The 110,573-nt window shown below is 66.0% G+C and carries 116 protein-coding genes and 1 other RNA gene (1 of these 117 only partly in view); 52 read left to right on the forward strand and 65 right to left on the reverse strand.

Annotated features, from left to right (window positions below; genetic code table 11):
- Positions 1–37 precede the first annotated feature (37 nt).
- Positions 38–2,479: a TonB-dependent receptor gene (locus NUW81_RS01580; protein ID WP_245109697.1), complete on the forward strand. Its 2,442-nt coding sequence runs from the start codon at positions 38–40 to the stop codon at positions 2,477–2,479.
- A gap of 80 nt (positions 2,480–2,559) precedes the next feature.
- On the opposite strand, the gene NUW81_RS01585 is transcribed toward NUW81_RS01580, so the two are convergent.
- From NUW81_RS01585 to NUW81_RS01610, 6 genes are all read right to left on the reverse strand, one after another.
- Positions 2,560–4,407, reverse strand: a complete 1,848-nt coding sequence (locus NUW81_RS01585; protein WP_280638911.1) for a M2 family metallopeptidase — start codon at positions 4,405–4,407, stop codon at positions 2,560–2,562.
- Between the two features lie 98 nt (positions 4,408–4,505).
- The gene (locus NUW81_RS01590; protein WP_245109702.1) at positions 4,506–5,267 is read right to left on the reverse strand and encodes an alpha/beta fold hydrolase; all 762 of its coding nucleotides are present in this window, start codon (positions 5,265–5,267) and stop codon (positions 4,506–4,508) included.
- Entirely contained in the window at positions 5,264–5,587 is a 324-nt protein-coding gene (locus tag NUW81_RS01595) for a hypothetical protein (protein ID WP_245109705.1), read from the reverse strand. Before NUW81_RS01595 ends, NUW81_RS01590 begins: the two co-directional genes overlap by 4 nt.
- 4 nt (positions 5,588–5,591) lie before the next feature.
- Positions 5,592–6,617: an aspartate-semialdehyde dehydrogenase gene (locus NUW81_RS01600; RefSeq protein ID WP_245109707.1), complete on the reverse strand. Its 1,026-nt coding sequence runs from the start codon at positions 6,615–6,617 to the stop codon at positions 5,592–5,594.
- A gap of 73 nt (positions 6,618–6,690) precedes the next feature.
- On the reverse strand, positions 6,691–7,410 hold the full coding sequence (locus NUW81_RS01605; protein ID WP_245109709.1) for a polysaccharide deacetylase family protein: 720 nt from the start codon (positions 7,408–7,410) through the stop codon (positions 6,691–6,693).
- Positions 7,400–9,619: a DPP IV N-terminal domain-containing protein gene (locus NUW81_RS01610; protein ID WP_245113613.1), complete on the reverse strand. Its 2,220-nt coding sequence runs from the start codon at positions 9,617–9,619 to the stop codon at positions 7,400–7,402. The genes NUW81_RS01605 and NUW81_RS01610 overlap by 11 nt, the downstream gene beginning before the upstream one ends.
- Positions 9,620–9,707: 88 nt before the next feature.
- Here NUW81_RS01610 and NUW81_RS01615 point away from each other — a divergent pair, with 88 nt between their 5' ends.
- Positions 9,708–11,888, forward strand: a complete 2,181-nt coding sequence (locus NUW81_RS01615) for a M28 family peptidase (protein ID WP_245109713.1) — start codon at positions 9,708–9,710, stop codon at positions 11,886–11,888.
- 68 nt (positions 11,889–11,956) lie between these two features.
- On the opposite strand, the gene rplS is transcribed toward NUW81_RS01615, so the two are convergent.
- The 11 genes from rplS to NUW81_RS01670 form a co-directional block, all read right to left on the reverse strand.
- A complete protein-coding gene (rplS, locus tag NUW81_RS01620) occupies positions 11,957–12,349 on the reverse strand; it encodes a 50S ribosomal protein L19 (protein ID WP_245109716.1) in 393 nt (130 codons plus the stop codon).
- A gap of 11 nt (positions 12,350–12,360) precedes the next feature.
- On the reverse strand, positions 12,361–13,083 hold the full coding sequence (gene trmD, locus NUW81_RS01625) for a tRNA (guanosine(37)-N1)-methyltransferase TrmD (RefSeq protein WP_245109718.1): 723 nt from the start codon (positions 13,081–13,083) through the stop codon (positions 12,361–12,363).
- A 31-nt stretch (positions 13,084–13,114) separates the two neighbouring features.
- Positions 13,115–13,450, reverse strand: a complete 336-nt coding sequence (locus tag NUW81_RS01630) for a DUF5818 domain-containing protein (RefSeq protein WP_245109720.1) — start codon at positions 13,448–13,450, stop codon at positions 13,115–13,117.
- Positions 13,451–13,483: 33 nt separating this feature from the next.
- On the reverse strand, positions 13,484–14,296 hold the full coding sequence (locus NUW81_RS01635) for a TIGR04222 domain-containing membrane protein (protein WP_245109722.1): 813 nt from the start codon (positions 14,294–14,296) through the stop codon (positions 13,484–13,486).
- A complete protein-coding gene (locus NUW81_RS01640) occupies positions 14,296–14,826 on the reverse strand; it encodes a glycine-rich domain-containing protein (protein ID WP_245109724.1) in 531 nt (176 codons plus the stop codon). The genes NUW81_RS01635 and NUW81_RS01640 overlap by 1 nt, the downstream gene beginning before the upstream one ends.
- A 32-nt stretch (positions 14,827–14,858) precedes the next feature.
- Complete coding sequence (gene rimM / locus NUW81_RS01645; RefSeq protein ID WP_245109725.1) at positions 14,859–15,362, reverse strand: ribosome maturation factor RimM; 504 nt, start codon at positions 15,360–15,362, stop codon at positions 14,859–14,861.
- A gap of 6 nt (positions 15,363–15,368) precedes the next feature.
- Positions 15,369–15,809: a 30S ribosomal protein S16 gene (rpsP, locus tag NUW81_RS01650; RefSeq protein WP_245109727.1), complete on the reverse strand. Its 441-nt coding sequence runs from the start codon at positions 15,807–15,809 to the stop codon at positions 15,369–15,371.
- Between the two features lie 27 nt (positions 15,810–15,836).
- Positions 15,837–17,297 (reverse strand): signal recognition particle protein, encoded by a 1,461-nt coding sequence (gene ffh, locus NUW81_RS01655; RefSeq protein ID WP_245109730.1) that lies wholly within the window; start codon positions 17,295–17,297, stop codon positions 15,837–15,839.
- A gap of 173 nt (positions 17,298–17,470) precedes the next feature.
- Entirely contained in the window at positions 17,471–18,982 is a 1,512-nt protein-coding gene (locus NUW81_RS01660) for a phospholipase D-like domain-containing protein (RefSeq protein ID WP_245109732.1), read from the reverse strand.
- A 41-nt stretch (positions 18,983–19,023) separates the two neighbouring features.
- Entirely contained in the window at positions 19,024–19,593 is a 570-nt protein-coding gene (locus NUW81_RS01665; RefSeq protein WP_245109735.1) for a DUF924 family protein, read from the reverse strand.
- 38 nt (positions 19,594–19,631) lie between these two features.
- Positions 19,632–20,201 carry a transglutaminase domain-containing protein gene (locus tag NUW81_RS01670; protein WP_245109737.1) on the reverse strand — a complete coding sequence of 190 codons (570 nt, stop codon included), beginning with the start codon at positions 20,199–20,201 and terminating at the stop codon, positions 19,632–19,634.
- 59 nt (positions 20,202–20,260) lie between these two features.
- Between NUW81_RS01670 and dapF the strand changes: the two genes are divergently transcribed.
- The 6 genes from dapF to NUW81_RS01700 are packed head-to-tail and all read left to right on the forward strand — an operon-like array spanning position 20,261 to position 25,505.
- Positions 20,261–21,061: a diaminopimelate epimerase gene (gene dapF / locus NUW81_RS01675; protein ID WP_245109739.1), complete on the forward strand. Its 801-nt coding sequence runs from the start codon at positions 20,261–20,263 to the stop codon at positions 21,059–21,061.
- Positions 21,058–22,278 (forward strand): tRNA (N(6)-L-threonylcarbamoyladenosine(37)-C(2))-methylthiotransferase MtaB, encoded by a 1,221-nt coding sequence (gene mtaB, locus NUW81_RS01680; RefSeq protein WP_260508522.1) that lies wholly within the window; start codon positions 21,058–21,060, stop codon positions 22,276–22,278. The genes dapF and mtaB overlap by 4 nt, the downstream gene beginning before the upstream one ends.
- Positions 22,275–23,192, forward strand: a complete 918-nt coding sequence (gene ftsY / locus NUW81_RS01685) for a signal recognition particle-docking protein FtsY (protein ID WP_245109742.1) — start codon at positions 22,275–22,277, stop codon at positions 23,190–23,192. The genes mtaB and ftsY overlap by 4 nt, the downstream gene beginning before the upstream one ends.
- Positions 23,189–23,821, forward strand: coding sequence for an inner membrane-spanning protein YciB (locus NUW81_RS01690; RefSeq protein WP_245109744.1), 633 nt, complete (start codon positions 23,189–23,191; stop codon positions 23,819–23,821). Before ftsY ends, NUW81_RS01690 begins: the two co-directional genes overlap by 4 nt.
- A complete protein-coding gene (locus tag NUW81_RS01695) occupies positions 23,818–24,747 on the forward strand; it encodes an ABC transporter ATP-binding protein (protein ID WP_245109747.1) in 930 nt (309 codons plus the stop codon). Before NUW81_RS01690 ends, NUW81_RS01695 begins: the two co-directional genes overlap by 4 nt.
- Complete coding sequence (locus NUW81_RS01700) at positions 24,744–25,505, forward strand: ABC transporter permease (protein WP_245109749.1); 762 nt, start codon at positions 24,744–24,746, stop codon at positions 25,503–25,505. The genes NUW81_RS01695 and NUW81_RS01700 overlap by 4 nt, the downstream gene beginning before the upstream one ends.
- A gap of 60 nt (positions 25,506–25,565) precedes the next feature.
- On the opposite strand, the gene NUW81_RS01705 is transcribed toward NUW81_RS01700, so the two are convergent.
- The 3 genes from NUW81_RS01705 to pspF form a co-directional block, all read right to left on the reverse strand.
- Positions 25,566–26,189, reverse strand: coding sequence for a superoxide dismutase (locus NUW81_RS01705; RefSeq protein WP_245109752.1), 624 nt, complete (start codon positions 26,187–26,189; stop codon positions 25,566–25,568).
- Positions 26,190–26,316: 127 nt separating this feature from the next.
- Entirely contained in the window at positions 26,317–26,865 is a 549-nt protein-coding gene (locus NUW81_RS01710) for a tetratricopeptide repeat protein (RefSeq protein ID WP_245109754.1), read from the reverse strand.
- Between the two features lie 70 nt (positions 26,866–26,935).
- On the reverse strand, positions 26,936–27,997 hold the full coding sequence (gene pspF, locus NUW81_RS01715) for a phage shock protein operon transcriptional activator (RefSeq protein ID WP_260508523.1): 1,062 nt from the start codon (positions 27,995–27,997) through the stop codon (positions 26,936–26,938).
- Between the two features lie 153 nt (positions 27,998–28,150).
- On the opposite strand from pspF, the gene pspA reads away from it, so the two are divergent.
- From pspA to NUW81_RS01765, 10 genes are read left to right on the forward strand one after another with little or no spacing between them, the layout of a single operon-like run.
- Positions 28,151–28,819 (forward strand): phage shock protein PspA, encoded by a 669-nt coding sequence (gene pspA, locus NUW81_RS01720; protein ID WP_245109758.1) that lies wholly within the window; start codon positions 28,151–28,153, stop codon positions 28,817–28,819.
- Between the two features lie 52 nt (positions 28,820–28,871).
- Positions 28,872–29,198 carry an envelope stress response membrane protein PspB gene (pspB, locus tag NUW81_RS01725; protein ID WP_245109760.1) on the forward strand — a complete coding sequence of 109 codons (327 nt, stop codon included), beginning with the start codon at positions 28,872–28,874 and terminating at the stop codon, positions 29,196–29,198.
- 2 nt (positions 29,199–29,200) lie between these two features.
- Entirely contained in the window at positions 29,201–29,587 is a 387-nt protein-coding gene (gene pspC, locus NUW81_RS01730) for an envelope stress response membrane protein PspC (RefSeq protein WP_245109762.1), read from the forward strand.
- A gap of 26 nt (positions 29,588–29,613) precedes the next feature.
- Positions 29,614–29,913: a hypothetical protein gene (locus NUW81_RS01735; RefSeq protein ID WP_376741953.1), complete on the forward strand. Its 300-nt coding sequence runs from the start codon at positions 29,614–29,616 to the stop codon at positions 29,911–29,913.
- The gene (locus NUW81_RS01740; protein ID WP_245109764.1) at positions 29,906–30,235 is read left to right on the forward strand and encodes a hypothetical protein; all 330 of its coding nucleotides are present in this window, start codon (positions 29,906–29,908) and stop codon (positions 30,233–30,235) included. The genes NUW81_RS01735 and NUW81_RS01740 overlap by 8 nt, the downstream gene beginning before the upstream one ends.
- Positions 30,235–30,540, forward strand: coding sequence for a hypothetical protein (locus tag NUW81_RS01745; protein ID WP_245109767.1), 306 nt, complete (start codon positions 30,235–30,237; stop codon positions 30,538–30,540). The genes NUW81_RS01740 and NUW81_RS01745 overlap by 1 nt, the downstream gene beginning before the upstream one ends.
- Positions 30,540–30,881, forward strand: coding sequence for a hypothetical protein (locus NUW81_RS01750; protein WP_245109769.1), 342 nt, complete (start codon positions 30,540–30,542; stop codon positions 30,879–30,881). Before NUW81_RS01745 ends, NUW81_RS01750 begins: the two co-directional genes overlap by 1 nt.
- Positions 30,881–31,114 carry a hypothetical protein gene (locus tag NUW81_RS01755; RefSeq protein WP_245109771.1) on the forward strand — a complete coding sequence of 78 codons (234 nt, stop codon included), beginning with the start codon at positions 30,881–30,883 and terminating at the stop codon, positions 31,112–31,114. The genes NUW81_RS01750 and NUW81_RS01755 overlap by 1 nt, the downstream gene beginning before the upstream one ends.
- Positions 31,115–31,144: 30 nt before the next feature.
- On the forward strand, positions 31,145–31,549 hold the full coding sequence (locus NUW81_RS01760) for a SufE family protein (protein ID WP_245113621.1): 405 nt from the start codon (positions 31,145–31,147) through the stop codon (positions 31,547–31,549).
- Positions 31,549–32,013, forward strand: coding sequence for a PaaI family thioesterase (locus tag NUW81_RS01765; protein ID WP_245109774.1), 465 nt, complete (start codon positions 31,549–31,551; stop codon positions 32,011–32,013). The genes NUW81_RS01760 and NUW81_RS01765 overlap by 1 nt, the downstream gene beginning before the upstream one ends.
- A 3-nt stretch (positions 32,014–32,016) precedes the next feature.
- Here the strand turns inward: NUW81_RS01765 and NUW81_RS01770 are convergent, their stop codons facing one another.
- The 9 genes from NUW81_RS01770 to NUW81_RS01810 all read right to left on the reverse strand — a co-directional run bounded on the left by NUW81_RS01770 (position 32,017) and on the right by NUW81_RS01810 (position 39,682).
- Positions 32,017–32,553: a J domain-containing protein gene (locus NUW81_RS01770; protein ID WP_245109777.1), complete on the reverse strand. Its 537-nt coding sequence runs from the start codon at positions 32,551–32,553 to the stop codon at positions 32,017–32,019.
- Between the two features lie 55 nt (positions 32,554–32,608).
- An RNA gene (gene rnpB / locus NUW81_RS01775) (RNase P RNA component class A) lies at positions 32,609–32,986 on the reverse strand.
- 15 nt (positions 32,987–33,001) lie between these two features.
- Complete coding sequence (locus tag NUW81_RS01780; protein WP_245109779.1) at positions 33,002–33,682, reverse strand: N-acetylmuramoyl-L-alanine amidase; 681 nt, start codon at positions 33,680–33,682, stop codon at positions 33,002–33,004.
- Between the two features lie 34 nt (positions 33,683–33,716).
- Positions 33,717–34,568 carry a CheR family methyltransferase gene (locus NUW81_RS01785; protein ID WP_245109781.1) on the reverse strand — a complete coding sequence of 284 codons (852 nt, stop codon included), beginning with the start codon at positions 34,566–34,568 and terminating at the stop codon, positions 33,717–33,719.
- Positions 34,568–35,683: a chemotaxis-specific protein-glutamate methyltransferase CheB gene (gene cheB / locus NUW81_RS01790; RefSeq protein WP_245109785.1), complete on the reverse strand. Its 1,116-nt coding sequence runs from the start codon at positions 35,681–35,683 to the stop codon at positions 34,568–34,570. The genes NUW81_RS01785 and cheB overlap by 1 nt, the downstream gene beginning before the upstream one ends.
- A 14-nt stretch (positions 35,684–35,697) precedes the next feature.
- Entirely contained in the window at positions 35,698–36,063 is a 366-nt protein-coding gene (locus NUW81_RS01795) for a response regulator (RefSeq protein WP_245109787.1), read from the reverse strand.
- Positions 36,064–36,125: 62 nt separating this feature from the next.
- Positions 36,126–36,572 (reverse strand): chemotaxis protein CheW, encoded by a 447-nt coding sequence (locus tag NUW81_RS01800; protein WP_245109789.1) that lies wholly within the window; start codon positions 36,570–36,572, stop codon positions 36,126–36,128.
- Entirely contained in the window at positions 36,572–38,953 is a 2,382-nt protein-coding gene (locus tag NUW81_RS01805) for a chemotaxis protein CheA (protein WP_245109793.1), read from the reverse strand. The genes NUW81_RS01800 and NUW81_RS01805 overlap by 1 nt, the downstream gene beginning before the upstream one ends.
- 96 nt (positions 38,954–39,049) lie before the next feature.
- Positions 39,050–39,682: a histidine phosphotransferase family protein gene (locus NUW81_RS01810; protein WP_245109797.1), complete on the reverse strand. Its 633-nt coding sequence runs from the start codon at positions 39,680–39,682 to the stop codon at positions 39,050–39,052.
- A gap of 90 nt (positions 39,683–39,772) precedes the next feature.
- On the opposite strand from NUW81_RS01810, the gene NUW81_RS01815 reads away from it, so the two are divergent.
- Entirely contained in the window at positions 39,773–40,705 is a 933-nt protein-coding gene (locus tag NUW81_RS01815) for an RluA family pseudouridine synthase (RefSeq protein WP_376741954.1), read from the forward strand.
- A gap of 78 nt (positions 40,706–40,783) precedes the next feature.
- A complete protein-coding gene (rpoH, locus tag NUW81_RS01820; protein WP_245109799.1) occupies positions 40,784–41,698 on the forward strand; it encodes an RNA polymerase sigma factor RpoH in 915 nt (304 codons plus the stop codon).
- 4 nt (positions 41,699–41,702) lie between these two features.
- On the opposite strand, the gene NUW81_RS01825 is transcribed toward rpoH, so the two are convergent.
- The 3 genes from NUW81_RS01825 to NUW81_RS01835 form a co-directional block, all read right to left on the reverse strand.
- A complete protein-coding gene (locus NUW81_RS01825; protein ID WP_245109801.1) occupies positions 41,703–42,494 on the reverse strand; it encodes a TIGR01459 family HAD-type hydrolase in 792 nt (263 codons plus the stop codon).
- Complete coding sequence (locus NUW81_RS01830; RefSeq protein ID WP_245109803.1) at positions 42,491–43,795, reverse strand: dicarboxylate/amino acid:cation symporter; 1,305 nt, start codon at positions 43,793–43,795, stop codon at positions 42,491–42,493. The genes NUW81_RS01825 and NUW81_RS01830 overlap by 4 nt, the downstream gene beginning before the upstream one ends.
- 70 nt (positions 43,796–43,865) lie before the next feature.
- Positions 43,866–44,489, reverse strand: coding sequence for a glutathione S-transferase (locus NUW81_RS01835; protein ID WP_245109805.1), 624 nt, complete (start codon positions 44,487–44,489; stop codon positions 43,866–43,868).
- A 52-nt stretch (positions 44,490–44,541) separates the two neighbouring features.
- Between NUW81_RS01835 and NUW81_RS01840 the strand changes: the two genes are divergently transcribed.
- Entirely contained in the window at positions 44,542–45,822 is a 1,281-nt protein-coding gene (locus tag NUW81_RS01840; protein ID WP_245109808.1) for a multidrug effflux MFS transporter, read from the forward strand.
- 78 nt (positions 45,823–45,900) lie between these two features.
- Here NUW81_RS01840 and recA read toward each other — a convergent pair whose 3' ends face one another.
- From recA to dapA, 7 genes are all read right to left on the reverse strand, one after another.
- The gene (gene recA / locus NUW81_RS01845; RefSeq protein ID WP_280638913.1) at positions 45,901–46,974 is read right to left on the reverse strand and encodes a recombinase RecA; all 1,074 of its coding nucleotides are present in this window, start codon (positions 46,972–46,974) and stop codon (positions 45,901–45,903) included.
- A 105-nt stretch (positions 46,975–47,079) separates the two neighbouring features.
- Positions 47,080–47,436: a response regulator gene (locus tag NUW81_RS01850; RefSeq protein WP_245109810.1), complete on the reverse strand. Its 357-nt coding sequence runs from the start codon at positions 47,434–47,436 to the stop codon at positions 47,080–47,082.
- Positions 47,437–47,486: 50 nt separating this feature from the next.
- Positions 47,487–49,886, reverse strand: coding sequence for a hybrid sensor histidine kinase/response regulator (locus NUW81_RS01855; protein ID WP_245109813.1), 2,400 nt, complete (start codon positions 49,884–49,886; stop codon positions 47,487–47,489).
- Position 49,887: 1 nt separating this feature from the next.
- Positions 49,888–51,963, reverse strand: a complete 2,076-nt coding sequence (locus NUW81_RS01860) for a M13 family metallopeptidase (protein ID WP_245109816.1) — start codon at positions 51,961–51,963, stop codon at positions 49,888–49,890.
- Positions 51,964–51,977: 14 nt separating this feature from the next.
- On the reverse strand, positions 51,978–52,544 hold the full coding sequence (locus NUW81_RS01865; RefSeq protein WP_245109818.1) for a DUF2062 domain-containing protein: 567 nt from the start codon (positions 52,542–52,544) through the stop codon (positions 51,978–51,980).
- Entirely contained in the window at positions 52,537–53,007 is a 471-nt protein-coding gene (gene smpB, locus NUW81_RS01870) for an SsrA-binding protein SmpB (protein WP_245109820.1), read from the reverse strand. The genes NUW81_RS01865 and smpB overlap by 8 nt, the downstream gene beginning before the upstream one ends.
- On the reverse strand, positions 53,004–53,885 hold the full coding sequence (dapA, locus tag NUW81_RS01875; RefSeq protein ID WP_245109822.1) for a 4-hydroxy-tetrahydrodipicolinate synthase: 882 nt from the start codon (positions 53,883–53,885) through the stop codon (positions 53,004–53,006). Before dapA ends, smpB begins: the two co-directional genes overlap by 4 nt.
- Before the next feature lie 97 nt (positions 53,886–53,982).
- Here dapA and NUW81_RS01880 point away from each other — a divergent pair, with 97 nt between their 5' ends.
- Together NUW81_RS01880 and greB are read left to right on the forward strand one after the other, a co-directional pair.
- Positions 53,983–55,965 (forward strand): lytic transglycosylase domain-containing protein, encoded by a 1,983-nt coding sequence (locus NUW81_RS01880; RefSeq protein WP_245109825.1) that lies wholly within the window; start codon positions 53,983–53,985, stop codon positions 55,963–55,965.
- Positions 55,965–56,462, forward strand: a complete 498-nt coding sequence (gene greB, locus NUW81_RS01885) for a transcription elongation factor GreB (protein WP_245109827.1) — start codon at positions 55,965–55,967, stop codon at positions 56,460–56,462. The genes NUW81_RS01880 and greB overlap by 1 nt, the downstream gene beginning before the upstream one ends.
- Here the strand turns inward: greB and NUW81_RS01890 are convergent.
- The 3 genes from NUW81_RS01890 to aspS form a co-directional block, all read right to left on the reverse strand.
- Positions 56,447–56,605, reverse strand: coding sequence for a DUF2256 domain-containing protein (locus NUW81_RS01890; RefSeq protein WP_245113627.1), 159 nt, complete (start codon positions 56,603–56,605; stop codon positions 56,447–56,449). The two genes, greB and NUW81_RS01890, sit on opposite strands and share 16 nt — an antisense overlap.
- Positions 56,602–57,381, reverse strand: a complete 780-nt coding sequence (locus NUW81_RS01895) for a polyphosphate kinase 2 family protein (RefSeq protein WP_245109829.1) — start codon at positions 57,379–57,381, stop codon at positions 56,602–56,604. The genes NUW81_RS01890 and NUW81_RS01895 overlap by 4 nt, the downstream gene beginning before the upstream one ends.
- Positions 57,382–57,471: 90 nt before the next feature.
- Entirely contained in the window at positions 57,472–59,292 is a 1,821-nt protein-coding gene (gene aspS / locus NUW81_RS01900; protein ID WP_245109832.1) for an aspartate--tRNA ligase, read from the reverse strand.
- A gap of 114 nt (positions 59,293–59,406) precedes the next feature.
- Here aspS and rnd point away from each other — a divergent pair, with 114 nt between their 5' ends.
- Positions 59,407–60,573: a ribonuclease D gene (gene rnd / locus NUW81_RS01905; protein ID WP_245109835.1), complete on the forward strand. Its 1,167-nt coding sequence runs from the start codon at positions 59,407–59,409 to the stop codon at positions 60,571–60,573.
- 1 nt (position 60,574) lies between these two features.
- On the opposite strand, the gene NUW81_RS01910 is transcribed toward rnd, so the two are convergent.
- From NUW81_RS01910 to NUW81_RS01925, 4 genes are read right to left on the reverse strand one after another with little or no spacing between them, the layout of a single operon-like run.
- Positions 60,575–62,041: a Ppx/GppA phosphatase family protein gene (locus NUW81_RS01910; protein WP_245109837.1), complete on the reverse strand. Its 1,467-nt coding sequence runs from the start codon at positions 62,039–62,041 to the stop codon at positions 60,575–60,577.
- Entirely contained in the window at positions 62,038–64,206 is a 2,169-nt protein-coding gene (locus NUW81_RS01915) for an RNA degradosome polyphosphate kinase (protein WP_245109839.1), read from the reverse strand. The genes NUW81_RS01910 and NUW81_RS01915 overlap by 4 nt, the downstream gene beginning before the upstream one ends.
- Positions 64,203–64,811 (reverse strand): HdaA/DnaA family protein, encoded by a 609-nt coding sequence (locus NUW81_RS01920; protein WP_245109842.1) that lies wholly within the window; start codon positions 64,809–64,811, stop codon positions 64,203–64,205. The genes NUW81_RS01915 and NUW81_RS01920 overlap by 4 nt, the downstream gene beginning before the upstream one ends.
- Complete coding sequence (locus tag NUW81_RS01925; RefSeq protein ID WP_245109845.1) at positions 64,811–66,040, reverse strand: heavy-metal-associated domain-containing protein; 1,230 nt, start codon at positions 66,038–66,040, stop codon at positions 64,811–64,813. The genes NUW81_RS01920 and NUW81_RS01925 overlap by 1 nt, the downstream gene beginning before the upstream one ends.
- Before the next feature lie 62 nt (positions 66,041–66,102).
- On the opposite strand from NUW81_RS01925, the gene purM reads away from it, so the two are divergent.
- Together purM and purN are read left to right on the forward strand one after the other, a co-directional pair.
- A complete protein-coding gene (gene purM / locus NUW81_RS01930; protein ID WP_245109848.1) occupies positions 66,103–67,170 on the forward strand; it encodes a phosphoribosylformylglycinamidine cyclo-ligase in 1,068 nt (355 codons plus the stop codon).
- Positions 67,160–67,723 carry a phosphoribosylglycinamide formyltransferase gene (purN, locus tag NUW81_RS01935; protein WP_245109850.1) on the forward strand — a complete coding sequence of 188 codons (564 nt, stop codon included), beginning with the start codon at positions 67,160–67,162 and terminating at the stop codon, positions 67,721–67,723. The genes purM and purN overlap by 11 nt, the downstream gene beginning before the upstream one ends.
- Here the strand turns inward: purN and NUW81_RS01940 are convergent.
- Positions 67,720–68,262, reverse strand: coding sequence for an NADPH-dependent FMN reductase (locus tag NUW81_RS01940; protein ID WP_245109852.1), 543 nt, complete (start codon positions 68,260–68,262; stop codon positions 67,720–67,722). The two genes, purN and NUW81_RS01940, sit on opposite strands and share 4 nt — an antisense overlap.
- 180 nt (positions 68,263–68,442) lie before the next feature.
- Here NUW81_RS01940 and NUW81_RS01945 point away from each other — a divergent pair, with 180 nt between their 5' ends.
- Together NUW81_RS01945 and NUW81_RS01950 are read left to right on the forward strand one after the other, a co-directional pair.
- Positions 68,443–69,231 (forward strand): helix-turn-helix transcriptional regulator, encoded by a 789-nt coding sequence (locus NUW81_RS01945; RefSeq protein WP_245109855.1) that lies wholly within the window; start codon positions 68,443–68,445, stop codon positions 69,229–69,231.
- A 69-nt stretch (positions 69,232–69,300) separates the two neighbouring features.
- Positions 69,301–69,927, forward strand: coding sequence for a hypothetical protein (locus tag NUW81_RS01950; protein ID WP_245109858.1), 627 nt, complete (start codon positions 69,301–69,303; stop codon positions 69,925–69,927).
- A 107-nt stretch (positions 69,928–70,034) separates the two neighbouring features.
- On the opposite strand, the gene ndk is transcribed toward NUW81_RS01950, so the two are convergent.
- The 3 genes from ndk to NUW81_RS01965 form a co-directional block, all read right to left on the reverse strand.
- A complete protein-coding gene (ndk, locus tag NUW81_RS01955; RefSeq protein WP_245109860.1) occupies positions 70,035–70,457 on the reverse strand; it encodes a nucleoside-diphosphate kinase in 423 nt (140 codons plus the stop codon).
- Positions 70,458–70,527: 70 nt separating this feature from the next.
- A complete protein-coding gene (locus NUW81_RS01960) occupies positions 70,528–70,965 on the reverse strand; it encodes a DNA polymerase III subunit chi (protein ID WP_245113629.1) in 438 nt (145 codons plus the stop codon).
- Positions 70,966–70,970: 5 nt separating this feature from the next.
- The gene (locus tag NUW81_RS01965; protein WP_245109862.1) at positions 70,971–72,416 is read right to left on the reverse strand and encodes a leucyl aminopeptidase; all 1,446 of its coding nucleotides are present in this window, start codon (positions 72,414–72,416) and stop codon (positions 70,971–70,973) included.
- A 111-nt stretch (positions 72,417–72,527) separates the two neighbouring features.
- Here NUW81_RS01965 and NUW81_RS01970 point away from each other — a divergent pair, with 111 nt between their 5' ends.
- Genes NUW81_RS01970 through rsmA form a run of 4 tightly spaced genes read left to right on the forward strand, consistent with a single transcriptional unit; the run spans position 72,528 to position 78,002 of the window.
- Positions 72,528–74,756 carry an LPS-assembly protein LptD gene (locus NUW81_RS01970; protein WP_245109864.1) on the forward strand — a complete coding sequence of 743 codons (2,229 nt, stop codon included), beginning with the start codon at positions 72,528–72,530 and terminating at the stop codon, positions 74,754–74,756.
- A 59-nt stretch (positions 74,757–74,815) separates the two neighbouring features.
- Positions 74,816–76,150: a peptidylprolyl isomerase gene (locus NUW81_RS01975; RefSeq protein ID WP_245109867.1), complete on the forward strand. Its 1,335-nt coding sequence runs from the start codon at positions 74,816–74,818 to the stop codon at positions 76,148–76,150.
- A complete protein-coding gene (gene pdxA, locus NUW81_RS01980) occupies positions 76,150–77,187 on the forward strand; it encodes a 4-hydroxythreonine-4-phosphate dehydrogenase PdxA (protein ID WP_245113631.1) in 1,038 nt (345 codons plus the stop codon). Before NUW81_RS01975 ends, pdxA begins: the two co-directional genes overlap by 1 nt.
- On the forward strand, positions 77,184–78,002 hold the full coding sequence (gene rsmA / locus NUW81_RS01985; protein ID WP_245109869.1) for a 16S rRNA (adenine(1518)-N(6)/adenine(1519)-N(6))-dimethyltransferase RsmA: 819 nt from the start codon (positions 77,184–77,186) through the stop codon (positions 78,000–78,002). The genes pdxA and rsmA overlap by 4 nt, the downstream gene beginning before the upstream one ends.
- On the opposite strand, the gene NUW81_RS01990 is transcribed toward rsmA, so the two are convergent.
- The 4 genes from NUW81_RS01990 to NUW81_RS02005 are packed head-to-tail and all read right to left on the reverse strand — an operon-like array spanning position 77,999 to position 82,026.
- Positions 77,999–78,493, reverse strand: a complete 495-nt coding sequence (locus NUW81_RS01990; RefSeq protein ID WP_245109871.1) for a hypothetical protein — start codon at positions 78,491–78,493, stop codon at positions 77,999–78,001. The two genes, rsmA and NUW81_RS01990, sit on opposite strands and share 4 nt — an antisense overlap.
- A 29-nt stretch (positions 78,494–78,522) precedes the next feature.
- On the reverse strand, positions 78,523–79,692 hold the full coding sequence (locus NUW81_RS01995; RefSeq protein ID WP_245109875.1) for an RsmB/NOP family class I SAM-dependent RNA methyltransferase: 1,170 nt from the start codon (positions 79,690–79,692) through the stop codon (positions 78,523–78,525).
- Positions 79,693–79,702: 10 nt separating this feature from the next.
- Positions 79,703–81,166 (reverse strand): IMP dehydrogenase, encoded by a 1,464-nt coding sequence (gene guaB, locus NUW81_RS02000; RefSeq protein WP_245109877.1) that lies wholly within the window; start codon positions 81,164–81,166, stop codon positions 79,703–79,705.
- A gap of 17 nt (positions 81,167–81,183) precedes the next feature.
- Positions 81,184–82,026 (reverse strand): HpcH/HpaI aldolase/citrate lyase family protein, encoded by an 843-nt coding sequence (locus tag NUW81_RS02005; protein WP_245109879.1) that lies wholly within the window; start codon positions 82,024–82,026, stop codon positions 81,184–81,186.
- 51 nt (positions 82,027–82,077) lie between these two features.
- Between NUW81_RS02005 and NUW81_RS02010 the strand changes: the two genes are divergently transcribed.
- The 6 genes from NUW81_RS02010 (at position 82,078) to NUW81_RS02035 (ending at position 87,818) form a co-directional block, all read left to right on the forward strand.
- Complete coding sequence (locus NUW81_RS02010; RefSeq protein WP_245109881.1) at positions 82,078–83,046, forward strand: SPFH domain-containing protein; 969 nt, start codon at positions 82,078–82,080, stop codon at positions 83,044–83,046.
- Positions 83,046–83,504 carry an NfeD family protein gene (locus NUW81_RS02015; protein WP_245109884.1) on the forward strand — a complete coding sequence of 153 codons (459 nt, stop codon included), beginning with the start codon at positions 83,046–83,048 and terminating at the stop codon, positions 83,502–83,504. Before NUW81_RS02010 ends, NUW81_RS02015 begins: the two co-directional genes overlap by 1 nt.
- A gap of 11 nt (positions 83,505–83,515) precedes the next feature.
- The gene (locus NUW81_RS02020; RefSeq protein WP_245109887.1) at positions 83,516–85,348 is read left to right on the forward strand and encodes a DUF885 domain-containing protein; all 1,833 of its coding nucleotides are present in this window, start codon (positions 83,516–83,518) and stop codon (positions 85,346–85,348) included.
- A gap of 399 nt (positions 85,349–85,747) precedes the next feature.
- A complete protein-coding gene (locus tag NUW81_RS02025) occupies positions 85,748–86,188 on the forward strand; it encodes an FKBP-type peptidyl-prolyl cis-trans isomerase (RefSeq protein WP_245109889.1) in 441 nt (146 codons plus the stop codon).
- A gap of 129 nt (positions 86,189–86,317) precedes the next feature.
- Complete coding sequence (locus NUW81_RS02030) at positions 86,318–87,538, forward strand: alpha/beta hydrolase (protein ID WP_260508525.1); 1,221 nt, start codon at positions 86,318–86,320, stop codon at positions 87,536–87,538.
- 97 nt (positions 87,539–87,635) lie between these two features.
- A complete protein-coding gene (locus NUW81_RS02035) occupies positions 87,636–87,818 on the forward strand; it encodes a hypothetical protein (protein WP_245109893.1) in 183 nt (60 codons plus the stop codon).
- Positions 87,819–87,948: 130 nt separating this feature from the next.
- Here the strand turns inward: NUW81_RS02035 and NUW81_RS02040 are convergent, their stop codons facing one another.
- Positions 87,949–89,553, reverse strand: coding sequence for a phosphoenolpyruvate carboxykinase (locus NUW81_RS02040; protein WP_245109896.1), 1,605 nt, complete (start codon positions 89,551–89,553; stop codon positions 87,949–87,951).
- A 161-nt stretch (positions 89,554–89,714) separates the two neighbouring features.
- On the opposite strand from NUW81_RS02040, the gene NUW81_RS02045 reads away from it, so the two are divergent.
- Genes NUW81_RS02045 through NUW81_RS02085 form a run of 9 tightly spaced genes read left to right on the forward strand, consistent with a single transcriptional unit; the run spans position 89,715 to position 96,168 of the window.
- Positions 89,715–90,440: a response regulator transcription factor gene (locus tag NUW81_RS02045; RefSeq protein WP_245109898.1), complete on the forward strand. Its 726-nt coding sequence runs from the start codon at positions 89,715–89,717 to the stop codon at positions 90,438–90,440.
- Positions 90,437–92,014, forward strand: coding sequence for a sensor histidine kinase (locus NUW81_RS02050; protein ID WP_245109900.1), 1,578 nt, complete (start codon positions 90,437–90,439; stop codon positions 92,012–92,014). Before NUW81_RS02045 ends, NUW81_RS02050 begins: the two co-directional genes overlap by 4 nt.
- Positions 92,011–92,442, forward strand: a complete 432-nt coding sequence (locus NUW81_RS02055) for an HPr kinase/phosphorylase (protein WP_245109902.1) — start codon at positions 92,011–92,013, stop codon at positions 92,440–92,442. Before NUW81_RS02050 ends, NUW81_RS02055 begins: the two co-directional genes overlap by 4 nt.
- Positions 92,439–93,350 (forward strand): RNase adapter RapZ, encoded by a 912-nt coding sequence (gene rapZ / locus NUW81_RS02060; RefSeq protein ID WP_245109905.1) that lies wholly within the window; start codon positions 92,439–92,441, stop codon positions 93,348–93,350. Before NUW81_RS02055 ends, rapZ begins: the two co-directional genes overlap by 4 nt.
- Positions 93,347–93,757, forward strand: a complete 411-nt coding sequence (locus NUW81_RS02065; RefSeq protein ID WP_245109908.1) for a PTS sugar transporter subunit IIA — start codon at positions 93,347–93,349, stop codon at positions 93,755–93,757. The genes rapZ and NUW81_RS02065 overlap by 4 nt, the downstream gene beginning before the upstream one ends.
- A gap of 8 nt (positions 93,758–93,765) precedes the next feature.
- The gene (locus NUW81_RS02070; RefSeq protein WP_245109910.1) at positions 93,766–94,041 is read left to right on the forward strand and encodes an HPr family phosphocarrier protein; all 276 of its coding nucleotides are present in this window, start codon (positions 93,766–93,768) and stop codon (positions 94,039–94,041) included.
- A gap of 32 nt (positions 94,042–94,073) precedes the next feature.
- A complete protein-coding gene (locus NUW81_RS02075) occupies positions 94,074–94,877 on the forward strand; it encodes a TrmH family RNA methyltransferase (RefSeq protein WP_245109913.1) in 804 nt (267 codons plus the stop codon).
- 23 nt (positions 94,878–94,900) lie between these two features.
- A complete protein-coding gene (locus NUW81_RS02080; RefSeq protein WP_245109915.1) occupies positions 94,901–95,743 on the forward strand; it encodes an META domain-containing protein in 843 nt (280 codons plus the stop codon).
- Between the two features lie 11 nt (positions 95,744–95,754).
- Positions 95,755–96,168: a hypothetical protein gene (locus tag NUW81_RS02085; protein WP_245109917.1), complete on the forward strand. Its 414-nt coding sequence runs from the start codon at positions 95,755–95,757 to the stop codon at positions 96,166–96,168.
- 7 nt (positions 96,169–96,175) lie between these two features.
- Here the strand turns inward: NUW81_RS02085 and NUW81_RS02090 are convergent, their stop codons facing one another.
- Positions 96,176–97,567 (reverse strand): DNA recombination protein RmuC, encoded by a 1,392-nt coding sequence (locus NUW81_RS02090; RefSeq protein ID WP_245109919.1) that lies wholly within the window; start codon positions 97,565–97,567, stop codon positions 96,176–96,178.
- A 191-nt stretch (positions 97,568–97,758) separates the two neighbouring features.
- Here NUW81_RS02090 and NUW81_RS02095 point away from each other — a divergent pair, with 191 nt between their 5' ends.
- Positions 97,759–98,151 (forward strand): four-helix bundle copper-binding protein, encoded by a 393-nt coding sequence (locus tag NUW81_RS02095; RefSeq protein ID WP_245109922.1) that lies wholly within the window; start codon positions 97,759–97,761, stop codon positions 98,149–98,151.
- 54 nt (positions 98,152–98,205) lie between these two features.
- Here NUW81_RS02095 and def read toward each other — a convergent pair whose 3' ends face one another.
- Both def and recR read right to left on the reverse strand, forming a co-directional pair.
- The gene (gene def / locus NUW81_RS02100) at positions 98,206–98,742 is read right to left on the reverse strand and encodes a peptide deformylase (protein WP_245109924.1); all 537 of its coding nucleotides are present in this window, start codon (positions 98,740–98,742) and stop codon (positions 98,206–98,208) included.
- Between the two features lie 43 nt (positions 98,743–98,785).
- Positions 98,786–99,382, reverse strand: a complete 597-nt coding sequence (gene recR, locus NUW81_RS02105; protein WP_245109926.1) for a recombination mediator RecR — start codon at positions 99,380–99,382, stop codon at positions 98,786–98,788.
- Between the two features lie 49 nt (positions 99,383–99,431).
- Between recR and fmt the strand changes: the two genes are divergently transcribed.
- Together fmt and truA are read left to right on the forward strand one after the other, a co-directional pair.
- Positions 99,432–100,337: a methionyl-tRNA formyltransferase gene (fmt, locus tag NUW81_RS02110; protein WP_245109928.1), complete on the forward strand. Its 906-nt coding sequence runs from the start codon at positions 99,432–99,434 to the stop codon at positions 100,335–100,337.
- Positions 100,334–101,080 (forward strand): tRNA pseudouridine(38-40) synthase TruA, encoded by a 747-nt coding sequence (gene truA / locus NUW81_RS02115; RefSeq protein ID WP_245109930.1) that lies wholly within the window; start codon positions 100,334–100,336, stop codon positions 101,078–101,080. Before fmt ends, truA begins: the two co-directional genes overlap by 4 nt.
- On the opposite strand, the gene NUW81_RS02120 is transcribed toward truA, so the two are convergent.
- Entirely contained in the window at positions 101,077–102,312 is a 1,236-nt protein-coding gene (locus tag NUW81_RS02120; RefSeq protein WP_376741955.1) for a pyridoxal-dependent decarboxylase, exosortase A system-associated, read from the reverse strand. The genes truA and NUW81_RS02120 overlap by 4 nt on opposite strands.
- A complete protein-coding gene (locus NUW81_RS02125; protein ID WP_245109934.1) occupies positions 102,309–103,763 on the reverse strand; it encodes an AMP-binding protein in 1,455 nt (484 codons plus the stop codon). Before NUW81_RS02125 ends, NUW81_RS02120 begins: the two co-directional genes overlap by 4 nt.
- Before the next feature lie 60 nt (positions 103,764–103,823).
- On the opposite strand from NUW81_RS02125, the gene NUW81_RS02130 reads away from it, so the two are divergent.
- Positions 103,824–104,120 (forward strand): acyl carrier protein, encoded by a 297-nt coding sequence (locus NUW81_RS02130; protein WP_245109937.1) that lies wholly within the window; start codon positions 103,824–103,826, stop codon positions 104,118–104,120.
- Positions 104,121–104,176: 56 nt separating this feature from the next.
- On the opposite strand, the gene trxB is transcribed toward NUW81_RS02130, so the two are convergent.
- The 5 genes from trxB to tpiA form a co-directional block, all read right to left on the reverse strand.
- Complete coding sequence (trxB, locus tag NUW81_RS02135) at positions 104,177–105,145, reverse strand: thioredoxin-disulfide reductase (protein ID WP_245109940.1); 969 nt, start codon at positions 105,143–105,145, stop codon at positions 104,177–104,179.
- Between the two features lie 36 nt (positions 105,146–105,181).
- On the reverse strand, positions 105,182–106,816 hold the full coding sequence (gene pyrG / locus NUW81_RS02140) for a CTP synthase (protein ID WP_245109943.1): 1,635 nt from the start codon (positions 106,814–106,816) through the stop codon (positions 105,182–105,184).
- Positions 106,817–106,922: 106 nt separating this feature from the next.
- On the reverse strand, positions 106,923–107,267 hold the full coding sequence (gene secG / locus NUW81_RS02145) for a preprotein translocase subunit SecG (RefSeq protein ID WP_245109946.1): 345 nt from the start codon (positions 107,265–107,267) through the stop codon (positions 106,923–106,925).
- Between the two features lie 195 nt (positions 107,268–107,462).
- Complete coding sequence (locus tag NUW81_RS02150) at positions 107,463–108,068, reverse strand: hypothetical protein (protein WP_245109949.1); 606 nt, start codon at positions 108,066–108,068, stop codon at positions 107,463–107,465.
- A gap of 81 nt (positions 108,069–108,149) precedes the next feature.
- A complete protein-coding gene (gene tpiA, locus NUW81_RS02155) occupies positions 108,150–108,908 on the reverse strand; it encodes a triose-phosphate isomerase (RefSeq protein ID WP_245109952.1) in 759 nt (252 codons plus the stop codon).
- Between the two features lie 174 nt (positions 108,909–109,082).
- Between tpiA and NUW81_RS02160 the strand changes: the two genes are divergently transcribed.
- Positions 109,083–110,573, forward strand: the 5' portion of a protein-coding gene (locus tag NUW81_RS02160; RefSeq protein WP_245109955.1) for a peptidylprolyl isomerase. It continues 453 nt past the right edge of the window; 1,491 of the gene's 1,944 nt are visible here — the first part of the coding sequence; its start codon is at positions 109,083–109,085; its stop codon lies beyond the right edge, outside the window.

Genomic DNA, 110,573 nt, shown 5'->3' on the forward strand with positions numbered 1-110,573 from the left:
GTCTTCTGTCCGCCTCTTTCCACAACCGGACACTGAAATGAAGCATCTGAACCTCCTGAAAACCCCTGCTGCCCTGCTCGTGGCGGCCAGCGCCCTGCCCTATGTCGCCCATGCGCAAGACGCGCAGCCGCAGGCGACCGACGAAGCGCAGGACCAGCTCGTCAGCGAAGACGCCATTGTCGTTACCGCTACCCGACGAGAGGGCACGGTCCAGGACGTTCCGATCAACATCAGCGCGGTCGGCGGCGAGGAACTCGTCGAGCGCCGCCTCGATGACCTTCGCGAACTCGCGCGCGCGGTGCCCGGCGTCTATATCGTCGACCAGGGCAACCGCTCGGGCACCCCGATCGTCTTCCGCGGCCTCAACGCGACCGGCCTCGGATCGTTCGACGGCAACAACGACGGCGGCGGCACCGTGGCCACCTATGTCGGCGAGATCCCGCTCTACGTCGACCTGCGCCTCAAGGACATGGAGCGCGTCGAATTCCTGATCGGGCCGCAGGGCACGCTCTACGGCGCCGGCACGCTCGGCGGTGCGATCCGCTACATCCCCGCACGACCGCAGCTGGGCGAAGTGTCGATGGCGATCCGCGGCGATGCCTATACCTATGCGCATGGCGACGGCATCAGCACCGACTTCGGCACGACCCTCAACGTGCCGCTCGGCGACAGCCTCGCCTTCCGCGCCAATTTCGACGTGCTGCAGGACGAGGGCTTCATCGACTATCCCTTCGCCGTCCAGCAGGCGGGCGTGTCGAACCCCGACGTCATTTCGGGCGACAACCTCCAGCCGCTCGAGGACGTCAACTATGCCGACATCATCACGGCGCGCGCCGCGCTGCGCTATGCGCCTGGCGACCTGCTCGATGTGACCGCCTCCTTCCACTATCAGGAAGACAAGACCGGTGGCCGCCAGTTCAGCCAGGCCCGCCTGTCGAGCTTCCCCGTGGAAATCGGCAAATATGAGAGCGCGCTGCGTGTGCCCGAGCCGAACAAGCGCACCACCACTCTGGCCAGCCTCGAGGCCGAACTCGATCTCGGCTTCGGCAAGATCGTCTCGGCGACCGGCTATTCGACCGCCGAGGACGACGGCCAGCGCGACCAGACCGACCTGCTGATCGGGCTGCAGTACAGCTACGAGGCCTTCCCCGAATTCACCTCCTTCACCAAGGAAGAGGGCGAGGAGAAGACCTTTACGCAGGAAGTGCGTTTCGTGTCCGACTGGGACAGCCCGTTCAGCCTGATCGCGGGGGCTTTCTACCTCGACCAGGAGATCGACACGATCTCGAACGAGTTCACCCCCGGTTTCGACCGGTTCGCGGTGGCCGAGTTCGGCGGGGTGCAACTGCGTCCCGATGCGCTCGAATATTCGGCGCCTTTCCTTGCCGACCTCACCGAAAAGGCGGTCTTCGGCGAAGTGAGCTACCAGATCACCGACGCCTGGCAGGTCACCGCGGGCGGCCGCTTCTACGAATATGAGCTGGAAACGCAGGCGGCGGCGGACCTTCCGCTGTTCCGCACCGTCTTCCTCGGCGAGGATCCCGACAGCATCATCTACGACTTCTCCGAAGGCGGACAGGAGGACGATGGCTTCCTGTTCAAGTTCAACACCTCCTACGAAGTGTCGGATGATGTGCTGGTCTACGGCACGGTCAGCCAGGGTTTCCGCATCGGCAACTCCAACTCGACCGCGCCCTGCCCCGACCCGCTGCCGTCGAACCAGATCATCTGCGCGCTGCCGAACGAAGTCGAATATACGGCCGACAAGACCACCAACTACGAGCTTGGTTTCAAGACGCAGTGGTTCGACCGCGCGCTGACGCTCAACGGGGCGATCTACTATATCGACTGGCAGGATCCGCAGATCGCCTCGGCGACGTTGAACGGCCAGTCGCCGATCACCATCAACGGGGCCGGTGCGCGTTCGCAGGGCTTCGAGATCTCGGGCCTGTGGGAAATCACCGAGAACCTCTCGGTGAGCGGCAACTACAGCTATACCGATGCGCAGCTGACCGACCTCAGCCCGAACATCATTCCCGTGATCTTCCCGCCGGGCTATGACAATGCCTTCGTCGACGGCCTCGATGGCGACCGCCTGCCGGGCAGCCCCGAGCATCTCGGCGGCTTCGCGGTGGATTATGACCGCCCGATCAGCGCGGACTGGGACCTGTCGCTGTCCTACGGCATGTATGCGCAGAGCGACGTGCTCACCCGTACGGGAGCGCGCGGGGACTCGCTCACACTGCCGGGCTTCGACATCCACCAGGCCTCAGTCGGCTTCGAGAACCGCTCGGGCACCCGCGTGATCCTCTATGCCGACAACATCTGGAACGAGTTCGCCGAAACCGGCGTGCGCGTGACGCCGGCGTGGGACCAGACCGTGGTCGATATCAACGGCGATCCCGTCTACCAGCGCAGCTACGGCACCTTCGTCGCCCCGCCGCGCCGCATCGGGGTCCGGGTCAGCCAGGAATTCTAGGCCGGCCCACAGCCCAAAGGAAAAAGCCCCCCGGGAGACGATCCCGGGGGGCTTTCTCCTTGCGTATGACCCGAGCCGCCTTAAGCGGTCGGCCACCCGCAATTCTTGCCGGCATTCTGCTCCTTGAGCCATGCCTGCAGCGGCGCGAAATATTCCTTCATCGGCTCGGCCGACATCTCGCGCGTGCCCGTGAACACCTCGAGCGCGTCGGGCCACGGGCGCGAGGCACCCATCGCCAGCATCGCGTCCAGACGCTGCCCGACCTGCTCGTTGCCATAGAAGCTGCAGCGGTGCAGCGGCCCTTCCCAGCCCGACATGTCGCAAGCGGCCTTGTAGAACTGGAACTGGAGGATGTGCGCGAGGAAGTAGCGCGCATAAGGCGTGTTGCCGGGGATGTGATATTTGGCGCCGGCGTCGAAATCCATCGCGCTGTCACGCGCAACCGGAGGCGTCACACCCTGGTACTGCTGCTTCAGCCCGACCCAGGCGTCATTGTAGGTCGCGGGCGTGATCGAGCCGTCGAAGACGCCCCAGCGCCACTTGTCCACGAGCAGGCCGAAGGGAAGGAAGGCGACCTTGTCCATCGCGCGGTCGAGTAGCAGCCCGATGTCCTTGTCCTCGCTCGGCACCTTGTCGGCATCGAGCAGGCCGATCTGGACCAGATATTCGGGCGTGACCGAGAGCGCGACGAAATCGCCGATCGCCTCGTGGAAGCCGTCATTGGCGCCGTTGAGGTAGAGATAGGGCTGCCGGTTGTAGGCGCGCTGGTAATAATTGTGCCCCAGCTCATGATGCATGGTCACGAAGTCGTCGGCATTGACCTTGGTGCACATCTTGATGCGCAGGTCGTCGACATTGTCGAGGTTCCACGCCGAGGCATGGCAGACGACATCGCGGCCCTCGGGACGGACGATCTGCGACTTTTCCCAGAAGCTGTCGGGGAGCGGGTCGAGACCGAGCGAGGTGTAGAAGCGCTCGGAGATCTTGGCGATGCCAACCGCATCGACGTCATTGTCGACGAGCAGGTCGGTGAGGTTGTAGCCGATGTCGCCGGCACCCTCGGGCGCGACGATCTCGTACACATTGCCCCAGCTCTGCGCCCACATGTTGCCGAGAAGGTCGGCGCGGATATAGCCCTCGTCGGGCTGGACGTCCTCGCCATAATGATCGGACAGTTCCGAGCGGACATAGCAGTGGAGGTCGTTGTAGAGCGGCTCCACCTCGGTCCACAGGCGGTCGTACATGGCCGAGAATTCCTGCGGGCTCATGTCATAATTCGAACGCCACATCGCGCCGGTGTCGTCGAAGCCGAGCTCCTCCGCACCCTCGTTGGCGATCTCGACGAGGCGGGCATAGTCACCCTTCATCGGACGGCCGACATTCTCGTGCCAGCTCTTCCACAGCTGCGCGAGTTCTTCGGGATTGCGGTTTGTGCCCATCATTTCCTCGGCGTCATTGCCGGGGATCTGCTCGCCGTTCAGCGTCGCCTCGCCCTTGCCGTAGAGCGAATTGAGCTTGGTCGAGATGTCGTTGAGTTCTTTGGCCGCGCCCTCGGTGGTCGGGGCCGCCAGCGTCAGGCCGCCGCGCAGGATGTCGAGCTTGCGCGCGGTGTCATAGTCGAGCCCCTCGACCTGCGCATATTTGGCAGCCTTGGTGGCATATTCGACGCCCTTCTCGGTGAAGATGGTGCCGAAATAGGAGGCAAGGCGGTCGGTGTCGTCGGTGATGTAGGTGCTGTTCACCCACTGGGCGCGGCCCGCGATGTCGGTCAGTTCGAGATATTCGGCCTCGACTTCCTCGACGAAGGCCTTGGCGCCGGCGGGGGTCAGCGGATGGGTGAGGTCCGCATCGGCGGTCAGCGCGGTCTCGGCGGCGGGCGCGATCGCGATCTCATTGTCGGCGTCGGTGGTGGCACAGCCGGCCAGCATCAGCGCACCGAGCGAAACGGTGGTGGAAAGGGTGAATTTCACGGGAATAAGCTCCTTGTTGCTCGCGGCGCGGAAACTGCGCCGTAACAGGAGCGAAATCAAGCGCCTGCGAGGAAGCCCGCCATGGCCTGCCCGAGCTCGGGCTTGGTCACGCTCGACATGTGGGTCCCGGGCACCTCGAATAGGTCGGCATTGGGCAGCGCCGCAACGAGCGCGTGCGGATCGCCATTGTCGCGATCCTCGGTGCCGCAGATCACCGCGGTCGGCATGGTGAAGGCCGAGAGCCAGTCATCTTTCGCATCGGTGAAGGTCGGCAGCAGGAGGCGCATGGCCTCGGGCACCACCTTCATGGTCTTCATGAAAGCGATCGCCATGAAATCGGGATCGCCGCGCTTGGCCACGTCGAAGCGGTCGAGCGCTTTCTGGAAGAAGGCTTGCCGCTTGTACCAGCCCGTCAGCCCTTCGAGCCCCATACCGCACAGCATCGCGCGGGCGGGTCGCAACCCCTCGCCCACCGCATGGACGGTCGTTCGCGCGCCGAGGCTGAAACCGCCGAGGTCATAGCCGCCGGGCAATAGTCCGAGATGGCCGACCAGTTCCTCGAGGTCGCGGGCGAGGATGCCCGCCTCGTAGAGCGCGGGATCGGTCGGCGCCTCGCTATCCCCGTGGCAGCGAAGGTCGGGCATGATTACCCGCCGCCCCGTCGCCGCGACCTTCGCGGCATGGCCATATTTGATCCAGTTGACGGTGGCGTTGGACGCCAGCCCGTGGAGCAGGAGGACAGGATCGCCCTCGCCCATCTCGTGCCAGGCGAGCCGCACGCCGTCCGACGCGGTCCAGTGGTGGGTCGTGGCGCTCATTGCTCGCGGTCCTTGGGGGTGACGTCGATCAGCGTCGGGTCATCCACCACCTCGCGCGCCTCGGTCTCGATAATCGGTGGGCGCCCCTGCGACAGCTTGCTGGCGATCATCCGGCGGGTCGCCAGCACCGCGACCAGCACCAGCGCGGCAAAGCCGAGCGAGATGTAAAAGATCGGCATCAGCTGCTCCTCGACCAGCCCGAGGACGAGCGTGACACCGAGGATTACGCCCCAGCGGCGCACCCAGCGCCCGAGCAGTACCAGCGTCACCGCATCCACCCCCGCGCGGGCGCGCTGTTCGGCACCGGGATCGTCGATCACGGGATCAGCCCTTCTGGAGGTGGCGTCGGCCGAGCAGTTCGGCGATCTGCACCGCATTGAGCGCGGCGCCCTTGCGCAGGTTGTCCGACACGCACCACAGGGCGATGCCATTGTCGACGGTCGAATCCTCGCGCACGCGGGACACGAAGGTCGCATAGTCGCCGACGCATTCGACGGGCGTGACGTAACCCTCGTCCTCGCGCTTGTCGACGAGCATGACGCCCGGCGCCTCGCGCAGGATTTTCTGTGCTTCCTCGGCCGAGATTTCATTCTCGAACTCGATGTGGACGGCTTCGGAATGACCGACGAAGACGGGCACGCGCACACAGGTCGCCGACACCTTGATCTTGGGGTCGAGGATCTTCTTGGTCTCGGCCTTCATCTTCCATTCTTCCTTGGTCGACCCATCGTCGAGGAAGACGTCGATATGCGGGATGACGTTGAAGGCGATCTGCTTGGTGAAGACCTGCGGTTCGGCGGGATCGCCGACGAAGATGTCGCGGCTCTGCGCGAAAAGCTCGTCCATCGCCGCCTTCCCCGCGCCCGAGACCGACTGGTATGTCGCCACCACCACGCGCTTGATCTTCGCGGCATCGTGCAGCGGCTTCAGCGCCACCACCATCTGCATCGTCGAGCAGTTGGGGTTGGCGATGATGTTGCGCGCCTTGTAGCCGTCGATCGCCTCGGGGTTCACCTCGGGGACGATCAGCGGCACGTCGGGGTCCATGCGGAAGAGCGATGAATTGTCGATCACCGTGCAGCCCGCCTTGGCGGCCTTTTCGGCATATTTCTTCGACACTTCCGAGCCCGCGGCGAAGAGCGCCATGTCCCAGCCGGCGAAATCGAAATGCTCGATGTTCCTGACCTTGAGCTCTTCGCCCGTGTCCCCGAAATCCACGCGCTCGCCCGCCGAACGCGAGCTCGCGACCGCGGCGATCTCGTCGATCGGAAAGGTCCGCTCGGCGAGGATGGCGAGGATCTCGCGACCGACATTGCCGGTCGCGCCGACGACGACGACTTTATAACCCATGGCTAGAGAACCCTTATGTGTCCGTTTCGATGCCTAGATGGGGCCGCGAGGGCGTAAGGCAACAGTCGCGCCCCTATTCGCGGCCTTCGAGCAATTGTGCAACCGTCCCGATGGCATAGCCCTCGGCGGCGAGCCGATCGAGCAGGATGGGGACCGCCTCGCGCTCCACTGCGCGCGAGGCGAACATCGGGTGGACGAGAATGATCGAACCGGGACGAACCTGCGCCATGATCGCGTCGACATAGGCTTCGGCGCCCGCGCCCGCGCCCGGTTCCTCGACGTCCCACGTAACCATCTGCTGTCCGTTGGCGGAGACGGCATGGCCGAGCCCGACGAATTTCATTCCGTAAGGCGGCCGGAAATACGCGGGACGCGGCGCGCCCGCCGCCATCAGCGCGGCATCGGTGCGGCGCAACTCCTCGAGATAGTCGGCGCTGCCGAGCCCCGCCATATGTCCGTGCGACCAGCTGTGATTGCCGATTTCATGCCCCACATCGACCAGCGCGCGCACCAGCTCGGGGCGCTCGGCGACGGCCTTGCCCTCGAGGAAGAAGGTCGCCGTCACGCCCCGCTCCTTGAGCAGCGGGACCAGCGCCTCGACGCCGCGCGCGGTCGGCCCGTCGTCGAAGGTCAGCGCGACGCGGCGCGCCTCGCGGGGGCCATGACAGACGATCTCGCCGGTGACCGCGCGGCACGGGACGGTCATCGCCTCGCGCAGCCCCAGCGCCGCGGCGGGCAGCGCGACGAGGAGCAGCGCCCCGCCGAAGAGAAGGCGGCGCTTCCTAGCGCGCACCGCCCTCGACTCCATTCTGCTCGAGGAAGCGCATGATCGTCTCCCACAGGTGCACCGAAATCTGCGGGCCTTTCACGCCATGCGCCTGCCCGGGGTAGAACATCATGTCGAACTGCACTCGCGCCTCCTGCATGGCGAGCGCCATCTGCGCGCTATTGTCGAGCACCACATTGTCGTCGCTCATCCCGTGGATGAGGAGCAGCGGATCTCGGATTTTCGCGGCATTGGGGAAGGTCGAGGCGGCCTCATAGGCTTCCGGCACCTCGCGCGGGTCGCCCATGTAGCGCTCGGTATAATGGGTGTCGTAGAGCTCCCAGCGGCTCACCGGCGCGCCGGCGATCCCCGCGGCATAGAGGCCGGGGTCCTGCCCCAGCATGTGCAGCGTCATGTAACCGCCATAGGACCAGCCATAGGTGGCGATGCGCTCGGGATCGACGAAATCGAGCGTCTTGAGCCACTCGGCGCCCGCTTTCTGGTCGGCGACCTCGACCCCGCCCATGCCGCGATAGATGGCCTTTTCGAACTCCACCCCGCGATTGTCCGAGCCGCGATTGTCGAGCTGGACCCAGACATAACCCTGGTCGACGATCCACTGCTTCAATGCACCGCCCCAGTCCTTCTGGACGGTCTGCACGTGCGGGCCGCCATAATGCTGGAAGAAGACGGGATAGCGCTTGCCCTCTTCCATTCCGGCCGGGCGGATCATCTCGTAATGGAGCGTCGCGCCGTCGGCGGTCTCGATCGTTCCGAAGCTCGAGGCCTCGTGGCTGTCGAGATAGGGCGCGTAAGGGTGATCGCCATCGAGCGCATTTTCCTCGATCCACGCGATCCGCTCCGCCTTGTTGTCGGCCAGATAGAGTTGCGGCGGCTGCGACGGGTTCGAACGCGTGACGATCCCGCGCCGCGCTTTCTTGTCCATCGACCAGTCGTAGCTGAACCCCGCCTGCGTCAATCGCTCGGGCGTCGCACCGGGCGTGCGATAATCGAGCGCGTAGAGATGCGTCTCGAGCGGCCCTTCGGCATTGGCGGTGAAATAGAGCCGCCCGCCGTCCTCGTCCACGCCATCGAGGTCGGTGACGACCCATTCGCCCCTGGTCAACTGGCGCCAGTCCCCGCTGCCGGTGTCGAGCAACCACAGGTGCCCGTATCCGTCACGCTCCGACCACCACAGCAGGCTGCCGTCCGAGAGAAATTTGTAATGGTCGCTGAGGTTGGTCCAATGCCCCTCCGCGGCGGTCTCGGTGAAGAGGATCTCGCTCTTGCCGGTGGCCGGATCGACCTTGAGCATGTCGAGCACGGTCTGCTCGCGGTTCTGCCGCTGGACGTAGAGGGCCTTTCCATCGGGCGCCCAGTCGACGCGGGCGAGGTAGATGTCGGTCTCCTCGCCAAGATCGACCTTCTCGCGTCCTTCGCCATCGGCCTGGATGATCCACAGTTCGTTGAGCACATTGTCGGTGCCCGCCGCCGGATAGCGCTGATCGAAGGTGGTCGTGCCGCCGCCGCCGATCGAGGTCCGCGTGACCACGCCCACAGGGCTCTCGTCGAAGCGCTGCACGGCGATGTAACGCTCGTCGGGGCTCCACCAGTAACCGGTCCTGCGGCCCATTTCCTCCTGCGCGACGAACTCGGCCTCGCCCCAGTGGACGAGTTCGCTTGTCTCCTCGGGGGTGATGGCGATGGGCGTATCGGCGATCCCGCTGACCCACAGGCGGCCCTCGCGCACGAAGGCTGCATAGCGTCCGCGCGGGCTGATCGTGGGGTTGAGTTCGCCCGCTTCGGTCTCGGTCAGGCGCCGCACCCCGCCGTCGAGATCTGCGATGTAAAGGTCGCCGTCGATCGGCACGAGGATGGCCTCGCCATCGGGGCTCCACTGGTAGCTGACAATACCCTTGAGGCTGCCGATCCGCGCACGCTCGCGCTGCATCTTCTCGGCCTCGGACAGTTCGGCACCCGTACCGACCTTCTCGCTGTCGACCAGCAGGCGCCAGTCACCGCTCGCGGTGTCGAGCGCCCACAGGTCGTAGCGCTGGCGATCATCCTCGCGCGGGCGCAACATGGTCAGCAGGCTGCCGTCGGGCGAGAGCTTTACACCGCGCGGGCTCGCGCCATTTAAATCGGGCGAGGCGAAAACGCGTTCGAGCGTCAGTTCCTCGGCGGCGGCCGGGCTGGTCATGAACAGGATCGTGCTGGCGAGAAGGGCAAGGCGCATCATAGCTCCGAAATATTGCGGTCTGCCCCGGTGATGACCGAGCCGCCGAATTATGGCAAGCTGCGCCGATGTAAGAGGGGGAAGTTGCATGACGCGTCTCTGGATCGGTCTCATTCTGATGGCCCTTGCCATCGCCTTCAAGGCCGAGCTGGTCGCACCTCCCTCACCCCCGGCAACCCCCGCCGCGAGCGCTTTCGATGCAGTGGGTGCCAAGGCGAGGCTCGCCCGCATCCTCGCCGACGGCACGCCGCATATCGTCGACAGCGACGAAGGAGACATTGTCCGCGAACGCCTCGTCGCCGAATTGCGCTCGCTGGAACTGGAGCCGCGCATTGCCGAGCATCGCCAGTGCCAAGCCTTCACCGACAGCGCGTTAATGTCCTGTGCGACCGTACGCAACGTCATCGTGACCATCGGCCAGAATGACGGCCCCACCCTCCTCCTCAACACCCATTATGACAGCGCCATCGCGAGCCCGGGGGGCAGCGATGCGGGCATCGGGGTCGCCACCATGCTCGAGATTGCACGGCTGATCGCGGCCGAGCCCGACGCGGGGCGCGCCGTCACCTTCCTCTTCAACGAGGGCGAGGAACAGGGGCTGCTCGGCGCTCACGCCTTCGTCACCGAGGATCCGGCCGCCGAGACGATCGACAGTGTGATCAACTTCGAGGCGCGCGGCACCGATGGTCCTGCGATCATGTTCCGCACCAGCCAGCCCAATGACGGGCTCATCGCGCGCTATGCCGCAGCCGCCGAGCGCCCCGTGGCCAACAGCCTCGGCGCCGATATCGCCACGCTCATTCCCAATTACACCGACGTCCGCGCCTTCGCAGACCGCACCGACTGGCAGAGCTACGACTTCGCAATCGCCTTCAACGAGGCGCGCTACCATTCGATGGGCGACAGCGTCGATGCGCTGAGCATCGACAGCCTGCATCATATGGGCAGCGAGGGGCTGGCGCTCACCCGGGCGATGCGCGCGCCGGCACCGGCCGCCGAAGGACGCCGCGTCTATGGCGACGTGGCGGGGCGCAGCCTCCTTCACCTCCCGCTCCTGCCCGCCAGCCTCCTCATGCTCGGTGCGATCCTTATCTTCTCGTTGCAGTGGTGGCGCAGCGATGGCCGCCGCGCGCTCCCGGCCGTGGCGCTGACCGCGCTCGCCGGCCTCCTCGCTGCCGCTGCGGTCGGCTGGCTCTTCCCAATGCTGCGCGACGGGCAATTCTGGCGCGGACAGCCCGGCATCACCTTCGCGGGCATATCCGTTATCGGCATCGCGGTCATGCTTTTCCTGCTGCTGCGCCAACGCCATTCGCGCGAGGCGGTCAGGGTGGCGGCCTGGTTGTTCCTGTCGCTAGCGGTTGGCGCCCTTTCCTTCGCCCTGCCGGGGGCACTTGCGGCGCTGCTCGTTCCCGCCATCATCGCGGCCGTCGGCATGTTCCTGCGCGGCCTGCTCGCCCGCGTCCTGTTCGTGGCGGCGGCGATGATCCTCTTCATCATGCAATTGCAGCTGGCTGCCCAGATCGAGGAAATCCTCATCGCCGGCCCGCTCTACGGCCCCGCGGCCTTCCTCGTCCTCGGCAGCCTGCCGCTCCTCGTCGAGCTGCTTCCCGCGCACAAGGGCAGCCGCGCCCCAGCACTGGCACTCGCGGGGGTCGGCGTCGCGCTCCTCGTGGCCGCGCTCATCTTGCCGCAGCACAGCCCGCGCAGTCCGATGCCACTCAGCATCATCCGCATTGCTGGCGAGGAGGAAGCGCCCGACCGCGCGTATGTGATCAACGACGGCGCCCCCGTCCCTGCCGCCCTCGACGAGGCGACCGACTGGACATGGTCCGATGCGCCTTTCTCCGAGCGGCAATATCTCGCTGCCGAGCTGGGCGATCGCGCGCCCCTCCCGCTGGTCATCGAACGGTTGTCGGAACAGCCTGAGGGCAATGGTCGTCGGATCGAGCTGCGCATTCGCGCCGATGCCAACCGGGTCACTATCAGAACCGAAGAGGCAGGCGCAATCCTAGCCATGGGGATCGACGGCCAGCCGATCGCGCTCGATGATCCCGAGGGCGAGGCCTATCTGCGCTGCCAGGGCCGCGAATGCCGGGACGAGCGCTTCACCATCGTCACCAGCGGCACCGAGCCCGTCCTCGTGCAGGTCTCGGCAGCGCGCTACGGGCTGACGGGCGAAGCTGCCGCGCTGGCTGACCATCGCCCCTCGACCCATGTCGAAAAGGGGACGGCAGACGGCACCTATCGCTACGTCGAGGGCCTGCTCTGAAGCCAAAGAAAAAGGGCACCCGCCGCAGCGGATGCCCTCTTCTTTCCGTCAGCCGGAAAAGACGTCGCTTACGCGTCGGTCTTTTCACCCTTGGCCGGACGGTTGTCCTTGCGCTCGGCGATACGCGCCGACTTACCGGTGCGGCCACGCAGATAGTAGAGCTTGGCACGACGCACGGCGCCGCGGCGAACCACGGTGATGCTGTCGATGTTGGGCGAGTAGAGCGGGAAGACGCGCTCGACGCCTTCGCCGAACGAGATCTTGCGAACGGTGAAGTTCGAGTTCACGCCGCGGTTCGAACGGGCGATGCAGACGCCTTCGTAGTTCTGGACGCGGGTGCGCTGGCCTTCGACGACGCGCACGCCGACGCGCAGCGTGTCACCGGGGCGGAATTCGGGGACCTTCTTGTCCTTGGTGAGCTCGGCAATCTGTTCCTGCTCGAGCGTCTGGATGATGTTCATCACTCAAAACCCTATTTTTGTCGCCGCGCACCAGAGGGAGACTGACCCGAACGCTCCCCATGAGCGTCCCAAAGGTCCGGCCTCCTTAGCCGTGTATCCTCGCAAGCCCGCTCAAAGCGCCACTTCGCGATGCGCGCATGATCCCCCGATCGCAGCACTTCGGGGATCGTGCGGCCCTCCCATTCTACCGGTCGGGTATAATGCGGATATTCGAGGAGCCCCGTCTCGAAGCTCTCGTCTTCTCCGCTAGAAGCCGCGCCCATTACACCGGGAAGCAGGCGAACGCAAGCGTCGAGAAAGAGCATCGCGGGGATCTCGCCCCCCGACAGGATATAGTCGCCGACGCTCACCGGCCGCACGGGCCGCGCCTCGAAGATGCGCTCGTCGAAGCCCTCGAAGCGGCCGCACAGGATCACCGCCCCCTCGCCCGCCGATACCTCTCGCACCAGCCCCTGTGTCAAAGGCTCTCCGCGCGGCGTCATGGCAAAGATCGGGCGCTCGTCCGCCACCGCGTCGATCGCCCGTCCGAGCACGTCGCATTTGAGCACCATCCCCGCGCCGCCTCCCGCGGGCGTGTCGTCGACGGTGCGATGCTTGTCCTGCGCGTGATCGCGGATGTTGCGCGCCTCGAGGCTCCACTTGCCTTCCTCAAGCGCACGGCCGGCAAGGCTGGTGCCAAGCGGCCCCGGGAACATGTCGGGATAGAGGGTCAGGACGGTGGCGCGAAAAGTCATGACGCCCGCCCTAGCGCGCCTCGCCCGAAGGTCAATCGCCGACGAGCGTGATCGAATGGGGGATCAGCGTCGCCTCGCCCTCCATGCAGAAGCTCGCATCGGCGATTTCGGCATCGATCACGACGCGCTCGCCAAAGAAGCGGTCCTCGCCATTGGCGGTCGACAGCGACCAGCGACGCCCGTCGTCTGCGGTCAGGATCGCACATTCGGTTCCCGCCGAGAGCACGCCCTCGTAACGGTTGAGACTGACCTCGCCCGCAGGACGCGTGCCGGCTGCACCGCCATCGCCCGACGGCAGCGGCGCAGGTTCCTCCACGGTGCAGGCGGCGGCGGTCAGGGTCGTGGCGATGAGAAGAATGTTACGCATGCGCCATGAATGCGCGAAGGCGCGCGGCGTTCCCTAGCCGCAGCCGCCGCAGCCACTACCACAGCCGCCATCCTCGCCGCTGTCGCCGCAACCCGACGAGCCGTCGCCCGACTGCGCCTGTCGCAACGCGTGGAGCGGCTCCCAGGGCGAGGCGACGAGCACGCCAGTGCCATAGAGCGCCACCGCCAGCATGACCTCGTCCTGACCCGGCGCACGCCGGAGCCGGTCCTCACGCTGGCGGGCAAGTCGCAGCGAGCGCACTGCGCCGCGGGTACGACGATCGAGCGTTGCCGCGCGGAGCAGGCCGATGACGAAGGCGGCGCCCATCAGCACCGCCAGCAGCCCGACGGGTTCGCCGAGCAATTGCCCCGCCTGCAAGCGCACCGCACCGAAGGCGATGAGCAGGAGGAAGGGCAGGAAGGTGAACAGCCGCAGCTGGAGAAGGTCGCCGCCCTGCGCGAGGAGCCCGCGACGTTCGAGCTGCTCGGCCATCGCGTCCGCATGCTCCCTCAGCGCCTTGAACAGGTCGGGATAGGTCAGGAGGCCCGTCTGGCGCAGCACCGCCTGCTGCGCGGGCGTCGCCCCAGCGCCGCGCTCGGCCACCATGAAATGCTTGTCGCTCATGGTCAGCTTGCGGCTGGCGATCAGGCTGGCGAGCTGCGCCTCGACATAGCGTTCGCGCCCCTTGGCAAGAAAGGCATATTGCTGGGGCTCGAGAGTGCCCGCCGTCTCGCCCTCCCCGCGCAGCCAGGCGGGAATGGCATAGGAAAGCGCGAACACCCCGAGCAGCAGCCCGAAATAAAGCCACAGGAACTCGGTCGCCGACAGGGCCGACATGTCCATCATCACTTCCCCCACCAGATCGCCGCGAACGCCGCCCCGAGGACCAGTGCGACCACGGCCACCACCTTCACCCGCTTGCGTGACAGGATCAGGACATCGGAAGGATTAACGCGAAAGGCTTTCGGATCGTCAACGAACCTTCGCCGTGCCGCGGGCCAGAGGTCGGCGGGCGGCACCTCTCCGAAGGCCGTCTCGTAGCTCTTCAGCGTTGCGGCATATTGATCATAGTAGCGCGTGCGCTCGGCAGCGCCGCCCTTCGTGGGCCCGTGATGCAGCGGGCGCCCGAGGACCTCCGGGCAGAAGCGCTGCCAATAGTCCTGCGTGAAGGTGAGATGGAGGTGCCACACCTGGTCGACTGCATCGGACGGGGTCACGGGATGGCCCGCCGTCATGGCGAGATAGCAGAAGCGCTTATATTCGCCGATCGCCCGCTCGGCTGTGGGGACGTCCCACCCATTCTCGCGTGCGAGCCGCTGGGCGAAGCTGAAGGCGGCATCCTCGGGCCCGATGCGATAGGCCTCGAGGCGGGCCATCAACGCGGGGTCCGACAGCGCCACCCTGTCTGTCAGTCGATGAAGGCGCGCGCGACGACGAGGCGTTCCGCATCCCATTCGGGCACGGCATTTTCGGTCAGCGGCACCATGAAGCGCTTGCCGTTCGGCTTCTCGATCTCGACGACGTCGCTGGCGCCGTAATTCTCGACCGCGACCACTTTACCGATCGCCTCGCCATCGTCATCGGCGACGACGGGCAGGTCCATGAGGTCGGAGAAATAGTATTCACCGTCATCGAGGTCGGGCAGCGCCTCGCGCACCACCTCCACGAGGCTGCCGCGAAGGCCTTCGGCCGCCGTCCGGTCGTTGACGCCCTCGAAACGGGCCACCGCGCCATTCTTGCCACCCTCGCGAACAGACAAGAGGCGCCGCTCGTCGCCACCGACGAACAGCGCCTCCTGTTTCTTCAGACTGGCGACACCCTCGGCAAAGAGCTTGAGGCGAACCTCGCCCTTGATACCATGGGCGCCGGCAATGGCGGCGAGCGCGATACGGTCGTCGGACCCGCCGGCCATGCTGGCTTACTCGCCCTTGTCTTCGGTGGCTTCTTCAGCAGCCGGCGCTTCTTCAGCAGCGGCTTCTTCGGCCGGGGCTTCGGCAGCAGCCTTGGCGGCTTCAGCGGCTTCGGCTTCCTTGGCGGCACGCTCTTCGGCGCGTTCCTTGGCCTTTTCGCCCGGCTCGGCCTTCTGCGGGTTGTTGCGGGCTTCGCGCTTCATGAGGCCTTCGGCGTCGAGGAAGCGGAGGACGCGGTCGGTCGGCTTGGCGCCAACGCTGAGCCAGTGCTGGATGCGCTCCTTGTCGAGCTTGACGCGCTCGGGGTTATCCTTGGCGAGGAGCGGGTTGTACGAACCGACGCGCTCGATGAAGCGGCCGTCACGCGACTTGCGGCTGTCGGCGACGACGATGCGGTAATAGGGACGCTTCTTGGCGCCACCGCGGGCGAGACGAATTGCAACTGCCATTTCTATATTCCTTCTGAGGTATCTGGTTTATTTCTTTGAAAACTTGTCGAAACCGGGGGGCAGGTTCATCGGTGCGCCGGGGCCACCCAAGCCCGGCAATCCCCCCGGGGGGAGCTGCGGCATGTCACCGCCGGGAAGGCCATCGGCCCCGCCCGGCATGCCGCCGCCGAAGAGGCTGGCGAGCTTTCCGAAGCCCCCCATCTTCTTCAATTTCTTCATCGCCCCTTCCATCTGCTGGTGCATCTTGAGGAGCTTGTTGACCTCCTGGACGGTCGTGCCCGACCCCTTGGCGATCCGGATCTTGCGCTTGGCGTTGATAAGCTTGGGCTTCTGGCGCTCGTCCGCCGTCATCGAGCTCAGCATCGCCTGGAGACGGGTCAGCGCCTTGTCGTCGACGTCGGTCGCCGCCTTCATGCCCTTCATGCCGGGCATCATCTTGGCGAGCGCGCCGAGGCCGCCCATCTTCTGCATCTGCTGGAGCTGAAGGGCGAGATCGTCGAGGTCGAACTTGCCCTTCTCCATCTTCCTGGCGAGGCGCTCGGCGTCCTCCATCTTGACCGTCTCGGCAGCCTTTTCGACGAGGCTGACGACGTCGCCCATGCCGAGGATGCGGCCGGCGACACGGTCGGGATGGAAAGGCTCGATGGCGTCGAGCGCTTCGCCCGTGCCGGCGAACTTGATCGGCTTGCCGGTGACCTCGCGCATCGACAGCGCCGCGCCGCCGCGCGCGTCGCCGTCCATACGGGTGAGAATAACACCGCTGAGGTCGATTTCCTCACCGAAGCCCTTGGCGACATTGACCGCGTCCTGGCCGGTCAGGCTGTCGACGACGAGCAGCGTCTCGGTCGGGTTTGCAGCGCCCGCAACCGCCTTCATCTCGTCCATCAACGCATCGTCGACGTGGAGACGACCCGCGGTGTCGAGCATGACGACGTCATAGCCCTGTAGCTTGGCCGAAGAGAGCGCGCGCTTGGCGATGTCGGTCGGCTGCTGCCCCGCGACGATCGGCAGCGTGTCGACGTCCGCCTGCCTGCCGAGCACGGCGAGCTGCTCCTGCGCCGCCGGACGGGCGACGTCGAGGCTGGCCATCAGGACCTTCTTGCGATCCTTTTCCTTGAGGCGCTTGGCGAGCTTGGCGGTCGTGGTGGTCTTACCCGAGCCCTGCAGGCCGACGACCATGATGACGGCGGGCGGCGCGACGTTGAGCTGGAGCTCGGCATTCTCGCTGCCGAGCAGTTCGACGAGCGCGTCATTGACGATCTTGACGACCATCTGGCCCGGCGTGACCGAACGGATAACCTCTTCACCGACCGCGCGTTCGGTGACCTTCTCGACGAACTGGCGGGCGACGGGCAGCGCGACATCGGCCTCGAGCAGCGCCACGCGAACCTCGCGCATGGCATCGCGCACGTCGGCTTCGGTCAAGGCTCCGCGGCCGCGGATCTTGTCGAATACACCGGAAAGGCGATCGCTCAGGCTGTCGAACAAACTCGTTTCTCCTCGTCAGACCGCAGCGACAGGCGCATAACGCGAAAAACGCCAGCGGACGAAACCTCGTCGGCTAGCGGGCGCCGCAGCGCTGTCGATACTGTCATCCTTAATGGACGGGGCGCATCTATGCCGAATGGCGCCAAAGGTCAAGCTGTGCGCGGTCCCGCGCCCTAGAGCAGCGGCTCGACCGCATCGAAGCGCCCGAACCAGGCAAGGATGCGGCGCATGATACCGACGTCGGGGTCGGCCACCCTGCCCTCCTCGTCGACATAGACGATCTCGCCCTCCCCGTCTCGCTCGACGCTCCACAGGAAGGCGTTGCGATCGATCATCGCGGCGAGCCGTGCCGCCGTGTCCGGATCCTCGAAGAACAACCCCATCTCGCTGTTCAATTGCGCCGAACGCGGGTCGAGGTTGAAGGAGCCGACGAACACGTCGCGGCCATCGACGATGAGGCTCTTGCCGTGGAGGCTGGCGGTCGAGCGGAAGCTGTGGCGCCAGTTGATCTGCGCCTTGTCCCCCGGCGCGGCGCGGAATTCGTAGAGTTCGACCCCGTCGTCGAGCAGTTCCTCGCGATACTTTGCATAGGCCCCGAACACGGGCGGCACGTCGGTGGCGCCGAGCGAATTGGTGACGATGCGGAAATCCACGCCCCGCCCTGCCGCCGCGCCGATCGCTTCCATGCCGCGCCTGCCCGGGATGAAATAGGCCGAAACGATATCGACCGTCTCCTCGGCGACCCCGACCTTCTCCTCGAGCCAGTCGACCATCTCGGTGCCGGGGCGCGGGCGGTCGATCGAAGGTGCCGGGCTGTCGGAGCGCAACTCGACGCGCGTCACCTCCCCGCCCTCGACCAGTCTGCGACGCCACTCGGATGCGGAGCCGGTGGCATCGACATAGGCACTGCCGATCATGGTCAGCTGCGCTGCCTCGGCAGCCCCGTCGATAAGGGCCGGATTGCCGCTCTCGACGAACTGGCCGATGGGATAGCTCAGGGCGCTACCCCAAAATTGCTCGAAGATCGCGCTGGCCTCGTCCACCACCGGCCCCGCGACCAGCGCGTCCATGTCGAAGAAGTGCGTGCCCTCGCCATAATAGAAATAGTCATCGCCGATGTTGCGCCCGCCCAGGATGGCGAGCGAGCCGTCGACGATGAGCTGCTTGTTGTGCATGCGGTGGTTGAGGCGGTCACCGTCGAACAGATAGCCGAGCGGCTTCATCCAGCGCAGCACGAAGGGGTTGTAGAGCCGCACCTGCGCATTGGGCATGGCGTCCAATGTCGCCAGCGCCTCGTCCATCCCTGCAATGCCATTGTCATCGACCAGCAGGCGAACCCGCACCCCCCGGCGGGCCGCCTCGAGCAGGCGGTCGAGCATCATCCAGCCCGTCGTGTCGGCATGCCAGATGTAATATTGCGCATCGATGCTCTGCGCGGCCTTGTCGACCGACATGATCCGCACGGCGAAAGCATCGCGCCCGTCGTCGAGCAACCGCACGAAATTGCCCTCGCCATCGGCCGGAAGCTCGCGCTCGACGAGCCGCGCGACCAGCGAGGCCCGCTCGGGCGCGGCATCCTCCGCCACCGTCATCGGCGTGTCGGGAAGCGCCCAGACCGCACGCGCCGTCACCCTCAGCAGCAGGATCGCTGCCACGGCAACAAGCAGGATGACGAGGATCCGCATGCGGATCACTTAACCCAGATCAATGAGGCGGACAATCGCGCCTAGAAAGCGGCCCCGCCTTCGAGCGCCACCCGTTCCTCCGGCGTGCTCTCGCGGCCGAGCGCCTTGTTGCGCCCCGGGAAGCGGCCGAAATCCTCGATCTGGCGATAGTGCAGCCGTGCGAAGCGGTGCGGCCCTTCCTCGCTCAGGCCATCGAACAGCCGCACGCTTTCCTTCTGGTCGGACAGGTCTTCGGAATGCATCAGCGGCATGTAGAGCATCCCGCGCTGCTCCTTGGTCATCCGCAGGTCCCAGCCCTTGGCGATCGCCCGGCGCGTCAGGCGCCGCGCCAGCGCATCGGCCTCGAACGCCTTGGCCGAGCCGCGGTGGATATGGCGCGAGAACTGGTCGAGGACGATCACCGCCGCGAGGATCCGCCGCGGCCCGTCACGCCACACATCGGCGTCACCCTTGAGGATGTCGCGGCGCAGCCTGGCCCACTTCTCCTTCACCTCCGCATCGAGCGCGGGGTCCTTCTTCCACCAGCGCTCCTCCCCGACCGTGTCGAACCAGTAGTCGATCACGTCCTGCGCGATGCGACGCGTCTCGCTGTCGATCGGCGCGAAGGCCATCGAGGAGGAATTGCTATTCGGTCCGCTCGTGCCCAAGCTCAGGCTCCTTCTTCGCTTAGTGCGGCGATACAAGCCTCGCGCGCCTGCCAGATGGCCTCGAAACTCGCCGCGATGCCGCGGTCGAGCCGCCACTGCCGCAGCGCGCGCCGGTGGATCATGTTCTTCTCGACCAGCGCGGCAGGCTCGAGCCGCCGCTCCAGTTCGAAGCGGATCGGCTTGTCCGTGTGAGTCAGGCCGGTAAAATCGACCCGCTCGCCCGCCACTTCGGCCACGCAATGCGCCTCCAGCATGGTGTCGAGCCCGTGCGCCTCGAGCACCGGCGCCACCGTGTCGAAATGCTTGCCCGACAGCTCGAACAGGCCGACCACCAGCTCGGCATCGACCCCTTCCTCGCGCATCAATTCGACCAGTAGCGCATGCTTGGTCGAGCAGGTGCCGCGCTTTTCCGACAGCACCGCGCGATGGTCGCGGACCGACAGGCGGCCATAAGGCAGCGCCTCGATCCAGCCCGCCGCCGCGCCAAGCGTGTCCAGCCCTTCATCCTTGAACGTGCGCGCCAGTTCGCCGCTCCCCAGCGGCTGCTCGCGCCAATTCCCCCCACTTGCCATCACTACCCTTCCGCTCGCTTGCTTGCCTCGCGCCTCCGCGCACCCTAGATCGCATCGCAATGACGATCACGTTTCACAAGATGCACGGGCTAGGCAACGATTTCGTTATCATCGATGCACGGCGTCGCCCCGTCGATCCGAGCGAGGCGCAGGTGCGCGCCTTGTGCGACCGTCGGCGCGGCATCGGCTGCGACCAGCTCATCCGCCTGTCGCCCTCCGACAGTGCCGATGTGCGCATGGATATCTGGAATGCCGATGGCTCCTTCGCCGAGGCCTGCGGCAATGCCGCGCGCTGCGTCGCCGCGCTGACCCACGCCAATTCCATCGAGACCGTCGGCGGCCATCTCGAGGCCGTTGCGATTGAGGGCGAGATCAGCGTCCAGTTGCCCCCGCCGCGCTTCGACTGGGACGCTATTCCGCTTGCCGATGCGATGGACACTCACCCGCTGCCGCTCGGCTGGGGCCCGCTCGAGCGGCCCGACGCGGTCAATGTGGGCAATCCGCATCTGGTTTTCTTCGTCGACGACCTCGACGCCATCCCGCTCGGCGATCTCGGCCCCGGCATCGAGAGTGACCCCGCTTTTCCCAACAAGATCAACGTCAACGTCGCGCAAGTTCACGACAGCTATCTGGAATTGAAGACTTTCGAGCGCGGCGCCGGCCTTACCCAGGCCTGTGGCACCGGAGCCTGCGCCACCGCCATCTCGGCAATTCGAAACCGGCACCTCATCTCGCCTGTCGAGGTCCGCATGCCGGGTGGCACGCTCCACATCAGCTGGGCGCCGGGCGAACCGATCCTCATGCGCGGCGGCGCTACCCATGTGTTCGAGGGCACGGTCGATCTGGAAGCGCTGGCGTGACCATCGAGACCATCACCCTCGGCTGCCGTCTCAACATGGCCGAGAGCGCGACGATGAAGCGCCGCCTCGAGGCCGCTGGCGAGACACGCGACACCGTCATCATCAACAGCTGCGCGGTGACGGGCGAGGCGGTGCGCCAGACGCGCCAGTCGATCCGCCGCGCTCGCCGCGACCATCCGGACGCACGCCTCGTCGTCACCGGCTGCGCCGCGCAGGTCGAGCCCGAGACCTTCCGCGCCATGCCCGAAGTCGACGCGCTGATCGGCAATGCCGAGAAGCTCGATGTCGCGCAAATCGCCAATGCTTCCAAGGCGTTGCCGGGCGACGTCATGACGGCACCTGCCCCCGCGGTCGCCGCGGGCTTCGGCAACAAGGTGCGCAGCTTCGTCGCCGTGCAGACCGGCTGCGACCATCGCTGCACCTTCTGCACCATCCCTTATGGTCGCGGCAATTCGCAGTCGCTCAGCCTCGATGAAGTGCGCCGTGCGGTCGCCGCCGAGCTCGATCGCGGCGCCAAAGAGATCGTCATCACCGGCGTCGACATTACCAGCTACGACCGCGACGGCATGCGGCTCGGCGAGATGCTCCAGCGCCTGCTCGCCGACGAGCCGCGCCTCGAGCGCCTGCGCCTCTCCAGCCTCGACAGCATCGAGATGGACGGCGCGCTGTTCGAACTGCTGAGCGGGGACCAGCGCCTCCTCCCCCACTTCCATCTCTCGCTCCAGGCGGGCGACGACATGATCCTCAAACGCATGAAGCGTCGCCACAGCCGCGCACAGGCCGTCGCCATCGTCGAGAAGCTCAAGGCCGCCCGCCCCGACGTGACCATCGGCGCCGACATCATCGCCGGTTTCCCGACCGAGACCGAGGCCATGTTCGAGAACAGCCTCGCGCTCATCGAGGATTGCGACATCATCGCCGCGCATGTTTTTCCTTACAGCCCGCGCGAGAAGACACCGGCCGCGCGCATGCCGCAACTCGACCGCAGGCTGATCAAGGAGCGCGCCGCCCGCCTGCGCGCCCGCGCCGCCGCGCACCGGCAGGCTTGGCTCGAGGCGCAGGTCGGCACATTACAGCCCTGCCTGATCGAGAACGGTCACAAGGGGCATACGGACGGTTTTGCACCGATCGCGGTTGAAGGGGCGCCGCGCGGAGCCTACGGACAGGCGCGCATCACGCACGCAAGTGAAACGGGTTTGACGGGGATTTTCGAATGAGTTGGCTTGATCGCCTTACCGGCGGCTTCCGCAAGACTGCCGATCGCCTGGGCGAGAACCTTCAGGGGCTGACCAGCCAGCAGGCACTCGACAGCGCGACGCTCGACGATATCGAGGAAGCGCTGATCGCCTCCGACCTCGGCCCCGAGGCATCGAAGCGCATCCGCGACGCGATCGCGGCGAAGAAATATGACATGCTGGACGAGCGGGGCTTGCGCGAGATCCTCGCCGAGGAGATCGAAAAGATCTTAACTCCGGTCGCCAAGCCACTGGATATCGTCGGCTTTCCCCGCCCACACGTCATCCTCGTGATCGGCGTCAATGGTTCGGGCAAGACCACCACCATCGGCAAGATCGGCAACCTCCTGATGGAGCAGGACTATGGCGTCCTGCTCGCCGCCGGCGACACCTTCCGCGCCGCCGCGATCGAGCAACTCAAGATCTGGGGCGAGCGCATCCATGCCCCCGTCATCGCCGGCGCCGAGGGCGGCGACCCCGCCTCCATCGTCTTCGACGGGGTGAAGCAAGCCACCGCCACCGGCGAGGATGTGCTTATCGTCGACACCGCCGGCCGCCTCCAGAACAAGGCGCACCTGATGGACGAGCTCGCCAAGATCCGCCGTGTGCTCGGCAAGCTGAACACCGAGGCGCCGCACGACGTGCTCCTCGTCCTTGACGCGACCACCGGCCAGAACGCCCTCAACCAGATCCAGGTCTTCAAGGAAGTCGCACAGGTCACCGGCCTCGTCATGACCAAGCTCGACGGCACCGCGCGCGGCGGCGTGATGGTCGCGGCGGCGGAGAAATTCGGGCTGCCCATCCACGCCATCGGTGTCGGCGAAGGCGTCGACGACCTGCGTCCCTTCGATCCCCGCGCGGTCGCCCGCGCCATCGCAGGCCTGCCCCCCGCATGACCGACCAGCATCCCGGCCCCGACATCGAGGCGCAGGCCCCCAAGCTCTCGCCCGGAAAGCAGCTGCTGCTCGATCTCGGCCCGCTCATCCTTTATTTCGTGGCCTTCAAATTCTTTCCCGGTGACGAGGTTGACCGATTGCTTGCCGCGACCGGCGCTTTCCTCGCCGCCATGATCGCGGCGATGGTCGTCGGCTACCGCGCCACCGGCAAGGTGACGACGCTCCAGATCATTTCGATCGTCCTTGTCGGCGTTTCCGCGGCCATCACCTGGTTCACCCGCGATGGCGACTTCATCAAGATGAAGCCGACCTTCTTCTACCTGCTCGCGGCGGCCATCCTCGCCTTCGGCTTGCTGACCGGGCGCAACCTCCTGAAAGCGCTCCTTGGCGCCGCCTATCCCGGCGTCACCCCCGAGGGCTGGAGTAAGCTTTCCCGGAATTGGGCCATTTTCTTCGCGTTCCTCGCCTGCCTTAATGAAGTCGTCTGGCGCAACAGTTCGACGTCGTTCTGGCTTGGCTTCAAAATCTGGGGCTTCCTCCCCCTCACCTTCATGTTCGCCGCGAGCCAGATGCCGATGCTCCTCAGGAACGGCCTCGACCTCGGCCAGGACGGGGAAAAGAAGCAATGAGCGTCATCGCCATCCGCGGTCTCGAAAAGGCTTACAAGGGTGGCACCAAGGCGCTGAAGGGTGTCGACCTCGACATCGAGAAGGGCGAGATCTTCGCCCTCCTCGGCCCCAATGGTGCAGGCAAGACGACGCTCATCTCGATCGTCTGCGGCATCGTCACGAAAACCGGCGGCAGCGTCACCGTCGACGACCATGACATCGAGGGCGACTATCGCGACGCCCGCCGACGCATCGGCCTCGTCCCGCAGGAACTGACCACCGACGCCTTCGAGACCGTCTGGGACACGGTCAGTTTCACGCGCGGCCTCTTCGGTTGCCCGAAGGACGATGCCTATCTCGAAAGCCTCCTCAAGCGCTTGACCCTTTGGGAGAAACGCAAGAGCCGGATGCTCGAACTGTCGGGGGGCATGAAGCGCCGCGTGATGATCGCCAAGGCACTCGCCCACGAGCCCGACATCCTCTTTCTCGACGAGCCGACCGCGGGCGTCGATGTCGAACTCAGGCGCGACATGTGGGACCTCGTGCGCACATTGAAGGCCGACGGTACCACCATCATCCTCACCACCCATTATATCGAGGAGGCCGAGGAAATGGCCGACCGCGTCGGCGTGATCCGGGCTGGTGAACTGGTCGCGCTCGGCGACAAGGCCGAGCTGATGGCGCAGATGGGCCGCCGCACCTTGAAGATTTTCCTCGACGCCCCGCTGGCCGCCCTGCCCGACAGCCTTGCCGGCTGGGACCTCGACCTTGTCGATGAAGGCCGCGAGATCGACTATCATTTCGACAGCAAGGCCGAGGAGACGGGAATCCCCCGCCTCATGCGCGCATTGGACGATGCCGGCATCTCGTGGCGCGATCTCACCACCCGCCAGTCGAGCCTCGAGGATATCTTCGTATCGCTCGTTCACGCCGGAGATGCCTCATGAACCCGCGCGGCATGCTCGCCATCTACAAGTTCGAGATGGCGCGCTGGAAACGCACCTTCTGGCAGAGCGTCGTCGCCCCCGTGCTGACGACCGCGCTTTATTTCCTTGTCTTCGGCTCGGCGATCGGCAGCCGGATGAGCGACATGAGCGGCATCGACTATGGCAGCTTCATCGTGCCGGGCCTGATCCTGCTCTCGGTCCTCACCCAGTCGGTCGCCAATGCCAGCTTCGGTATCTATTTCCCCAAGTTCACCGGCACCATCTACGAAATCCTCTCGGCGCCCCTGTCGCCGCTCGAGACCGTCGCCTCCTATGTCGGGGCGGCCGTGACCAAGAGCTTCCTCCTCGCGCTCATCACGCTGGCGACCGCCGCCTTCTTTGTCGACGTGCGGGTCGAGCATCCGCTGATGATGCTCGTCTTCCTCGCCGCCATCGCCACGGGCTTCTGCCTGCTCGGCTTCCTCATCGGCCTGCTCGCCGACAATTTCGAACAGCTCCAGTTCGTGCCGCTGCTCATCGTCACGCCGCTCGCCTTCCTCGGCGGCATCTTTTATTCGGTCGCTTCGCTGGCCGAGCCGTGGCGCAGCGTCACGCTCGCCAATCCCATCGTCTATCTCGTCTCCGGCTATCGCTGGACCTTCTACGATGTCGCCGATGTGCCGCTGGGCGCGAGCGTTGCGGCGATGGCGCTCGCCATCCTCCTCCCGCTCCTCGCCATCGCCTGGATCTTCCGCACGGGCCACCGGCTGAAGCAATAGCGCCCACGAAAAAGGGCAGCAGCCGAAGCCACCGCCCTCTTTTCTTTCGAGGCTTCGCTTTTAGCCGAGCTGGTCGGCGCGGCTGATGCCCTGCCCGTCGAGGTTCTGGGAGATGAAGTCCCAGTTGACGATGTTATTGAGCACGCTCTTCAGATAGTCGGGGCGCGCATTACGGTAATCCACGTAATAAGCATGTTCCCACACATCGACGGTGAACAGCGGGGTCATGCCGTGCGCCACGGGGCTGTCGGCATCGTGCAGGCTGGTGACCTCGAGCTTGCCATTGTTGAGGATGAGCCAGCCCCAACCGCTCGCGAAATGGTTGGCGCTCTCGTTCTGCAGCGCCTCGAGCAACTTGTCGGTCGAACCAAAGTCGCTGTCGATCATCGCCTGGAGCTTGTCCGACGGCTTGGTCGAGCCTTCGGGCGCGAGGCCCATCCAGAAGAAGCTGTGGTTCCAGATCTGCGCGCTGTTGTTGAACAGGCCCTTGTTGCCGGCCTCGCTCGCGCGCTTGATCACCGTGGTCAGGTTCGCACCCTCGAGATCATTGTCGCCGAGCATGCCGTTGGTCTTGTCGACATAGGCCTTGTGATGCTTGCCATGGTGATAGTCGAGCGTTTCGGCCGACATGTGATCGCCCAGCGCATCCTTGGCGAAAGGCAGGTCGGGAAGGGTGAAAGCCATAGGGGCGCTCCTGTTGGTCAAGATGGTACGAACCGCCAACGCCCCGCAGGGCGAGGCGTTGCACGGGCAACCGTTTAGGAAGCGCAACGAGGCCTGTCAGCCCCTAATTTGGCCGGAAATCGGCGGCCTAGCGCGCGACCACCGAATAGCGACCGAGCTCGCGCTCGACCTCATACCATCCGGGCATCAGCGACTGCGCCATCTTGAGGTCGCGATAGGCATTCTCCGCCTCGCCCTTGTCCTCATGTGCGAGGCCGCGGACGAAATAGGCAATGTGCGGGCGCGCCGTGTCGAGCTCGAGCGAGCGGTCGGCAAAGCGCAGCGCCGCCTCGGCCTCCTTCTGGTGGAGCGCGAGGATGCCTTCATTGAGATAGGCTTCGGGCTGGTCGGGATCCAGTTCGCGCGCCTTGGCGAAATCGGCCGCGGCGGCGACATATTCATCGCGGTTCATATAGATGATGCCGCGGTTCACATAGGTGCCCGCGCGGGCCTCCACGCCGAGGAAGTCCTCAGCTAGCGCCTCGTTGCAGATCTCGAGATCACGGCGCGCATCGCTCTTGCTTTCGGCCGCGATCCAGCAGCTCGTCGACTTGGGACTACCGATGGTGACCACCCCCGCCTGGGTAGCGGTGGCGATGCCTGCAGTGGCAGCGAGAGCGACGAGGAACCTGTTCATGGCGCGTCCTTTTCCGGCAAGGTAGAGCGCCAGCCTATCACATTGAACGATCTAGGGGAATTCGGGGAGCCTAGCCGTCGGCCGAAGCACTGAGGTCGAGCTTCTTCATGGCATGGCGAAGCTGGTCGTAGCTCAGCCCGAGCGCCTTGGCGGTGGCGCGCTGGTTGTAGCGATGCTTTTCCAGCGCATGGCCGATCAGCGCCTTTTCATATTCGGTCACGCTGGCCTTGAAATCGTCGGTGTCGAGGTCGGCGGCCACCCCATCCGGCGACGGCGACGACGCAGTGGCAGCGGCGGGCGCCTCCTCTTCCTCGTCGGGCTGGCTCCGGCTCGCAGGCCCCGCCCCGCCCATCAGCGCCCAGGGCGACTTGAACGGATCGAAATTGATCGTCTCGACCGCGCGTTCGGGATCCTCGGCGCGATAGACCGCGCGCTCGACGACATTGCGCAGCTCGCGTACATTGCCGGGCCAACCATATTTCTCGAGCCGTTCCAGCGCCTTGTCTGCAAAGCCGGGCCAGTTCGGCCAGTCGAGCTCGACCGCCATGCGCCGCCCGAAATGTTCGGCAAGCAGCGCGATATCGCCCTCGCGAGCGCGCAGCGGCGGCAGCGTCACCACCTCGAAGGACAGGCGGTCGAGAAGGTCGGCACGGAAGCGTCCCTTGTCGACGAGGCTGGGAAGATGTTCGTTGGTCGCCGCGACGATGCGCACGTCGACGCGGATCGGCTTGGAGGCGCCGATACGTGTCACCTCGCCATATTCGACCGTGCGCAGGAGCCGCTCCTGCGCCGCCGCCGACAGGGTCGCCAGTTCGTCGAGGAACAGTGTGCCGCCATCGGCCTCCTCGAAGCGCCCCTGCCGCGTTTTCGTTGCGCCTGTGAAACTACCGGCCTCATGGCCGAACAGCTCGGCCTCGATGAGTGTTTCGGGAAGCGCCGCGCAGTTCATCGTGACGAGCGGCCCCGACCAGCGGGTCGACAGGCGGTGGAGACGCTCGGCGATCAGTTCCTTGCCCGTGCCGCGCTCGCCGATGACGAGCACGGGACGGTCAAGCGGCGCGGCGCGGCTTGCCCGCTCCACGGCATCGAGAAAGGCCAATGACTGGCCGACAAACTGGTTCGCCCGCTCCATGCCGAACATGTGGTGGAAAATCCCACCATCTGGCAAGATGTTTCATGCTGCGATGCGGCGGAAAATTACGTTTTTTGCCGATTTGCAATCGGTGTGACTTTTTGGCACGTTTCTCGCATAGTTTGGTGCAACCAAGCGTTACAGGAGTGCCTTATGGCCATCTTCTCCCGGGTTCGGGACATTTTTGCAGCCAATATGACGGAGCTGCTCGACCGTGCGGAGGATCCCGCGCGGATGATCCGCATGATCATCCTCGAAATGGAAGAAACACTCGTCGAGGTTCGCGCCTCGGCCGCCCGTTCGATCGCCGACGGCAAGGAAATGCGCCGCGCGCTCGAACGGCTCGAACAGATGCAGGACAGCTGGACCGAGAAGGCCGAGCTGGCCCTGTCGAAGGATCGCGAGGATCTTGCCAAGCAGGCGCTGATCGAGCGCCAGAAGGCGGCCGACATGGCCCACGGGCTGCGCAGCGAGATCGAGGCGATCGACGAGACGCTCAAGGCCTATGAGGCCGATATCGCCAAGCTGCAGGCCAAGCTGCGCGAGGCCCGCGCCCGCCAGAATGCCATCGCCACCCGCCTCGAGAGCGCGATGAGCCGCGCCAAGGCGCGCGAGGTCCTCAACGGCAACCGTACGCAGGACGCCTTCTCGCGCTTCGAGAGCCTCGAGCGCCGCGCCGACCTTGCCGAGGGCCAGGCCGATGCGCTCGGCATGACGGGGCCCAAGAGCCTCGAAGAGGAGATTTCCGAATTGAAAGCGGCCGACAAGGTCGATGAAGAACTCGAGGCCATGAAGGCCGCGCTCCGCGCCAAGCGCGATTAAGATAGTCGGGCCAAGCGCGACTGAGCGACACGTTTAAAGGGGAAAAGTAGCAATGTTCGAAGACGTCTTCCTGCCAATCATGATCGTTGGCATGCTGTTCATCGGCCTGCCGTGGATCATCTTTCACTACATCACCAAGTGGAAGACGCAGGCCACCCTCACCGTGCCCGATGAAAAGCTGCTCGAGGAACTGCACGAGGCCGCGCGTCGGCTCGATGATCGCATCTGCACCATCGAGCGCATCATGAGCGCCGAGGATCCGGCGTGGCGCGACAAGTGCGTGTCCTCGGACCGCCTGCGCGACCAGAACCTCATCGGCCGCGCCGACCAGCTGCTCGCCGAGCATGAAGCCCTGCTCGAGCGCAAGAAGGAGCGTTGAACATGACCGGACCTGCCCGCCACACCAAGTTCTACAAGGACAAGAAGCATGGCAAGGTCATGGGCGTATGCGCCGGCCTCGCCGACTATACCGGCGTCGACGTCACGCTGATGCGCATCATGATGCTCTTCGCCATCCTGATGAGCTCGGGTTCGGCCTTCATGCTCTATTTCCTCGCCGGCATCATCGCCGAGGACAAGCCCGCCGAGCTGGCCTATGAAAATGAGGCCGACCGCCAGTTCTGGCGGCAGGTCCGCGCCAGCCCGACCAAGTCGGCCAAGGCGATCCACGCCGAGTTCCGCTCGATCGACCGGCGCCTGGCCGACATCGAGAGCTATGTGACGAGCGAGAACCGCGTCCTCGCCCGGCAGATCGACGAACTGAAGTAAGAGACGGAAAAAGAGGGGAAAATGAGATGAGTGGCGATGAGGTAATTGCCCTGTTCATCGTGGTCGGCCTACCGATGGCGCTCGGTTTCTACATCATGCACCGCCTGTTCGGCCTGAAGCAGCGCAAGATGGAGATCGAGGCCGAGCAGACCGCCGAGAAGGCGGCGCAATATGCAGTCTCCAACCATGAGCTCGAACAGCGCGTGCGCGTGCTCGAGCAGATCGTGACCGACGGCGGTGCGCATACGGCAGCACAGATCGAGGCATTGCGCGACCTGCAAGACCGTGATCCCCTGCCCCTCCCCAAGGAGAAGGCCCGTGGATAGCGCCGAAATCCTCGCCTTCGCCCCTTACATCACGGTTATCATCGTTGCCTCGGTGCTCGGCTGGGTGATCAACACCCACAACCGCATCCGCAACGGCTATCCGCTCGAAAGCAGCTGGGGCGTGGCCATGCACCCCAAGAAGGACCGCGAGGCCGAAGAGCGCATCAAGCTGTTGACCAGCGAGAATGCCGAATTGCGCGCCCAGATGTCTGCGATGAAGGAACGCGTCGAGACGGTCGAGCGCATCGTTACCGACCAGAGCTACGGCCTTGTCCAGGAGATCGAGAAACTATCGATCGAGAAGAAGGGAGCCAGCAACTGATGTGGGGTCCCTTCGAAATGGTCGCCGCCATCGTCGTGGTCACCACCATCGGTGGCCTCATGACCGACTGGCTCAAGGCCAAGCACGGCTATCCGATCACCGATGACGAGGGCAATGTCATCCGTCAGGAGAAGGGCACCCGCGGCGAAGCCCACGAGGCCCGTATCGAGGCGCTCGAGAAACGCCTCGCTGTCCTCGAACGCATTGCGACCGACCGCGGCATCCAGACCGCCGACCAGATCGAGGCCCTGCGCCAGCTCGACCGGCTCGACCATGAACAGCGCATCCGGGAGACCAGCAACTAATGCAGAGCCTCGTCATCATCGGCGCCCTCATCATCGGAATCCTCGGGGTGATCGGCTGGATCATCACCGAGACGATGAAGGTCAAGCACGGCTATCCGGTCGAGGACAGCATGGGCCGCAAGGTCTCGCCCGGCAATCCGCAGAAAATGCTCGAACTCAAGGACGAGAATGCCGCGCTGCGCGACCAGCTCGACAAGGTCTACGACCGCCTCGAGACGCTCGAGCGCATCGTCACCGACAAGCCCTCGCGCCTTGCTGCGGAAATCGATAATCTCAAGACCCTGCCGCCGCGGCCCGAAAAGTCCGAGCCGCTCCCCGGCAACGAGAAGGAGGAAGGCTGATGGATCCGTTCTCGATGGTCGTGGCGATCGTCGCCATCGTCATGGGCGCCAAGGTGCTCGACAGCTTCGCCCGCGCGCGCGGCAAGGCGGCGGGCAGCCAGATGGAAGGCCCTGAAGTCAAGGCGCTGCGCGAGGAGGTATCGGCGTTGAAGGACCGACTGCAGGTCCTCGAACGCATCGCCGTCGAAAAGAATGACAGCCTGACCCAGCAGATCGAGAGTTTGCGCGACTGAGCCGGCCCCGCTAACAGGCAGCGCATGAGCCTGCCTCCCCTCTCCGACATCGCCGAGGAATATGAGTTTCTCGAAAGCGAGGACCGCTACCGCCTGCTGATCGATCTCGGGCGCAAGCTCGAGCCCATGCCCGAGGCGCTGAAGACAGACGCCACGAAGGTGCGCGGCTGCTCGGCCAGCGTCTGGGTCTATCCCCGCCAGGACGGCGACAAGCTCCACTTCCTCGCCGACAGCAATGCAGCCATCACCAAGGGCGTCGTCGCGCTGGTGCTCGCCGCGGTCCAGGACAAGAAGGCCGAGGAGGTCGCCGAGACCGACATCGCCGCTGCCCTCGAACCCTTCGAACTCAGCCGCGAATTGTCATCGAACCGAACGCAGGGCGTGCCCAACATGATCGCGCTGGTGCGCGAGACCGCCGAGCGGCTCGCCGCCTGATGGACGACAGCGAAAAGCGGCGGCTGGCGCAGGAGCGCGCCGATCTTCTCGAGAATTTCGACATCGCGCAGTTCCTCAAGCTGATCGGGTCGGTCGGTCATGGCAAGGCGCTGGGCTACGACTATGTCGCGCATGGCGACAATTGGGTCGAACTGGGCCTCACGCCCAAGCCCGAACTGGTCGGCGTCCCCGAGGACGGCATTCTCGCCTCTGGCGCCATCGTGGGGCTGCTCGACACCTGCGGTGGGGCCTCGGTGTGGCAGAAGCTCGGGCGGTTCGAGCCGATCGTCACCATCGACCTGCGCCTCGACTATCTCCGCCCCGCGACCATCGAGGACCGGATCATCGCGCGCTGCGAGACCTACAAGCTGACGAAATCGGTGGCCTTCGTACGTGGCATCGCGCGCCTCGAGGACGGACGCGAGCTTGCCCATGTCGCGGGCACCTTCATGGTGAAAGTCTAGGGCCTAGCCGAGATCGCGGCGGCGCTGCTCGGCGACCTTGAGCACGTCATAGGCCGCCCGCACTTTCTGGAATTCGGCGGCGGCTTCCTCGTCCCCCGGGTTCACGTCAGGGTGCAGTTCCTTGGCGCGGGCGCGATAGGCCTTGCGCACCTCCTCGAACTCGGCATGCGCATCGAGCCCGAACAGGTCCAATGCGCGCATCTCGTCGCGGCTACGGCTACCGTCACCCGAACCGGCCCATTCGTAATGTGCCGACTGGCGGAAGCCCGAGGCGTCGCGGCTCTCGTCGGCGGCGCGCTTGGCGGCTTCTTCCTTCGACAGGCCGGCGAAATAGTTCCAGTTCTTGTTATATTCGGCAGCGTGCTTTTCGCAGAAATACCAGCGTTCGGGGCTGTTGGGCGCCTTGGGCGCGGGACGATCACCGACCTCGGTGCAATGGACGCGATCGCACAGGCGCACCTTGGCCGCCTCGCGGCTCTTGTCGCCATAGCTGCGCCAGCGGGGAAAGCCCCAGTCGTCGGATCTTTTCGCTCTCGCCATTGCGCCTAGTTAGGGTGGCGGGGGCAAAAGCGCCACCCCGCCTTTCGGGAAGAGATATGCCAGGGGGCCTGTAAGCCGGGTTCTGTCCATCCCAGCGAAGGCTGGGACTGTGCGACCATTCATCTCGGCGCGCCGTCGCCGACGCGCTCCAGCAGCCAACCCGGGCATCGGGTCGGAACCGACCCATGTGACGCCCCTATTCGGCCTTGCTCCCGGTGGGGTTTACCGTGCCGATGATGTTGCCACCATCGCGGTGCGCTCTTGCCGCACCCGTTCGCCCTGGCCGCCCCGAAGAGCGGTGGTATGCTTTCTGTGGCACTGTCCCTGAACGCCTCGAAAAGAGACGCCCGCCGGGCGTTACCCGGCACCGTTGTTCCGTGGAGCCCGGACTTTCCTCGACATGCAAGCATGACGCGGCCGCCCGGCCCCCTGACACGAGCGATATGGTCTATTGCGGGCGCGGCAGCAAGAGGGCGAGCAGCTTGGCGCGGCATTCGCCGTCGATGATGCCGTCGATCACCTCGGGGCGGAAGCGCCGCTGGAAGGCGATGACCGCCGCCGTAGGATCGGTCACGTCATAGCCGAAGCGCTCCAATGCGAGCATGAAGCCGCTGTCGGTCCAGAAGGGATCCATCAGATCCTTGGTCGGGCTCGGCAGCGCGAGGCGCCGCTTGGCCAGCGCAGGCCAGGGAAATTTCTCGCCCGGATCCTGCTTGCGCGTCGGCGCGATGTCGGAATGGCCGACGACATTACCGCGGCTGATGCCATGGCGGTTCTTGATGTCGGCAAGGAGCGGGATGAGCGCCGCGATCTGTTCGTCGGGAAAATCGGGATAGCCGAATTCATGGCCCGGATTGACGATCTCGATGCCGACGCTCGCCGAATTCACGTCGGTAACGCCGCGCCAGTAGCTCTTGCCCGCGTGCCAGGCGCGCTTTTCCTCGTCGACCAGCTGGAAGATGCGGCCGTCTTCCTCGATGCAATAATGCGCCGAGACCCCGCCATCGGGACTGCACATCTTGTCGAGCGCGGCCTCGCCGGTCGGCATGCCGGTATAGTGCAACACGATCATCGAGACCGGCAACAGGCGGTCCCCGCAATTGGGTGACGGACGGCGGATCAGCTCCATGACGGCGACTTAGGCGGCATCAGGGCCGGTTACGTCAAGTCCCGGTGGCGCGCCGGTCGGCATTTTCGCCGCCGGTGAGGCGGTAGACACCACGCCGTTCGCGGTCGGCCGAGAAACGCTCGGTCTGGCCGATCACCGTCTCGCCCGCCCCGAGCAGCAGCCCGCCCTCGGGCTTCAGCGCATCGGCCATCCGGTCGAAGGCGGCGCGGCGCTTTTCGTTGCAGAAATAGAGCAGCACGTTTCGGCACAGGACGAGGTCGAACTTGCCCGGGCGCGGCGGCGCCTCGAACAGGTTGCGCGCCTCGAAGCGAACGAATTTCTTGATCTGGTCGACAACCTGCCAATTGTCGCCCTTTTCCTCGAACCAGCGGATGGTCTGCTGGATCCCGAGCCCGCGCTGCACCTCGAAATGGGTAAAGCTGCCCTCGCGTGCGCGGTCGGTCACAGTGCGACTGACGTCGGTGCCGACGATGTCGATCTCCCAGCCCGCCCAGGCGAGCGGGTCCTCGGCAATCATCATGGCGATCGAATAGGCTTCCTGCCCCGTCGAGCAGCCCGCCGACCAGATGCTGAGCTTGCGCTCGGCCATGTTGCGCTGTCGGATCGCGGGCAGCAGCTCCTTCTTGATCATGTCGAAGGGCGCGCGGTCGCGGAAGAAATAGGTCTCGTTGTTGAGGAGTGCCTCGATCACTTCCTCGGACAGGCGCTGATCCTTGTTCATCACCAGCTGGGTGATGAGTTCGTCGATGCTGGCGATCTGGCGGCGGCGCAGCACGGAGCTGAGCGCGGTCTCGATGCGCCAGCGGCGGCTCATGGTAAGCTGCTGGCCGGTCCGCGCCTCGAGGAGCCCCGCGAGGATGCGGCTGGAGCTGTCACTGATCGCCATCAGGCACCTCCGTTGATTTTGCCGACACGCTTGCCGACGTGGCGAGCCAGTTCTGCCGGCGTGCCGAGGCGGCAGGCGAGCCCATGTTCGAAGATCGAGCGGGGCATGCCCCAGACGGCGCTGGAGGCTTCGTCCTGCGCCATCACGCCCGACCCGCAAGCAACGAGCTTCTGCGCGCCGACGGTGCCGTCGCGGCCCATGCCGGTGAGGATGACGCCGCAGGCCCGCTCGCCGCAGGCTTCGGCGGCGGAGGCGAACATCGGGTCGACCGAGGGCATGCACCCCGTGGGCTGCTTGTCCTTGTTGATCGCGGCCATCAGCCCCTGCTTGGTGGCGCGGACCTCGAGATGGCCGTCACCCGGCGCGATATAGATGCGGTCGGCGAGCAGCGGATGCCCCTGTTCGGCGACATGGCAGGGCCGGTTGGCAAAACGGGTCAGCTGGCGCGCGAAGACGGGCATGAACGCGCCCGGCAGATGCTGGGTGACGCAGATGGGCACGCCGATCTTGGGCGGCAGCGCCTCGAAGAAGGCGGCCAGCGCATGGATACCACCGGTGCTGGCACCGATGAGCAGCACGTCGATCTCGCCGCCGCGATCGCTGCGCAGCCCCGCCTGGACGACGGGCGGCGGCGGTGCGGCCTTGCGGGCGAGATGCTTGGGCACGGCACCCGACCTGGCGAGGGCCCGCAACTTGCCGAGCAGGACTTCGGTGAAGGTGCCGCCGAAGCGGCCGGTGCCGGGCTTGGGCAGCGTGTCGGAGGCGCCCATCGCCAGCGCGCGAACGGTGGCCTCGGCGCCTTCCTCGGCGAGCGAGGAGCAGACGAGTACCTGCGCGCCGCGCGAGGTCTCCAGGATCTCGGGAAGCTTTTCCAGCCCCCCTGCCCCCGGCATTTCGAGGTCGAGGAGGACGATGTCGCAGTCGACGGTACGAAGCTGCTCGATCGCATCCTCGGCGGTCGCGGCATCCGCGACCACCTTGAACTGCGGGTCGGTCTCGATCATGCGGCTCAGCACCGCGCGCGCCACCGTGCTGTCATCGACAACCATGAGGCGCACGGTACGCGGCGCTGCTGGCGCCGCCCGCTGGATGTTCGAGGCGAGCGACCCGGCCATGGGGCGGGCCTCTCTTAGGCGACGCCGACGAGTTGCAGTTTGACGTGCAGGGTCTCGCGGTCGAAGGGCTTCATCACATATTCGTCGGCACCCGCCTCGAGCGCGGCGCGGATGTGCGCCATGTCGTTCTCGGTGGTGCAGAAGACGACCTTGGGCTGGTTGGCATGACCGCCCTGGCGCAGGAGCTTGAGGAACTCCATGCCGCTCATCACGGGCATGTTCCAGTCGAGCAGCACGACGTCGGGCATGGTCTGCTCGCAGAAGGCCAGAGCCTCCTTGCCGTCGCCGGCTTCCTCGACCTTGAATTCAAGCGTTTCGAGGATGTGACGCGCAACCTTGCGGATCACCTTGCTGTCATCGACGATCAAACAGGTCTTCATGTCGGTGGGCCTTCATTGTCTCGGTTCGGTACAAACCATAAAGTGGAAAAGGTAACAGGCGGTTAAGCCGCCGCGCGTTCGTCCTTCTTGGGACCTTCGATCAGCTTGGCGATATCGACGAGGAGCAGCGGCCCCTCGCCCGTCTCGACCATGCCCGCGGCGACCCGCTCCCAGCCACCGCCCATCGCGGCGCGCACGGGGTTGAGGTCGCCCTGCGCCTCGATCACGTCCTCGACGCTGTCGACGCTCAGGGCATAGTGGTGGCCATCGATCTCGGTCACGGCCGCCTCGTGGATCTCGCCCGGCGTGAATTCGGTCGTGCCGAGCTCGAGGGCGCATTTGCAGTCGACCACCGTCAGCACGCGGCTGCGCAGCGCCGACAGGCCTGCAAGATGCTTGGGCGCACGCGGTACGGGCGACAAGGCGTCGAGTTCGATCACCGATTCGATCTCGCTGGCGTCGAGGGCGACGCGGGTGCCGCCGATGCGGACGATCAGGAGCAGGTCCATCAGTTCTTTCCTCCGGCGACCGAGCGCAGCGCCATCAGCAGGCCCGCGCGGTCGTAACGATAGATGCTGTCGTCATCGCCCTCGGGTGATTTGCGCAGCTTGAGCAGGGTGCCCGAGCTGTCGTTAGCAGCCTCGGCGAAGTCCTCCGCCGTGCGGACGACGAGGTCGGCACCCTTTGCCTCGTCCGAGGCCGCATCGACGACACGATAGCCAGCGGCCTCGACGATCGGGCGCAGCATGTTGCGCATCCATGGATCCTCGACGGGGAGCGCGCAGACGAGGCCGTCGGCGCGTTCGGACTTGTCGGTCGCGAGCCGCGAGAAGAGCCAGTGGGCATCGACCATTTCGGCCGGTTCCTCGCCGACAAGGCTGATGCCGGTGACCGCGCCCTGCCCCTCGGCGGGGATGATGTCATGGTCGAGCGCCTTGATGTCGATGACCTGGTCGAAGGCATAGCCGATCTCGGTCTCGCCATCGGACAGGCGGAACAGGCGTACCGTCTCGCGATCGCCCAGTTCGGACAGGCTCTCGAGGCCGGTCGCGGGCAGGATGTCCTCGCCCAGCTGGACGCGGAGCGAACCGCCCGTCTCCGTAAACTTGGACACGGGTACGTCCTCGATACGGTCGACCGCACCGAGGCGGACGACGCGGCGCTGGCCGCCAAGACCGCGGAACAGCAGCAGTTCGACGAGATCGTCGTTGGCGGCGGTCTTTTCCTCGGTGACGCGGGCAACGCGTTCCTGCTTCTCGAGCTTGACCCCGCCAACCGCGGCAAGACCTGCCGTGTCGAAGAGGAGGATGGGGCTGCCGTCGTCGGCCAGCGTGGTGCCGGCGTAAAGGCCGGTCGCCATCACCGCAGGCGCGGCGGGTTTCACCACCAGTTCCTCGTGATCGTGGATCTTGTCGACGGCGAGCGCATAAACGTCGCCGCCAGCGGGGCGAAGCACGACCAGCGTGCGCTCCTCGTCGCTGAGGTCGCTGTCGAGGCCGAGGATGTCGGCCAGCGCGACCTCGGGGACGCGGCGGCCACGGATGGTGGCGACCCCTGCCCCGCCGATCTTCTCGAGCGTGACACTCGAGCCGTTGGCGCGCACGATCTCCTCGATCGCCGAGCGCGGGATGGCGAAGCTCTGGTCGCCGATCGACACGGTGAGCGCGGGGATGATGGTCAGGGTGAGCGGCACGCGCAGCGTCATGCGGGTGCCCTCGCCGGGCTTGGAATCCACCTCGACGATGCCGCCGATGCGCTCGACGTTGGAGCGCACCACGTCCATGCCGACGCCGCGGCCCGAGACCGAGGTCACGGCCTTGGCGGTCGACAGGCCCGCCTCGAAGATGAGCGCGAGCTTGGCGGCATGGCTCATCACGTCGGCGGCTGCCTTGTCGATCACGCCATTGGCGATGGCCTTGGCCACGATGCGCTCGGCGTCGATGCCATTGCCGTCATCGGCGATATGGATGAGGATCTGGTTGCCCGACTGGCGCGCCGAGACCGACAGCATGCCGATCTCGCGCTTGCCCGACTTGAGCCGGTCGGCGGGCGCCTCGATACCGTGATCGATGGCGTTGCGGATGATGTGGGTCAGCGGATCGCGGATCATCTCGATCATCTCGCGATCGAGTTCGACGTCACCGCCGTCGATATCGACCATCACCTGCTTGCCCAGCTCGTTCGACAGGTCGCGCACCATACGGGGCAGCGCGACGAAGAGGTTCTCGATGCGCTGCATGCGGGTGCGGGTGATGCTGTCGCGCATTTCGGCGATGATGCTCGACAGGCGCTCGAAAGCGCCCTGCACCGCGACATCCTCGGGCGCCTCGCGCAGGCGACGGGCGAGCTCGTTGCGCGCCAGCACCATGTCGCTCACGCCGCTCATCACGCGGTCGAGCAGTTCGACCGACAGGCGGATCGTGCGCGGCGCGGCCGAAGGGTTGGCGCCGATGGTGGTGGTAGTCTTGGTTTCTTCCTCGGTCTGGGCGACCGGCTCGGCGACGATCTCGTCGCCGGTGGCGGCATCGGTCGATAGGGCAGCGATCAGCGCGCTGTCGTCACCGTCGGGCAGCTTTTCGCCGCGGTCGATGATCTCGATCATCTCGCCGATGCGGTCGATGATGCCGAGCACCGCGCTGACCAGCGCGGCATCGGCTTGGCGACGACCGGCGCGCACGTCGGCGAGCGCATCCTCGGCGGCATGGCTCAGCGCCTCGAGGCGCGGGAAATCGAAAAAGCCGCAATTGCCCTTCACCGTGTGGACAAAGCGGAAAATGCTGTCGAGCCGGGCACGGTCGTGCGGCTCGGCCTCCCAGGCGACGATCTCGCCACCAAGCGATTCGAGCATTTCGCGGCTTTCCGCGACAAAATCGGCAATCAGGTCTTCCATCGGCGCATCAGCCTCACAAGAAATTCGCTTCTCTCGTGATCGCTTCTGGCGAAGAAGGGTTAAGGCCGCGTTAGCGACACATCGTTGCCGCGCGCTTTACCCTTTTAGCGTGGCGCCGATCATCGCCACCGTCTCGGCCGGCGAGCTGTACTGGATGGTGCCGCCCTGCGCAGCGGCGAGCTGGCGGGCCAGCAAGGCGCCCGCCGCACGCGGTTCGCTGTCGCCCTCGCCCGCGCCCTCGAGCACGGCGCGGATCGCGGGATCGACGATGAGGCGCGGCCCCTCGGCGCGGATGACCAGTTCGATCTCTTCCCCGCGCCGCTCGGCGCCGACATCGAGCTTGCCGCCGCGCACCAGCGCATCGCCCGCGATCATCGCGAGATTGAGGAGGAGCTTGACCGCATCCTTGGGCAGGCGCGGCTCATCGACCATCCAGCCCAGCTCGATCCGCTTTTCCGCGCCGAAAAGGCCAGCCAGCGCGGCCTTCGCCTCGCCGGTGTCGATTTCCGAGCCGAACCCACCCGCCGCGCCGAAAGCGAGACGGAAGAACTTTAGCTTGTTGGCGGTCGCCGCGGCACTTTCGCCGATCAGTTCGATGACCCGTTCGCGCATCTCGGCATCATGTTCATCGGCAAGCAGTTCGACGCCATTGTTGAGCGCGCCCACGGGGCTCATCAGGTCGTGGCACAGGCGGCTGCAAAGCAGCGCGGCAAATTCGGTCTCGTTCATGGCCCCAAGGCATGACGGGGCCTGCGCCCCTTCGCAAGCCCCTATTGAACCCGAAACGGGGCGCCCCATATGGCCTTGATGGGTGGGGAAATGGCAATATCGCTCGACGCGCAGCATGCCGGGTGGCGGCTCGACCGCGCGGTTACCGACCGTGCCGGCGGCCTGTCGCGCGAAAGGGTGAAGAAGCTCATCAGCCAGGGTGCGCTCGAAGGGCCCGACGGCCCCGTCCGCGATCCCGCGATCAAGGTGAAGGGCCATGAAGCCTTTACCCTTACCGTCCCCGAACCCACCCCGCACCATGCCGAGCCGCAGGACATCCCGCTCGACATCACCTACGAGGACGATCACCTCCTCGTCGTCGACAAGCCCGCGGGGCTCGTCGTCCATCCGGCGGCGGGCAATCTCGACGGCACGCTGGTCAACGCCCTCCTGCATCATTGCAAGGGCCGCCTGTCGGGCATCAACGGGGTGGCACGCCCAGGCATCGTCCACCGCATCGACAAGGACACCTCGGGGCTCCTCGTCATCGCCAAGACCGATATCGCCCACGAGGGCCTCGCCAAGCAGTTCGCCGCCCACAGCATCGACCGCCGCTATATCGCGGTCGCATCGGGCCTCATGATGGCGGGCGAAGGCACGGTCGATGCCCCGCTCGCGCGCTCGTCGGCCAATCGCAAGAAGATGGCGGTGGTGGCGGAGGGGCGCGGCAAGCGCGCTGTAACCCATTGGACCAAGATCGCGAACCTCAAGGGTGCGACACAGGTCGAATGCCGCCTCGAGACCGGCCGCACCCACCAGGTGCGCGTCCACATGGCGCATCTGGGGCATCCGCTGGTCGGCGACCCCTTTTACGGTCGCACGCGAAAGGAGCATCGCGAGCTGTTGAAAAGGCTGGAGTTTTCGAGACAGGCGCTGCACGCGGCGGAATTGGGCTTCATCCACCCCGCCACGGGCGACCGTTTGTCGTTTGAAAGTGCACTTCCGTCGGACATGACGGAACTGGTGGCGGCACTTCACGTATAGGAAAGGGACGGCTAATAAGGTCGGCCCCCTTTGAGTTGGGGCGCCGCGAACGGGTTCGCGGCGGCAAAAGGAGCAAGAATGGCCAAGACTGCGGCACTATCGATCCCCTCGACCGGCGGTGAGGACGGCCTCAACCGCTATCTGACGGAGATCAAGAAGTTCCCCATCCTCACGCCCGAGGACGAGTTCATGCTCGCCGTGCGCTGGAAGGAACAGGGCGACACCGAGGCGGCCGCGCAGCTCGTCAACTCGCACCTTCGCCTCGTCGCCAAGATCGCGATGGGTTATCGCGGCTACGGCCTGCCCGTCTCCGAGCTCATCTCCGAAGGCAATATCGGCCTCATGCAGGGGGTGAAGAAATTCGATCCCGACCGCGGTTTCCGCCTCGCTACCTATGCGATGTGGTGGATCCGCGCCTCGATACAGGAATTCATCCTGCGCTCGTGGAGCCTCGTGAAGATGGGCACCACCGCGGCACAGAAGAAGCTGTTCTTCAACCTCAGGCGGATGAAGAACCAGATCGAGGCCTTCGAGGAAGGCGACCTCCATCCCGACGATGTGAAGAAGATCGCCACTGAACTGGGTGTTTCCGAAGATGATGTCGTATCGATGAACCGCCGGATGGCGCGCGGTGGCGACAGTTCGCTCAACGCGCCGATGCGTGCTGGCGACGAGGATGGCGAGTCGCAGTGGATGGACCTTCTCCACTCCGAAGACCCGCTGCAGGACGAGATCGTCGCCGACGAGGAAGAAAAGCAGGTCCGCCACGAACTGCTGATGCAGGCGATGGACGCGCTGAATGATCGAGAGAAGCACATCCTCACCGAGCGTCGCCTCTCGGAGAACCCGAAGACGCTCGAGGACCTTAGCCAGGTCTATGGCGTGAGCCGCGAACGCATCCGCCAGATCGAGGTGCGCGCCTTCGAGAAGTTGCAGGCCGCGCTCGTCAAGATGGCCGAGGAACAGCGCTACCTCATCGACGACGCCGCCTGAGGCGCTAGAGACCCGATACCGTCATCAAGGGGCGCCAGTTTTCGAACTCGGCGCCCCATTTGTATTCCGCATGGCCGACGCCGGCGGTGACAAGCACCCCCGCCATCCCCATGCGGCAGGCACCCCACATGTCGGTCGCCGGATTGTCGCCGACCATGACGCAATCGGCGGGGTCGGGGTCGCCCGCGAGCTTCAGCGCGTGATTGTAGATCGGCCGATGGGGCTTGCCGTAGAATTGCACGCGTCCGCCTCGCGCCGCGACCTCGTCGGCCAGCGCGCCCGCGCAGACGACTTCCTCGCCGCGGTGGATAACGATGCGGTCGGGATTGAGGCAATGGACGAGGAGGTCGCGCTCGACCCAATCAGCGATCTCTTCCTCATATTCGGACACGTCGGAGCGATATTCGTCGAGCCCCGTCAGCGCAATCTCGTCGACCGGCTCGCCGGCATCGGCGATGTCGACGCCATGGGCGATGAGGTCCTCATGGTCCCAGCGGCTGCCCGCGAAGCCAACCTTGCGCGGCGGATGGGTCAGCGCCTCGATGCCTGCCTGCCCGCTCGACGTCAGATGATCCCAGCAGTGGCGCGGCAGCCCCATGTCGACAAGGTCCGCCTCGACGCGGTCCGCAGGGCGCGGGGCGTTGGTGACGATGATGATCGTCCGCCCCTCACCCTTCCAGCGGCTGAAGCGCCGGGCCACCCCCGGAAATAGCCGCGCGCCATCGTGGATCACCCCCCAGACGTCGCACAGGATCGTGCGATAGCGCGCCGACAGCGCGTCGAGATCGTCGCTCATGCCGTCTGCAGGTCGGACAGTTCGCTGTCTTCCTCATGCCCCTTCGACACCACCGTCGCGGCGGCAAGGTCGCCGGTGACATTCAACGTCGTGCGGCACATGTCGAGCAGGCGGTCGACGCCGAGCACGATGCCGATCCCCTCGGGCGGCACGCCGACCATCGCGAGGATGAGCGCCACCACCGGCAGCGAGCCCGCAGGCACACCCGCCGTCCCGATACCGCCGAGGATACACATCAGGAGGACGATCACCTGCTGGCCCATCGTCAGCTCGACCCCGAAGAATTGGGCGAGGAAGAGCACGGTGATACCCTCGAAGATGGCGGTGCCGTTCTGGTTGGCGGTCGCCCCGATGGTCAGCACGAAGCGCGCTGGCGCCCGCGGAAGCTTCAAATTCTCGTCGGCGACCTTGAGCGCATAGGGCAGCGTGGCGTTGGAGCTGGCGGTCGAGAAGGCGATCAGCATCGCCTCGCGCACGTTCTTGAAGAACCAGACGGGGCTGACCCCGCCCCAAAAGCGCAGGACCAGCGGATAGACCACGAACATGTGGAGGCCGAGCGCAAGCAGTACGACCAGCACATAGGCACCGAGGCGGACGAGGATGTCCCAACCGAAGGCCGAGGCGAGGTTGAACATGAAGCAGGCGATGGCGATGGGCGCGAGGCGGATCACCCACATGATGAGCTTCATGGTGACGTGGAAGACGCCCTCGATGCCCTTCTGGAGGATCTCGGCCTGGGGGGAGTCGGTGAACAGGAGGCCGATGCCGAAGAAGAGCGCGAAGAACATCACCGCGAGGATGTCGTTGGCGCTCATCGCGGCGAAGACGTTCGACGGGATGATGGCGAGCAAAGCATCGAGCCCGCTCGGGGTCTCGGCATTACGGCTGATGATCGCACCCGCATTGTCGCGCGCGTCGTTGAGCAGGGCCTCGGCGATCTCGCGATCGACGCCGGCGCCCGGCTGGAAGATGTTGGCGACCGCGAGCGCCAGTACCACCGCCACGCCCGAGACGATCACGGTGAAGGCGAGCGTGCGCAGGCCGACGCGCTTCAGGGAGCGCGCATCGCCCATCTCCGCGATCCCGACGACAAGGGCGGAAAAGAGGAGCGGGATGACCAGCATGAAGAGGAGGCGCAGGAAGATCTGCCCCACGAAGCCGGTGACATTGCTGACCGTGTCGACCCAGCCCGCATCGGCGGCGGTCAGGTAGACGGTGAGGCCCGCGCCGAGGCCGAGCAGGAAGCCGATCAGCATCTGCCAGTGAAGGGCGAGCCGCCCGGTCTTCAAAGTCGCGTCCATCGCGTGGGTCCCCCGAATTGGATTTGCGCCTAGCTAGAGCGCATGCGGCCCTGCCGGGTCAACCGCCTGCTCAACCGGCGTATGCATATTCGCCGCCACGCGCGAGCGCGCGCTGGTAGGCAGGGCGCTCGTGGCACTGCTTCAGCCAGCGCAGGATGTTGGGATAGCGCTCGTCCAGCCCCGCGCGCGCCTGCGCGGCTTCGAGCGGGAAGCTCATCATCATGTCGGCGGCGGTGAGGTCGGCGCCCGCGAACCAATCGCGCTGTTCCAGTTCCTTGTCGAGGAAGGCGAAATGCTCGGCGAGCATGCCCATCACCGGCTTTTTCGCGGGCTTTCCGAGGAGGCCGAGGCGATTGACGATCAGCATGCCGAACAGGGGCGGCATCAGCGAACCCTCGGCATAGTGCATGTAGAAATGATAGTGGCGCGCCAGCACGGGGCTTTCGGGCGCGCCATAGCGACCGCGCTCGGCCACGAGATGCTCCATGATCGCGCCCGTTTCTGCCAGCACCACCTCGCCCTCCTCGATGAGCGGCGACTTGCCCAGCGGGTGGATCGCCTTGAGGCTGTCGGGGGCACGCATCGTCTTGGGGTGGCGCTCGTAGCGCTTCACTTCATATTCGAGCCCCAGTTCCTCAAGCAGCCAGAGGATGCGCTGCGAACGGCTGTTTTCGAGATGGTGGACGATGATCATGGCCGGGCTCCGGTTCGTTTCATTTGCGAACCGTGTTGCATGTTCCGCCCCGATGCGCCAGCACCGGTCGATGGACGCTAGGCCTGCCATCACACAGACCGCTGCCGCCCGACGCGGCACGCACGAGATCGTCGCGCTGCTCGCGGGGATGATGGCGATGAACGCGCTGGCGCTCGACACCATGCTCCCCGCCCTGCCCGCGATCGGCAGCGATCTCGGCATCGCGGAGGCCAACCGCACCCAGCTCGTCATCGTCGCTTACATGTTCGGTTTCGGGGCGAGCCAGATGCTGTGGGGGCCGCTCGCCGACCGCTTCGGGCGCCGCCCGATCCTGCTCGCGGGCGTGTCGCTCTACATCCTGTTCGGCATGCTCGCCGCCGCGGCCAGCGACTTCACGCTGCTCATCGCCGCGCGCTTCCTGATGGGTGCCTGCGGCGCGGTCAGCCGGGTCCTCGTCCTCGCCATCGTGCGCGACCTCTACGAGGGCGAGGAGATGGCGCGGATCATGAGCCTGACGCAGATGACCTTCATGGTCGTGCCGGTCATCGCGCCAAGCCTCGGGCAGGCAATCCTGTCGGTGGGACCCTGGCGCGCGATCTTCTACGGGCTCGCCGCTTATGGCGTGCTGCTCTTTATCTGGAGCGCCCTTCGCCTACCCGAAACGCTGCACCCCGAATATCGCCGCGAAATCCGCCTCTCGACCATCGCGCAAGGGATCGCCATCACCGCGACCGACCGGCTGTCGCTCGGCTACACGATGGCGCTCACCGCCGTCTTCACCACGCTCGTCGCCTATCTCGCCTCGATCCAGCAAATCGTCGGCGAGATTTTCGAGGCGACCGACCAGTTGGGCCTCGTCTTTGCCATGATCGCGGCGCCAATGGCGCTGGCGAGCTTCACCAACAGCCGCATCGTGCAGCGTTTCGGACTGCGCCGTGTCGGTCACATCGGGCTCATCGCCTTTCTCGGCGCGGCTATGCTGCACCTTGGCTGGCACTTCCTGTTCGGCTCCAGCCTTGCGAGTTTCATCACTTTCATGGCGCTGGTGCTTACCGCCTTTGCCTTCACGACGAGCAATTTCGGCACGCTCGCTATGACCAACATGGCCAGCGTGGCCGGCACCGCCAGTTCAGTCCAGGGCACGTCGAGCACGATCGGCGCAGCATTGCTCGGCTTTGCCATCGGGCAGGCCTTCGACGGCACGCTGACGCCCTTCCTCGTCGGCATCGCGCTGGCGGGGGTCGCCGCGCTCCTCATCACCCTCGCCACCGAACGGGGCAAGCTGTTCCAGCGGCGCTACTGTCCGCTGCCTCCCCTGCCCGCCGACCAGTAATCCACCGGCCGCGAGCCCAAGAAAAAAGGGCCCGGCGCGAACGCCAGGCCCTTCCTCATTCGCGGGGATGCGAAGTGACTATTCGGCGTCGGACTCGGGGCCCGTCATCATGGCCTCCTCGACCTCGTCCTTCTTCTGGCCGCGGATCGCGGCTTCGATCTGGTCGGCGATCTCGGGATTTTCCTTGAGGAACTTCTTGGCGTTCTCGCGGCCCTGCCCGATGCGGGTCGAGTCGTAGCTGAACCAGCTACCCGACTTGTCGACGAGACCGGCCTTGACGCCGAGGTCGAGCACTTCGCCCATCTTCGAGACGCCCTCGCCATACATGATGTCGAATTCGACCTGCTTGAAGGGCGGCGCGACCTTGTTCTTCACCACCTTCACGCGGGTCGCGTTGCCGATGATGTCGTCGCGGTCCTTGATCTGGCCGGTACGGCGGATGTCGAGGCGGACCGACGCGTAGAACTTCAGTGCGTTACCGCCGGTCGTGGTCTCGGGGTTGCCGTACATCACGCCGATCTTCATGCGCACCTGGTTGATGAAGATGACGGTGGTCTTCGACCGGTTGATCGAGCCGGTCAGCTTGCGCAGCGCCTGGCTCATCAGGCGGGCCTGGAGGCCGACGTGGCTGTCGCCCATCTCGCCCTCGATTTCGGCACGCGGCACGAGCGCGGCGACCGAATCGACCACCAGCACGTCGATGGCGTTCGAGCGTACCAACGTGTCGGTGATCTCGAGCGCCTGCTCGCCCGTGTCGGGCTGCGAGACGATCAGCTCGTCGATGTCGACACCGAGCTTCTTGGCATAGACGGGGTCGAGCGCATGCTCGGCGTCAACGAAGGCGGCGGTGCCGCCCATCTTCTGCGCCTCGGCGATGGCATGGAGCGCGAGCGTGGTCTTGCCCGAGCTTTCCGGCCCGTAGATCTCGATGATGCGCCCGCGCGGCAGGCCGCCGACGCCAAGCGCGATGTCGAGTCCGAGGCTGCCGGTGGAGATGGTCTCGATCTCGATCTTCTCGCGGCTGCCAAGCTTCATCGCCGAGCCCTTGCCGAACGCGCGGTCGATCTGCGCGAGTGCGGCATCGAGCGCCTTCTGACGGTCGCTGTCCATTTTATCGTCCTTCGATTTCACGACTTTCAGCTGCGCTGCCATCATCCATCCCCTTTCGTCAACAGAAGGGCTCCAAAAGCCCTGCGATGGGGATGCTGTACCCACTTTGTTCCGCAAGAACAAGGGGGGAACGTTAAAAGGGTGAAACTATTGCGCGAGCGTGGCTTCGATGACCGGTTCGACACGGTCCATCGTGAAGGGCTTGGCAAGAGTCGGGGTCGAGAGGAAATCGGCGGGCGGCTCGGTCACATGTCCGCCGGTTGCCAGCGCGAAGGGGATACCGCGTTCGCGCAGCGCCTCGGCCACCGGCCACACCGGCTCGCCGCCGAGATTGACGTCGAGGATGGCCATGTCGAAACCGCCCTTCTCGACCGCTGCCATCGCTTCCGCGACGCTTTCGCAAGACGCGGCCACCTGGTGGCCGAGCGCGTCGAGAAAGTCCTCGAGCATCATGGCGATGAGGGGCTCGTCCTCGACGACGAGAATGTTTCGCGGATGGGTCATCGACGTAGCGTTATCGCGCCGCGGGCGCGCCGCCAAGTCCAATCGTTACGCTATTGCTTGCCCTGCTCCTTGGCGAGCACCTCGCGCACCGCCTCGGCGAGCTCCTGCACCGAGAAGGGCTTGGGCAGGAAATCGACATTGTCGATGTCGATCGACTTCCTCAATTGCTCTTCTGCATAGCCGGACATGAAGAGGATCGGCAGGCCCGGACGATCCTTGCGCGCCTCGCGCCCCATCGTCGGCCCGTCCATCATCGGCATGACCACGTCGGAGACGAGGAGCGCGATATCCTGCTCCTCGTTTTCGAGGATCTCGAGTGCTTCCTCGCCATTGTTGGCGGTCAGCACGGTATAGCCGTGGCGGGTGAGCGCGCGCTCGGCCACCGTGCGGACCATCGGCTCGTCCTCGACGAGGAGGATGGTGCCCTGCCCCCACAGCTCTTCCTCATTCTCTTCCTTGGGCTTGGCGCCGGCGCGCGGCCGGTCGTCCTCGGCGACCTCGTGGACGGGAAGGTAGATGACGAAGCTGGTGCCCTCGCCGACCTTGGAATCGGCGAAGATGTAGCCCCCCGACTGCTTGACGATGCCGTAGACGGTCGAGAGCCCGAGGCCGGTGCCCTTGCCCACTTCCTTGGTCGTGAAGAAAGGCTCGAAGATCTTGCCGAGCACGGCGGGCGGGATGCCCGAGCCGGTGTCGGAGATGCTGAGCGCCGAATAGTCGGCGATGGGAAGGATCTCGCTGCCGAGGTCGGCGACCTGGTCGGCGCGCACCTTGTAGGTCTGGATGGTGAGGATGCCCCCGCCTTTCTCCATCATCGCGTCGCGCGCGTTGACGGCGAGGTTGACGATGACCTGTTCGAGCTGCCCGGGGTCGGCGCGCACGAGGCCGACGTCGCGGCCGTGCTTGACCTTGAGTTCGACCGTCTCGCCGAGGAGGCGCTTCAACAGGTGGCTAACCTCGGCGACCACGTCGGCGAGTTGGAGCACCTGCGGGCGCAGCGTCTGCTGGCGCGAGAAAGCGAGGAGCTGGCGCGTGAGGCCCGCGGCACGGTTGGAGTTCGACTTGATCTGCTGGATGTCGCCATAGTCGCTGTCGCCCGGCGTATGGCGCATCAGCATGAGGTCGCAGTGACCGATGATGGCGGTGAGGATGTTGTTGAAATCGTGCGCCACGCCGCCCGCGAGCTGGCCCACCGCCTGCATCTTGGTGGCCTGCGCGATCTGGCGCTTGAGCTTGGCCTCCTCGCTATTGTCCTTGAGGAGGAGGAGCACGGCGGCGTCGCCGATACCGCGGAGCCCCGCGACGGTCAGTGCGACAGGCTCCTTGGGGTTCTTCGACAGGCGCACCGCGATATCGCCCGACATGGCGGGGCCGCGGGCATGGCGGCGCACGGTGTCGGCGACGATCCCCTTGTCTTCCTTGACGACGAGGTCGCCCGGATAGGAGACGCGCGCCTCGCCCACCCCGCCCGCCTGGCGGAAGGCGGCGTTCATGGTGAGGAAGCGGCCGTCGCGGTCGACCAGTGCGAGGCCGAGCGGAAGGAGTTCGATCAGCGCCTGGACATTGTCGCTTGCCGCCGCGATGCCGCCGTCCTCGCGCGCCTCGAACAGGAGCAGCGTGCCCGCCCCGCCGTCGACGCTGGGGTCGATCGGGACATGGACGCCGCGAAGGGGCGTGCCAACTTCGCCTTCCTCGACGAGGTGCAGATAGCCGTCGTCGCGCTGCTCGAGCAGGTCGGCGAGCGTCGGCGTGCCGGTCGCCTTCTCGGGCAGGGCGCGCTGGACGAAGGGGCGATTGGCGGCCACGAGGCGGCCGCGATCGTCGATCAGCGCGGCCAGCACGCCCGCTGCGGCAAGACGGTCGCCGGTCTCGCCTGCCACCCGCTGGGCACTGACCTGGAGCCGGTCGGGTCGGCTGGCGGAGGGAAAGCGCCACAGGAGCAGCCGCTCGGTCCCCGCGCCGACGCGGACGATGTCGACATCGACCTTCTGGTCGCCGAGGCTGAGCTTGTCGCGCGCCGCTCCGTCGCGCAACGCCAGCGAACGCAGCGCTTCATGGGTATCGGCCCGCTCGGCCGCGAAGGGCTGGAGATGCTCGGAAAAGCGTTTGTCGAAGCGCGGGTTGGCGAGGAGCAGGCGCCCCTCGGCATCGGTCACCGCGGCGGCATCGGCGGCGAGCCGCAACGCCGCCCCCGCCAGCGCGAATTCCTCGGTCGGCGCGACCGGCACCAGCGCGGCAGCACCCGCCTCGGGCCGGCGCGACTGGTAGAGCGAGACCGCGCCGAAGAGGAAGGCACCGAAGAGGAACAGGCCGGCGGCCCACCCCGTGTCACCCTCGCCGAAATAGAGGACGGCGGCCGAGGCCAGCGCTGCACCGGCCAGCACCGGACCGAGCCATTGCTGGCTGGGTTCGAGCGGTTCGGCGGCCAGTGCAGCGTGGCGATCGAGCATCTTACCAGACGGTCACCCGCTGGTCGGGGGCGAGATACATCCCGGCCCCGGCATCGACGTTGAAGGCGTCATACCAGCTGTCCATGTTGCGGACGACCCAGACGCGCTGTTCGGACGGCGAGTGCGGGTCGGTCTTGAGACGACGCTTCAGTTCCTCGTCGCGATAGTTGCGGCGCCATACTTGCGCCCAACCGAGGAAGAAGCGCTGGGCACCGGTGGTGCCGTCGATCACGGGTGCTTCCGCGCCATTCAGCGACGCCTTGTAGGCGTCATAGGCGATGGCGAGGCCGGCAAGGTCGCCGATATTCTCGCCCAGCGTGAATTCGCCGTCGACATGTTCGCCGGGGAAGATCTCGTAACCGTCATACTGGTCGATGAGCGCTTTCCCGCGCGCCTCGAAGTTCGCGTAATCGGCCTCGGTCCACCAGTCCTTGAGGTTGCCGGAGCTGTTGTACTTGGCACCCTGGTCGTCGAAGTGGTGGCTGATCTCGTGGCCGATCACCGCGCCGATACCGCCATAGTTGATGGCGGGATCCGCATTGGGATCGAAGAAGGGCGGCTGCAGGATCGAGGCGGGGAAGACGATCTCCATCATGCCGAAATTGGCATAGGCGTTGACCGTCATCGGGGCCATGCCCCACTCCCAGCGGCGGATCGGTTCGCCGAGCTTGGCGAGCGCGTCCTGATGCTGCCATTCGCGCGAGCGCTGGACGTTGCCGAACAGGTCGGCGCCATCCATCGTCAGCCCTTCATAGGTCTCCCAGCGGTCGGGATAGCCGATCTTGACGGTGAACTTGTCGAGCTTTGCGATCGCCTCGACCTTGGTATTCTCGTCCATCCAGTCGGCGGTGACGATGCGGTTGCGCATGGCCTCGAGGACATTGTCGACGAGCGTCTGCATCTCGGCCTTATACTCGGCGGGGAAGTGGCGCTGGGCATAGACCTGCCCGACGTCGTCGCGCAGCGCGCCCGAGACGAAGCTCACGCCCCGCTTCCAGCGCCCTTCCTGTTCGGGCACGCCCGACAGCGTCTTCGAGTAGAAACCGAACACGCGGCCATCAACGGCGGCGGGCAGCGCCGAGGCGTAGCTGCGCAGCGCGGCGACGGTAAGCTTGTCCTTCAGGACCTGGAGGTCGGCATCGGCGGCCAGCTTGAGGCCCGCTTCGATCGCGCTCGGGGTCATGACGTTGATCTCGGCAAAATCATATCCGCCCGCGGCCCACATGGCGTCCCAGTCGTAACCGGGGGCGAGCGCCTCGAGCTCGGCCTTCGAGCCGAGATTGTAGGTCTTCTCGCTGTCGCCCAGCGCATTGCGGTCCCAGTGGACTTCGGCAAGCTCGGTTTCGAAAGCGAGGATGGCTTCGGCGCGGGCACGGGCATTGCCCTCGCCCGCCAGCGCCAGCATGTCGGCGAGATAATCGACATAGGCAGCGCGGATCTCGACCTGGCGCTCGGCGTCCTCGAGATAATAATCGCGGTCGGGCAGGCCCAGGCCCGACTGGTAAGCATTCATGATGTAGCGCGTGCTGTCGCCGTCATCCTGACCGATATACCAACCGAGCATGCCGCCGCCGAAGCCGAGGCGATCGGCCTTGCCGACCATCGCGGCATAGCCGGCAAAGCTGTCGACCGCGTCGATCTCGTCGAGCAGCGGCTGGATCGGCGCCATGCCGAGCGCTTCGACGCGGTCGGTGTCGAGGAAGCTGTTATAGGCCGCGCCGACGCGGTTGTTCGGGTCCTTGGCAGCATCGAGGATGATCGCCTTGGTGCGCTCGCGCGAAAGGTCGTCGAGCGCGCCGAACATGCCGTAGTTCGACTTGTCGGCGGGGATTTCGGTCGCCGCGGCCCAGGTACCGTTGGCAAAGTCGTAGAAATCGTCGCCCGGCGCGACCGAGCGGTCCATGCCCGCGGTGTCGAAACCAAAGGTGCCGAGTTCGGCCTGCCCTGCCGGCTCGTCGCCCAGTTCAGCGGCGGCTTCGGGCAGCGGCGCGGTGGTGGCGGCGGTTTCGATCTCGGTGGTCTGCGTACAGGCGGCCAGCGCGCTCGAGGCGGCCAGCGCGATCATCAGTTTCTTCATTCTGTCTCCGGAATTCAAATCGAGTTGTCCTCGACACTACGCTGCTTCCAGCGCCGCGCAATCCACAATCTCCATCCGACGAGCGACACCCAATAAGCGACGAATGCGAGCACCACGGCAATGACGAACAGGCCGAAAATGACCGCCGGCGCGGCATCGGACAGCGCCCAGCGCGTCCACTCCTCGAGCGAGGCGTGGCTGTCGACCAGCGCCATGAAGCTGTCGACATTGGTGTCGAAGCCGAACAGGGCGCCGACCTCCAGCCCCGCGATGAGGAAGACGGGCGTGGTCGCCGGATTGCTCACCCAGGTGATCGCGGCGGCAATGGGGATGTTGGCGCGGATGGGGATGGACATGGCGGCGGCGGCGAACATCTGCAGGCCCGGGACCATCAGGAAGATACCGATGAACATGCCCACCAGCACCGCACGCGGCACCGAGCGACGGGTGAAACGCCAATATTCGTGCGCCGCGATATAGCGACGCACGGGCTTGAGCCAACGCGATTCCACCAGCTCCTCGCGCGTTGGCGCGTTGCGCTGGAGGAAGCGCTTGATCGGTCCGGGGGCGTGCTTACCCACGGTCCCTCAGGATCCGCGCCTGCTGCCGTTTCCAGTCGCGATCCTTGATCGCCTGGCGCTTGTCATGGACCTTCTTGCCCTTCGCGAGCCCGAGTTCGAGCTTGGCCTTGCCCTCGCCGTTGAAATAGATCGACAGCGGGACGAGCGTCATGCCCTGCCGCTGCACCGCACCCATCATCTTGTTGATCTCGCGCTGGTGCAGCAGGAGCTTTCGCGGCCGCCGCGTCTCGTGGTTGAGGCGGTTGCCGTGGCTATATTCGGGGATGTGACTGTTGATCAGCCACGCCTCGCCATCCTCGACGGTAGCATAGCTCTCCTTGATCGAGCCTTCCGAATTGCGCAGCGCCTTTACCTCGGTTCCCTGCAAGACGATGCCCGCTTCGAACCGTTCCTCGATGGTATAATCGAACGTGGCGCGCCGGTTCTCGGCGACGACCCTGACCTTGTTGAAGGCCTTGCTCATCCGGTCAGCCCCGCATGGGCAAGCGCGGCGTCGACGAGGGCCTTGGAGGCATCGGACGGTTCGGTCATCGGCAGGCGCACTGCGGTCGAGCTGCCGGGCCGGACCTTCGAGAGCGCATATTTACACGGGCCGGGCGAGGCATCGCTGAACAGCGCGTCATGGAGCGGGAAGAGCTTGTCCTGCAGCGCCAGCGCCTCGTCCCAACGCCCGCCCAGCATCGCCTCCTGGAACTCGCTGCACAGCTTCGGCGCGACATTGGCGGTGACCGAAATGGCCCCCACCCCGCCCATCGCGTTGAAGCCCAATGCCATGTCGTCATTGCCGCTGAGCTGGATGAAGTCCTCGCCGCAGGCGAGCCGCTGCGCGGTGACGCGGGCGAGATTGCCGGTCGCATCCTTGATCGCGACGATCTTCTCGTGGCGGGCGATCTCGCCCAATGCCTCGACGCCGATATCGGCGACCGTGCGGCTCGGCACGTTGTAGACGACGATCGGGATCGGCGAGGACTCGGCGCAGGCGGTGAAATGCGCGATAATCCCCGACTGGTTGGGCTTGTTGTAATAAGGCACGACGCACAATGCGGCATCGGCGCCCGCCTCGGCGACCATCTGGATGGCGGCGATCACGGCAGCGGTATCATAGCCGCCGCAGCCCGCGATCACGGGCACGCGACCCTTGGCTTGCTCGACACAGGCGGTGACCACCGACTGATGCTCCTCGCCCGACAAGGTGGCGACTTCGCCCGTCGTCCCGCAGGGCACGAGCCCGTGCGTCCCCTCGGCGATCTGCCAGTCCACAAGCTCCCGAAACGCACCGAGATCGACCGCTCCGTCCGCGTCGAACGGGGTCACCAGCGCGGGAATCGAGCCACGAAACATATATTCATCCTTTCTTCGGAACGACTTGCCGCTCCAACCCTTTGTCAGGGTGTAATGTTCAGCGTCCTTAAAGAAGCCCTTGCCTAACATGTCCAGTATGAGGAAGCCCGCCCTTTTCATCGCCGTTGCCACCCTGTCCGGAATGGCAGCATCCTCGGTTGTCGAACAGAATGTCCGCCCCGAGGTACAAGCGGCGAGTACGGCGGTCGCCACCCAGGCCCGACCCGACATCCGCGTCATCGATGCCGCGATCGGCGAATGGCGCCAGCTCCGGCGCGACAATCGCCCGAGTTTCGAGCGCGCCGCGCGCTTTGCCATCGCCTATCCCGACTGGCCCGAGGCGGACAAGATCCGCGCCCGCGCCGAAAATGCGATCCATGCGGGCGTGCCCGACGAGCAGGTCGTCGCCTTCTTCCGCGCCACCCCGCCGCGTACGGCCAAGGGCTGGACGCGGCTTGCCTATGCCTATGAGCGGCAGGGCCGCTCCATCGAGGCCCTCGCCGCCGCGCGCTCGGCCTGGGCCAGCCCCGATCTCACGAGCGAGGACGAGGCGCTGATCCGCGCGCAATATTGGACCCGCCTTACCCCGACCGACCATGCGGTCCGCGTCGATGCGCTGTTGTTCGACAAGCAGGCGAGCCGCGCGGCCGCCTATGTCTCGCTCGTGCCCGCCGCCGAACGACCGATCGCCGAGGCGCGCATCGCGCTCCAGCGCGGCGATGGCGATGCCCAGCAGAAATTCGCCGCCGTGCAGGACCGCGTCGATGACCATGCCGGTCTCCTGATGGACCGCGCGCGCTATTACCGCCTGTATCGCAACGAGGCAGCGGCGCAGTCTTTGCTCGCCCAGCCCCACAATTTCACGACCCGCCCGACCGATGTCGACAAGTGGCTCGAGATGCTGCTGCTCGCCGCGCAGGGCGCCGAGGCGCGCGGCGACTATTCGACCGCCTTCAACATCGCCCGCCAGCTCGAGGATGCTTTCGTGCCCGGCGACGACAAGACGCTCCAGCCCTACGGCGTGCGCGACAAATATACCGACCTCGCCTGGCTTGCCGGCACGACCGCGCGCGACCGCCTGCGCCGCCCTGCCGCCGCCAGCACCATGTTCGAACTCTATTCGGGCGGTGGCCGCTCGCTGCAGGTCGAGAGCAAGGGCCTCTACTGGGCCGGCCGCACCGCGGCCGAAGCGGGCGACAATGCGCGCGCCATGGCGATGTTCAGCCGGGCCGCGCAGAGCCCCGAGCTTTTCTACGGCCAGCTCGCGCTCGAACGGCTCGGCCGCGAGATCCCGCCGCCTCCGCCGCTGCCGACGCAGGTCGATCCCGCGGTCAGCGCCGAATTCTACGCCCGCCCCATCGTTGCCGCCGTCCCGCGCCTCGCCAACAGCCGTGACGAGCAGACGCTCATGATCCGCGCGCTCGCCGAGAGCCTCGAAAATGACGGCGAGCGCATCCTCGCCAGTCGCTATGCCGACACCGTCAACCGTCCCGACCTCGGGGTCTGGGTGGCCCGCATCGCGCGCAACAATGGCAGCCTCTTCTATTACCGCTCGGCCTGGCCGACCCATCCGCAGGGCGCCCCCGGCGGCCAGCTGTGGAGCTATGCGCATGGCATCACGCGGCAGGAAAGCTCGTTCGACCGTTCGGCGGTGAGCCACGCCAATGCCCATGGCATGATGCAGCTCCTGCCCGGCACCGCGCGCGACCAGGCGCGCCGCTCGGGCCTCAGCTACAGCTACGCCCGCTTGACGCAGGACCCCGCCTATAATGTCCGCCTCGGCAGCGACTATCTGGCGCTGCGCCTGCGCAATTGGGACGGCGCCATCATGCTCGCCGCCGCCAGCTACAATGCGGGTCACGGCAATGCGATGAAATGGGTGCGCCGTTATGGCGACCCGCGCGACCCCGGCGTCGACCAGTTGGCGTGGATAGAGAATATTCCCTTCGGCGAGACGCGCAGCTATGTGCAGCGCGTGATAGAGAATGCTGCCGTCTACGACCGCCTGAACCCCTATGTGCCCGCTTATGGCGCGGTGCATGTCTCGCGCCACCTCGGCAAGCCGAGTCGCCCCGGCTAATGGCGACGGGGGGCAAGGGTCGCCCGCGCTACATCACCCCGCAAGGGTTCGCGCGGATCCGCGAGGAATATGAGAAGCTGTTCGGCACCGAACGGCCCAAGCTGGTCGAGACGATCAGCTGGGCGGCGGGCAATGGCGACCGCTCGGAGAATGGCGACTATATCTACGGTCGCAAGCGCCTGCGCGAGATCGACCGCCGCCTCGGCTATCTCTCCAAGGTCATGAAGAACGCCAAGGTCGTCGACCCCGCGCGCGCCGAGCGGCGGGACGAGGTGCGCTTCGGCGCCACCGTGACGCTGGTCGACGAGGAAGAGCGCAGCCGCATCCTCACCATCGTCGGCGACGACGAGGCCGAGGCGGGCGACGGCCGTGTCGGATGGTCCTCGCCCATTGCGCGCGCCATCATCGGCGCCAGGGTGGGCGACGAGCGCGGCGTGCGCCTGCCCGCCGGCGAGATGTTCTACGAAATCGAGAAGATCGCCTACCCCGAGGCTTGAGACCTGTTGCCGCGGCACCGCTCCGAGCAATATTTCACCTCGTCCCAGCAATCGCGCCATTTCTTGCGCCATGCGAAAGGCCGCCCGCAGGTCGCGCACCTCTTTTCGGGCAGGTCGCCCTTCTTGCGGTGCCTGCCGCTCAGCGCAGCGCCTTGCCAGGAAAGTCGATCACCTCGTGATCCTCGCCCTGCTCGGCCGGTGGCGCATCAGGCAGCGCCTTGTCGAGCACGTCGACGAGGTGCGCCGCCGCGGCCCGCACGGCAATATCATGATCTTCCGCATCGACGAGCTTCCACGGCGCCCAGCGCGTGTCGGTATCCTCGAACACCGCATTCCACGCCGAGACATAGTCGTTGCGCCGGTCGCGTGCCTCGATCTCGCCGTCGGCGGTCAGCTGGCGCTGCCACGGGTCGGCAAGCCGCTTCTTCATCCGCCGCTCGAGCGTCGGGGCGGAGCAATGGAAGAACAGCTTGACGATGATCGTGTCATGGTCGCGCTGCTGGGCCTCGAACTCGTTGATCTCGTCGCAGCCGCGAGTCCAGTTCTCGTCGCTCATGCCGCGCAGGACGCGCTCGTCGACGAGGCTGCGATACCAGCTCTTGTAGAAGAGGCGGCTGTGCCCCGCGCCGGGCAATGCGTTCCAATATTTGGCGAGCCAGTGACGGTCCTCGCTGCCGATCGCGCTGGGATCGAGGCAGATGCACTGCGCTGAACAGGGATCGAGGCTGCCGAGCACCTGCCGGAGGAACGCCCGCTTGCCGCTGGCTTCCCAGCCCTCGACGAGCAGGATCAGCCGCTGGCGGTGCGCCAGTTGCCTGAGTTGCAGCCCCATGAGGCGCGCGCGAACTTCGGCAAGGTCGTCCCCTGCCCCCTCTTCCTTCGCCGCCCCCGGCTGGCCATCTGTCAATTCGATCGGCACAGCCGGGGTTTAATCGCGCTTCACGCGCAAAACAAAGGTTTACAGGCCAGGCTGTTCCCTTTCTGGGACAGTGTGGCCCGCGCGCCGCTCCTAGCGCTCCTCGACCAGCGTCTCGGGCGCGGGCTCGACCGCCTCTTCCTCGGGCTCGGCCGTCGTCGCGATCGACAGCTCGTCGAGCTGGCGGTCGGTGACGAGGCTCGGGGCGCCCATCATGAGGTCCTGCGCGCGCTGGTTCATCGGGAAGGCGATGACTTCGCGGATGTTGGGCTCGTCGGCGAGCAGCATGACGATGCGGTCGATGCCCGGCGCAGAACCGCCGTGCGGCGGCGCGCCCAGCTTGAAGGCCTCGATCATGCCCGAGAAATTCTCGTCGACATCGGCCTTGGTGTAGCCCGCCACCTCGAACGCCTTGTACATGATGTCCGGACGATGGTTACGGATGGCGCCCGAGGACAGCTCGTAGCCGTTGCAGACGATGTCATACTGCCAGGCGAGGATGTCGAGCGGATCCTTGGTTTCCAGCGCTTCCATCTCGCCCTGCGGCATGGAGAAGGGGTTGTGGCTGAAGTCGATCTTCTGCTGCGCCTCGTCATATTCGTACATCGGGAAATCGACGATCCAGCAGAATTTGAAGCAGCCTTCCTCGATCAGGCCGAGGCTCTGGCCGACGCGGGTACGCGCCGCGCCCGCCAGCTTGACCGCGTCCTTCTCGTCGCCCGCGGCGAAGAAGATGCCATCGTCGGGGCCGAGACCGAGTTCATCGGCAAGCTTGTCCATCTTGTCGGCACCGTGGTTCTTGGCAATGGGGCCACCCCACTCGCCGCCCTTGCGGGTGGCATAGCCGAGGCCCGGGAAGCCTTCGCCGCGCGCCCAGTCGTTCATTTCGTCGAAGAACTTGCGGCTCTTGCCGGCGGTGCCCGGCGCGGGGATGGCGCGGACCTTCTTGCCCTGGCCGACGAGGTTGGCGAACAGGCCGAAACCGGAATCGACGAAATGATCGCCGACGTCGGAGATGATGATCGGGTTGCGAAGGTCGGGCTTGTCCGAGCCGTATTTCAGCATCGCCTCGCGATAGGGGATGCGCGGGAATTCGCCCGCCTTTGTGACGGTCTTGCCGTTCGCGAATTCCTCGAACACGCCCGCGAGCACCGGCTCCAGCGCCTGGAACACGTCTTCCTGCGTGACGAAGCTCATCTCGAAGTCGAGCTGGTAGAATTCGGGGCTACGATCGGCGCGAAGGTCCTCGTCGCGAAAACAGGGCGCGATCTGGAAATAGCGGTCGAAGCCCGAGACCATGAGCAGCTGCTTGAACATCTGCGGCGCCTGCGGGAGCGCGTAGAAGCGTCCCGGGTGGAGGCGTGCGGGCACGAGATAGTCGCGCGCGCCCTCGGGGCTCGAGGCGCCGAGGATCGGGGTCTGGAATTCGGTGAAGCCCTGGTCCTGCATCCGGCGACGCAGCGAGGAGATCACCTTCGAGCGCAGCATGATGTTGGCATGCATCTTGTCGCGGCGAAGATCGATATAGCGGTACTTGAGGCGGATATCCTCAGGATATTCCTGCTCGCCCGCCACCGGCAGCGGCAGCTCGGCGGCTTCCGACTGGATGGTCACGCCGCGCGCGAACACTTCGATCGCGCCGGTCGGCAGCTTGTCGTTGGCGGTGCCCTCGGCGCGCGCCTTCACCTCGCCGTCGATGGTGACGACGCTCTCGAGCTTGAGCGTGTCGAGGATCGGCAGCGCGGGGCTGTCCTCGTCGGCGACGATCTGCGTCAGGCCATGATGGTCGCGAAGGTCGACGAACAGCACGCCCCCGTGGTCGCGCTTGCGGTGGATCCAGCCCGACAGGCGGACGGTCTCGCCGACATGGTCCTTGTTGAGGGCGGCGCAATTGTGGGAGCGGTAAGCGTGCATGATCTTCTCGGGAAATTAGTGTGGCGCGGAAGCCTCCGCATTCGGGTGCTGCAACTCGCCTTGCACGTTGTCTTTGTCAAGGCGCGCGGCTTCGGCTAGGGCGCTTTTCCAACTATGAAAATCCATGATCTCATCCGCGACAGCGCGGAACTCGCCGACCTCGTCTCCCGCATGCAAACCGCCGACTATGTCGTCGTCGACACCGAATTCATGCGCGAGAACACCTATTGGCCGATCCTCTGCCTGATCCAGATTTCGGACGGCAAGGAAGCCGCCGCGATCGATCCGCTGGCCGATGGCATCGACATGGCCCCCCTCCTCGACCTGCTCGTCGAGAATGACGAGGTGCTAAAGGTCTTCCACGCCGGCGGCCAGGACCTCGAAATCTTCCACAATCTCACCGGCAAGGTGCCGGCCCCGCTTTTCGACACGCAGATCGCGGCGATGGCGCTCGGCTATGGCGAACAGGTCGGCTACGCCAATCTCGTCGCCGCCACCTTGGGCCACCAGCTCGACAAGGGCGCGCGTTTCACCGACTGGTCGCGCCGCCCGCTCGATACGCGCCAGCTCGACTATGCCATCGCCGACGTCACCCATCTCGCCGAAATCTTTCCCCAGCTGCTCGAACGGCTCGTGGAAACCGGTCGCGGTGCGTGGCTCGACGAGGAGATGGCGCGGCTCGCCGACCCCTCCTCCTTCGCCTTCGAGCCCGAGGATGCGTGGAAGCGGGTCAAGCTGCCGAGCCGCAAGCCCGAGGTGCTCGGCCGCATGAAGGCGCTCGCCGCCTGGCGCGAGCGCGAGGCCCGCGGCAAGGACCTGCCGCGCGGGCGCATCGTCAAGGACGACACGCTCGGCGAACTCGCCAACCATCCGCCCAAGCGGCAGGAGGATCTCGTCAAGGTGCGCGGCCTGTCGAAGGGCTGGCGCGACAACGAGATCGGCGCCCGCCTGATGGACGCGCTCGCCAACGCCGAACCGCTCGACAAGGACGAGATGCCTGCCAAGCCGCAGCGCCGCCCGGGCCTCACCAAGGACGCCAGCCTCGTCAGCGACCTGTTGAAGCTCCTCCTCAAGATTCGCGCCAAGGAAGCCGGCGTCGCGCCGCGCCTCATCGCGCGGTCGCAGGAGCTGGAGCTGCTCGCCGCGGGCGAGCGCGAGGGCCTCGACATCCTGTCGGGCTGGCGCTTCGAGGAATTCGGTCGCGATGCGCTCGACCTCGTCGAGGGCCGCCTCGCCTTTGCCACCGAGAATGGCAAACTCAAGATGACGCGGACCGACTAGCTCAGCTGAAGCGCACTTTCGCCTCGAGCGAGAGCGCGCTCGCCAGCTGGTCGTGACGCTTCTGCACGGCAGGGCCGTAGAGGCGATATTGCGCCTCCGGCAGCGACAGCACGACCGCGCCGCCGTCGCGGCGGATCGAGGACTGGCGCAGGATGCGGTCGACCCCGCCCGACAGGCGCATGGCGAGCCGGATGGCGCGTCCCCACCCCTCGGCGCGGGCGACATTCCTCTCGCTCAATAGCGCCTCGATACGCGGATCGAAGCCGCCATTGCCGCCAAACGCCGTGTAGAGCGCGCGCCCGATCAGCGCGCGGCCCTTGGCGTCGATCCCGACCCAATTGCCGTGCAGCGCAAGATCGACGGCGCGTTCGGCGCGATAGTCGGGATGCGCGTTCCACGCGATATCGCCGAGCAGGCAGGTGGCGAGCCGGAGCCGCGCCTTGTGCTGGCCGTCGGCGGTGAAGAGCGGCGCAATCCACTGGTCGAGCCGCGCGCCGAGATCGCCGAAGCGGCCGAGCTGGCGCCCGACCTCCAGTGCGGCAGCAAGCAGCGGGTCGTGCTTTCGCGCCTCGGCCGACAGGTCCTGGTAGAGTAGCCCCTCGCGCAGGCCGTCGGCGGAGATGATGATCCGCTCGGGGCTCAGCAGCCCGACGAGCGCGGTCAGGATGGCGATGCCGGCGGAAAGGTGTGGCACTCGCTGGCTCGAGATATTCGCCTCGCTCTTGAGCCTGTCCGCCCCCCATTCCTCCGCGAGCGCCGCCAGTTCGGGGAGGCGCGCGGGATCGAGCCGGTGCTGGTGCGCGATGGGCAGCGGATGGTGCGAGGAGCGCATGTCGAGCTGGGCGATGGCGCGGAAACTGCCGCCGACCAGGTAGAGCCCCTCGCCCTTCGCGGCGCGGGCGAGCTCACCACCTTCCAGCGCATGGGCGAGCTTGGCGGCGATCAGTTCGGCATCGGGCGGATCGCCAACGCGCAATACGCCGAGCGGCTCGGACGACACCGCCCCGACATGACCGCGCGCAACCCCCGCCAGCTCGAGGCTGCCCCCGCCGAGGTCGGCGACCACGCCCTTGGCCCAGGGAATGGCGCTCAGCACGCCCAGCGCCGAGGCCACCGCTTCCTCCTCGCCCGACAGGAGCGCGGGCTTGAGCCCCATCTTGGCGACGGCATAGAGGAAATCGGGACCGTTCGAGGCATCGCGCACCGCGGCGGTGGCGACGGTGCGCAACCGCTTCACCCGCATCATCTTGGCGATGACACGGAAGCGGGCAAGTGCGTCGAGCGCCATCGCCATCGCTTCCTCGTCCATCGTCCCGTCGGTGCCAAGGCTGCGCCCGAGGCCCGCCATCACCTTCTCGTTGAACAGGATCGAGGGCACGCGCTCGCTGCCGCCATAAACGACGAGGCGGACCGAGTTCGACCCGATGTCGATGATGCCCACGGGGCCGAAGGCAAGATCGCCGATCATCCGCCGCGCTGTGTGAGCTTGAGTTTCGGGATTTTCTTGCCGGCTAGCGCGGCGCCGCGCCCCGACAGCGAGGGGTTGTTCATGAAATAATGGTGGCAGTTGAAATGTCGCTTGCCCGGCTGCAGGCGCTCGTAACGCCCGTCGGCGCCGAGCACCCAACTCTGTTCATTGTCGATAAGGTTGGCGATCATCACCTGTTCAAGAACCTGCGCATGCACCGTCGGGTTCTCCAGCGGCATCATATATTCCACGCGGCGGTCGAAGTTGCGGGGCATCCAGTCGGCCGAGGAGATGAAGACCTTGGCATTGTCGTGCGGCAGGCGCTCACCGTTCGCGAACACGAAAATGCGGCTGTGCTCGAGAAAACGCCCGACGATCGATTTCACGCGGATATTCTCGGAGAGCCCCTCCACCCCGGGCCGGAGGCAGCAGATGCCGCGTACGACAAGGTCGATCGACACCCCCGCGAGGCTCGCCTCGTAAAGCTTGTCGATGACGGTGCGGTCGACGAGCTGGTTCATCTTTGCCCAGATCGCCGCCGGACGACCCGCCAGCGCATTCTCGATCTCGCGGTCGACCAGCTTGAGGATCTTGGCGCGCAGGCTGGCAGGACTGAATGTCGCCAGTTCGAGCCCCTTCGGGCGCACGAAGCCGGTGACGAGGTTGAACATCTTGGCCGCATCGCGCGCCGCCCGCGTCGAGGCCGTGAAGAAGCTGAGGTCGGTATAGATGCGGCTGGTGACGGGGTGGTAGTTGCCGGTGCCCCAATGGGTGTAGGTGCGCATCTTGTCGCCCTCGCGGCGTACCACCATCGCCACCTTGGCGTGGGTCTTCCATTCGAAGAAGCCGTAGACGACCTGCACGCCGGCGCGTTCGAGGCGTGCGGCCCAGAGCAGGTTCTGCTCCTCGTCGAAGCGCGCCTTCAGTTCGACCACCGCGGTGACCGACTTGCCCGCCTCTGCCGCATTGGCCAGTGCCTCGATGATCTCGGACTGCTTGCCGGCGCGATAGAGCGCCATCTTGATCGCCACGACATCGGGATCCTGCGCCGCCTGGCGCAGGAATGACACCACGACGTCGAAGGTCTCATAGGGGTGGTGGACGACGATGTCCTTGGCGCGGATCGCGGCGAAACAGTCGCCGCCATATTCCTTGATCCGCTCGGGAAAGCGCGGGGTATAGGGTGCGAACTTGAGGTCGGGCCGCTCGACCTCGACGATCTGGGCGAGGTCCGCCATGCCGATCATGCCCGACGTCTCGACGATCAGCGCATTGTCCGCCTCGAGCCCCTCCGAGATGACCTGTTCGAGGTCATCGGGCGTGTCGGCGGCCAGTTCGAGGCGGATGATCCGCCCGCGCCGCCGCCGCTTGATCGCCGAGCGGAAGGTGAGGACGAGATCCTCGGCCTCTTCCTCGATCTCGATGTCGCTGTCGCGCAGCACGCGGAAGGCCCCCGCGCCGCGCTTCTCGAACCCCGGGAACAACCGGTCGAAGAATTCGCGAATGACGCTCTCGATCGCGATCACCCGCGTCCCTTCGCCCGATCCCGGCAGTGCCATGAAGCGCGGCAGCGAGGGCGGGATCATGAGCAGTTCGACGAGATCCTCGCCGATCTTGGGATCGTAGAGGTCGAAGATCAGCCCGAAACCCGCATTGGCGACGAAGGGGAACGGGTTGACCCCGTCGACCACTTGCGGGGTGACCACCGGCAGGATTTCCTCGTCAAAGCGATGCGCGAGATAGTCGCGCTCTTCTTGCGTGAGCTCCTCGCGGTGGATGACGTCGAGCCCTGCTTCCTCGAGCGCCGCGCGCAGGTCGATCCATAGCGCCTGCGCCTGCGCCGTCAGCGCATCGGCCTCGGCGGCGATATCCTCGAGCTGCTGCGAGGGCGTACGCCCGTCCATCGACAGTTCCTCGATGCCCTGCAGCTGCTGGCCCTTGAGGCCGGCGACACGGACCATGAAGAATTCGTCGAGGTTTGAGCCCGCGATAGCGAGGAAACGGAGGCGTTCGAGCAGCGGGTGCGCGGGATTGGCGGCTTCTTCCAGCACGCGCTTGTTGAATTCGAGCCACGACAGTTCGCGGTTGAAATAGCGCTCCGGACCGAAGGCATCGACCCGCTTTGCGGCGGGGACACCGTCGACATCCGGATCGGCCTCGCTCATGCCGCCTGCCCTTTCATCTCCAATGCCCGCCTGATGGTCGGCACGGTCAGCCGCGCGCGCTCGGCAATGGCAAAGCGGTCGATCGCCTCGACGGTCCGCTCCACCTCCCAATAGCTGCGTTCCGAGCGCGCCACCAGATAAGCGGCGGCCTCGGGCGGCAGGTAGAGCCCTCGATCGGCGAAATGCAGTTCGAACAGCTGGCCGAGCAGCGCGTCATCGGGTGCCTCGATCCGCCAGATCGGGCTGGCACCCAGGCGCGTGTTCAGGTCGGGAAGCCCGGGCGACCAGTGCGGCGGGGCCTCGTCGGCGACGAACAGCAAGGGGCGCCCCTCTTCCTGCGCGCGGTTCCAGGCGTGGAACAACGCTTCCTCGTCATGGTCCTGTGCATCGTCGAAGACGCGCGCATCCATTTCCTCGGCGAACTGGCGCGCCAGCAGGCTGCGGCCCGAGCGGCGCGGTCCCGTGAGGATGGCGGTGCGCACAGGCCAGTCGCGCCAGCCTGCCAGCCCTGCCACCGCGAGACGGTTGGCCTCGCTGGCGATGAAGCGGCGCGGGCCTTCCTCCTGCGGCCAGTCGAGCGGTAGCGCGATCTGGGCGGGAGCCATCAGCCGTCGTCGCCCTCGATCACCGGCGCTGGCGCGGGCGGCGCCGGTTGCGGCGCGGGACGGTTGATCGTCTGCTGCTGGATCTGCAGCACACCCGCGACATAGGTCGAATACCAACCGCGGGCGAGCAGCGAGGCACGCAGCTGGTTCACGTCGCCGCGATAGGTGACAAGCACGTTCGAGATCGCGCCCGCCGCGAGGCTCTGTTCGGTCACGCCCTCGACCCCGCCGGTCCCGCGCAACGCCGCCAGTGCCCCGCGCAGTGCACCGGAATCGGCGGCGTAGATGCGCATCTGATAGGTCGACACCGGCACCACGACATCCTCGACCTCGACTGGCGGCGGTGCCTTCTCGACGATGATCGACCGGTCAGGACCTAGGTCGCCCTCGCGGAAGGCACGCGCGAACATGCGGTCCATGCGCGCGGCGGCCTGGTTCATCATCGCAGGGATCGCCGAACTGTCGGCGGCGCGCAGCGTGAAGCTGCCGAGCGGCTCGCGGTCGCGGCCGACACGGGCGACGAACCGCCCTTCCGCCGGCCCGCCCGGATAGAGGCGGTGCAAGGTGACCTCGGCGATGAGGATATTGCTGGCGCCATAGAGGTCGGCGACATTGGTCCACCATTCGGTGCCGGGCCGGCGCGTCGCTGCCTCGTTGACCAGCAGCGGGTCGACCCCGAGGCCTGAAACACGGACATAATCGACCGGCGTGTCGGCGGTGCGGAAGAGCGCCCAGGCGCGCTGCCACGGGTTACGCGTCTCCACGCTGGTCACCGTACCGCCGGTGACGGTCACGGGAATAAGCAGCATCGGTGCCGAGCGGCGTTGCCCGCCCGACAGGCCGAGCCGTTCGCCGGTGCGGGCACGATCGAACTGGATGCCGAGGGTGGCGATATAGCGCTTGGGGCCGATCTGTTCGCGCTCGACGACGACCGCGCTGACGAGCTGGTCGAGCGTGTCGTCGGACAGGCGCGGCGCACGATTGGCGGGCCGCTCGGTGGTCTGCGCCCACACGCGGCGCCAGCCTTCGCGCTGGGCGATGCGCCAGCCGTTGAAGCGCGCGTCCTGCGGCGTTTCGCCCGCGACATCCACCTCGATTCCCGTCACCTCGAGAACCTGCGCGGTATCGCGCGGCAGGATGCCACGATCGCCATCCTCCATCTGCGCGGCCGCATAAGTGCCGGCCAGGAGGAAGGGCAGCAGGACGAAAAAGAAGCGCCTTAGGGTCATATGTGCGTCCTTGTGGCGATTTGGTCGTGGATTTCCAAGCCTCATCTCGTTAGCGATGCGGCATGAACGACAAGACCGGCCTGTCCTACGAAGAAGCGGGCGTCTCGATCGAGGCGGGCAACGCCCTCGTCAAGATGATCGCTCCCCTCGCCCGCGCTACCGCGCGCCCCGGTGCCGATGCGGCCCTCGGCGGCTTCGGCGGGGTGTTCGATCCCAAGGCGGCAGGCTTCGAGGACCCGCTCCTCGTCGCCGCCAACGATGGCGTCGGCACCAAATTGAAGCTCGCGATCGACACCGGCATCCACAGGTACGTGGGCATCGACCTCGTCTCCATGTGCGTGAACGACCTCATCGTGCAGGGCGCCGAGCCGCTCTTCTTCCTCGACTATTATGCCACCGGCAAACTCGACAATGACGTCGCCGCGCAGGTCGTCGCCTCGATCGCCGAGGGCTGCCAGATTTCGGGCTGCGCGCTGATCGGCGGCGAGACGGCCGAAATGCCCGGCATGTACGAGGGCAGCGACTATGACCTCGCGGGTTTCTGTGTCGGCGCGGTCGAGCGCGGCCAGCTCCTCGACGCCTCCAAGGTCGAACCCGGTGATGTCCTGCTCGGCCTTGCCTCCAACGGCGTCCATTCTAACGGGTTCAGCCTCGTGCGCCGGATCATCGAGCGCGAAGGCTGGAGCCTCGACATGGCGGTGCCGGGCGATGGTCGCAGCCTTGGCGAAGCGCTGCTCGCCCCGACGCAAATCTACGTCCGCCCCCTCCTCGGGCCGCTGCGCGAAAACCGCATCCATGCGCTTGCGCACATTACTGGCGGCGGCCTGCTCGAGAACATCCCGCGCTCGCTGCCCAAGGGCTGCCATGCGCATGTCGACATGACCGCCTGGGAGCGGCCTGCGCTCTTCACCATGCTGCAACAGGGCGGCGCGGTAGAAGAGGCCGAGATGGCGCGCACCTTCAATTGCGGCATCGGCATGGTTGCCATCGTTCCCGCCGACGAGGCCGAAGCGCTCGCGCTGCACCTCGGCCGCGAGGGGATCGAGACCTTCCGCATCGGCGAGGTGCGCGAGGGAACGCGCGGCTGCACCGTCACCGGCGAGGGCTGGTCGGCGACCCATGACGCCTGACCCGCGAAAGGTCGCGATCCTGATCTCGGGGCGCGGCTCGAACATGCGCGCATTGGTCGAGAAGGCCGAAGGCTATGAGGTCACGCTCGTCGCCTCCAACCGCCCCTCTGCGCCCGGCCTCGCCTGGGCCGAAGAACGCGGCATCGAGACGTGGAGCGAGGACAGCCGCGGGCAGGACCGCGCTGACTTTGACAAACGGCTCGGCGACCGGCTCGAGGAAAGCGGTGCGGGCACCATCGCGCTGGCGGGGTTCATGCGTATCCTCGGCCCCGACTTCATCCGCCGCTTCGAAGGACGGATGCTCAACATCCATCCTTCGCTCCTGCCCAAGTACAAGGGTCTCGACACGCACGCGCGGGCCTTGGAGGCAGGCGATGCCGAACATGGCTGCAGCGTCCATGTCGTGACCGAGGAGCTCGACGCAGGCGAAGTCGTCGCGCAGGCCCGCGTCCCCGTTACCGACAGCGACACGATCGGCACGCTCGAGGCCAAGGTGCTGATCGAAGAGCACAAGCTCTACCCGCAGGCCCTCGCTCGCTTCGCGGCGCGCTAGTCGAGGCGATCGATCCAGTCGGCGAAGGCCTTCAGAGATTTCCCGAGGAACTTGCGGCTGCTTTCGTCGGTCAGCTTGCCGTCCTCGATCTTGTCCTTGCAATTGTTCACCAGGACCTCGGGGCCCGGCCATAGCCGCATGCCGATGGTCCAGGCGACGACCCGCAGATGCGCATGCGCGCGCGCCGTGCCGACGGGGCCGGGCGAGGCACCGACGCTCATCGCGGGCTTGTCTTTCAGCGGCTGCCCCGCGCTCGGACGGCTGAGCCAGTCGAGCGCATTCTTGAGCACGCCGGTTAGCGAGTGATTATATTCGGGATTGCCGATGAGGATCGCATCGGCGGCCTTGGCTTTCAGGATCATCGCCGCCGCGCCGCCCGGCGGGTCGTTCTCGATATCCTCGTTGAACATCTCGACATCAGTCGGGGTGAAGACCTCGATTTCCATCCCCTCGGGCGCGAGTTCGGCGGCGGCATCAAGCACCGCGCGATTGAAACTGCCGTCACGAAGCGATCCACAGATCGCCAATACCTTGGTCATGCGCATCTCCTTTCGCGCAAGAACGGCAGGACAAAGCGCCTCGTTCCGATGCATCGGCCAAGGGGGCAAAAGCGTCGGGGAAAAACGTTCAAGGCAGTAGATCACACGATGTCCGCCATCGACCCCATTGCGTACGTCGGAACCTCTTGAAACTGATACTCATCTGCCTATGCGCACATCATGCAAAAGCTATCGTCAGCTCGCTTCACCCGCCCCAAGCATGTCGACATCGAACTGGTGGCCGTCGCGTACCGCAACCGCAAATTTCCCGTTCACGTACACGAGCAGTATGTCATCGGGGCGATAGAGACGGGTGCGGAGATCCTTCGACTTGAAGGAAAGCAACATGTGGTCGGCGAAGGGCACCTCATCACTCTCAACCCTGGCCAGGCTCATTCGAACTGCTCGATTGGCGACGAAATGCTCGAGTACCGGGTTTTCTATACACCTTCCGAATTGGTCGAAGCATATACCGGAAGGCCCGACCTTTGCTTCATGACGCCGTCGCGCCGGGATTTATCGGCCTCTCAAAGGCTGTTGAGCCTGCACCGGTGGTTCGAGCAAGACATCGGCGATCGGCTCGAACAGGAATCTGCGACCGCCGAGATTATCGAGATCGCTTTCGAGGATGCTGGTCGGTCGAACGGACATGTCCAGCCTCCGCAAAACGTCGGGAAGGCGAAATGTTACATCGATCGACACTACCGAGAAAGTTTTGGCCTCGATGCGGTTGCCGAAGTCGCGGGGGTAACCAAATCTCACTTGGTGAGGCGCTTCAAGAATGCCTATGGATTGAGCCCCTTCGCCTATCGAACCCAGCGCAGGATTCACGAGGCAAAGCGATTGGTGCTGGAAGGCACGCCGCTGGCAGAAATCGCCGCGGAGCTTGGTTTTTCGGATCAAAGCCACCTGACGCGCCAATTCCAATCGACCGTCGGGATCTCACCTGCCCGCTATCGGGAGCAATAAGGTTCAATACGCGCCACATTTCGCTTGGCTACGACCGAGGGCGAACGGTTAAAAAGGAAACGCCAAACGATGACCTCCTTCCAAGACAAGACGCGGCCCTGGAAATTTTTTGCGCCTATGGTGTCTTCATGCGCCGCGCTGCTCCTTAGCCTGCCCGGTGCAGCCAATGCGACTGTCGGTGACGACCGGGTCGAAGCAGTGCAGCAGATGCCTGCCGAAAAGACAGACCCCTATGCGCAATTCCTGCGAAAATATGTCGACTGGGCGAGCATCATCGAAGCCGAAGGCCAACGGCGCGGCACGCCACTCACAAGCGGTCAGATCGAGCTTGCAAGGCAGATCGGGATCCAGCGTCCCGAAGAGGTGCGCATCATCATGGTCGATGCCGTGCCGTTCCCGAGCGAGAACGAGGACATGCGGACGATGGGGGAAGCGCTCGGTTTCATCGGGCCTGACGTCATCAATAACGCGCAGGCATTCGGTTACACCATCTGGGTGCGCGACGGATACACGTTGGATCGGCCCAATCTTGCCCACGAACTGGTCCACGTCATGCAAATCGAACGCGAAGGGGATTTTAGTGTCTTCGTAAGGCAGTACATGATGCAACTGCTCGAGCATGGTCACATGAAAATGCCCTTGGAAATCGAAGCCTATGAGGCGAACGAGAAATTTGGCTGCGAAACGCCAAGCTAATTAGAGCGCACTGCTTCGTCCGCTTTCCACCCCCCTTTCCCGACTGAAACGAAAAGGCCGCCGGGTCGCCCCGACGGCCTTTTCCTTTGTCGTTATAGCGGGAGCGCTTAGCCGACGATCTCGTCTTCATTGAAGAAGTAGTCGATCTCGATCTTGGCATTCTCGTCGCTGTCCGAACCGTGGACCGAGTTTTCGCCGATCGACAGGGCATATTCCTTGCGGATGGTGCCTTCGTCGGCTTCGGCCGGGTTGGTGGCGCCCATGATGTCGCGGTTGCGCTTGACGGCGTCTTCGCCCTCGAGGACCTGCACGACGACCGGCTCGGAGATCATGAACTCGACCAGTTCACCGAAGAAGGGGCGTTCGGCGTGGACGGCGTAAAAGCCTTCGGCCTGTTCCTTGGTCATGTGGATGCGCTTGGAGGCGACGACGCGCAGGCCGGCTTCCTCGAGCTTCTTGGTGACCGCGCCGGTCAGGTTGCGGCGGGTGGCGTCGGGCTTGATGATCGAGAAGGTACGGGTCACGGCCATGATAAGTCTCCACTATGGCGTCTAAGGGGTTGCGCGCGCCCCTAGCCGTGCGCGCGGCCTCGCGCAAGCCTCAGGCTTTCTGGACCCAACGCCCTTCCTCACGTGCCCAGTAATGGCGCTCGACGCCCTCGGCGCCTGCCAGCTCCTTCCACGCCGCCCGCGCACCTGCGATCGTGTCCTCGTCGAACAAATAGAAGGCGCGGTCATAGTCGAGCGCGGCGCCCCGCCACTGCCCGTCGGCGATAACGATATTGCGTGCGCTATTGGGGGCCACGGTGCGGCCCGTGAGCAGGATCGGCTGGTCCTTGTCGCGGCCTTCATCGACCACGCCATGGGCGAGGAAACTGTCGGCGGGCGCCTCGGTCCACAGCTTGCGGTCGAGCCCCGCCAGCTCGGCGGGATCGTCATGGACGACGATCAGCCGCTCGCCCGCCCCCATGAGTTTGGTGGCGAGCGCGACGAGGACGCCGGTGGCGCCCCCGTCGAGCTGGTAGAAATCGACCCGCAGGAGACTTAGTCCTCGAGTTCGCGCTGCACGTACATGTCGAGCACGCGCACGCCGAAGCCCGTCGCGCCCTTGTCGATGGTCGGCTTGGCCTTGTCGCTCCACGCCATGCCGGCTATGTCGAGATGGGCCCAATCGACGCCGTCCTCGATGAAGCGCTGGAGGAACTGCGCGGCGGTGATCGAACCGGCCTCGCGCGGGCCGACATTCTTCATGTCGGCGATGGGCGAGTCGATGAGGCGGTCATAGGCCTCGCCGAGCGGCTGGCGCCACAGCTTGTCGCCCGACTTCTTCGAGGCCTTGATGAGGTCCTCGGCAAGGTCGTCCGAATTGGTGAAGAAGCCTGCCTGTTCATGGCCGAGGCTGATGACCATCGCGCCGGTCAGCGTGGCGAGGTCGAGCACGGTCTTGGGGCTGAATTCCTTCTGTCCCCAGGTCAGCGCGTCGCACAGGACGAGACGCCCTTCGGCGTCGGTGTTGATGACCTCGATGGTCTGGCCCGACATCGACGTGACGACGTCGCCCGGACGCTGCGCATTGCCGTCGGGCATGTTCTCGACGAGGCCGCAGATGCCGACGACATTGGCCTTGGCTTCACGCGCCGCCAGCGCGAGCATCGCACCCGACACGGCGCCAGCGCCGCCCATGTCCCACTTCATCGATTCCATGCCTGCGGCCGGCTTGATCGAAATGCCGCCCGTGTCGAAGGTCACGCCCTTGCCGACGAGCAGCAGGGGCACGTCGTCGCCCTCGCCGCCCATCCACTTCATGACGAGCAGGCGCGGCTTGCGCACCGAGCCCTGCGCCACGCCGAGGAGCGCGCCCATGCCGAGCTTTTCCATTTCCTTCTCGTCGAGCGCCTCGACGACAAGCCCGGTGCCCTCGGCATGGCTTTTCACGCGTTCGACGAAGCTCTCGGGGTAGATGATGTTGGCCGGCTCGGTGACCAGCTCGCGGGTCAGCGCGATGCCCTTCGACAGCGGCTGGTAGCGTTCCTCCCACAGCTCCTTGGCCTCGTGCGGCGCACCGACGATGGTCAGCGTCTCGAGCGTGACCTTTTCCTCGTCCTTCTTCTTCGTGCGATGGTCGAAATTCCACGCGCGGTTGACAGCACCCAGAGCGGCGCGCGCGGCGGCATCGGCGTGGATGTCCATCGACGACAGGTCGAGCACGGCATGCGTTTCGCCCGAGGTCGCGAGCTGTGCGGGGATGGTGGCGCCCAGCGTCTCGAGGTCGAGCCCCTCGCCCTCGCCCACGCCGACGACGAGCAGGCGCTGGCCGTCATCGCCGATCCAGGCGGTCGCCGACTTGCCGCGCTTGCCCTCGAAGCGCTGCTTCTCGAGCGCCTTCACCACGCCGGGCAGGTCCTTCAGCGCCGCATCGTCGCTGGCCGTCGCGGGCAGCACCAGCACATGGTCTGCATCGGGGCGGGCGGTGGCGAACTGGATCTGCATCTTCTACTCTCCGGCATCATTTGAATGTCGCCGCCCTTTAGAACGGCATGGCGGAAAAAGGCAAAGGCGGATTGCCTGCCCTCGCGCTTCCATGCATAGGCTCCCCTCATAATGAGCGGATGGTTTGGACGTTTCGGCCTGATGACGGGGGCGGCGCTTGGCGTGGTGCTTCCCGCAATGCCGCTTGCCGCCCAGACGGTGGAGGAGCCCTCCGACCCCGTCATCCCCTCGATCGAGGACTTCGAGCAGTTCGTGTTCTCGGCCGACGAGATCGCCTACGACCCCGAGGCGCGCACCGTGACCGCCGAGGGGCAGGTCCGCCTCAACTCCAACGGCTATTATCTTGCCGCCGACCGCGTCCGCTGGGACCGCGCCAGCGGCGAAGTGGCCGCCACCGGCAATGTCGTCCTCCTCTCGCCCACCGGCGACCGGCTGATCACCGAAAGCGTCACCCTCGACGAGGAACTGCGCACCGGCGCGATCGACAATTTCCTGCTCGCGCTCGACACCGGCGGGCGCGTGGCGGGCGAGACGGGCCGCAGCGAGGACGGCAATGTCGTCGTCGACAATGCCGTCTATTCGCCCTGCGCCGCGCCCTGCGACAGCGACATTCCGTGGCGCATCACCGCCGCGCGCGTCAGCCGCGATGCCGACACGGGCCGCCTTACCTTCCGCGGCGCACGCCTCCACATCTTCGGCGTGGACGTGCCGCTCCTGCCCGTCTTCAGCGTCGGCGACCCCGGCCCCTTGGGCGGCGTAACCGGCGCGCTCGTTCCCGATATCAGCATCTCGGGCATCAACGGGCTTGAACTATCGCTGCCCTATTACTGGCGCTTCGACCGCCACCAGGACCTCACGGTCACCCCGCATCTCTATACCGGCAACCTGCCCGGCCTGTCGGCGCGCTGGCGCCAGCTGACCGACGAGGGTGCCTACCAACTGGGCGGATTCGTCACCTATGGCGAGATCGACAATCCCGACGTCGATGCCGAGGAAGAGACGCTGGGCGAGAATTTCCGCGGCTATTTCGAGGGTAATGGTCGCTACCAGTTCGACCCTTATTGGCGCGCCACCGGCAGCCTGCGCTGGGCCACCGACAAGACGGTCACCCGCCGCTTCGACCTCACCCGCGACGATCGCCTGCGCAATGTCATCGAGGTCGAACGGCTCGACACCGACAGCTATCTCTCCATCGCCGGCTGGGCCTTCCAGGGCCTGCGCGTCGATGATGTCCAGAGCGAGATCCCCATCGCGTTGCCCGCCATCGACGCGCGCTGGCGTCTCGAGGACCCGCTCGCCGGTGGCCGCGTCGAACTCAGGGGCAACAGCCTCGCCATCCTGCGCCGCGACGGACAGGACACGCAGCGCGCCTTCGCGCTCGCCCGCTGGGACCGCCGCTTTCTCACCGGCCTCGGGCAGGAACTCACCCTGACCGGCTATGCCCGCGGCGACATCTATCACACCGACGAGAGCGAGGAGACGCTCGTTCCCTTCTATCGCGGCGAGGACGGCTGGCATTTCCGCGGTATCGGCGCGCTCGCCGCCGACATGCGCTGGCCCCTCATCGGCGAGGCTTTTGGCGGCACCCAGCGCCTCGTGCCCCGCGTCCAGCTCGTGCTCACCCCGCCGACCACCAACCTCGACATTCCCAACGAGGATGCGCGCGCCATCGATCTTGAGGATTCGAACCTCTTCGCGCTCAACCGCTTCCCCGGCTACGACCGTTGGGAGGACGGCAGCCGTGTGACCTACGGCATGGAATATCTCCTCGACCGGCCCAATTTCCAGATCCGCTCGAACATCGGCCAGAGCTACCGCCTCACCGACGAGCCCGACATCTTCCCCGACGGCACCGGTCTCACCGACCAGTGGAGCGATTTCGTCGGGCGTACGCGCCTGCGCTTCGGGCGTCTCGTCGACCTCACCACGCGCTATCGTCTCGACAAGGACAATCTTGCGCCGCGTCGCCTCGAGACCGACCTGACCGTGGGCTCGATCGAGACCTATGCGACGATCGGCTATCTGCGCCTCGACCGCGACATCGACCCGCTGATCGAGGATCTGCGCGACAAGGAAGAGCTGCGCCTCGCCGGCCGCCTCCATTTCGCCGACCATTATTCTATCTTCGGCTCGACCGTCCTCGACCTCACCGACGAGCGCGAGGATCCCTTGTCGCTGTCCGACGGCTTCGAGCCCGCGCGCCACCGCATCGGCCTCACCTACGAGGACGACTATATTGAGCTTGGGCTTTCGTGGAAGCGCGACTATGAGCGCATCGGGGCATTTCGGAAGGGCTCGACCTTTTCGATCATCTTCAACCTGAAGGGACTGGGCCGCTAAGCGTGCGTTCAGGCAAAAACGCTAAACGCGAAACGATGTTAATCTGGGGTAAGAAGTCTATGAAACTGTTCTCGAAACTGCTTTGCGGCATCGCCGGCACCGCTGCGCTCGTCACGGCACCCGCGGTCGCCACCGCAGCGATGCAGGACGGCCAGAGCGCCCGCGTCCTGCGCCTCCCCGAGAACATCACCCTGTTCGGCGACACGCTGCCTTCGGTCGTCAAGGCGACCGCGATCGTCAACGGCGAGATCATCACCCAGACCGATATCGACCAGCGCGTCGCGCTGACCCTGATCGGCTCGCCCGCCCCCTCGGCGGAGGAATATCGCCTGCTCCAGCAGCAGGTGCTGCGCAACCTCATCGACGAGACGCTGCAGATCCAGGCCGCCACGGTCGAGGAAATCGAGATCCCGCAGTCGGATATCGACCGTGCTATCGCCCGCGTCTCCCAGAACGCGCAGATGACCCCCGAGGAGCTCACCACCTTCCTCGACGACAATGGCAGCTCGCAGCGCTCGATGGTCCGCCAGATCAAGGCCGAGCTGGCATGGCAGCGTCTCCAGCAGATCAAGATCGCCGACTATGTGAACGTCGGCGAGGAAGAGATCGAGGCGATCATCGCCAAGATGGAAAATTCGCGCGGCCAGACCGAATATCGCGTCGGCGAGATCTTCCTCTCCTCGACGCCCGCCACCGACGAGCAGGTGCGCCAGACGGCGATGCAGATCCTCGACGCGCTGCGCCAGGGTGGCTCCTTCGTTGCTTATGCCCGCCAGTTTTCGCAGGCCTCGACCGCCGCTGTCGGCGGCGACCTCGGCTGGGTCCGTCCCGAACAGCTGCCCGAGCAGCTCTCGGTCGCGCTGCCAACGCTCAAGCCCGGCTCGGTCACCGTGCCGATCAAGATCCCCGGCGGCTATTCGATCCTCGCGCTGCAGGACCAGCGCCAGATCCTCACCGCCGACCCGCGCAACGCCGTCCTCAGCCTGATGCAGGTCACGGTGCCGATCCCCGCGGGCACGACCACCGCGCAGGCCAATGCGCTGGTCGACCGCTTCGCCGCGGCAGCCGCCGACCTCCAGGGTTGCGGCAGCGCCGAGGCACTCGCGGCCCAGTTCGGCGGTAGCGTGCTGAGCGCCGACGGCACCGTCGTGCGCGACCTGCCGCCCGCGCTCCAGCCCATGCTGATGGAAATGAACATCGGCCAGGCGACCCGCCCCTTCGGCGACCTTACCGAGGCCGTGCGCGCGCTGGTCCTGTGCGGCCGCGACGAGCAGCAGGTGAACATGCCGAGCCGCGACCAGATCGAGCAACAGAAGCGTGACGAGCGCGTCGCGCTTCGCGCCCAGCGCTACCTGCGCGACCTGCGCCGCGACGCCATCATCGATTATCGCTGATCGGCGCCGTGGCCGCCCCTGCCATCGGCGTCACGCTCGGTGATCCGGCGGGCATCGGTCCCGAAATCGTCGCGCGCTGCTGGCAGCAACGCGGCGAGTTCGGCCTGCCCCCCTTCGTCGCCATCGGCGATCCGGCGTCCATCGCCGCCGTCTGGGACGGCCCCGTCCGCCCTGTCGAGCGGCTCGGCGACGTCCCCGCGACCTTTGACGAGGCTCTGCCGATCGTCGCCATCCCCGCCGAACAGGCCGACACACCGGGCCAGCCCAGCCCCGCGGGCGCGCGCTGCGCCCTCCAGTCGCTCGAGATGGGCGTGGGCCTTGCCCGCACCGGCTCGACCGCCGCGGTTGTCACCGGCCCCGTCTCCAAGGCGCAGCTTTACGGCATCGGCTTCACCCATCCCGGCCAGACCGAATTCGTCGCCGAGCGCTGCGGCGTGTCCAAGGCCAATGTCGCGATGATGCTGGCGGGCCCGAGCCTGCGCTGCGTGCCCGTCACCACCCACATCCCGCTGGCCGAGGCTGCCGCCGCGCTGTCGACCGACCTCGTCGCCGCCCGCGCCCGCGCCACCCTGCGTGGCCTTATCCGCAATTTCGGGATCGAGCGCCCGCGCCTAGCCATCTCTGGCCTCAACCCGCATGCGGGAGAAAATGGCGCGCTGGGCAGCGAAGAGATCGAGGTCATCATCCCCGCCATCGAGCGGCTGCGCGAGGAAGGCTGGGACGTCATCGGCCCGCTTCCTGCCGACACCATGTTCCACGAGCGCGCCCGCGCGAACTATGACGCCGCGCTCTGCATGTACCACGACCAGGCGCTTATCCCGCTGAAGGCGCTCCACTTCGACGAAGGCGTGAACATGACGCTCGGCCTGCCCATCGTTCGCACCTCGCCCGATCATGGCACCGCCTTCGATATCGCGGGCAAGGGGATCGCCGAGCCGAGCGCGATGGCGCATGCCATCCGCACCGCCCACCTCGCCGCGCGCAGCCGCGACGCGCAGGGCGACCCCGCCGTCCAGGACATCACTGCCCCCGCATGAGCGAGATCGAACCCCTACGCGAGGTCATCGCCCGCCACGGCCTGCGCGCCGACAAGGCACTGGGCCAAAACTTCATCCTCGACCGCCAGCTTCTCGCCCGCATCGCCGCGCTGCTGCCCGGCAAGATGGAGGGCGCCAGCGTATTCGAGGTCGGCCCCGGCCCCGGCGGCCTCACCCGCGCGCTGCTCGACACCGGCGCCAATGTCGTCGCGGTCGAACGCGACCGGCGCACCTATCCGCTGCTGTCCGAACTGTCGGAAGAATATGGCGGGAAATTGCGCGTCATCGAGGGCGATGCGCTCAAGGTCGACCCGTCCGAAGAGATCGACGGCCCCTATCACATCGCCGCCAACCTGCCCTACAATATCGGGACCCAGCTGCTGACGAACTGGCTCGAGAGCGAGGCATGGCCCCCACGCTGGCAGAGCCTGACGCTGATGTTCCAGCTCGAGGTCGCCCAGCGCATCGTCGCCAAGCCCGGCAGCAGCGCCTATGGCCGCCTTTCGGTGCTCGGCCAGTGGCGTTCAACACCGCAGATCGCGATGAAGCTGTCGCGCTCGGCCTTCGTGCCCCCGCCCAAGGTCGCTTCGGCCGTGGTGCATATCGTGCCCGCCGAGCAGCCCGAGGGCGTCGAGCCGAAACAGCTCAGCAAGCTCACCGCCGCCGCCTTCGGCCAGCGCCGCAAGATGCTGCGCCAGTCGCTGAAAGGCATGCCGGGGGCGCTGGAGGCGCTCGAAAAGGTCGGCATCGACCCGACGCGGCGCGCCGAGACGGTCAGCGTCGACGAATTCGTCGAGCTCGCACGCGCGCTTTAGTTCTGCGCTTCCGCCTTGTTGTCATTAGCCGCCATCACGGGGCCACGCGCAATCGCGGCTTCGATCACGTCCTGTTCGGCGCAAGCGCTCGCGCAGATCCGCTCGAGGCGGGCGAGATTGGCTTCGGCCTTGGCCTTGGCGCCCAGCGCCGCATAGGCCTCGCCCTGCACCGCCAGCGCGGCGCGGTCGGTCGGCTCGATGGTCAGCGCCTTGCGCGTCAGGCGGATCGCCTGCCCGTAGAGGTTCTGCCTGATCGAAACCTTGGCCATCGCGACATAGGCGGCGCGGTTGCGCGGGTCGGCGACCAGCGCGGCCTCGAAGGCATTGTCGGCGGCAACGAGGTCGCCCTCGGCCAGCGCGGCATCGCCTTGTGCGACCAGCGCCACCGAACGCGAAGAGATATCGTCATCGCCCGCACGCTGCGCCATCCCCGGAACCGACAGCGTCGACGCAGTGAGTCCGAGGGCGATCAGCAAGGGCGAAAGGCGCATCAATATCTCCACGTCAAACCAGAAGCCTATCAGCCTTTTTGAAGGACCGCGATGAAAAATCCGTCGGTCCCGTCATGGCCGGGGGCGAACAGTCGTCCGGCACCCGAACGCCTGCCAGCCTCGAGCGGATCCTGCGCCTGCCATCCTGAATGTCGGCTGAGGAACGCTTGCGTCTGCCCTGCCCCTTCCGCCTCGATCAGCGAACAGGTCGCGAAGACGAGCCGCCCGCCGGCTTTCACCAGCGGTGCGGCCAGGTCGAGCAGGCGGGATTGAGTGGCGCAAAAGGCGTCCAGTCTGTCGGGCGTCAGGCGCCAGCGAAGTTCGGGACTGCGCCGCCACGTCCCCGAGCCGCTGCACGGTGCATCGACGAGGACCAGATCGGCCTGCCCTTCGAAGGGGGCCAGCGCCTCGACCTCGCGCGGCGGGTCGAGGAGGAGCGTTTCGATATCGGCCCCTGCCCGCTCCGCCCGCCCCGGGAGGTTGCCGAGCCGGCGCTTGTCCACATCGGCGGCGACCAGCCGCGCCTCGGGCGCCATGGCCGCGAGCGCGAGGCTCTTGCCGCCTGCTCCCGCGCACAGGTCGAGGACGGTCTCGCCCGCTTGCGGCGCACAGGCGAGCGCGACCAGCTGGCTGGCCTCGTCCTGCACCTCGATCAGCCCGTCGCTAAAGGCCGCGCTGTCGTCGAGACGGGTGTCGGGAGGAAAGCGCAATCCCCACGGCGATGTTGCGGTGACATCACCGCCGATGTCGGCCTGGATCACCGCCCGTTCAGCGCGCGCGGCGTTGACGCGTACGTCGACGGGCGCACGCTCGAGCAACGCCGCCTCATCTTCGGCGGTGACCAGCGGCGACAGGCGCGGCTTCAGCCAATCCGGCACCTGCCCCGCAGGCATGGCGCGCTCGGTGGCCTCGATCGGCGAGGGCCCGTGCTCGCTGCCGTCGAACAACGCTGCCAGTTCAGGATCGTCCTCGACGAGTCCCAAGGCGGCCACGCGGCCCGAGGGCGGCGGTTCGGCATGGCGGCGGATCATCGCATAGACGAGCTCGCGCACCGCGCGGCGGTCCTTCGAACCGGCGTAACGGCGAGTGCGGAAATAGTCGCGCACGAGCGTGTCGGCGGGCGCGCCGCCGCTCGTCGCGGCCTCGATCACCGCGTCGACGATCTCGATCGCCGCCTGGAGTCTTGCGGCAGGCGTCATTTCGTTTCCCCTAGCGGGTCGGGTAGTTCGGCGCCTCGCGGGTGATCGAGACGTCATGGACGTGGCTCTCCGACAGGCCCGCATTGGTGATGCGCACGAACTGCGCGCGCTCGCGGAAGTCGGCCATGGTGGCCGAGCCCGTATAGCCCATCGCCGCCTTCACCCCGCCGACAAGCTGGTGGACGATGTCGCGCGCCGGGCCCTTGAAGGGCACGCGGCCCTCGATGCCCTCGGGCACCAGCTTCATCTGGTCCTTCACGTCCTGCTGGAAATAGCGATCAGCCGAGCCGCGGCTCATCGCCCCGACGCTGCCCATCCCGCGATAGCTCTTGTAGGCGCGGCCCTGGTAAAGGAACGTCTCGCCCGGCGCTTCCTCGGTGCCCGCGAGCAGCGAGCCGACCATCGCCGCGCTCGCGCCGCCCGCCAGCGCCTTGGCCATGTCGCCCGAGGTACGGATGCCGCCATCGGCGATGATCGGCACGTCGGACTTATCGGCTTCCTCGGCGCATTGCATGACGGCGGTGAGCTGGGGCACGCCGATCCCTGCGACGATGCGGGTGGTGCAAATGGAGCCCGGGCCGATGCCGACCTTCACCGCATCGGCCCCCGCGTCGATCAGCGCGCGGGTAGCCTCGGCGGTGGCGACATTGCCGGCGACGACCTGCACATCGCCCGACATCTTCTTGACCGCCTCAACCGCTTCGGAGACCGCATCATTATGGCCGTGCGCGGTGTCGATGACGATGCAGTCGACGCCCGCATCGATCAGTGCCTCGGCGCGCTTCAGGCCCTTTTCGCCCACCGTAGAGGCGGCAGCGACGCGCAGGCGCCCGCCCTCGTCCTTGGTGGCATCGGGGCTGGCGACCGCCTTCTCGATATCCTTGGTGGTGATGAGGCCGACGAGCTTGCCGTCCTTGTCGGTGACGAGCAGCTTCTCGATGCGGCGCTGGTGAAGCGTCTTGCGCGCTTCCTCCTGGCTCACGCCGACGGGCACGGTGGCGAGATTCTCGCTGGTCATCAGCTCGCTCACCGGCACGTTCGGGTTCTCGGCGAAGCGGACGTCGCGATTGGTGAGGATGCCGACGAGCTTTGCGTCGCCCTCGACGATCGGGATGCCGCTGATCTTGTTGGCCTTCATCAGTTCGAGCGCCTCGGCGAGGCTCTGGTCGGGGCGCATGGTGATCGGTTCGACCACCATGCCGCTCTCGAAGCGCTTGACCGCGCGGACCGCGCCGGCCTGTTGGCCGATCGACAGGTTGCGGTGGAGCACCCCCATGCCGCCGAGCTGGGCGACCGCGATCGCCATGTCGGCTTCGGTCACCGTGTCCATCGCCGCCGAGAGGACGGGAATGGATAGCTCGATGCCGCGGGTGAAGCGGGTGCGGGTCGACACCTGGCTGGGCAGCACGCTCGACTTGCGCGGCTGCAGGAGGACGTCGTCGAAGGTGAGTGCGAGGGGGATGTCTTGGGCCATCCCCTCCCCTTGCAAAATCAGCCCGATTCGCCAAGCCCCGCGCGTGCCAGCAGACGCTTTGCCGAGGCGATATGCATGGCCTCGACCATCTCGCCCTCGAAATTCATCGCCCCGCCCGGCAATTCTGCGAGTGCCACGACCTTCTTCGCCCGCTCCACATCGGCCTCCGACGGTGCGAATGCCGCCTGCACCGGCGCGATATGCTTGGGGTGGATCAGGGTCTTGCCGTCGAAGCCGAGCCGGTGCGCATCTTTGGCCTCGGCATGGAGCTGGTCGGGCGCGTCGATGACATTGCACACGCCGTCATAGGCGGCGATGCCCCGCGCCCGCGCCGCGAGCAGCACGCGCTGCAGCGCATATTCCATCGAACTGCGCCCCGCCCCCGCAGGCAGGCGCAGGTCCGCGGCAAGGTCGTTGGTGCCGACGATCAGCATCGCGGCGACCTCGGCGATGTCGCCCACCGACACCACGCCGCGCGCGGTCTCGACCATTGCGGCCACCGGCAGGTCGCCCTTGGCCGCGATGGCGGCGAGGCTGTCGGCCTCGTTGACCAGCGGCAGGACGAGGAAGTCGGCCATGCTGGCGCCGATAGCAGCGACATCGGCGGCATGGGCGCCGTGGCCGATGCCGTTGGCGCGGATGCCGACGGGCATGGGCCAGTCCTCGCGCACCGCCTCCACGGCGGCGTCGCGCGCGGCGGCCTTGTCCTTTTCCGGCACCGCATCCTCGAGATCGAGGATGACCATGTCGGCGCCGCTCTGCCTCGCCTTCGCCACCGCGCTGGCGCGGCTCGCGGGGCAGAAGAGGACTGCCGGTCGGTCGAACAGGACGGCCCGATACCCGAATCTGCGTTGCGTCACTCAGGCCACTCCTGCATGCTGGTCCCGACCAGTAATTCCGGGGGACTTTTCATGGAAATCATCGTCGGCGTTCTCGCCTTCTTCGTGTTTCTCTACTTTGCCGCGGCGATCAAGATCGTGCGGCAGGGCTATCGCTATACGATCGAGCATTTCGGGCGGTTCACCCGCACCGCGACGCCCGGCTTCAATTTCGTGCCGCCGATCCTCTATCGCGTCGGCCACAAGATCAACATGATGGAACAGGTCGTCGACATTCCCGGCCAGGAAATCATCACCCGCGACAATGCCATGGTGTCGGTCGACGGCGTGGTCTTCTTCCAGGTGCTCGACGCTTCCAAGGCCGCCTATGAAGTGAGCGACCTCTATTCTTCGCTGATGGCGCTCTCGACCACCAACCTGCGCACCGTGATGGGCTCGATGGACCTCGACGAGACGCTGTCGAAGCGTGACGAGATCAACGCCCGCCTCCTCAGCGTCGTCGACCAGGCGACCGAGGCATGGGGCGTGAAGATCACCCGCGTCGAGATCAAGGACATCCGCCCGCCCGCCGACATCGTCAACGCCATGACCCGCCAGATGAAGGCCGAGCGCGAGAAGCGCGCCGCCATCCTCGAGGCCGAGGGCGAGCGCCAGTCGGAAATCCTGCGCGCCGAGGGCGACAAGCAATCGCAGATCCTCGAGGCCGAGGGCGAGCGCGAAGCGGCTTATGCCGAAGCCGAGGCGCGCGTCCGCCTCGCCGAGGCCGAAGCCCGCGCCACGCAGGTCGTCTCCGAAGCCATCGCAAGCGGAGACAAGCAGGCGATCAACTACTTCATCGCGCAGAAATATGTCGACGCGATCGGCAAGTTCGCCACCTCGCCCAATGCCAAGACCATTCTCTTCCCCGTCGAGGCGACCAACCTGATCGGCTCGCTCGGCGGCATTGCCGAACTGTCGAAGGATATCCTCGGCAAGGATGATGCCGAAACCTCCAAGCCCCGCGTCTCGGGCACGGGCACGCCCAAGATCGGTCGCGACTGATGTTGGGCGAGATCCCGCCCGGCGGCTGGTGGATCGTCGCGGGGCTGCTGCTGCTGGCCGCCGAATTGATGGTGCCGGGCGTCTTCCTCGCCTTCGTCGGCATCGCGGCCATCGCCGCGGGCGCCTTCACCTGGGCCTTCGATCTCGGGCTGACCGAGCAGATCGTGCTGTTCACCGTCTATACGGTGGTCGCGGTGTTCGTCGGGCGGCGCTTCTATGCGCGCCCCGCGATCGACGAGAGCGACGGCATGCTCAACGAGCGGTCGCTCCAGGTCATCGGGCGCGCCGTTACCGCCGCCACCGATTTCCCTTATGGCGAGGGCCGCGTGAAGCTTGGCGACAGCGAATGGAATGCGCGCGGCCCCGTCGGCGCCAAGGCCGGCGACCGCCTCGAGATCCGCGCCGTCGAGGGCACGCGCCTCGTCGTCGAGGCACCCGAAGCCCTGCCGCCCGCCTGAGGAGTAACGCCATGTCGATCGCCTTGACCCGCCGCGAGGCGCTCGCCGCCGGGGCTTCCACGCTGGGCCTTGCCGCCTGTGCCGGACCGCAGGCGGTCGCCCCCATGCGCGCGCCGGTCGCGGCGGGCGATGTCCCCGCGCTCCTCGACCGCATCGCCGAGAACCTTCTCTGGCTGAAGCCCGAGGAAGCCACGACATTGGGGATCGACGAGGGCGCACGGGCGCCGCTGAAGTCGCGGCTCGAGGATCGCAGCCCCGCAGGACGGCTTGCGCTCGAAGCCCGCGTCGCCGCCGACCTCGCCAGCCTCTCGGGCGTCGATACGGACGCGCTCGATGCCGACACGCGGACCAGCGTCGAGGTCGTGCGCTCGGCCTATGCGACCGCGCTCGAAGGCATGGCGCTGCCCTATGGGGACCCGACCGTCGGCAGCTGGCGCAACACGCCCTATGTCGTGGTCCAGAATGTCGGCGCCTATCTCGACATCCCCCGCTTCCTCGATGCGAGCCACACGGTCGAGAATGAAGCCGATGCCGAGGCCTATCTGTCGCGCCTCGAGAGCTTCGCCGACCAGCTCGACGGCGAGACCATGCGAATGAAGATGGCGGCAGGCGACGAGGGGCTGGTCCCCCCGGGCTTCCTCATCGACAAGGCGCTGCCGCAGATGCGCGCGGCGCATGCCAACATGCTTGCCGAGGACGGTACGCTCGTCACCTCGCTCGCGCGCCGTGCCACCTTCGCGGGTGACTGGGCCGGCCGTGCCCATGCGATCGCCGCGCAGCGGGTCGCCCCCGCGATGCAGCGGCAGATCGCCGAGATGGAGCGCCAACGCCCGCTCGCCTCCGAAGCGCCCGGCATGGACGCGCGCCCGCATGGCAGCGACTTCTACGCCTGGGCGCTCAAGGCCTCGACCACCACCACCCTGTCACCCGACGAAATCCACCAGCTCGGCTTCGACCGGCTCGAGGAGATCTATGCGGAAATGGACGGTATCCTGAAGACGGTCGGCTATACCCACGGCACCGTTGGCGAGCGCATGAAGGCACTCAGCGAGGATCCCGATTATCTCTTCGCGAACACCGACGAGGGTCGTACAGAGTTGCTCGCCTTCCTCGACGAACGGCTCGAGATCATCCGCGCCGAGATGCCCAATGCCTTCGACACGCTGGCGCCGGGCAATGTCGAGATACGCCGCCTGCCGCCCGAGGAAGAGCCGGGCGCGCCGGGCGCCTATGGCGGCGCGGGCTCGATCGACGGGAGCGTGCCGGGCAAGTTCTGGATCAACCTCTACGACACCGCGATCCACCCCAAGTTCACCCTGCCGAGCCTGCTCCACCACGAGGCGATCCCGGGGCATGTGTGGCAGGGCGAATATGCCAACCAGCTGCCGCTGATCCGCACGCTGTTGAGCTTCGGCGCTTATTCCGAAGGCTGGGCGCTCTATGCCGAACAGCTCGCCGACGAACTCGGCGTCTATCGCGGCAACGAGGTGTTCAAGCTGGGCTATCTCCAGTCGATCGCTTTCCGCGCCTGTCGATTGGTTGTCGATACCGGCCTCCACGCCAAGGGCTGGGGGCGGAACCAAGCGGTGCAGTGGTTCCACGAGACCAACGGCAACCCGATCGCCGAAGTCGCTCCCGAAATCGACCGCTATTGCTCATGGCCCGGACAGGCGTGCAGCTACGAGGTCGGCCATATCGCCATCAACCGCGAACGAGACCGCGCGCAGGCGGAGATGGGCAGCGCCTACCGTTTCAAGGGCTTCAACGATGCGGTGATCAGGGGCGGCAACGTGCCGATGGACGTGCTCGCGAAGAATGTGAGCCGCTATATTGCGGGGGCATAGTGGAATCGCTGGGCCCTAAACTGTTATCGCATTGAAAGAACGACGTTTTTCTGCTACTACGCGGCTGTGAAATCGGGATATCATGAAGCAGGAAGACCTCAGATATTTTCTCAAGCGAGCCGAGCAGGAATGCCGCTTGGCGGAAGACACCCACTCGCCTGCCGCAGAGATGGCGCACTTGCAGATGGCCAGATATTACACGGCCCGAGCGCTTCACGGAAAACAGGCGTCGCGACAGTCGGGGCAGCATTGATCGAACAGCTTGCCATGCCGCGGGCGACCAAAGTTTGACACCCGCCCCCTGCCCTTGCGACAAGGCCTCCGAAGGCTCCTGAAGCGGGAAACACGTTTCCGCTTCCGACCCGGGCCACCCGAATTCCAGAATAGCGAAAGATCATCATGACCACTGCAAAGCAGGGCGACACCGTCGTCATCGATTTCACCGTCAAGAAGAAGAATGGCGCGCTTGTCGGCAGCACCGAGAGCGCGGGCGGGCCGCAGACGCTCACACTCGGCGACGAGCAGATCTTCCCCACCATCGACGCCGCGCTTACCGGCATGAGCGTGGGCGAGGAAAAGACCGTCGAGCTCAGCTGCGAGAACGGCTTCGGCCCGCGCCGCGCCGAACTCATCATGGACATCCCGCGCGACAAGCTGCCTGCCGAGCAGGCGCCGGAAGTGGGGATGAGCCTCGCCGCCAAGGGCCAGTCGGGCGAAGTCCACAGCTTCGTCATCATCGACGTCGCCGAGGACAAGGTCACCGCCGACGGCAACCACCCGCTCGCGGGCGAGGACCTCGTCTTCAACGTCAAGCTGCTCGAGGTGAAGGCCGCCGCCTGACCCGACGTCGTCATGCGTCAAGAAGGCCCGGTGTCCCGCGAGGGATGCCGGGCCTTTTCGCATCGCCCCCTTGCGATCCGCCCAGATATTGATCCATGATAGTTTCTCATGGACGGTAATAGGGGGCGCATGATGATGAAGAAGCGGATCGCAACGGTGATCGTCGGTGCGAGCATGGCACTCGCCCCGGCTGCTCCCGCACAGGGGCAGGATGGCGCGAAAGATATTGGCGAGATTGTCGAGATCGCCGTCCCCGCTCCCTCGCTCGAGGGTAATCTCCTCGGCACGCCCACGACGCAGGCGGTCAATGTCTATCTGCCGCCGAGCTATGACAGCGAGCCCGACCGGCGCTATCCGGTCCTCTACCTCCTGCACGGCTTTCACGGCACCGACCAAACGTGGCTCAAGCCGCTCGACGCCGCCGAACGACCGGCCAATCTCGACAGCCCCTACAAGGCGGCGGGCCTCATCACCGCCGAATGGATCGCGGCCAAGTTCGAACATGACGCCATCCCCGAGATGATCCTCGTCGCCCCCAACGGGCGCAACGCCTTCAAGCACAGCTTCTGGATGAACAGCGAGGTCACCGGCAACTGGACCGATTATGTCGTCAAGGACGTCGTCGGCCATGTCGACGCCCATTACCGGACCCTGCCCCAGCGCGAGAGCCGCGGGCTCGCGGGCCATTCTGGCGGCGGCCATGGGAGCATCCGTATCGCCATGCTCCACCCCGACATGTTCAATGCCGTCTATGCGATGGCGCCCTGCTGTCTCGGCCCCGACGAGAAAAGCCACACCACCGTGATGGAGTTGGACGAGGGCGGACGCATCACGGGCCTTTCCGAGCAGATCTACACGACCGTGGAGGGCCTGGGCTCGGCCGACGACCTGCCGGGATCGAGCGGCTTTCGCCCCCACGACTTCAACGTCAATGTCGAGGCCGCGATGGGCGCTGTCTATTCGCCCAATCCGGCCAACGCCCCATTCTATTCGGACTTCATCTTCGACCGCGTCGATGGCGCGCTGGTCGTGGATCGTTCGGTCATGGAGCGCCGCCGTGCGCGTTTCGCCTATCATGTGCTCGATACCCATGCCGAGGCATTGCGTTCGCTGGGCGGGCTGTTCATCGACACGGGCGAGCTGGAATTCAAAGGACTGCGCGAGGGCGCCGGGGCCTTCGCCGCAAAGCTTTCCGAAAAACAGGTGCCGGTGCGCTTCGAAGTCTATGCCGACGGCGATCACGGCAATTTGTTCGTGCCGCGCATGATGACGCTCGGGCTCGACTTTTTCACCGCGCATCTGGCAACCGAAATGGTCGCTTCCGACGGCGAGCTTTCTTCAAGTGAATGAAGCTGATAAAAGCATTCCATCACAAGGCGTTTCCGCCCCAAGCAACCTGTGACAGCCGGATACGACGTACCGGCGCTTGAGCGCAGGACTTGGCTTGTTGGCCCAACGAAAAGATTATGAGGCACGCGTCGAGCATTTTCGCGCGCGCGCCGAAACTGCCGTGAGCGGCGACGTCAAATGGCTCTACGAGGACATGGCGCGCCACTACGAGCGCCTGATCAAACGCGGCGCCTATGACGCCGAGGCGCGCGCCGACCCCTTCACCGACTGGGACGAATAGGGCGTTAGGGCGCGACGAGTCCTTAGGCATGGCGTCGATTTGAGAACGAAGGTGGCATGGGCCCAAGGAAAAGCCCGCCCGGCATCGCTGCCGGACGGGCCCTCTCTCTCCTGACGGGGCAGTCGGTGACTTACACCGTCGCTTTCACCGGGCCTGCTTCGCGGACACCCGCGTCGACATGCTCGGCAAACTCGGAAAAGTTTTCATTGAAGAGGTCGACCAGCTTGGCCGCCGTGGCGTCATAGGCCTGCTTGTCTTCCCACGTCGAACGCGGGTCGAGGATGGCGCTGTCGACACCCGGCACCGCGACCGGCACCGCGAAACCGAAGTTCGGGTCCTTGCGGAACTCGGCATCATTGAGCGAACCATCGAGCGCAGCATCGAGAAGGGCGCGCGTGGCCTTGATCGGCATGCGGTTGCCGACGCCATATTTGCCGCCGGTCCAGCCCGTGTTGACCAGCCAGCAGTCGACCTTGCCCTCGGCGATGCGCTTCTTGAGAAGATTGCCGTAGACGGTCGGGTGACGCGGCATGAAGGGCGCGCCGAAGCAGGTCGAGAAGGTCGCTTCGGGCTCGGTCACGCCGATCTCGGTGCCCGCGACCTTGGCGGTATAGCCCGAGAGGAAGTGGTACATCGCCTGGTCGGGCGTGAGCTTGGCGATCGGAGGCAGCACACCGAAGGCATCGGCGGTCAGCATGATGATGTTCTGCGGCACGGGACCGAGATTGTCGGCGCTCGTGTTCGGGATGTAATCGATCGGATAGGCACCGCGGCTGTTCTCGGCGAGGCTGTTGTCGTCGAGGTCGAGTTCGCGGGTGACGGGATCCATCACGACATTCTCGAGCACCGTCCCGAACTTCTTCGTGGTGGCGTAGATCTCGGGCTCGGCTTCTTCCGACAGGCGGATCATCTTGGCGTAGCAGCCGCCTTCGAAGTTGAAGACCGCGCTGTCCGACCAGCCATGCTCGTCATCGCCGATCAGCGTGCGCTTGGGATCGGCCGACAGGGTCGTCTTGCCGGTGCCCGACAGGCCGAAGAAGATGGCGGTGTCCCCATCGGGGCCGATATTGGCCGAGCAGTGCATCGGCATGATGCCGTCCTGCGGCAGGAGGAAGTTGAGGAGGCCGAAGACCGACTTCTTCATCTCGCCGCCATATTCGGTGCCGCCGATGAGGATCATCTTTTCCTTGAGGCTGACCGCGATGACGGTCTCGCTGCGGCAGCCATGACGCTCGGGATCGGCGCGGAAGCTGGGCAGGTCGATGATCGTATATTCGGGCGCGAAATCGGCGAGTTCTTCCGTCTCGGGACGCACCAGCATCGTGCGGATGAACAGGTTGTGCCACGCATATTCGTTGATGACGCGCACGTTGACGCGGTGCTCGGGCTGCGAGCCACCATAAAGGTCGGCGACGAACAGTTCGTCCTTGTCCTTGAGCGCCGCCTTGAAGTCCGAAAGGAGGTTGGCGAAATGCTCCTCGCTCATCGCCTTGTTGGTCTTGCCCCACCAGACGGTGTCGGCGGAAACCGCATCCTTGACGATAAACTTGTCATTGGCCGACCGGCCGGTGTGCTTGCCCGTTTCGACGACGATCGGGCCATGCTTGGCGAGCTTGCCTTCGTTGCGGTCTAGCGCCTGCTCCACCAGGGGCGCGGTGGTGAGGTTCCAATGAATCGACGCACTGGTGGCAAACCCCTGATCGTCGAGCTTCAGCTTCGGCGTCCGGTCAGTCACTTGATTTCCTTTCGATTTTTCCCCGTCGGCGACGTCCGCCCCGGCCGTCGCATACGTATGCAAGCGCCCATGACAGCTAGGACCGGCGCGGTCAAAGCTGTGAACGTTCACGGATTGAACTTTCTTGTTTTTCCAACTCGAAACCGCCAAAGCCGGTTGCAATGACGCAGACAATCGCGCTCGTGGACGACGACCGGAACATCCTCACTTCCGTATCGATCGCGCTCCAGGCCGAGGGCTTCGGGACCCGGGTCTATACCGACGGAGCCGCCGCCCTGCGCGCCTTCGCCGACAATCCCCCCGACCTCGGGGTGTTCGACATCAAGATGCCGCAGATGGACGGGCTCGAACTGCTCGCGAAGGTGCGCGAGGCACCGCCGCCCGTCGGCACCATGCCGGTCATCTTCCTCACCTCGAAGGACGATGAACTCGACGAGGCCGAGGGTCTCGGCGCGGGTGCCGACGACTATATCACCAAACCCTTCTCGCAGCGGCTCCTCATCGCGCGGATCAAGGCGATCCTGCGGCGACAGGAACTGGCGCGCTCGAACGGCGACAATGACGGCGGCGAGGCGGAGGAAGGCAAACTCGTCTCCCGGGGCCGGCTCGAGATGGACACGGCGCGCCACAAGGTCAGCTGGGACGGCAAGCCGGTCACGCTCACCGTGACCGAATTCCTCATCCTCGACAGCCTCGCCCAGCGCCCCGGCGTGGTGAAGAGCCGCAACCAGCTGCTCGATGCGGCCTATCATGACGATGTCTTCGTCGATGACCGCACCATCGACAGCCACATCAAGCGCATCCGCCGCAAGTTCCGCGCGGTGGCCGACGATTTCGACGCGATCGAGACGCTCTACGGGGTCGGGTACCGGTTCGGCGAGGAATGATCCCGCCGCCCTTCAACTTCATCTCGGCGCGGGTGCGCGGGGATGTCCCCGCCTTCTGGCGCTACTGGACGCTCGTCCACCGCATCCTCGCGGTGAATATCCTGCCCATCCTCATCGTCGCGCTGGGGATCCTGTGGCTCGACGCCTATCGCACACAGCTCAGGAACGAGCGCGTCGACCGGCTCGCGGTGGACGCCATGGCCGCCGCACGGGCGAGCGCTCAGGTGCCGATGGACCAGCGGCTCGGGCTCCTGTCGGCACTGGGGTCGGCGGAGGGGGCGCGGCTCAGGATCTACGACCCCACCGGCAAACTCGTCGCCGACAGCTGGGAGGGCGGCGCGGCGACCTACGAATTGCAGGATCCCGACAGCCAGCGCTGGACCAAGAAGGCGGCGAGGATCATCGACCGCGGCTTCAACGCGCTGGTCGCCGCCGACCCGATCGAACCCTATGAGGAACCCCGCGCCGACCGCGCCGAGGCCTGGCCCGAGATTGCCGAGGCGCGTGATGCAGGAGACGTCGTCACCCGCGTCCGCGAGGCACCCGACCGCACCCCCGTCTTCACCGCTGCCGCCCCCACCCCGCGCGGCGGCACGCTGCTCGCCAGCATCAACGACCGTGATTATACCGACCGCGTGCGCCGCCAGCGCTCGACGCTCGCCGTGCTCCTCTCTTTCGCCTTGCTCGTCGGCATCGGCATGTCGCTCTTCCTCGCCCGCACCATCGCGCGGCCGCTGCGGCGCATCGCGCTCGCCGCGCACCGCGTGCGCACGGGCCGAGCCCGCCAGGTCAACGTGCCGCGCCTGCCGCGGCGCCATGACGAGGTCGGCGCGCTCGCCCGCGCGGTCAGCGACATGTCGAAGGCGCTGCAGGAGCGCATCGACAAGATCGAGGCCTTTGCCGCCGATGTCAGCCACGAGCTGAAGAACCCGCTCGCCAGCCTGCGCAGCGCTGTCGACAGCCTCGAGCGGGTCGATGACCCCAAGGTTCGCGCCCGCCTGCTCGATGTCGTGCGGCAGGACGTCATCCGGCTCGACCGCCTCATCAGCGACATCTCCGAGGCCGCGCGCACCGATGCCGAACTCACCCGCGCGCAGCTGGAGCCGGTGCCGATCGACGAGCTTGCACGCCTGCTCATCCGCGGCTGGGAGGAACGGCGCGAGACGGGCAATGCGCGCTTCTCGCTGACCACCGAGGGCACCCCGCCTTTCATCGTCTTCGGCGAGCCGACGCGGCTGGCGCGCGCGATCGACAATCTCATCGACAATGCGGTCAGCTTCTCGCCCCCCAAGGGGCGCATCGCCATCGCCATCGCGCGAAAGGGCGCGATGATCCGCCTCACCATCACCGACGAGGGACCGGGCGTGCCCGAGGACGAGCGCGACGCCATCTTCCACCGTTTTCACTCGCATCGCCCCGAAAAACGCGAGTTCGGGCGTCACTCCGGCCTCGGCCTCGCTATTGCGCGCGCCATCGTGGAGGGGCATGACGGGGACATCATGGTTTGCGATCGCGACGATGGCGCCGTGGGCGCCTGCTTCACCATCCTCCTGCCCGGCTGGGAGGGCGCATGAGAGACGGGTCGAGCGATATCGTCCACGCCTCCAGCGTCGCGGTGCATGGATTTGCCGTGCTGCTGATGGGCGTGTCGGGCTCGGGCAAGTCCGACCTTGCCCTCAGGCTCATCGACCGCGGCCACGGCCTTATTTCCGATGACCGCACGCTGGTGCACATCAAGGAGGGCCGCCTCCTCGCCTCGGCGCCGCCTACCATCGCGGGCAAGCTCGAGGCGCGCGGCCTCGGCATCCTCGAATTGCCGCACCAGGACGATGTGCCGGTGGCGCTGGCCATCGGGCTCGACGGCCCTGTCGAACGTTTCCCGCTGGAAGAAAAGGAACTGACCCTGCTCGGTACGTCCATTCCGCTGCTCGCCCTCAATGCGCGGGCGGCCTCGGCCCCCATCCTCGTCGAGAAAGCGCTCGATCGCGAGGAAGCCCGATGAGCGGGGACGAGCCGCAGCGCCGCCTGCTCCTCGTCACCGGCCTGTCGGGGGCGGGCAAGTCGACCGCGCTCCACACGCTCGAGGACTGGGGATGGGACTTTGTCGACAATCTCCCGCTGTCGATGCTCGAGGCCTATGTGCGGCAGGACACGGGCGAGGATCCCTCCCCGATGGCCATCGGCATCGACCTTCGCAGCCGCGGCTTCTCGATCGAGGCGTTGCTCGCCACCCTCGAGAAGCTCGGGCCCGATGTCCGGCAGGAAATCCTCTACATCGACTGCTCTTCCTCCGAGCTTGCGCGCCGCTATGACGAGACCCGCCGCCGCCATCCCTTCGCGGGGGATCGCCCCGCAGAGGACGGCATCTGGCTCGAGCGAAGGCTCATCGAGGGGCTGCGCGCCCATGCCGATGCGGTCATCGACACCACCGCCCTGAAGCCCATCGAACTGCGCGAACAGCTCAGGAGCCGCTATGGCGAGGACACGCACAAACCGGTGATCACGGTCGCCAGTTTCGGTTTCGCGCGCGGAGTCGCACGCACCGCCGATCTCGTTTTCGACATGCGTTTCCTCGACAATCCGCACTGGGTACCCGATCTGAAACCGCTGACGGGACGCGATAAACCGGTGAAAACCTACGTTTCTGCCGATCCAGCCTATGGGCAGACCATGGACCGGATTGAAACATTGGTGGTTGACCTTATTCCGCGCTATTGGGAAGCGGGCAAACATTATCTGACGATCGCTTTCGGCTGTACGGGGGGCCGACACCGTTCGGTGGCTGCGACGGAAGACATGGCAAAGCGCCTCGAGGCACTCGGCCATGACGTGTCGATCCGGCATCGCGACCTAAGGTCCGAGCCCGACGACCGTTACGAGAAGCGGAAGAAGGACAGAGCGGTTTCATGATCGGTTTGGTTTTGGTCACGCACGGCCGCCTGGCGACCGAGTTCATCACGGCGATGGAGCATGTGGTGGGCAAGCAGGATGCCGTCGAAGGCATCTGTATCGGCCCCGAGGACGATATGGAGGTCCGTCGGGCCGACATCGCGGCAGCGATCGAGCGTGCCGACCAGGGGGACGGCGTCATCATCCTCACCGACCTGTTCGGCGGCACCCCGTCGAACCTGTCGATCAGCCTGATGGGCGACAGCAATTGCGTCGAGGTCATCGCCGGCATCAACCTGCCGATGCTGATCCGGCTCGAGAGCGCGCGCAAGACGATGAGCGTCGTCGATGCCGTCGCCGCGGCGCGCGATGCGGGGCGCAAATATATCTCGGTTGCCTCCGAGATCCTTGGCGAAGCCGCCGCCTGAGAGTTTCCATGAGCGCTTCCAAGAAGATCAAGATCTCCAACCGCCGCGGCCTGCATGCGCGCGCCTCGGCCAAGTTCGTCAACCTGGTCCACGAGATCGGCGATGATGTCACGGTCGAGGTCGAGAAGGACGGCAACCGCGTCACCGGCAAGTCGATCATGGGCCTCATGATGCTCGGCGCCGCGATGGGCGACTGCATCACCATCCATGTCGAGGGCGAGGAGGCGCAGCCCGCGCTCGACAAGCTGGCGGGGCTGGTGAAGGACCGTTTCTACGAAGATTGAGCTTTCGCGCCGGACGCCCTAGGGGCAAAGCCATGCCGCGCGAAATCACCTCCTTTTCCAACAGCACCGTCAAGTTCATCCGCTCGCTCCGCGACAAGAAGGCACGGCGTTCGGAAGGGCTGTTCCTTGCCGAGGGGCTGCGCATCATCACCGAGGCGCGCGATGAAGGCCGCCTGCCCCGCCTGATCGCCTTCGGGCCGCAGGGCGCGCAGCACCCGCTGGCGCGCGAGATCATCGCGGCGACCGAGGCGGCGGGCGGCGATGCCATCCTGACCAGCCCCGACATCCTCTCCAAGATGAGCGGCAAGGACAATCCGCAGGCGCTGATCGCTGCCTATGACCAGCCCGATACCAGCCTCGAGGCGCTCGACCGGTCGGCATCGGACATCTGGTTCGTCGGCGAGAAGCTGCGCGATCCCGGCAATATCGGCACCATCCTGCGCACCGGCGATGCGGTCGGCGCGGGCGGGCTGATCCTCATTGATGACTGCGCCGATCCCTTCGCGGTGGAAACCGTGCGCGCCTCGATGGGCGCCATCTTCACCCAGAAGATCGCACAGGCGCGCTGGGAGGACTACCTGCCGTGGCTGCGCTCGGGCAAGGGCCAGCTCGTCGGCACCAGCCTCCAGACCGATTACGACTATCGCGACGCGCCCTATGAGGCGCCCTGCTTCATCCTCATCGGCAACGAGAGCCAGGGGCTACCGGAGCCCTATGAGGCCGAATGCGACCTCCTCGTGAAGATCCCCATGCACGGCCGTGCCGACAGCCTCAACGCCGCCATCGCTGCCGCGATCACCGCCTTCGAGGTGCGCTCGAGCTGGCGGAACCGCTAGCTTTCCGCAATCGTTTCGGGGCCATGAGGTATCTTGTCCCCGCCCTGCTCGCCTTCTCGCTCACCGCCTGCGTCCAGCCTTACGGGCCGCGCGATCCCTATGGGGACTATGGGGGCTATTACCCCTATGACCCGCCGCCGCCGGGCAGCCAATATCCGCAGGGGCGCTACGAGCCCTCTCGCGATCCTTATGGCTATGATCCCTATCGCGCGGTCGGGACCGAGCCTTTCTGGAGCCTGACGATCACCCCCGAGGAAATGCGCTTCGAGAGCCCCGACGGCCGGCCGGTGGTGGAGAGCACCCCGCGCAAGAGCGAGGGCTATTCGGGCCCCAGCTATCGCGGCCGCCGCATCGCGGTGAACATCCTGCGCCGCGAATGTTCGGACGGGATGAGCGACCGGCGCTATCCCGACGAGGTGCAGGTCTATGTCGACGGGCGCCAGTATCGCGGCTGCGGCGCTCCGGCGCGCTTTTTCGACGGCCAGTGGGACGAGGGCTATGGCTCCTACACCGACACGAGCCGCGGTTACGAACAGGTGTCCTTCCCGCTCGAGCGCACCAACTGGCGCGTGACGCGGGTCAACGGGCTCGCGGTGCCGTCGGGCGGCTATTACATGAACTTCCTGCCCGGCGGGCAGGTGAACGCCAAGTTCGGCTGCAACGAGATGAACGGCAGCTACCGCCAATATGGCGAGACGCTCGATCTCCAGGGCGGGCTGCAGATGACCCGCATGGCCTGCCCCGATATGAGCTTCGAGAGCCGCGCCTCGAACATCCTGTCGCGCCCGCTGCGTGTCGCCATGGACGGCGATCGCGTCACCTTCTCGAACGATCTCGGCCGCATCGAGGCGGTCCGCGCCCGCTAGGAGAAACGCCGATGAAGACCCCTGCCCTCGTCACGACGATCGCCGCGCTCGGCCTTGCCGCCTGCGCCTCGAACCAAGGCTACCAGCAGCCCTATGAGGGGCCGATCCAGGCCGGCCCGATGCTCGACAGCCGCTATGCCGCGGCCGGCACCAACTGGCGCCTCACGATCGAGGGACAGTCGATGGTCCTGACGAGCGATGCGGGGCTGCGCGCCACCGACACGCTCCTCACCTTCACGCCCGGCCACACCGAGGGCGACACCTATCAGGGCGAGCGCATGACCGTCGTCGCGACGCGCGGGCAATGCACCATCGGCGAGGCCGGCGAAACCTATCCGCACCGCGTCACCGTGACCTTCGATGGCCAGACCTTCCGCGGCTGCGGACAGAATAGCATCGTGCCCCCGACGGGCCGCAGCGGCTAGCCCGCCCTTACGCCGATTTCTTCTGCGCCTCGTTGAGGCCGCCGACCAGCTTGGCGAGTCCGCGCGGGCTCACCTCGACCTGCCCCGGATCGGCCAGTTCCTTGGCCGATGACGCCCCATAATCCTCGAAACGCTTGGCCTGCGTGAGCACCTGGCTCTCGAAGCTGCCGACCATCTTGTTGAAGGCGTTGTTGGTGCGCGTGAGGTTGGTCTGCATCGAGACGATATGCTCGGCCAGCGTGGCGATGCGGCTGTGCAATTCCTTGCCCAGTCCCGCGATGGCGCCCGCTTCCTTGGCGAGCTTTTCCTGCCGCCAGACGCTGGCGACGGTGCGCGCGATGGCGACGAGGTTGGTCGGCGTGGCGAGCAGCACCTTGCGCTCGAACGCCCAGTCCCAGAGGCTGTTGTCCTGTTCGAGCGCGGCGGTCAGGAAATGCTCGCCCGGCACGAACATGATGACATAGTCGGCGCTGTCCTCGAACTGCGACCAATAGGCTTTTGAACCAAGCTGTTGCGCGTGGTTCTTGAGGCTCGCGAGATGCTGCGCGAGATGCGCCTGCCGCTTGTCGTCATCGACCTCGTCGGCGGCATCGAGATAGGAGTTGAGCGAACATTTGGCATCGATGATCAGCTGGCGCCCGCCCGGCAGGTTGACGACCGCGTCGGGACGCAGCTTGCCATCCTCGCCCTCGACCGACACCTCGGTCTTGAAGTCGATATGCTGGCTGAGCCCCGCCTGTTCGAGGACATTCTCGAGCGTCTTCTCACCCCAGCGCCCGCGCGCCTTGGGCTGGGCGCGCAGCGCGTTGACGAGGTTGCGCGCCTCGTCGCGCACGAGCCCCTGCCCCTGCTTCACTTCCTCGACCACCGCCTTGAGGCCCGAATAGGCGCTGAGGCGGTCGCTCTCGACCTTTTCGATCTTTTCCTGCTGCTTGGCGAGCAGCTCCTTGAGCGGGCCGACGAGCTGGGTGAGCTTGGCCTCGTTCTTCTGGTCGGCCTCGTTGAAGCGGTTCTGCGCTTTCTCGAGGAATTCCTTGTGCGCCTTGTCGAGCATGGTGTCACCGATCTCGCGGAACTGGCTCACCAGCTTGTCCTTCGTCGCCTCGAGATCGCGGATGCGCTCCTCGACGTGGCGCTTGTCGGATTCGTGGACGGCGTTCTTCTGCATCGCCTCGTCGCGCTCGGCGGTGACCGCCTCGAGCAGCGACTTCAATTCGTTCATGCGCTTGTTTTCTTCCCGGAGGATGGCGACTTCCTGGTCGCTATCCACCACCCGCTGCTGCAGGTAATCGGCCTGGTCCTGCATCGCCTTCAATCCTCGCTGCGAGAAGTGCCAGCCGGCAGCAAGACCGCCCCCAAGGCAGACGATGGCGACGAGCGCGATGATCAGCGCATCCATGGAAATTTCCCCTTAACCCCGAACGGTATCTGCCTAAGGCCTAACCCTTTCCGCTTCATTTCCAAAATCCAATTTGGGTTAAATGACGGCGCGATAACCCTTTTTCCCCATGCGGGTGAAAAAGCGCGGCTTTTGCGGGAACCCCGCCCCCCTCTCCATCGTCGATCCCGGGAACAGGAGGGAGAAATTTCATGTCGATCCGCAAGATGATTTCCTATCACCCCGATGTGGCTGGCCATAATAACGAGCCGCTCGGCGATGCCGTCCATCACGCCATGTATTGCGCGATGATGTGCATGAGCTGCGCCGATGCCTGCTCGGCCGAGGAAATGGACATGACGCAGTGCGTGCGCACCTGTTCGGACTGTTCGGACGTGTGTACCGCCACCGCCCGCCTCGGCGCGCGCCGCTCGGGCACCAACGAGGCGGTGCTGAAAGACATGCTCGAACTGTGCGCGCGCGTCTGCGATGCCTGTGCGCGCGAGTGCGAGGGGCATGACAATCCGCATTGCACGCTGTGCGCGCAGATCTGCCGCGAATGTGCCGAGGATTGCCGCAAGGCGGCGCAGACGATCAGCGCCTGAGCACCGTCGCTAGCCAATAAAAAAGCCCCGGTGGAAGCCGGGGCTTTTCTCGTTTTACGCGGCAACGCGGCCGGTCTTGCGCATCTTGGCTAGCTTCTTCAGCACCATGTCGCGCTTCAGCTTGGACAGGTGATCGATGAAGAGCACGCCTTCGAGATGGTCCATCTCGTGCTGGAGGCACACCGCGAGGAGACCGTCGATCTCTTCTTCATACTGCTTGCCATTCTCGTCGAGCCAGCGCGCCTTGATGCGGTCAGGACGCATGACGTCGGCGAACTGCTCGGGCACCGACAGGCAGCCTTCGGTATAGGGGATGTCATTCTCCGAGGTCTCGAGAATCTCGGGGTTGATGAAGACACGGGGATCCTTGACCGGCTCGCCGCCCTCCTCTTCCGGCTCCTGGAGGTCGATCACGAGGATGCGGATGGGATGCCCGACCTGCACCGCCGCCAGCCCGATGCCGGGGGCGTCATACATGGTCTCGAACATGTCCTCGATGAGCTTGCGATGCTCGTCGGTGACTTCCGCGACGGGCTTCGAAATCTGCCGGAGCATGGGGTCCGGGGTCTCGTAGATCGGTAGAATGGCCATGGCGGCTATCTAGGAGCGAAACGCCCCGATTTCAAGCAAATGACTAGGCGACGGGACGACGAAGGCGAAGCGCCTGTGCGAGCGTGCCTTCGTCGAGATAGTCGAGTTCGCCGCCGACCGGCATGCCGCTGGCGAGCTGGGTGATGCGCAAGGGGAAGCTCTCCAGCCGCTCGGCGAGATAATGGGCGGTGGTCTGCCCTTCCAAGGTGGCGTTCATGGCGAGGACGACTTCCTCGACCCCGCCTGCCTCGATGCGCGCGACGAGCTTGTCGATGGCGAGGTCCTCAGGCCGCACGCCGTCGAGGGCGGACAGCCTTCCGCCGAGGACGTGGAACTTGCCGGGGAAGAGCTTGGAGCGGTCGAGTGCCCACAGGTCGGCGACTTCCTCGACGACGCAGAGCGATTTCTCGTCGCGGCGCGGGTCGGTGCAGATGCCGCACGGATTGTGCGTGTCGACATTGCCGCAGATGTCGCAGGTCTCGAGCGTGTCGGACACGGTCTCGAGCGCCTTCAACAGCGGCACGAGGCTGGTTTCGCGCTTCTTGATGAGGTGCAGCACCGCGCGCCGCGCCGAGCGCGGTCCGAGACCCGGGAGCCGGGCGAGCGCCTGGGTAAGCGCGTCGAGTTCGGGCGATGCCATGGCAAAAGGACATAGGAAAAGCTTTGGCAATGCGCCATAGGCTGCGGTCATGCGTGTCATCATGATGGGAAGTCCCGATTTCGCCGTGCCCACCCTCGACGCCATCGTCGCGGGTGGTCATGAGGTCGTCGCCGTCTACAGCCAGCCGCCCCGCCCGTCGGGTCGCGGCAAGAAGGAACAGCCGACCGCGGTGCATGCGCGTGCCGATGAACTCGGCATAACCGTGTTCACGCCGAAGTCGCTGAGGAAGCCCGAACCGCAGGCGCAATTTTCCGCGCATGAGGCCGATGTGGCGATCGTCGCCGCCTATGGCCTGATCCTGCCGCAGGCGGTGCTCGACATGCCGAGGCTCGGCTGCGTCAATGTGCATGGCTCGCTCCTGCCGCGCTGGCGCGGCGCGGCGCCCGTGCAGCGCGCGATCATGGCGGGCGACGAGACGACCGGCATTACGCTCATGCAGATGGAAGCGGGGCTCGACACGGGGCCGATGCTGATGAAGCGCGAGACGCCCGTCGCCGACAAGGACGCCGCCGCGCTCACGCACGAACTGGCGCATATGGGCGCGGAGATGGTCGCCGAATGGCTTGGCCAGCCCGAAGCCTTCACCGCCGAGCCGCAGCCCGAGGACGGCGTCACCTATGCCGCCAAGATCGACAAGGCCGAGGCCCGCGTCGACTGGTCGAAGCCCGCGGCGGAGGTGCAGCGCCACATCCAGGGCCTCTCCCCCTTCCCCGGCGCGTGGACCGAACATGAGGGCACGCGGATCAAGCTGCTCGCCGCCGAGCCTACGGACGGCAGCGGTGCCCCCGGCACGGTGCTCGACGATGCGTTGGCCATTGCCTGTGGTGACGGCGCGGTGCGGATCCTGCGCGCCCAGCGGGCGGGCAAGGGGGCGCAGGAAACCGAGGTGCTGCTGCGCGGCTACCCCATCGCCAAGGGCGACACGCTAACGTGACCCGTTGGCGTCTCACGGTCGAGTTCGACGGCGGCCCCTTCATGGGCTGGCAGCGGCAGGATCACGGCCCCTCGGTGCAGCAGAGCATCGAGGAAGCGATCACCCGCATGACGGGCGAGGAGGCGCGGCTCCATTGTGCGGGCCGCACCGATGCCGGCGTCCACGGCCTCGCCATGACCGCGCATGTCGACGTCGAGAAGCATGTCACGGGTTTTCGCCTGTGCGAGGGGCTCAATGCCCTGCTCCGCCCCGACCCCGTCGCCATCCTGTCGGCCGAGCCGGTCGATGACGGCTGGCATGCGCGCTTCAGCTGCATCGGGCGGCGCTATCTCTATCGCATCCTCAACCGCCGCGCCCCGCCGACGCTCCTCAAGGGCAAGGTGTGGCACGTGCCCCAGGAGCTCGATGTCGAGGCGATGGCCGAGGCCGCGAAGCATCTCGAGGGCTTCCACGACTTCACCACCTTCCGCTCGGTCAATTGCCAGAGCCAAAGCCCCGAGAAGACTCTCGACAGCCTCGAGGTCGCCCGTGTCGGCGAGGAAGTGCATTTCCGCGTCGCCGCGCGCAGCTTCCTCCACCACCAGGTGCGCTCGATGGTCGGCACGCTGAGCCTCGTCGGCAAGGGGCAATGGACGCCCGGGGACGTCCGCCACGCGCTGGAGGCGAAGGACCGGCAGGAACTGGGGCTCAATGCGCCGCCTGACGGGCTCTACTTCGTCGAGGCGATCTACCCCGAAGCCTAGCCCTTCGACTGGGCGAGCATCTCGAGCGCCTTGGGCTGCGAGAGGAAGTCGTGCGGGCTGGCCGTGAGGCCGTAGGCCCCTGCGCAGAAGATGGCGATCACGTCGCCGACCTGCGTATCGGCGGGCAGCGCCACTTGGTCGCCCAAGAGGTCGAGCGGGGTGCACAGGCGGCCGACCACATTCATCACTGTATCCGCCTCCTCGGTCATGCGGCTGGCATTGATGACGGGATAGTTGCGGCGGAGGAACTGGCCGAAATTGCCGGTCGCGGCGAGCATGTGCTGCAAGCCCCCGTCGGTGGTGGCAAAAATCTGGCCGCCGCTTTCCTTCATGTCGAGGATGCGGGTGAGATAGACGCCCGCCTCGCCGACCAGCCAGCGGCCGAGTTCGATGATGAGCTTCGTGTCGGCAAAGCTGCCGGGCAGGCCTTTCAGCGCCTGTGCGAGCCCGTCGCCGATGACGCGGAGCGATAGCGGGGTTTCGCCCGAATAATAGGGAATGCCGAAGCCGCCGCCGAGGTTGACCTCGGCGGGGATCACGCCGGTCTTCCCGGTCAGTTCGACGACGAGATCGAGCGTGGCCTTCTGCGCGGCGACAATGGCGTCCTCCGACAGGCTCTGCGAACCCGCATAGACATGATAGCCGCGAAAATCGCAGTCCTGGTCGACGAGATAGGCGACAAGGTTGGGCACCCGCTCGGCATCGACCCCGAAGGCCGAGGCGAGCCCGCCCATCTTCATCCCCGCGCCCTTCAGGAGGAAGGGCGGGTTCACGCGGATGGCGACCTTGGGGCGGATGCCGATATGGGTCGCGACATCGCACAGGCGCTGTGCTTCGCCTTCGCTCTCGACATGGACGACCGCGCCGGCGCGCAGCGCGGCCTCATGGTCGGCGATGCTCTTGCCGGGCCCCGCGATCGACTTGGGCAGGTCGTGATGCGCCACCCGCGCGATCTCCCCGCGCGAGGCGAGGTCAAAACCGTCGACCAGCGCTGCCATCCTGTCGAGTAGCGGGCCGAAGGGGTTGGACTTGACCGCATAATGGAGCGCGATGCGGGACGGCATGGCGGCGCGGAAGGCGGCAACCTGTGCCTCGACGCGCTCGACGTCGTAGAGGAACAGCGGGGTGCCGCCCGCTTTCTCGATCCAATAACCGACGGGGTGCCGCTCGATCTCGAGCGCACCGTTGGGCGCAGGCACGAAGCCCGCCGGAATGCCCCCCATTGCCTTCAAACCATGTCCTCCAGTGCTTTGCGGTCGACCTTGCCGGTCGCGCCTTTGGGAAAGGCCTCATGCCACAGGATGCGCCTCGGTGCGAAGTGGGCAGGTGCGGCATGCCGGAAATGGGACAGAAGCGCGGCATCGTCGCCATCGCCAACGGCGTGGAGGATGATGGCGGCGCCGAGGGTTTCTTCGGGCATCGCGGTCACCGCGGCCTCGCGCACGCCGGGGGCGGCCAGCGCGATTTCCTCCACCTCGGTCGGGCTGAGGCGGTTGCCCGATACCTTGATCATCGCATCGGCGCGGGCACGGAAATGGAGGAGGCCCTCTTCGTCACGGATGAAGCGGTCGCCCGACCAGACCGCCGTGCCGCCATAGCGGCTGTGCGAGGGGGCGGGGCGGAAGCGCTGCGCGGTCTTCTCGGGGGCCTGCCAATAGCCCTGCGCGACGAGCGGGCCGGCCTGCACCAGTTCGCCTTCCTCGCCCGCATCGCAGGGGCTGCCGTCCTCGCGCACGACCATCAGCTCGGCATAAGGGATGGCGGTGCCGACGCTGCCCGGGTGGGTGTCGGCGAGGTCGGGGTCGAGGCTGGCGGCGCGAAAGGCCTCGGTGAGGCCGTACATGAGGTGGAGGCGCGCTTGCGGGAAGGCGGCGCGCAGCTGGCGGTAGAGCGGCTCGCTCATATGGCCACCGGTATTGGTGAGGGTGTCGAGGCTTTCCCCTGCCCCGTCCCAGTCGAGCGCCATCAGCTGGTGCCACAAGGGCGGAATCCCTGCGAGATAAGTGGCGCGGTGCTTTGCGACCGCCTTCTTGACGTCATTGGGCAGGAGATAGTCGAAGGGGATGGCGCAGCCACCCCCGCGCCATGTGGCGAGGAGCTGGTTCTGGCCATAGTCGAAGGCGAGCGGCATCACGCACAGGTTGCGCGTAGCCGGCGTGATCGCGGTGTAGTCGGCAACTGCCTCGGCGCCGTACCAGAGGTTGGCGTGGCTCAGCATCACGCCCTTGGGCGCGCCGGTCGAGCCCGAAGTGTAGAGTAGGGCAGCGAGGCTGTCGGGATCGTGCTCGGAGGGCGGCAGCGGGGCATTGTCGAGCGCCGCGGGGTCGAGCCACTGCGCCTCGGCATCGACCAGTTTTGCGCGGGCTTCGGGGGCGAGCAACAGCTTGGCGCCGCTGTCGGCGAGGATATGCGCGACTTGCGGCCCCTTGAGGACGGGGTTGATGGGCACATGCACCAGCCCAGCGCGGGCGGCGGCGAGCGGCATCAGGCAGGTGACGAGGCTCTTGCGGTCCCAGCTCGCGACGCGGTCGCCGGGCTCCATCCCATGCGTGAGGAGCCAGCCTGCGAGGCGTCCTACCATTGCCTCCAGCGCGGCATAGTCATGCGTTACCCCGCCGAGAATCAGCGCGGAGGCCTCGGGCGCTCCGAAGGTCGTGAGATGGTCTAGCGGCATTGCAGTCATCGCCCCTGCCCTAGCGTCAGTCTTGCGAAAAGCCCACGCTTTGCCTATCGGCGAGCCACCATGAGCGCACTTCAACAACCGCAGGACGCCCAGAGCGATGCCGCCACGGTCGATGCGACCGTCGCCGAGCTTCTCGTCGAGACCGTCGGCCTCGAGGCGAGCCAGGTCCAAGCCTTTGACGAAGCGTCGGAATTGTTCGGCGCGCTGCCCGAGTTCGACTCAATGGCGGTGGCGCAGTTCCTGACCGCGCTGGAAGAGCGCCTCGGCGTGCTCATCGAGGACGATGACGTGGATGCCGAGGATTTCCTAACCTACGGCCGCCTCATCGCCTTCGCGCGGCGCCTCGCGCTCGGCTAAAAGAAAAGCCCCCGCGGCAAGCGAGGGCTCTCCCTTATCTCTCGATGTGACGGCGCTTATTCCGCCGCAGCTTTCTCGGCGAACTCCAGCTCGGCGAGGTAGCGCTCGGCGTCGAGCGCGGCCATGCAGCCGGTGCCGGCGGCGGTGACCGCCTGGCGGTAATGCTTGTCCATCACGTCGCCGCAGGCATAGACGCCCGGCACGTTGGTGCGCGGGGTGCCGGGTTCGACGACGAGATAACCGTCGCTGTCGACCTCGAGCTTGCCCTTGAACAATTCCGTCGCGGGCGCATGGCCGATGGCGACGAAGGCACCTTCGCAGTCGACGCGGCTGACTTCGCCGGTCTTGGTCGATTTCACGTCGAGACCGACGAGCGCCTGCGGATCGCCGTCGAGGACGAACTCTTCCACCGTGTGATCCCAGAGAACGGTGATCTTCTCGTTGGCGAAGAGACGGTCCTGCAGGATCTTCTCGGCGCGAAGGCTGTCGCGGCGGTGGATCAGCGTGACGTCGTCACTGTGGTTGGTGAGGTACAGCGCTTCCTCGACCGCGGTGTTGCCGCCGCCGATGACCGCGACCTTCTTGCCGCGATAGAAGAAGCCGTCACAGGTGGCGCAGGCCGATGCGCCCTTGCCCTTGGCATGTTCTTCCGACGGCAGGCCGAGCCACTTGGCCTGCGCGCCCGTCGCGATGACGAGCGTGTCGCAGGTGTAGATGGTGCCGCTGTCGCCTTTCAGCGTGAAGGGACGCTTGGACACGTCGACTTCCATGATGTGGTCCCAGACGGGTTCGGCACCGACATTGACCGCCTGCGCCTTCATTTCCTCCATCAGCCAGGGCCCCTGGATGACGTCGCGGAAGCCGGGGTAATTCTCCACCTCGGTCGTGGTGGTGAGCTGGCCGCCGGGCTGGATGCCCTCGACGACGATCGGCTTCATGCCCGCGCGCGCGGCGTAGATGGCGGCGGTCCAGCCCGCAGGGCCCGACCCGAGGACGAGCATCTTGGAATGTTTGGTATCGGTCATGGATGCAAACCTATGAGCGGGTGCGCCCGCTTTCAACTAGACCAATCGGCTCTGTTCGAGCGCGGCGGCGATGAAGGAGGAGAAGAGCGGATGCGGGTCGAACGGCCGGCTCTTCAGCTCGGGGTGATATTGCACCCCGACGAACCAGTTGAGGTCGGGACGCTCGACGATCTCGGGCAGGCGCCCGTCGGGGCTCATGCCGCTGAACACGAGACCGCCCTTGGCGAGCTGGTCCATGTAATTGGCGTTGACCTCGTAGCGGTGGCGGTGGCGCTCGCTAATGTCGGTGGTGCCGTAGATGTCGGCGACCTTCGAATTGGGCGACAGTTTCGCAGGATAGGCGCCAAGGCGCATCGTCCCGCCAAGATCGCCCTCGGCCGAGCGCTGCTGGAGGCCTTCCTCGCTCATCCATTCGGTAATGAGGCCGATGATCGGTTCGCCCTCTTCGCCGAATTCGGAGGTGGTGGCCTTCTCGATGCCGGCCTCGGTGCGGGCGGCCTCGATGCAGGCCATCTGCATGCCGAGGCAGATGCCGAAGAAGGGGATGTTGCGCTTCTTGGCAAAGCTGATCGCGGCGATCTTGCCTTCCGACCCGCGCTCGCCGAAGCCGCCGGGCACGAGGATGCCGTGGAGCGGTTCGAGTTCGGCGACGAGATGCTCCTCGTCCCCCTCGAACAGTTCGGCGTCGATCCACTTGATGTTGACCTTCACCCGGTTGGCGAACCCGCCGTGGACGAGTGCCTCGCGGAGCGACTTGTAGGCGTCGGGCAGCGCGACATATTTGCCGACCACCCCGATCGTCACCTCCCCTTCCGGGTTGGAGATGCGGTCCTGGATGTCGAGCCAGGTGGTGAGGTCTGGCTTGGGCGCGTCGCCAAGGCCGAAGGCGCCGAGCACGGCGTCGTCGAGACCTTCCTTGTGATAGGCCATCGGCACGTCGTAGATCGAGCGCGCATCGAGCGCCTGGATGACCGCGCTTTCGGGCACGTTGCAGAAGAGTGCGATCTTGCGGCGCTCGTTGTCGGGCAGCGGATGCTCCGAGCGGCACAGCAGCACGTCGGGCTGGATGCCATAGCCGGTCATCTCGCGCACACTGTGCTGCGTGGGCTTGGTCTTCAGCTCGCCCGCGGCCGCGATGTACGGCACCAGCGTGGTGTGGACGAAGCAGACATTCTCGCGGCCGAGGTCGAAGCTCAGCTGGCGGAGCGCCTCGATGAAGGGCAGGCTCTCGATATCACCGATGGTGCCGCCGATCTCGCAGATGACGAAATCGAGGCCCTCGATGTCGCTGAGCGCGAATTCCTTGATCGCGTCGGTGACGTGCGGGACCACCTGGACGGTCGCGCCGAGATAGTCGCCGCGGCGCTCCTTGGCGATGATCGTCTGATAGATGCGCCCCGAGGTGACATTGTCGCTCTGGTGCGCCGACACGCCGGTAAAGCGTTCGTAGTGACCGAGATCGAGGTCGGTCTCGGCCCCGTCGTCGGTAACGAACACCTCGCCATGCTGGTAAGGGGACATCGTTCCCGGATCCACATTGAGATACGGGTCGAACTTGCGATTGCGGACCTTGTAGCCACGCGCCTGGAGGAGGGCACCCAAGGAGGCTGCCAACAGACCTTTGCCGAGCGAGGAGACCACGCCGCCAGTTACGAAAATAAACCGCGCCATGGGGGTGTTGCCTTAGGCATGAGTGGACCGGTGTGGCAAGCGCTCGAATCGCTGCCACGGCTAAAAAATTTGTCGAAAAGCGGGACAGGCCCGCTTTTTCGCCGCCTTACTGGGCGAGCGGAACGCCGTTTTCGGCAGGTGCCGGTTCGGCCGGTGCCGCAGGGGCTTCATCAGCCGCGACGGGCGCGGTTTCACCCACGAGGCTGGTGTCGAGGCCGCGCTCTTCATCGCGCGTCGCGGCGAGCGCGGCGAGCACGATCGACATGCCGATGAACAAGGTGGCGAGGATCGCGGTCGAACGCGACAGGAAATCGGCCTTGCCGCGCGCGGTCATGAGACCGGCGCTCGAGCCGCCGACGCCAAGACCGCCACCTTCCGAACGCTGCATCAGGATCGCGGACACGAGCGCGAGGGCGATCAGGGCCTGAACGACGAGAAGGAATTGGAACATGGGTCTGTGCGTCTTTCTGTCTCTTGGTCGCAGCGGGCGTGGGGGCGTACCGCCCTCCCCGTCGCGAAATCTCGCGCAGCGACCTAGCGGTCGGGCCGCGATTTTTCAATGGGCTTCACGCCTTAAGGACGAAGGGCCGGCAACCCTCCCCGGGTGCCGGCCCTTCCTTTGTAGCCCTAAGCTCTCGCTGGAGACTTAGTTGGCGCCTTCGGCACCCATGTCGTGACCGGCGTGCGGATCGGCCTCGGCGGTCGCTTCGCCTTCGGCTTCCACGGCGGCTTCGGCCTGAACTTCTTCCGGACGATCCACGGCACCGGCGATGAGGTCGGCGGCATTGTAGAGCGCGATCGCACCGTTGGCGTCCTTCTGGAGGCCGTTCACGGGAATGCGGATGACCTTGTCACCCTCGAGGCCGAGCTGGATATATTCGGCGGTGATTTCCTCGATGGTGGCGAATTCGACGCCAGCAACGTCCTTGACCGACTTGCCGACAGCGACCGAAGCTTCGGCGGCGGCGAGGTTGGCGTCGACCGCGGCGTTGAGTTCGGCAGCGCTCATGCCGAACAGGAGCTTGCCTTCGTTGGGCGTGAAGCTGGCGGCCGGGACCGGCACGTCATGCTTGTCGGTGCGGATGGTGATCAGCTGGTCATCGGCGGCGACGACCGTGCCGACCAGCGTCCCGTCGAGTTCGACGACCTGCATTCCGGTGGTCACACCGGCGGGCTGCGCGGCAACGGCCGGCGCCATCGGGGTCATCGCGACAAGCGCGGTAGCGGCAATAGCAGTCTTGAAGAACTTCATGGAAACCTTTCCCTTTGAATTGATTTGCGTTTTCTATCGAAACGCGCCTGAAGTCAGGCTGAATGGTTGGCAGAGGCCTCGTTAATCTTTCGTGACCTCGGCCGCGGCATGCACGATCGGCATGAAATCACTGGCAATCAGGCTCGCGCCCCCCACCAGCGCGCCATCGACACCGTCAATGGCGAAAATCTCCTTGGCATTGGAGCCCTTGACCGAGCCGCCATAGAGGATGCGGATCGAGGCGGCGCCGTCGCCATAGCGCTCGTCCAGCACCTTGCGGATGCGGCCATGCATCTTCTCGATATCCTCGGCGCTGGCGACCTTGCCGGTGCCGATGGCCCAGATCGGCTCATAGGCGATCGACAGGTGCACAGGGGCGGTGACCATGTCGGGCAGCGACTTCTCCAGCTGCTGCTGGACGAAGTTGAGCGCCTGTCCGGTCTCGCGCACCTTGAGGCTCTCGCCCACGCACAGGATCGTCTTCAACCCCGCATCGATCGCGAGCTCGGCCTTGTCGCGCACCTGCTCGTCGGTCTCGCCGAGCAGTTCGCGGCGCTCCGAATGGCCGACGATGGTGAGCTTGGCGCCCGCGTCCTTGACCATCGCCACCGACACCGAGCCGGTGAAGGCGCCTTTCTTCTCGTGGTGCACGTCCTGCGCGCCGATGAGGAAGCCGGGGCTTGCCGACACCGCGCGGGTGATGAGGGTGGCGGGCACGCACAGCGCGACCAGCACATTGTCGATCGTCTCGGTCTCGATCGAGATGCTCGTCACCTCGCCGAGTTCGGCACGGGTGCCATGCATCTTCCAGTTACCGGCGACAAACGGTCGTTTTGCCATTGCGTTACGCTCCCACCCCTCTCGTGAACGGCAAGGCCTCTAGCAGCAGGCCCGCCGCGATGACAAGTTGGGGTCGCCCCCGCGCGCGCCGCTGGCTTATTGAAACCCGCGCGTTGTGGCCCTAAAGCCTCGGGCGAACCCTATTCGCCTATCGAGCCCCGAGAGATCCATCCCATGTCGAAATTCCGCAACCTGTCGAAGTCGACAGTCGGGACCATTGCCCTGTTCGGTTTCCTGATCATCATTGTTGCCAGCTTCGCGCTGGCCGACCTGTCGAACTTCAACGTGGGTGGCGGCGGCGACGGCAGCCCGACGCTCGCCGAAGTGGGTGAGGAGGAAGTCACCGACCGCATGATGAGCGATGCGCTGCAGCGCCAGCTCGGCCTCGTGCGCCAGCAGAACCCCGAGGCGCTTTATTCGGATCTCGCGGGCGATTTCGACCCCATCCTCGAGGCGCTGATCGACGAGCGCGCGCTGGTGGCCTTCGCAAACGCCTACGACTTCTACGTCTCCAAGCGCCTGATCGACGCCGACATCTCGCGCCTGCCGGGCGTGGCCGGTCTCGACGGGCAGGTCACCGAGGCGAGCTACGGCGCCTTTCTCGCGCAGAACAACCTGACCGACGCCGAAGTGCGCCTGCTGATCGCCGCCGATATCCGCCAGCGCCTCATGGTCGCCCCCGTCGGCGCCGCGCAGCGCGTGCCCACCGGCATGGCGCAGGTCTATGCCTCGATGCTGCTCGAGACGCGCCGCGGCAATATCGCACTGGTCCCGACCGCGCCGATCGCGGCCACGCTCGACCCCAGCGCGGAAGAGGTCGCCACCTATTACGAGCAGAACAAGGTCCGCTACACCGTGCCCGAGCAGCGCGTCCTGCGTTTCGCGCGCTACGATGCCGCCACGCTCGAAGGCATCGCCGCGAGTGACGAAGAAATCGCCGCGGCGCTCGAAGCCCGCGCCGGCGAGATCGGCACCCGCGAGACCCGCATCATCAGCCAGGTCGTCGTGCCCGACCGCGAGACCGCCGACGAGATCGTCGCCCGCACCGCCACCATGAGCTTCGCCGAAGCGGTCGCGCCCGAGGGCTATAGCGCCGCCGACGTCTCGGTCGGGCCGCAGACGCTCGCCGAACTGCGCCAGCTTGCCGGTGACGCGGTCGCCGAGGCCGCCTTCGAGGCCGATGCCGACAGCCTCGTGGGCCCCGTCCGCTCGCCCTTCGGTTGGCACGTCGTCGCTGTCGGCGACGTCACCACCGAACAGGGCGTCGACGAGGGTGTGGCCCGCGCCGAGGCGCGCGAGGAAATCACCGCCGCCAAGCGCCGCAACGCGCTGCTCGACGCGATCGCCGACATCGAGGATGCGGTGCGCGACGGCGAGAGCTTTGCCGAGGTCGCCGAGCGCTTCGAACTCGTCGCCAGCGAAACCCCTGCCATCACCGCTACCGGCCGCGATCGGACCAACGCCGATTTCCGCATCCCCGAGAACCTTTCACCCGCGCTCGAGGCCGGGTTCGCGATGGCCGGCGGCGATGATCCCGAGGTCGTGCTGCTGGCCGACAATTCCAGCTTCGTGCTGGTCGATGTCGCCGACATCATCGATCCCGCCCCCGCCGCGCTCGACGGCATCGCGCAGCGCGTGCGCGCCGATTACATCCGCACCACCGCC

The sequence above is a fragment of the Sphingomicrobium aestuariivivum genome (assembly GCF_024721585.1).
Lineage (GTDB): Bacteria > Pseudomonadota > Alphaproteobacteria > Sphingomonadales > Sphingomonadaceae > Sphingomicrobium > Sphingomicrobium aestuariivivum.

Excerpts from the sequence above, each read along its gene's own strand:
- NUW81_RS01580 (WP_245109697.1), top strand. The coding sequence starts at position 38 with ATGAAGCATCTGAACCTCCTGAAAACCCCTGCTGCCCTGCTCGTGGCG.
- NUW81_RS01585 (WP_280638911.1), bottom strand. The coding sequence starts at position 4,407 with ATGCTGGCCGGCTGTGCCACCACCGACGCCGACAATGAGATCGCGATC.
- NUW81_RS01590 (WP_245109702.1), bottom strand. The coding sequence starts at position 5,267 with ATGAGCGCCACGACCCACCACTGGACCGCGTCGGACGGCGTGCGGCTC.
- NUW81_RS01600 (WP_245109707.1), bottom strand. The coding sequence starts at position 6,617 with ATGGGTTATAAAGTCGTCGTCGTCGGCGCGACCGGCAATGTCGGTCGC.
- NUW81_RS01610 (WP_245113613.1), bottom strand. The coding sequence starts at position 9,619 with ATGCGCCTTGCCCTTCTCGCCAGCACGATCCTGTTCATGACCAGCCCG.
- NUW81_RS01615 (WP_245109713.1), top strand. The coding sequence starts at position 9,708 with ATGACGCGTCTCTGGATCGGTCTCATTCTGATGGCCCTTGCCATCGCC.
- rplS (WP_245109716.1), bottom strand. The coding sequence starts at position 12,349 with ATGAACATCATCCAGACGCTCGAGCAGGAACAGATTGCCGAGCTCACC.
- trmD (WP_245109718.1), bottom strand. The coding sequence starts at position 13,083 with ATGACTTTTCGCGCCACCGTCCTGACCCTCTATCCCGACATGTTCCCG.
- NUW81_RS01630 (WP_245109720.1), bottom strand. The coding sequence starts at position 13,450 with ATGCGTAACATTCTTCTCATCGCCACGACCCTGACCGCCGCCGCCTGC.
- NUW81_RS01635 (WP_245109722.1), bottom strand. The coding sequence starts at position 14,296 with ATGATGGACATGTCGGCCCTGTCGGCGACCGAGTTCCTGTGGCTTTAT.
- NUW81_RS01640 (WP_245109724.1), bottom strand. The coding sequence starts at position 14,826 with ATGGCCCGCCTCGAGGCCTATCGCATCGGGCCCGAGGATGCCGCCTTC.
- rimM (WP_245109725.1), bottom strand. The coding sequence starts at position 15,362 with ATGGCCGGCGGGTCCGACGACCGTATCGCGCTCGCCGCCATTGCCGGC.
- rpsP (WP_245109727.1), bottom strand. The coding sequence starts at position 15,809 with ATGGCAGTTGCAATTCGTCTCGCCCGCGGTGGCGCCAAGAAGCGTCCC.
- NUW81_RS01660 (WP_245109732.1), bottom strand. The coding sequence starts at position 18,982 with ATGCGGATCCTCGTCATCCTGCTTGTTGCCGTGGCAGCGATCCTGCTG.
- NUW81_RS01665 (WP_245109735.1), bottom strand. The coding sequence starts at position 19,593 with ATGGCCTTCGCGCCGATCGACAGCGAGACGCGTCGCATCGCGCAGGAC.
- NUW81_RS01670 (WP_245109737.1), bottom strand. The coding sequence starts at position 20,201 with ATGGCAAGTGGGGGGAATTGGCGCGAGCAGCCGCTGGGGAGCGGCGAA.
- dapF (WP_245109739.1), top strand. The coding sequence starts at position 20,261 with ATGACGATCACGTTTCACAAGATGCACGGGCTAGGCAACGATTTCGTT.
- ftsY (WP_245109742.1), top strand. The coding sequence starts at position 22,275 with ATGAGTTGGCTTGATCGCCTTACCGGCGGCTTCCGCAAGACTGCCGAT.
- NUW81_RS01690 (WP_245109744.1), top strand. The coding sequence starts at position 23,189 with ATGACCGACCAGCATCCCGGCCCCGACATCGAGGCGCAGGCCCCCAAG.
- NUW81_RS01695 (WP_245109747.1), top strand. The coding sequence starts at position 23,818 with ATGAGCGTCATCGCCATCCGCGGTCTCGAAAAGGCTTACAAGGGTGGC.
- NUW81_RS01700 (WP_245109749.1), top strand. The coding sequence starts at position 24,744 with ATGAACCCGCGCGGCATGCTCGCCATCTACAAGTTCGAGATGGCGCGC.
- NUW81_RS01705 (WP_245109752.1), bottom strand. The coding sequence starts at position 26,189 with ATGGCTTTCACCCTTCCCGACCTGCCTTTCGCCAAGGATGCGCTGGGC.
- NUW81_RS01710 (WP_245109754.1), bottom strand. The coding sequence starts at position 26,865 with ATGAACAGGTTCCTCGTCGCTCTCGCTGCCACTGCAGGCATCGCCACC.
- pspF (WP_260508523.1), bottom strand. The coding sequence starts at position 27,997 with ATGGAGCGGGCGAACCAGTTTGTCGGCCAGTCATTGGCCTTTCTCGAT.
- pspA (WP_245109758.1), top strand. The coding sequence starts at position 28,151 with ATGGCCATCTTCTCCCGGGTTCGGGACATTTTTGCAGCCAATATGACG.
- pspB (WP_245109760.1), top strand. The coding sequence starts at position 28,872 with ATGTTCGAAGACGTCTTCCTGCCAATCATGATCGTTGGCATGCTGTTC.
- pspC (WP_245109762.1), top strand. The coding sequence starts at position 29,201 with ATGACCGGACCTGCCCGCCACACCAAGTTCTACAAGGACAAGAAGCAT.
- NUW81_RS01735 (WP_376741953.1), top strand. The coding sequence starts at position 29,614 with ATGAGTGGCGATGAGGTAATTGCCCTGTTCATCGTGGTCGGCCTACCG.
- NUW81_RS01745 (WP_245109767.1), top strand. The coding sequence starts at position 30,235 with ATGTGGGGTCCCTTCGAAATGGTCGCCGCCATCGTCGTGGTCACCACC.
- NUW81_RS01750 (WP_245109769.1), top strand. The coding sequence starts at position 30,540 with ATGCAGAGCCTCGTCATCATCGGCGCCCTCATCATCGGAATCCTCGGG.
- NUW81_RS01755 (WP_245109771.1), top strand. The coding sequence starts at position 30,881 with ATGGATCCGTTCTCGATGGTCGTGGCGATCGTCGCCATCGTCATGGGC.
- NUW81_RS01765 (WP_245109774.1), top strand. The coding sequence starts at position 31,549 with ATGGACGACAGCGAAAAGCGGCGGCTGGCGCAGGAGCGCGCCGATCTT.
- NUW81_RS01770 (WP_245109777.1), bottom strand. The coding sequence starts at position 32,553 with ATGGCGAGAGCGAAAAGATCCGACGACTGGGGCTTTCCCCGCTGGCGC.
- NUW81_RS01780 (WP_245109779.1), bottom strand. The coding sequence starts at position 33,682 with ATGGAGCTGATCCGCCGTCCGTCACCCAATTGCGGGGACCGCCTGTTG.
- NUW81_RS01785 (WP_245109781.1), bottom strand. The coding sequence starts at position 34,568 with ATGGCGATCAGTGACAGCTCCAGCCGCATCCTCGCGGGGCTCCTCGAG.
- cheB (WP_245109785.1), bottom strand. The coding sequence starts at position 35,683 with ATGGCCGGGTCGCTCGCCTCGAACATCCAGCGGGCGGCGCCAGCAGCG.
- NUW81_RS01795 (WP_245109787.1), bottom strand. The coding sequence starts at position 36,063 with ATGAAGACCTGTTTGATCGTCGATGACAGCAAGGTGATCCGCAAGGTT.
- NUW81_RS01800 (WP_245109789.1), bottom strand. The coding sequence starts at position 36,572 with ATGGACCTGCTCCTGATCGTCCGCATCGGCGGCACCCGCGTCGCCCTC.
- NUW81_RS01805 (WP_245109793.1), bottom strand. The coding sequence starts at position 38,953 with ATGGAAGACCTGATTGCCGATTTTGTCGCGGAAAGCCGCGAAATGCTC.
- NUW81_RS01810 (WP_245109797.1), bottom strand. The coding sequence starts at position 39,682 with ATGAACGAGACCGAATTTGCCGCGCTGCTTTGCAGCCGCCTGTGCCAC.
- NUW81_RS01815 (WP_376741954.1), top strand. The coding sequence starts at position 39,773 with ATGGCAATATCGCTCGACGCGCAGCATGCCGGGTGGCGGCTCGACCGC.
- rpoH (WP_245109799.1), top strand. The coding sequence starts at position 40,784 with ATGGCCAAGACTGCGGCACTATCGATCCCCTCGACCGGCGGTGAGGAC.
- NUW81_RS01825 (WP_245109801.1), bottom strand. The coding sequence starts at position 42,494 with ATGAGCGACGATCTCGACGCGCTGTCGGCGCGCTATCGCACGATCCTG.
- NUW81_RS01830 (WP_245109803.1), bottom strand. The coding sequence starts at position 43,795 with ATGGACGCGACTTTGAAGACCGGGCGGCTCGCCCTTCACTGGCAGATG.
- NUW81_RS01835 (WP_245109805.1), bottom strand. The coding sequence starts at position 44,489 with ATGATCATCGTCCACCATCTCGAAAACAGCCGTTCGCAGCGCATCCTC.
- NUW81_RS01840 (WP_245109808.1), top strand. The coding sequence starts at position 44,542 with ATGCGCCAGCACCGGTCGATGGACGCTAGGCCTGCCATCACACAGACC.
- recA (WP_280638913.1), bottom strand. The coding sequence starts at position 46,974 with ATGGCAGCGCAGCTGAAAGTCGTGAAATCGAAGGACGATAAAATGGAC.
- NUW81_RS01850 (WP_245109810.1), bottom strand. The coding sequence starts at position 47,436 with ATGACCCATCCGCGAAACATTCTCGTCGTCGAGGACGAGCCCCTCATC.
- NUW81_RS01855 (WP_245109813.1), bottom strand. The coding sequence starts at position 49,886 with ATGCTCGATCGCCACGCTGCACTGGCCGCCGAACCGCTCGAACCCAGC.
- NUW81_RS01860 (WP_245109816.1), bottom strand. The coding sequence starts at position 51,963 with ATGAAGAAACTGATGATCGCGCTGGCCGCCTCGAGCGCGCTGGCCGCC.
- smpB (WP_245109820.1), bottom strand. The coding sequence starts at position 53,007 with ATGAGCAAGGCCTTCAACAAGGTCAGGGTCGTCGCCGAGAACCGGCGC.
- dapA (WP_245109822.1), bottom strand. The coding sequence starts at position 53,885 with ATGTTTCGTGGCTCGATTCCCGCGCTGGTGACCCCGTTCGACGCGGAC.
- NUW81_RS01880 (WP_245109825.1), top strand. The coding sequence starts at position 53,983 with ATGAGGAAGCCCGCCCTTTTCATCGCCGTTGCCACCCTGTCCGGAATG.
- greB (WP_245109827.1), top strand. The coding sequence starts at position 55,965 with ATGGCGACGGGGGGCAAGGGTCGCCCGCGCTACATCACCCCGCAAGGG.
- aspS (WP_245109832.1), bottom strand. The coding sequence starts at position 59,292 with ATGCACGCTTACCGCTCCCACAATTGCGCCGCCCTCAACAAGGACCAT.
- rnd (WP_245109835.1), top strand. The coding sequence starts at position 59,407 with ATGAAAATCCATGATCTCATCCGCGACAGCGCGGAACTCGCCGACCTC.
- NUW81_RS01910 (WP_245109837.1), bottom strand. The coding sequence starts at position 62,041 with ATGATCGGCGATCTTGCCTTCGGCCCCGTGGGCATCATCGACATCGGG.
- NUW81_RS01915 (WP_245109839.1), bottom strand. The coding sequence starts at position 64,206 with ATGAGCGAGGCCGATCCGGATGTCGACGGTGTCCCCGCCGCAAAGCGG.
- NUW81_RS01920 (WP_245109842.1), bottom strand. The coding sequence starts at position 64,811 with ATGGCTCCCGCCCAGATCGCGCTACCGCTCGACTGGCCGCAGGAGGAA.
- NUW81_RS01925 (WP_245109845.1), bottom strand. The coding sequence starts at position 66,040 with ATGACCCTAAGGCGCTTCTTTTTCGTCCTGCTGCCCTTCCTCCTGGCC.
- purM (WP_245109848.1), top strand. The coding sequence starts at position 66,103 with ATGAACGACAAGACCGGCCTGTCCTACGAAGAAGCGGGCGTCTCGATC.
- purN (WP_245109850.1), top strand. The coding sequence starts at position 67,160 with ATGACGCCTGACCCGCGAAAGGTCGCGATCCTGATCTCGGGGCGCGGC.
- NUW81_RS01940 (WP_245109852.1), bottom strand. The coding sequence starts at position 68,262 with ATGACCAAGGTATTGGCGATCTGTGGATCGCTTCGTGACGGCAGTTTC.
- NUW81_RS01945 (WP_245109855.1), top strand. The coding sequence starts at position 68,443 with ATGCAAAAGCTATCGTCAGCTCGCTTCACCCGCCCCAAGCATGTCGAC.
- NUW81_RS01950 (WP_245109858.1), top strand. The coding sequence starts at position 69,301 with ATGACCTCCTTCCAAGACAAGACGCGGCCCTGGAAATTTTTTGCGCCT.
- ndk (WP_245109860.1), bottom strand. The coding sequence starts at position 70,457 with ATGGCCGTGACCCGTACCTTCTCGATCATCAAGCCCGACGCCACCCGC.
- NUW81_RS01965 (WP_245109862.1), bottom strand. The coding sequence starts at position 72,416 with ATGCAGATCCAGTTCGCCACCGCCCGCCCCGATGCAGACCATGTGCTG.
- NUW81_RS01970 (WP_245109864.1), top strand. The coding sequence starts at position 72,528 with ATGAGCGGATGGTTTGGACGTTTCGGCCTGATGACGGGGGCGGCGCTT.
- NUW81_RS01975 (WP_245109867.1), top strand. The coding sequence starts at position 74,816 with ATGAAACTGTTCTCGAAACTGCTTTGCGGCATCGCCGGCACCGCTGCG.
- rsmA (WP_245109869.1), top strand. The coding sequence starts at position 77,184 with ATGAGCGAGATCGAACCCCTACGCGAGGTCATCGCCCGCCACGGCCTG.
- NUW81_RS01990 (WP_245109871.1), bottom strand. The coding sequence starts at position 78,493 with ATGCGCCTTTCGCCCTTGCTGATCGCCCTCGGACTCACTGCGTCGACG.
- NUW81_RS01995 (WP_245109875.1), bottom strand. The coding sequence starts at position 79,692 with ATGACGCCTGCCGCAAGACTCCAGGCGGCGATCGAGATCGTCGACGCG.
- guaB (WP_245109877.1), bottom strand. The coding sequence starts at position 81,166 with ATGGCCCAAGACATCCCCCTCGCACTCACCTTCGACGACGTCCTCCTG.
- NUW81_RS02010 (WP_245109881.1), top strand. The coding sequence starts at position 82,078 with ATGGAAATCATCGTCGGCGTTCTCGCCTTCTTCGTGTTTCTCTACTTT.
- NUW81_RS02015 (WP_245109884.1), top strand. The coding sequence starts at position 83,046 with ATGTTGGGCGAGATCCCGCCCGGCGGCTGGTGGATCGTCGCGGGGCTG.
- NUW81_RS02020 (WP_245109887.1), top strand. The coding sequence starts at position 83,516 with ATGTCGATCGCCTTGACCCGCCGCGAGGCGCTCGCCGCCGGGGCTTCC.
- NUW81_RS02025 (WP_245109889.1), top strand. The coding sequence starts at position 85,748 with ATGACCACTGCAAAGCAGGGCGACACCGTCGTCATCGATTTCACCGTC.
- NUW81_RS02030 (WP_260508525.1), top strand. The coding sequence starts at position 86,318 with ATGATGATGAAGAAGCGGATCGCAACGGTGATCGTCGGTGCGAGCATG.
- NUW81_RS02045 (WP_245109898.1), top strand. The coding sequence starts at position 89,715 with ATGACGCAGACAATCGCGCTCGTGGACGACGACCGGAACATCCTCACT.
- NUW81_RS02050 (WP_245109900.1), top strand. The coding sequence starts at position 90,437 with ATGATCCCGCCGCCCTTCAACTTCATCTCGGCGCGGGTGCGCGGGGAT.
- NUW81_RS02055 (WP_245109902.1), top strand. The coding sequence starts at position 92,011 with ATGAGAGACGGGTCGAGCGATATCGTCCACGCCTCCAGCGTCGCGGTG.
- rapZ (WP_245109905.1), top strand. The coding sequence starts at position 92,439 with ATGAGCGGGGACGAGCCGCAGCGCCGCCTGCTCCTCGTCACCGGCCTG.
- NUW81_RS02065 (WP_245109908.1), top strand. The coding sequence starts at position 93,347 with ATGATCGGTTTGGTTTTGGTCACGCACGGCCGCCTGGCGACCGAGTTC.
- NUW81_RS02070 (WP_245109910.1), top strand. The coding sequence starts at position 93,766 with ATGAGCGCTTCCAAGAAGATCAAGATCTCCAACCGCCGCGGCCTGCAT.
- NUW81_RS02075 (WP_245109913.1), top strand. The coding sequence starts at position 94,074 with ATGCCGCGCGAAATCACCTCCTTTTCCAACAGCACCGTCAAGTTCATC.
- NUW81_RS02080 (WP_245109915.1), top strand. The coding sequence starts at position 94,901 with ATGAGGTATCTTGTCCCCGCCCTGCTCGCCTTCTCGCTCACCGCCTGC.
- NUW81_RS02085 (WP_245109917.1), top strand. The coding sequence starts at position 95,755 with ATGAAGACCCCTGCCCTCGTCACGACGATCGCCGCGCTCGGCCTTGCC.
- NUW81_RS02090 (WP_245109919.1), bottom strand. The coding sequence starts at position 97,567 with ATGGATGCGCTGATCATCGCGCTCGTCGCCATCGTCTGCCTTGGGGGC.
- NUW81_RS02095 (WP_245109922.1), top strand. The coding sequence starts at position 97,759 with ATGTCGATCCGCAAGATGATTTCCTATCACCCCGATGTGGCTGGCCAT.
- def (WP_245109924.1), bottom strand. The coding sequence starts at position 98,742 with ATGGCCATTCTACCGATCTACGAGACCCCGGACCCCATGCTCCGGCAG.
- recR (WP_245109926.1), bottom strand. The coding sequence starts at position 99,382 with ATGGCATCGCCCGAACTCGACGCGCTTACCCAGGCGCTCGCCCGGCTC.
- fmt (WP_245109928.1), top strand. The coding sequence starts at position 99,432 with ATGCGTGTCATCATGATGGGAAGTCCCGATTTCGCCGTGCCCACCCTC.
- NUW81_RS02125 (WP_245109934.1), bottom strand. The coding sequence starts at position 103,763 with ATGACTGCAATGCCGCTAGACCATCTCACGACCTTCGGAGCGCCCGAG.
- NUW81_RS02130 (WP_245109937.1), top strand. The coding sequence starts at position 103,824 with ATGAGCGCACTTCAACAACCGCAGGACGCCCAGAGCGATGCCGCCACG.
- trxB (WP_245109940.1), bottom strand. The coding sequence starts at position 105,145 with ATGACCGATACCAAACATTCCAAGATGCTCGTCCTCGGGTCGGGCCCT.
- pyrG (WP_245109943.1), bottom strand. The coding sequence starts at position 106,816 with ATGGCGCGGTTTATTTTCGTAACTGGCGGCGTGGTCTCCTCGCTCGGC.
- secG (WP_245109946.1), bottom strand. The coding sequence starts at position 107,267 with ATGTTCCAATTCCTTCTCGTCGTTCAGGCCCTGATCGCCCTCGCGCTC.
- NUW81_RS02150 (WP_245109949.1), bottom strand. The coding sequence starts at position 108,068 with ATGAAGTTCTTCAAGACTGCTATTGCCGCTACCGCGCTTGTCGCGATG.
- tpiA (WP_245109952.1), bottom strand. The coding sequence starts at position 108,908 with ATGGCAAAACGACCGTTTGTCGCCGGTAACTGGAAGATGCATGGCACC.